This is a genomic window from Fenollaria massiliensis (genome assembly GCF_023347705.1).
Lineage (GTDB): Bacteria > Bacillota > Clostridia > Tissierellales > Peptoniphilaceae > Fenollaria > Fenollaria massiliensis.
In genome coordinates, this window is record NZ_CP096649.1 from 1,441,787 (window position 1) to 1,557,129 (window position 115,343).

Sequence of the window (115,343 nt, forward strand, 5' to 3'; positions counted from 1 at the left end):
GCTGAAGCGTTTAAAAGAAGCGATGTTACCATCATCACTGACATATATGCTGCCAGAGAAAAAGATACTAAGCTTGTTCACTCGAAAGATTTGATCAATTCGATGAAGGAGCACGGCTACGATGCTATGTATATCTCAAAATTTGAAGACATAGAAAACTATCTTCTTGATAATTTGAGGGAAAACGACATCATCTTAACTGTCGGCGCAGGTAATATTTATAAGCTTGGTGAAGATTTATTAAAAATTAAAGATAAACAATAATATTTATTATAATGGAAGATTTTTTAAGCACACATCAATTTGTGTGCTTTTTCATGTTTATATTGATAAAATTACAATAAATTTAATGAAACTATAAAATTTTCTTATAATACTTATAAAATATTTTCATCGCTGAAACGATGTATTTTATTTACACTTTAGCAGGTTTATGTTACAATATAAATACAAAATTAAAAGGAGGAAAAAATATGCTTAATACATATTTAGCATTCGAGTTAGAGCCTATAATCAAAGCGATTAACAGTGTATTGTGGTCAAAATTTTTGATGTATGCACTTTTAGCTCTAGGTATTTTTTATACTGTTTATCTAGGTTTTCCACAGATCACTAAGATAGGCTTAGCATTTAAATACGCTTTTGGCGGAATGTTTAAGAAAAAAGAAAAATCCAAAGACGGCGAGGTAGAAGTAAACTCATTTCAAGCGCTTGCTACAGCGATAGCTGCTCAAGTTGGTACTGGTAACATAGGTGGTGTAGCGACAGCTGTTGCATCTGGTGGACCGGGCGCAATTTTCTGGATGTGGGTTTCAGGTATACTTGGTATGTCAACTATATTTGCCGAAGCAGTTCTTGCGCAATTGTACAGAGAAGAAAGAGATGGCGAGCCTGTGGGCGGTCCTTCATACTACATTTCCAAAGGACTTAATTCAAAAGTATTAGCAGCAATATTCTCAATCACTATAATTTTAGCACTTGGCTTTGTTGGTAACATGGTTCAATCAAACTCAATCTCTCTTGCAATGTCAAATGCAATAAATGTTAACTCACTATACATCGGTATTGCTCTTGCAGTTCTTGTTGGTTTTGTTATTATGGGCGGACTTAAGAGAATCACTACTATGGCGGAGCTTGTAGTTCCTTTCATGGCTGTTATCTACATCATCGGTTCAGGCTTTATACTATATGTATACAGACACCACTTAGGATTAGTTTTTTCAGGCGTATTCAGAGAAGCCTTCTCAACTCAAGCAGTTGTAGGTGGTATGGCTGGTACAGTTATGAAAGAAGCTATCAAAAACGGTGTTGCTAGAGGACTTTTCTCAAACGAAGCTGGTATGGGTTCAACACCACATGCTCACGCAACTGCAAAGGTTAAAGACCCTTGCATGCAAGGCTTTGTAGCGATGGCAGGCGTTGTTGTTGATACTATCATTATCTGCTCAATAACAGCTCTTATCGTTTTAGCTACAGACGCTCACATGTCAGGAGCAAAATCAGTTGCCATCACACAATACGCATTTAGCGCAGCCTTTGGCGAGCCAGGATCAATATTCCTAGCAGTTTCACTAATGTTCTTCGCTTTCACAACTATAGTTGGTTGGTACATGTTTGGCGAAATGAACATCCGCTACTTATTCAAAGGCAAAACAGCCATCAACGTATATAGAGTTTTAGTACTTATATGCATAGTAGTTGGCTCAGTGTTTGGTGCATCAATCATTTGGGACCTTGCCGATACATTCAACGGTTTCATGGTTATCCCGAACCTTATCGCCCTATTCTTACTTGCACCACAAGTTAAGAAAGCTTATAAAAACTATTTAAATAGAAAAAAAGCTGGCGAATTAGATTAAATTATATACTTAGCTCTCACTTAATTGATGAGAGCTTTTTTATTGCTTTTGATGCGGCACTCATTGTCTCATTAAGACAATAACTGTTGACAAATAATGCATATTCTGTTATACTAATAATAGATAAGGGAGGTAGGAGGGGTATTTTGAATATATTTTTAAAAATTAGTATAGTTATTTTATTTGGAGTGATAGGTGCAAAAATCGCGAGAAGGCTGAATCTGCCAAACGTTACAGGCTACATAGTCATGGGTCTACTACTTGGCCCATCATTTTTAAATCTTGTAACGCCTGAAGCAGCGCCCATCATTTCCTTTGTAAATGAGTTCGCTCTAGGCATCATCGCCTTTGCCATAGAAGATATACTTGGCGACATGAGTAAACCGGGCGTTGGACTTATGTTTGTGATGCCGGTTGATAGAGTCGTTGGCTGGACTAAGTAAATATTTTAAGAAAGACAAAGCTCTCACAAATTAGTGAGAGCTTTTTTGCGTAAATATTTATTTTTAAGTTTATAATTTATTATTCGTCAAAATTTGCCTTTAGTAAAGCATCTACACTGTCGTAGCCTTTGCAGTCAAGCTCAGTCATGCTAGCAGTATAATCGCCTTTTGAGTCAATGACAAGGACTTTGTTTTCCTTATCAAGCTTGTATTTAAAAGCAAAGATGCTGCTTAAATAATCTATGTCAAAGTAAAGAGTCTCGCCAAAGACCTTTGTTTCTTCAGGCGCGTGCTTCTTGTAAGAAAAACTTCTAAGACCTTCGTCGTCACCATCAAAAGCGTAGCTGATATTGTATTTTTCGTTGTAAGTCAAAGCAAACTCCATGCTTCCAGGGTAGACACCGTAGATGATTTCGTCGTCATTAACTAGTTTTGAGTAGTCAGTAACTTCGTCTAAAGCCTTGTCGTCAGCATATTCGCCACTCTTCCAAGCGCGAGCCATGATCTTGTTAATTCCAGATGTGCTAAATAGTCTTTCGTTAATATTCTCTACGTAGCCGTAGTCTTCGCCGTCAACACTTACAGCGTAGTCAATACAGTCAAATACATCTACTCTTTCTTTACCTGTCTCTTCTTCTTTTTTTTCTTCGCCTATAGGTTTCTTTGTAGGCTCCTCCTTGTCATTTCCTCCACACGATACCATAAACATAGATAAAGCGAGTAAAATTAATAATATTTTCTTCATATAAACCTCCTAAACAAGTTTATTATAAGCCTTCTTTTGAAGATCATCAAGCCTTTCCTTGTTCCCTTTCGCCATGGATCCAGTAAATGGCACTTCATAAAGCAATTTTGCTCCTAGATGTACTAAGTTAATGTTCGCCTTGCTGCTTTTGTAATCCACAGTGAAGTCATTAATCTCGTCCCAAGGCATAAGAACAAAATTTCCCTTCACAGTGTTTGAAATTTCCTTCTCATATATGCCCTTCTCATTAAAGTACAACACAAAAGACCTCGCACCGTCCATAGTGTAATACAATCTACTCAAAAATAATTTTAATAAACTCCTTTTGAAGTCATTGCGTTTTAGGGCAAATAGATAATTCTTATCGTCATTAAAATCTTCCTTGACCTTGTCCGCGATTTCACTCGCAGTATTCATTAAAAGACCCACGTCTATACCTCCTATTTAAAAATAAATACTTCCTTGATGTCCTTGCCTAAGACCTTGCAGATCTTGTAGGCAGTCTCAAGACTTGGACTGATAGTTCCCGCCTCATACGCCATGATGGATCTCCTCTTTAAGTCCACCGCCTTGGCAAGCCTGTGCTGCGAAAGGCCTTGCTCCTTTCTAAATTCAGCGATTCTGTTTTCGATTATAACATCCAAACTATCACCCCTTATAATTATGGTTACATTTATAGTACTAAATATGTTACATTTATAGTACCATAATCATAAATCTTTGTCAATAGTTTTTTTATAAAAATAAAAAAGTGACCTAGTATAAACTAAGTCACTATAATTATAATTTTGAATGTCCGATTTTTATTTTTTTATTTAAAACTAATCAGTTCATTCTCTTTCAGTTCATAATAAACTATCGATTGCTTCTCTCCAAGCTGATTCGTCCACGAGTCATAATCTACACGAATTTTCTTAAATCCAAGCTTTTCGTAAACGTGCTGAGCTCTTTTATTATTTAAATTTGTCGTTAGAAATATGGTCTTCGCACCCATTTTGAAAAGCTCTTTTATGAACAAAGTAAGTATTACTCGTCCAAGACCTTTCTCTTGATAAGAGGCATCACATATCTTTATACCTATCTCGCATCTATCATCAGAAAATTCATAATTCATCTCGCCGATGGCCTTGCCTTTGTACTCAATCATCAAAACTCTATGCTGATCAGTGTAATTTTTTATCTGCTCTTTGATTCTCTCTTCATTAGTATTCACTCCGTTTGGAAAGCCCGCGTGAGCCATGACAGAGCCGTCGTTCCACCAAGATGCAAGCTGAGCCGCATCAGACTCTTCTGCGTTTCTAATTAAAATGTCTTTGTAAATTATATTCATTTGTAAGTTTACTCCTTGATTTATAGATTCTTCTTGTAATATATAAATTATACCACGAAAGCACTCAAATGTAAAGAAAAGTGACCTAGTATAAACTAAGTCACCGTGATTATGGTTTTGAATGTCCGATTTTTATTTCAGAAAAATGCCATTATGGAACTACTTCTAAATACGATTTGTTTAAAGCTAAGCTAAATACCTGAGAATTACTCTCCACTCACTCACCAAGTCATCCAGCCTATACCTTGCATTAGCTGGACTTGTCGATGGCAGCTTCACGCCCTCAAGTTTTAGCTCCTTCTCGTGATACTTTTTATAATATTTATATGAAGTGCTTCCATTAAGAAAAACTTCCTTAATGTCCGCGTCTTTAATAATGCCCTTTAAATCCGATGGCACGACATTTTTTATGCTTGCATCACTTGAGCCAACTATATCACATTGGTAAATGGAGTCATAGAGCGCAATTTTGTGCCTCGATAAAAAATCTTTGCGCTCATCAATATCATCACTTAACTCTTCATTAAATAAAACTTCCATCACGCTCCAAAACCTATTTTGCGGATGGCCATAAAAGAAGCCATATTCACGAGTCTTGACAGATGGAAATGATCCAAGAATTAGAATTTTTGAGTCGTGCGTATAAAAAGGCTTAAGCGGATGAATTATAGTCTCATAAATTTCTTGTGGCATAAAATTATCACCTCTATATTAAAGAAGGCAAATATATTTATTTAGTCTTCTTATAATTTATTTTACTCAGCACTTAAGGCTTCAACTGGGTCTTTCTTAGCTGCTATGCTTGACGGTATAAGTCCTGCTATCAAGCTAAGTACAACTGATATTGCGATCAAGATAAGTGCTGCTTCTTTTGGAAGTGCAGAGCCAATAGTAGCTATACCCGTTGCCTTAACCATGATCCTTGTTATAAATATATTTAAAAATGAGCTTATGCCGACACCTATGAGCCCTGAAAGCAAGCCTATAATTAAAGTTTCTGACATAAAAACTTTGTAGATATCGCCCTTACTTGCACCAATCGCCCTTAGTATACCAATCTCTTTTGTTCTTTCGAAGACGGATATATATGTGATGATGCCTATCATTATAGATGAAACAATAAGCGAGACGCCTACAAAGGCTATCAAAACGTATGATATGGCTGCAAGTATGTCTGTGATGGACTTTGCGATGGAGCCAATAAGGTCATTAAAGTTTAACTTTTGTGCACTCTTCTTGCCTTCATTGTATTCATTAATAAGCTTTTTAACCTTATCTCTATTTTCAAACTCATCCACATATATTGATATCTTCGATGGATTATTTTCATCGATATAACCAAGATTTTCAAGATTTTTCTTATAAGAATAGTCTTTCAAAAATTCATCATAAACGTCTAAGTAGTCTTTGTCTTTGCCTTTATTAAGCATATAGTTTAGCATGGCCCTATCGTTTGTCTCTCTTGTCTTAGGAGCATCTGGTGCTATAGCATTCATGGCCGCATTGAGTGCTTGCATCTCTACTAGCATCTCTTTCTTATTTTGCAGCATCCACGCGTTAAAGCCGGTAAGGCTCTCATCTGGCAAATTTTTTAGATAGTCTTTTGCCTGATCTATCTTTTCTTTTTCAGTATCAGCCTTAAATTTAAGTCCATTTAAAACATTTATGTCTTTATTTTCTAATTGTTTTTTAATAATTTCTTGCTCTGAAACATATTTAATCATCGCATCAGTAAATTTACTGCTATAGGCAAGCGGTGTTTGGCTTATATTGGAGTCGTTGTCAATCTTTTTCCTTGCAATACCAGCTATATGCATGCTGATAGCAGAGTCTATAAGCTTTTCTTTCTTCTCTTCATCATCCTTTATGCTAATGTAGCTAGCATCCTTCTTTTCATAATAGTCTGATGGAGTGACTACCTTGTACTCATGACCGATGATTTCCTTTGGGTCAATCTCAACTTTTTTTATGTCAACCTTTTTATTATCTTCCATATCAGACAATATTTTCTTGTATTCTTCCGAGTCTAAAAAGCCTAGCTCGTAGAAATTACTTCTTAAAATTTGATTATTATAATCAGTAAATAATACTAATTCGTCCTCTTTTTCAGGCCACTTGCCCTCGATTAGCTCGTATTCGTCTAAAACCATAGGCGAGATATTGCCCTCTTTATCACTAATAATCTGAGAAAAATTGTCATTGCTCTTTGATGCTGATAAACTAAAAAATTGATTAAAGCCAAAGCCGCTCTTCTTTTCAAAATCAGAGCCATCAGTATTAATCACTTTGCCCTTAGCATCCTTTGTATAAATGTCAAAGCCGCCATCATAAGCGTAAGAAATAAAGTGCTTGCCAACCTTTTCGTCTAGCTCCGCTTCATTCTTATCTAGATAGTCTTTGAACGAGGCAAGGTCATTCTCATAGCCGCTGCCTGATATCTTTGACATATTTGTAAGACCGATGTCATTTGAGCTAAGTTTTGATCTATCTGTAGTTTTTGAAACGTTGTTATCAAGCTTTGTAAGACTAGATAGGTCGATGGATTTGCTCTCAATATCGATTGGGAAAGACTTCAAAGCATTCCTTTGATTGTCAGCAATGTAGTCACTTGCACCATTTGATATAGATATGATGAGGGCAATCCCGATGATGCCGATGGAGCCAGCAAAAGCTGTTAGAAGCGTTCTTGCTTTTTTACTCAAAAGGTTGTTAAAAGATAGTCCTAGAGCCGTTCTTAACTTAAGAGCTATCTTTGAAATTTTAAAGCTGTCGCCCTTTTCTTCCGCTTCATAAGGATCCGTGTTAGAAATTATCCTGCCGTCCTTTATACCGATTATCCTTGTCGAATACTCTTCCGCCAATCTTTTGTTGTGCGTAACCATGATGACAAGCTTATCCTTAGCAAGCTCCTTTAGTAAATTCATTATAGATATAGATGTTTCGCTGTCAAGAGCACCCGTTGGTTCGTCCGCAAGTATAATTTGCGGATCATTAACCAAGGCCCTAGCTATAGCTACCCTTTGCATTTGACCGCCAGATAAGGCACTCGGCCTTTTGTGTATGTGCTCCTTTAGGCCGACCCTTTCAAGAGCTTTTATAGCCCTTTCTTCAGCGTCGCCGGTGTTTTTATTCGATAGTGTCAATGATAGTTTTACATTGTCAAGTATACTTTGATGATTGATTAAGTTGTATGATTGAAAGATAAAGCCTATCCTAACGTTTCTGTAATAGTCCCAGTCCTTGTCCGAAAACTTCTTCGTAGATCTGCCATCGATTACAAGGTCACCCTCATCATAACGCATAAGACCTCCAACTATATTTAAAAGAGTTGTCTTGCCTCCACCCGACTCACCAAGTATAGAAACAAATTCACTCTCTCTAAACGAAATCGATACATTGTCCAAAGCCCTTTGCGAAAAGCCTTCAGTATGATATATTTTTGATATATTTTTAAGTTCTAACATATTTACTCCCTTCTTATACTTATTACCCAATAGCCACTTTTGATAAATATATGTTTTCATAAGCATAGATAAAAGGCAAACGAGACAAATAAAGCCCTCCTTACCACTAAAGTAAAGAGGGTTCTTTGATAAATTTTCCTTTTTTTCCTAAAAAATAAAATAGCAAGTCTCAGGCGCAATTATGCGCTACTATTTAATATTGTGCTTAGCCATCTTTTCCTTGAAAATATCAGTGATGATGCTCCTAAGCTCTTCCCTTTCCTTTTCAGGCAAATCGCCTTCAAGCTTAGCAATAGCGTATAAATCAGGATGCTCCTTAGCTATCTTCTCAATAGTTTTACTAGTCGCGTGCTTCCTAACGAAAAATGGTATCTTCTTAATCCAGCCCTCTGGCAATAGCGCAACAATCTTATCTGCCGCTTCCTTGTCGCTAATCTCAGCAGTAGATAGGCCTTTTTCTATTTGTTTTTGTTCTTTTTCAGTAAAATCTTTAATATCCATATTTACCTCCTAATTTATATCTTATAGCTAGTGTATTTTTTACTTAATTTATATACCCAAATTTATAAGAAATGCATAAAAAAGTTTCTGAATATAAAATATTTATTAAATATGGTAATAGTTTGGCAATAAGAAAAGTGACTTAAAACTAACTAAGTCACCTTGATTATGGTATTGACTTATTCGAAATTTTCGAATAAGTCAGCCTATTTCTGAAAAATGCTATTATGGCAATAATTCTAAATAGGATTTATTTACTATTTAATTTTTTCTTTCACAAGCCCACTAAAAGTAAAGAAAAAGTGACCTAGTATAACCAAGTCACTTCTATCTCTATTTAGTTTTCTTTTTTTGTAATTTTGATGCCACAAAAAATATAAGCATTCCAAAGACTGCTGCGAGTATGATTGCTCCACCCGGCTTTACATCGTAGTAGAAGCTTGCTGTGATGCCACTTAGCATATAAACAAGTCCTAAAACTATGGTGATGATTAGCGTCTTCTTGTATGAGCGAGCAAGTATCAGTGTTGTAGCAACTGGAAGCACTACTAGCGATGTAAGCATAAGTGCTCCAACTAATTTTACCGCCATGGCGATGGTGATCGCGCTTAGTAGTGTAAATGCTGCGTTTACGCGTCTTACCTTAACTCCTGAGAGTCTCGCTGTGTTTGGATCTATGGCGATGGCAAGGAGTCCTGCGTACTCTTTGATGCTTGCAAATACTACAAAAACAAAGACTACTAGTGAATTAATCACGTCCTGCATCGATACTGAGGCGATACTACCAAATAGGTATGAATCAAATGATGTTCCTCCCGGAGCGAAGTCCGATAGTATCGAGGCTACTCCAAGGCCTATACTCATGATGATGGCTGTTGCCATGTCGCCGTATTGAGGGAATTTATGGCGAATGATCTCGATTAAGAAGGCTGCTACAACACATATTGCTAGCATACCTATAAGCGGGTCGAAACCAAGTATTAGTCCCATACCAACGCCTGCTAGTGCTGAGTGTGATAGAGCGTCTCCTATCATCGAAGTTTTTCTATTTACCATAACCACGCCGATGGCTGGTACCATGATTGATAAAAAGAAGGCAACTACTAGCGCCTTTCTCATAAATGCGTACTCTAGCATGATTTTTCCTCCTTTTTCATCTCTAATTGATATAGACCTGCGTCTTTTATCTCGTATGTTGCGTCTAATTTAGCGTATTTCATTAGCTCGTCTAGGTCATGCGTTACTAAAACTATGCTTGTGCCTTTATCGTCGTTCAAAGTTTGTATTGTTTTTAAGAAGGAAATTCTACTTTCTTCGTCGACTCCGGCTGTTGGCTCATCTAGTATTAATAGTTTTGGATTGTTTAGCATGGCCCTCGCTATCATGGTTCTTTGCTGTAAGCCGCCTGATAACTCGTTTACGGGTTTGTTCTTGTACTCGATTAGACCTAAATACTCTAAAATCTCATCTACTTTTTTATAGTGTTTTTTGCGCGGGAACTTAAAAAATCCAAATTCCTCGTAAAGGTTCAAAACCACCATCTCCCTAACGGTGATGGGGAAGCTAACCTTGCTAACAACACTCATTTGTGGTACATATCCTATATCCTTATAGCTTTTGTATGAGGCTATAGGTTTTTCTAAAATTTCTACCGATCCCCTTTGTGGTTTAAGCTCTCCTAGCAAATTCTTGATGAAGGTTGATTTACCGCTACCGTTCGCTCCAACTATGGCGATGAAATCACCCATCTCAAGCTCTAAATTTATATCCGAGAGAACTTTGTGATCAAGGTATGAAAAGTCTAAATTTTTTATGCTAATTGCTTTCATTTTGTAATTTCATCTCCTCATATAGATTCGTTAGATTCATCTTCATCAAGTCGATGTAGTCCATCTCATCAATCGTTTGACCCGGGATTATAAACTCCATACTAGCTAGTGGACTTATGTGCGCACCAGCTATCTCCTCAGATATAACCTTGGCAATGGCTGTCGGCGCACCGTACTCATAAAATATCGTCTTGATATGACCTTTCTTTGCATAGTCAATGGCCCTGACCATGCTTCTAATGCTTGGCTCACTCATCGATGTAAGGCCTTGAAGTGGGTACTGAGTTAGTTTAAAGTCTCTCGCAAGATAAGCAAAAGCGTAGTGCATTACGATAAACTCCCTCTTATCAAGCTCTTGAAATTTGTCACGAAACTCAGTTTGTAAAAGAGTTAGCGTGTCAACCGCCTTAAACCTTCTCATATCAATCATTGCCGCCTTCTTAGGCACTAAATTACTTATCTCTCTAGCAATAGTGTTGAGATAAGTCTTTGCATTGTTGATAGATAGCCAAGAGTGCGGATCATAAGTGATCTTGTCAACTTTTTGTGAGCTGCCTCTTAAAATCTCCTCACCCTTCATCGGATTGTCCTTCATATCGACAAATTCAAATGAAAGAATATCCTCAGGAAGCCTGTCAGTATAAACAATCCATTTGCCAGTCTCAGGCAAAACATAATTAAGCTCACCCGATTCGTGACGCATCTTTATCCTATAGACCTTGCCATCCTCAACATTAAGCTGCGTCTCTTGGCGAACGATGTCGCCCTCAACATTCATAATCTTACGGCCTTCCTTGATAAGTTCATCCTCACTCATGCTTCCGTCGTCTCTCTTAAACGCTATACGCAAGTAATCCTCGTGAGTGTGGCCAAAAAGCATGTTGTTCCTTTTTTCCTTGTAATCAAATCTCGTCATGAGCTGAAAATCACCGATGGCTGCTGCACCAGTGTATGAGATCAGGTCAACATTGTCAGATAAAGTCAAAATCTTTAAATTAGGGAGATTCTCCTTAATCTTGTCAACCCATCTCTCCATGTTAGCTCCATTAACAATCAAAAGATCAGCCTTAGCTAGCCTTTTGATGTCCTTTGCAGATGGCTCCCAGCTGTGAACCGTAGCAGACGTTGGCATAAAGCTCTTTACGACTACATCGTCCTGAGCGACCATCTTCGTAAGCTTATATATAGGAAAAAAAGAAGTATAAACCAAAGGTTTCTCCCCGGTCATACCTCTTTCTTCTATAGCGTTATCACATGAAAAAAATGTTATTGATACAAGGAGTAAACATAGGAATAATAATTTTCTCCTCATATTAATGAAATTACTCAGTTAATTCTTCAGCAATGTCTTGGCTGTCTACAGATGTTCTGATGTATGTTGGGAACCACTTGCTGTCTTGGTCCTTAATATCATCTAAGTTATCAGTATATCTTGTGTGATAGTGAGCTAAGTGCTCTTCGCCGTGGATTTGCATTAAAGCCATATACTTCTTAACATCCTTAGAATCAGTTTCAAATACAAACCAATTTAAAGTTTTGTTTCCGTGAGGTACTTCGATAGTGTCAACTAATTTGTATTCAGCCTTAGCAATCTCCTTGCCTTCACCGATCTTGCCATCATAGAAAGTGATAGTGTCTCCTTCAACGTGTAGACCCTTGTAGTCAGTTGCTCTTCTTTCTTCGATACCCTTGATGTAGTCATCAGCTGAGATACCCTCTTCCTTAGCCTTATTTTCTATAGCTTCCTTAACAACAGGATCATCATAGAAAGCGTTGATAGAGTTCCAGTCACCAGCCCACATCTCTAAAGTAACATCTTCAGAAGGAGCTTCAGTCTTTTCCTCAGACTTATCTTCAGCTTGTTCTTCAGTCTTTTCCTCAGTAGTGTCAGCAGCTGCTTCAGTCTTTGGTTCTTCCTTAGCAGGCTCTTCGTTCTTCTTACAAGCAAACATCATAGATGAAACTAAAGTAAGAGCTAGAGCTAGCGTTAAAAATCTTTTTGCGTTTTTCATTAAAAAACCTCCTAATAAATTTCTTATTGTGATCAGCGCCTTTATACCCGCGCCGACCAATAGAGATATTAGCACACGCTACGTCCTTTGTCAATAGCCTACACCCCACAAAAAACAATACATTCACCACATTTTCTTATAAACAATTCTTTATATTAATGCAAATTAATATTTTCTAATAAAGCAATGTTCAGACCCGTTAGCTCCCACTAATATATCTACATATCTTCATATGTTCGCTATTTTTCAATATTTATCACGATTAGACATATTAAAAAAATTATAAAATTTATTATTTATTATTAAAATATTTATAATAATGTAGCTGCTTAAATAAAATTTTGAACAAAAAAGAAGAAGGCAATTTACCTTCTTCTGATAATTTTAATTTATAATCGCTATTTTAATTTCGCAAATAAAATTCATTAAGATCAAATTAAATTTTCTAAACATAATTTTTTGGAGCAAATGCGATGATTATTCAAAATTTATCAAGATCAAAATATATTTATCCATACAGAATTTAGCGAAGAAAATTGATTCATAAGGCGAAGCAAACGAGCGACCGACATCGTACTAACGGGTACGTTGAGGGAGGAAGCGAGCGCGCTAGCCAAATTGGATAGAGATCAAATTAAATTTACACACAAAATTTTTTGGAGCAAATGCGATGATTGGGCGAAGTGGACTGACGAAGCAAGCGCAGCGTACTAATGGTACGTGAGCATTGCTAAGGAAGGAACTAGCCCAAGGGCGCATTTGAACAAAAAATTATTTTCTTAAGCTATTATATATCTCACTCGCAAATATCCCCAATACCTCTTTCTTCAGTTCTGCATTATCAAGTAGCATTGTGAAGAAATCTTGGTTCTGGTCGAGACCTTCTATGAGAGCGTTGTCTATACTCGAGAAATACGGTAGCAAAAACTCTTCTTCGCTGTTGTTTTGTGCTTTTTTCTTGAGCTCTTCAGACTTCATCATGATGTCCTTTATCTGAAGAGCGGCTTTAGCTGCGACACCTACGTCAAATTCCTTACCAAGACTTGAGTTTATCCTTTGAATGATCTCGGATAATCTTTCAAGCTTATCGATTGGAATATTCAGTTCATTCGCTATAGCAAGCTTAACAACCGGATCAGAGAATTTTGTTCCAGCCACATAAGTTTCGCCCTTCTCTTGAACAAAGTTTGATGCACGAATCATACCCTTCAAATCAACACGTCTAGAGCCGCCACTATGCACATATTTCAAGAAATATGATACAAATACAAATAGCTTGTGAACCTCCTCATCCTTAAACGAAGAAACTTGAATAAGATATTCATAAAATTTTTTAAAACTTCTCATCGCCCTGATAAATTCGTAAATATCGTCCTCACTTAAAGTTTTCATCTTTTCAAGAGTCTTCTTAATCAAACCATAGACGTAAGATTCATCACGCTTAGTGACAGCTTTTTTGCTCTTCTTGAAAATAAATTCATTAAATTCATCTATATCAGTAGGATTTATAACATAGTAGCCAAAAATTTTGTTATATAAATTATATATGTGTGCCGGAGTTAAATCGTCCGCAAGTAAAGTAGTAGTGTAATACGGGGCAAATGATTCTTTCATCTCATCATAAGTATTAACAAAGTCCAAAACAAATACATGCTTGTCAAATGGCGGACAAACCCTGTTTAGTCTCGATAGCGTCTGAACCGCGCTAACCCCTTTTAGCTTTTTCATCACATACATCGCCGATAATTTATTTTGATCAAAACCAGTTTGATACTTGTTCGCGACAATCATCACATTGTAGCGATCAGTATCAAACTCCCTCGCAAGATTCTTCTCACTTATACCATTCATCGACACTTCAGTATACTCTTGCCCGTCCAAAGATACCTTTCCCGAGAAAGCAACCACAGCCGTAAGGTCCTTGTAGCCCTTCTTTGTAATATATTCAGAAAAAGCCTTCTTGTACTTAACAGCCGCTTCCCTCGATCTCGTCACCACCATCGCCTTAGCCTTGCCGCCAAGACCACTCATAACATTATTTCTAAAGTGCTCAATAATTAGCTCAACCCTTTGAGTAATGTTAGTCTCGTGCAAATCAATAAAGCGTGCGATCTGCCTCTTAGCACTCTTAGTCGATAGCTGTGGATCGTCCTCAATGTCCTTGTTGATGCGATATAGCGTCTTATAAGTAGTGAAATTTTGTAAAACATCCAAGATAAAGCCCTCTTCAATCGCTTGCTTCATCGAGTAAAGATGAAAAGCCTCATATTGACCGTGAGAGTTCAACTCTCCAAACATACGCAAAGTCTGAGCCTTAGGAGTCGCAGTAAACGCAAACATCGATACATTCGCCTGCTTGCCACTCTTTTGTATAACCCCGTTGATAAAATCCCCTTCGTCCATGTACTCCTCATCATCAGATCCCAAAGTTCTACTTAGATCCTGCATGTTCTTACCCGAAGTCGATGAGTGAGCCTCGTCAATGATAACCGCAAAAGTTTTTTCCTTAAGATTCTTTAGTTCATCCACAACATAAGGGAATTTTTGTATAGTAGTCGCGATAATCTTCGTATTCGCCTTTAAAGCGTCCTTCAAATCAGCCGAAGTCGATCCATCGCCCAAAACCTTAATAAGTCCCCTCTCGTGATCAAGATTTAAAACCGCCTCCTGAAGCTGCCTGTCAACAATAACCCTGTCAGTTACAATCACACAAGAGTCATAAATTTGCTTGTCATCAGCATCATGAAACGAAGCCAGCCTGTGAGCAAGCCACGCGATAGAGTTAGTCTTTCCCGAGCCAGCACTGTGCTCGATAAGGTAGTTCTTCTCACACTTAAACTCATAAACATCCCTTAGAATCCTTCTGATCAAGTCAAGTTGATGATACCTTGGGAATATGATAGCCTCCTTCTTAGTAATCTCCCCAGTAAAATTATTTATCTCTTCCTTTTTTTGAATAAAAATAAATTTAGATAATAGCTCCAAAACACTGTCCTTCGTTAATATGTCCTCCCACATATAGTAGACAGAGTCCTTCTCATAAGAGATCGGGTTACCAGCGCCAGAGTTAATCCCTTCACCGCGTCCCATGTTAAAAGGCATAAAGAAAGTTTTGTCCCCCTCAAGCTTAGTCGTCATGTAAACCTCACTCGTGTCCATGGCAAAGTTCACTATCGCACCCGCCTTCCATAGGAATAACCTTGCCTTCGGATCACGCTCGTAGCGATACTGGCTAATCGCGTCATTAAAGTTTTGACCCGAGGCCTCACTTTTTAGTTCAAAAGTAAATATCGCAAAGCCATTGAGAAATATAACAAGGTCCACACGCTCATCATCGTTCGCCCAAACCTCCTCAGCCACAGAGAAGATGTTTTTCTCGTACTTTTCCACGAGCTCCTTGTTAAAATCAGTCGCCGGCTTAGTATACATAAACCTTAGCTTGCGATTTGATATCTCAATACCGTGCTTTAAAACGTGAAGCAAAGAGCTGCCCCTTTTAGTAATCTCCTTGTTAATGAAATTGATAAGAGTTTCTTCAAAATCAGTTTTGTAAATCTTTCTAAGCTCATCAATGGTCTCCCCTTGCGTTTCGCTTAAAAAGCGGAAGAGAAGCTCCTTGTCCATGGCAAATTGCCTGTCAAAATTTTTATTTTTTCTCTCAATATAGCCCCTCTTTACAAGCTCATCGATAAATTGTCTTTGAAAGCCACTTTTTTCATCGTAAAGACTTTTCATACTAAGCCTCCTTCTTTCCCGTTACATACTCATATATAAGAGATTTTTTATATTCTTCTAGTGTTTCTAGTTGTTTTTGCTTAGTGGCAATAGACTCATCAATTAGTTTAGTTTCAGTATTTAAATACGCTATAATAACACGTTGTTCGTCGATAGAAGGACACGCTATATTAAAGCGTCCTAATTGATCTGTATACAATCTTTTAAACCCTTCTCCCACTCCCAAAGAAACACGTCCGTATTCTACAGAATATCTATCAGTTCTAAGAATTAACTCTAAAAACTTCTCTAATACCAACTCTTTATTAACAATATAAACGGCATAATCTGGACTTGTTATTCCGTCATATATTGAAACGCCAAATCTTGCTAATTCAGGATTTAGCTTATTAAATACCAAATCTCCCTTTTTTACTAACTTGTATCCAATAAGCGTTTTTGCTTGTGCAACCCTCATTTTGTTTGTTGATGATGGTATTACACCCCTATATTGGCTAACAGACAATAGTTCGCCCTTGCCATCTTTTGTTCTTGCGTTGCGTTCAGAAATTAAATATTTTATTCTTTTTATTTTCCAATGTGCTGGATAATCATTTATATAGTCAATCCCAGAATCCTTCATTTCTACATTTTTATCTAAACCTTTTGTCACCGCCTCGGTGATGATGGACTTTTTATACTCATCAAGCGTTTTTATCTCAGACTCAATCGTTTCTTTTATCTCTTCAATTTCTTGGCACTTTTTATCCAATAAATCCGCTATCTTTTTTTGTTCTTCTAATGGCGGTTTTGGTGCTTTTAAATCTAATAATTCAGTAGAATTTATATTGCTTCTAACACCAGCATCACCTAAAAGATTAAATACTCTATTGTAATACATTGACATATACCAATAATAATAAAATTTAGATTTAGTATTATTATTAAGCTTTTTTAATATTATATATGCTGGTGAAACTATTCCTCTATAAGGTGATATGCCAACCCTACTTGTGCTAATATTTTGCAAATCAATCAATTTAAATACAAGTTGATCGACATCTAAAATTTGATAGCTGCTAAAATCTGCTGGTTGAAGTCCATCTGAATTAGTTTTACTTCTTTTAATAACTCCGTTCATAGTTAAAGCTAGTCTTTCAAATTGTCTTTCTAAGGCTCCAACTACAATCTTTGTATTTTTAAATAAGTATTTACCTGGAACTATTTCCCAATCCTTTGGCACTTCACCTATCCATTCTATACCGGTCTCTTTCATCTCTCTAGGCATGACTCTCATCTCCGAAAACTTCTCTGAGCATCTTGTTAAGGCCATTTTCAAGGTTTAGAAACTCTTTGGCAAGCTCCTCTGACGCTCTAGACGCTTCATATTTATAAAAGTATCTTGTGAACGCTATCTCAGCTCCTGTCTTAATCTTAGGTGTTTTAGCTTTTAAGTCTTCTTCAAAAAACGCCTTCGCATCTGGCACGTGTGGCAAAACCTCTCTAGCCATGTAATTATCTATGTCTTCGTCCATGCCCACTAGCTCTGTATCTTTTGTGTCCTTGTCATAAATGATCTCGCCCTTCTTATCTTTTTGCACTTCGGCATCTTTATCCATGATTGAAAGGCCATCTAAGACCTTGGCAAATGTTTGCGCATTTATGTCCACGTCTTTAAGTGCATTTTTAAGAACGGGCTCAAAGGCCTCTTTTGACAAATATTTCTCTGCTCCGGCTTTTTCTTTAAGTGAAGCGATTAATTCATCGTAGACCATTTTATTCTCTTTAAATTTATTTAGCTGAGTTTTTTCTGCCTTCTTTAATTTTTCGCCCTGTTTTTCTTTTTCTGACAGCTCCATATATTTGCCCGGGTCAAAGAATGAGGCTAAGCTTCTAGAGGCTTCTAGCGCTTCTACTCTATCTAGACTTATCTCGTAGGACCTTTGAAGCGGCTGATAAACTGTATACTCTCTATATATAAACTCTTCGTTTGGGTGTATCTGTGAAATTTCTGTCTCTTCAAAATTGGTATATAGCTCTGTGATGCGCTCTCTGTCTTCTTTTGTAAACTCTTTTCTCTTGTTACCAAGGGATTTTCTAAGTGTATGATAAATCTCTGTAGCGTCAATTAACTGAAGTTTTCCACGTCTTTCCTCTCTTTTATTTTTAGAAAGAATCCACACGTATGTTGCAATGCCTGTATTGTAGAACATATCTGTCGGCATGGCGATGATCGCCTCGATTAAATCCTCTTCTAAGAGCCACCTACGTATTTGGCTCTCACCGCTTGATACGCTCCCATTGAAAAGGGGTGAACCGTTGGTGATGATGGCTGCTCTACCCACATTTTCGTCCATCTTATCTATGGCTGACTGCATGAATATTAACTGCGAGTCGCCTCCTGCTGGTAAACCGGCTGGCCATCTTGATATGCATCCTCTACCATATTCCTCTAAAACAGCATCTTCCTGACCAAGTTTAGCATCAGCACCCTTCCATGGCGTGCCAAATGGCGGGTTCTCAAGAACGTATCTCATCTTGTGCTCTTTGAAGCGATCTTCCTTAAGTGTGTCGGCGCGAACAAAATTTTCCGCGTCTTGATTTTTGATAAGCATCTCGGCAAGACCGACTGCGTATGAAGGTCCCATGTACTCTTGACCAAAAAGTCTGATGTCGGCGGATGGGTTGTAGCGATATATGTGTGAGTAGGCTGTAGATAGCATACCACCTGTTCCGCAGGCTTGATCAAGTATGGTGATAACTTTGCCGCTCTCGTATATATCGTCCGAGCCTTCGGCTGTTAAGACCGAAACCATCATCTTGATGATGTCACGGCCAGTATAAAATTGACCGGCTTCAACGTTTTGAAAGAAGCGGCCTATGAGATTCTCAAAGATGTATCCCATCTTGATGGAGGGAAAATTTTCTTCTGAAAGGTCTAGCTCTGAGAACGCTTTGACTACGTTGTATAGGCAGTGCTCCTTGGCCATGGTCTTGATGTGGTCTTTAAGTTTTAGCTCTTGGAATATACCTTGAACGTTATTTGAAAAGCTGTCGATATATGAAATGAAATTGTCTTCTATGTGGTCTGGATCGTTAAGAAGCTCTTTAAGATTGTACTTTGATGTGTTGTAGAAAGCCTTGCCACTAATTCTGTACATGGCTTTAGCTGGATAAGTGGAGTTCTTCTTGTATGTTTCGATGACTTCGTCTTTAGTTTTTTCAAGAACGCACTCAAATCTTCTAAGCACTGTCATGGGGATGATGACGTCGCCGTACTTGTCTGGCATGTAAACGCCTCTAAGCTTGTTGGCGATGGACCAGATAAAGTTTGCCTCTTGAGTGATGTCAATCCTCTCCTCGTCAAATAGAGAGATGTCTTTTGTATCAATCATAAAAAACCTCCGTTTATAATAAATAATTTTCTGATAAAATTTATTTTTAATATTTGCTCAGATATTTTTAATTAATTTTTTTAATGGATTTATTTTAATTATTTTGTATCCGTTTTTGCTTATATTTTTCTAATGGTTTTACTTTAATTATTTTATATCCGTTTTCATCTAAATACTTCTAATAAATATTTTAAAATTTTCGATATAAAAAATTTCCCTAATATATATTATATCACTAATTAATATTTAATAAAAGCCCTTTCGCATAGTAAAATGAAATTGAAGCAAATTTATGAAAAAACTTTTCTCACTATTTATCTTGTATATATAAAAAAGAAGAAGGCTATTAACCTTCTTCTAATTGATTTATTTTGTTTTTATCACTTGAATTTCATACGAAGCGAATGAATCATCGCTATCCAATTTCGCAGATAAAACGTGATGATTGCGCGAAGTGGACCGACGAAGCAAGCGGAATGTACATACGAGTACATGAGCATTGCTGAGGAAGGAACGAGCGCAAGGGCGCGTTTTAATGCGAAATTCTATTTATTTCTGACCAGTCTTCTTGAACCATGCCCTTCACTCTTCTTCTGAAAGTATGAGTGTTAGTTGCTTCAACCATATCATTATATCCCCAGAAACTTGTTGACAAGTCTGTGAAGAATTTGATATTGCCTTTATCATTAGATTGAAGAGCTGATACTAAATCATAATTTCTTTCGAAAATCTTGTTTAGTATGTGAGCTGCTTCTGCTCTAGTGATAGGTGCGTCTGGTCTGAATGTTCCGTTAGGGTAACCAGAGATTCTTCCTGCTGCGTACTCTTTGCCGATAGCTAATTCTGCCCAGTGGCCCTTAACATCTGCGAATGGTGCTGTGCCAAATGGCTTAGCGTCTATCGCTGAAATCATTTGAGCAAATTCTGCTCTAGTGATAGGAGCGTTTGGTCTGAATGTTCCGTCAGAGTAGCCTCTCATGATACCACGAGCTACAACAGCGTTGATGGCTTTGTTGTACCATTTGCTTGGAGTGTCAGAGAATGCTGGTTTAAGTGCTGATGCAGTATTTTCATCTTCAAGTAATCTTGAAAGCATTGCAGCTGCTTCAGCTCTTGTGATGAAGCCGTTTGGTCTAACAGTTCCGTCAGTATATCCGTAGATATATGCCTTGTGAATGTGAATTTCTCTAGTATCTACTTCTTCAACTTTCTTTTCAGGTTCTTCTACTCTTACGTCTCTTCTGTCTCTTCTGTCAGGTCTGAAACGTCTTGATTCATATCTGTAACGAGCGTAAGCATCGTCTATAACTCTAATCTTTATGCTTATACGAACTAGGTTGCCATTGACATAAGCATAGCCATCGATATAGAACTCAGATGGTCCTCTATAATCAGGACTTACTTCTACGTTGATAGATCCATCAGGGTTTGCTTTTACACGAACGCCTCTTGGAGCTGTTAAACCATATGGGTCGATATCATTTCCGTAATTGCCTAATGGATAGATATTTACGTTATCGCCAACATAGATGTCAGTATCTGGATAAATGATATCATCGTAGCTAGGTGTTGGTGCTCCTGCTTTCTTAGTTGTTTGTGCTGGTGTTAATGTGCCAATTGTTTTGCCATTTGCATCTGTTACAGTTACTGATCCGTCATTACCTACAGTTACTTTTGCATCTGCTGGTAGGTCTGGATTTGCTTTCTTAACTGCTTCTTCTACTTTACCTTTTTCTTCGTCTGTTAAGTTAGATGGGTCTTTTACTTCAACTGGTTCTGCTGGGGCTACTACTGCTCCTGTTTTACCTTTTTCTTCTGTTAAGTCACTACCCTTGATTGTGTCTGTTGACTTATCTGGGTATGTGATTGTTGCTGTTCCGTCATCTCCAACTGTTACTGTTGTTCCTTCTGGGAACTTGTCTTTGTTTGCATCTTCGATTGCTTTCTTAACTGCGGCTTTTTCGTCGTCTGTTAATTTATCTTTATTTGCAACTTTTGTTTTTGCTGGTACTGCTGGATCAGTCTTGTCTGCTGTTGTCTTTTCAGCGTCTGTCTTTTCTTCTGTTAAGTCACTACCTTTGATTGTGTCTGTTGATTTATCTGGGTATGTGATTGTTGCTGTTCCGTCATCTCCAACTGTTACTGTTGTTCCTTCTGGGAACTTGTCTTTGTTTGCATCTTCGATTGCTTTCTTAACTGCGGCTTTTTCGTCGTCTGTTAATTTATCTTTATTTGCAACTTTTGTTTTTGCTGGTACTGCTGGATCAGTCTTGTCTGCTGTTGTCTTTTCAGCGTCTGTCTTTTCTTCTGTTAAGTCACTACCCTTGATTGTGTCTGTTGACTTATCTGGGTATGTGATTGTTGCTGTTCCGTCATCTCCAACTGTTACTGTTGTTCCTTCTGGGAACTTGTCTTTGTTTGCATCTTCGATTGCTTTCTTAACTGCGGCTTTTTCGTCGTCTGTTAATTTATCTTTATTTGCAACTTTTGTTTTTGCTGGTACTGCTGGATCAGTCTTGTCTGCTGTTGTCTTTTCAGCGTCTGTCTTTTCTTCTGTTAAGTCACTACCTTTGATTGTGTCTGTTGATTTATCTGGGTATGTGATTGTTGCTGTTCCGTCATCTCCAACTGTTACTGTTGTTCCTTCTGGGAACTTGTCTTTGTTTGCATCTTCGATTGCTTTCTTAACTGCGGCTTTTTCGTCGTCTGTTAATTTATCTTTATTTGCAACTTTTGTTTTTGCTGGTACTGCTGGATCAGTCTTGTCTGCTGTTGTCTTTTCAGCGTCTGTCTTTTCTTCTGTTAAGTCACTACCTTTGATTGTGTCTGTTGATTTATCTGGGTATGTGATTGTTGCTGTTCCGTCATCTCCAACTGTTACTGTTGTTCCTTCTGGGAACTTGTCTTTGTTTGCATCTTCGATTGCTTTCTTAACTGCGGCTTTTTCGTCGTCTGTTAATTTATCTTTATTTGCAACTTTTGTTTTTGCTGGTACTGCTGGATCAGTCTTGTCTGCTGTTGTCTTTTCAGCGTCTGTCTTTTCTTCTGTTAAGTCACTACCTTTGATTGTGTCTGTTGATTTATCTGGGTATGTGATTGTTGCTGTTCCGTCATCTCCAACTGTTACTGTTGTTCCTTCTGGGAACTTGTCTTTGTTTGCATCTTCGATTGCTTTCTTAACTGCGGCTTTTTCGTCGTCTGTTAATTTATCTTTATTTGCAACTTTTGTTTTTGCTGGTACTGCTGGATCAGTCTTGTCTGCTGTTGTCTTTTCAGCTTTCTTAACAGTTTGTTCTGGTGTTAATTTACCAATTTCTTTGCCATCTTTATCTGTTACAGTGACTGTTCCGTCATTGCCTACTGTTACTTTCGCATCTGCTGGTAAGTTTGGATTTGCATCTTTAACAGCTTGTTCTACTTTGCCTTTTTCTTCATCGGTTAACTTAGATGGATCTTTTACTTCAACTGGTGTTGGAGCTTTAATATTTTCAATTACAGTATCAGTTTGTGAAAGTTGTCCAACTTTTTGATTTTCTCCAGTGCCTTGTGTTACTGTTACTGATCCGTCATTTGCTACTTTAATTGTTGCACCTTCTGGCAATGTTGGATTTGCTTTCTTAACTGCTTCTTCTACTTTACCTTTTTCTTCTTGTGTTAGATTTGTCTTATCTGCAACTAGTGTTTTTTCTGGTGCTACTAATTTTATGATTTTATCAGTATCTTCAGCTTTTTTAACTGTTTTAGCTGGTTCGATAGTCTTTTTGCCATCTGTTCCCATAGGTACTGTTACTGTACCATCGTCTGCAACTTGGATTTCTTCATCTTTGAAGCCTAGATCTGGGTTAGCTGCCTTAACAGCATCTCTTACTTTTTGTTTTTCGTAATCTGTAAGTTTTTTAAGATCTGAAACTGGTGTTATTGCTGGGTCATTTAATGTTTTGCCAGCTCTATCAAATGGTTTTACTGTGTCTTTGCCTTCCAAAGTACCAGTCTTACCATCAGCTGTTGTTACAGTTACATTACCCTTGCTATCAACTTCAACTTTATCACCATCAGCAAGATTGTTCTTTTGTTTAACAGCTGCAGCAACTTTATCTCTTTCTTCTTTTGTTAAATTAGTTACATCTTTTACTTCAGTCTTATCTGGAGCTTCAAGCTTAAGAATACTATCGTTTTGTACAACTGTCTTGTCAGCTGGGATTTCTCCAGTTTTACCATTTTGGTTGATAGTTACCTTACCATCGTCTCCTACAGTAATTTCATCATCTTTCAAGTTTCTATCTGGGTTAGCTGCCTTAACAGCATCTTTAACAGCTTGTTTTTCATCAGGTGTTAATTTTGTTTTATCAACAACCTTAACTGGTTCCTTTGGTGGGTTGAATTCATTTTTAACTTCTTTTTGTTCAACTGTCTTATCAGGTGTTATTGTTCCAGTCTTACCATCTTTATTAACTGTTACTGTACCGTCATCATCAACGACAACATCTTCTTTTGTTAACTTTAAGTCTGGGTTTGCTTTAATAACAGCAGCTTCAACAGCTTCTTGTTCTTTTTCTGTTAATGATGTTTTATCTATTACTACTGTCTTTTCTGGATCATTTAAAGTTAAAGGAGTTTTATCAGTTCTTTCCCAAACTGCGTATACAGTTTTTGGTGAAGTGATATTTGTAAAATCTTTAACATTTGCTTCTTTAGCATCTTTTGTATCAGCCCAGCCCTTGAATGTGAATCCATCTCTTGTTGGGTCAGTTGGTTTTGTTACACTTCCATTTTCAACTTTAAGATTAGTTGTGTCCTTACCGTCACCAAACCTACCTTGATTTGCATCAAAAGTAACTGTTACTTCATCTGAATAAACAGCGTAAACAACTAAGTGTCTTGTTATTGGTGTTTCATTAGTAAAGATTTGATCTTTTGGAAGTTTATTAAATTCATCAGCTGTAACGACTGCCTTGTCGCCTAAAGCTTTTTTACCATCCTCAGTAACCCAACCTAAGAAGTTCTTTCCTTCTAGTGTTGGTGCTTCTGGGAATTTATCACCAGTGTCTTTTTTAACATTTGCACCTTCAAAACCATTAGGTTTGTAGTCTTTTTGATCGAAGAAATTAATGTTATCTGGTGCTATCTTAACAACTTTATCTTTACCATCAGCAAGTTTACCAGTGTTAGCATCGAACAATACTCTTGCCCTAACTCTTGTTTCTAATAGGTCAGATGGTAGTGATGATCCGTCTGATGCTGTTGAAACAAACTTCATATCCTTTAATAAAGTTAGTTTTGTTTCAGTTTTATCATCTGAATGATAAGGAAGCATCTTTGTTAAGTCAACCTTATATTCATAAGCAGTATATTCTTTGCTATCTCCTGCAAACTGAGCGTCAAAGATATCAGACTTCGGAATAGTAATCTTCTTACTTACATCCTTGCCAACTAAATTACCATCTTTATCATATTCGTTTTCGTCAGCTTCAACTTTTGCATAAAGCTTGCCAGTTTTACCTTCTTCGTAAAGTGTTCTTACCTTACCACCGTCATACTTAGTGTAGCCGACAAATTCTTTTGTGTCCTTCTTAAAGTCATCATTGCTTGCTGGCAATACCTTTGGATCCTTGTAGAAGTCATCTGTTCCATCTGCATAGTCATTTGTAAATAGCACTTGGTATGGAGTGTAAAGTGACTTGTTTATAGAAAGGATTGATGATTTGTCTGAGTGGTCAGTCCATGTAAGTTCCTTAACAGTATCTTGAGCTTTTGTTAGTTCTCTATATTTGAACCAAGATGTTTGATCTTCTAATTTAGTGCCCTTTTCATCATAGGATTCTACAATTATATCTTCACCTGGTTTTAATTTCTTTGTGTTGATATAGAAGTTACCACCTGTTGATAATGTTACTAAATTTGAACCTCCATCCATAACCTTGTCTTTATTGTCAAAGCTCCAGAATCCTTTAGGTTCAAATTTCTTTTCAGCTTTGGTTCCGTCTGCAAGTGTGTATTTTAGAATGTAGTAACCTTTTTTACCTTCCTTATAAAGGTGCATATTGATATTTCTATCTTTTTGTAATTTTAATGTTGCTCCACCTTCATTTAGCTTTGTTCCGTTGTGGATTTCAAGGAAGTTTACAGGCTTGTCATGGTCTTTTGCATATGGCATGTAAACTTTTATCTTGTCTCCAGATTTTACAGTAGCACCTTCTCTAAGGTCAAACTTAAAGATACCATCTGCATATTTTTCGATTGTTTCAATACCCTTATTACCAGTTATATAGTAAGAGTAGTAGCCTTGTTGCTTTCTAATGACGGCATCTTCGTTACCGATTTGAAGCATTATTTGGCCATCTGCAGGGTCAGTAGTTGTGTCTATTATAAAAGATTCGCCTTCATTAGCTACATAGCCACTGTCGTATGTTCTTTCATAGATAGCCCAGCCGTCTTTATTTGGATTAGTCCAGCCAGATATCATTGAGTAATTAAGCTTTCTTGTAGCATCTATACCAGCAGTTTTGCCTGCAAAAGTATCTTCAAACTTTGATTTATCTACAACATAGTCGATAGCTGTGATGTAGAAGCCGGATATCATTGAGTATTGGTCGTGTTGTGGTATCTCAACCTTGTTAACTCCGTCTTTTTGGAAGTCATGAGTACCAATAACCAGGTAGGCAAGCTTACCATCGGCTGATTTGTTGAAGTCTTTTTTCTTAATGCCAAAATTGTGTGAAAATTTTGATTTAAGTCTTGAGTTTTCAAGAACATTGACATAAGCAACGTTGCCGGCGTCATCTTCCTTCATATAATCCAATAACTTTGCGTCAAAGACTTGGGTAAAGGCAATTGGCTGGTCACCAACTGTTTCTCTTACTATGGTATTGGTTTGACCTGTATATTGAGTTCTGATTATACCAAGATTTTTTTCGTCTTTGTATTGCTCTGGATTGGCAATAAATTCGGACATAACAAATTCTTGAGCCGTTGCATTATTGCCATCTTTTTGGTAGCCACCCTTAATAAATAGTCTGTTCACCTTATCTTCAAGAGAAACTGATGTTGTCTTGGTATAAGTGGAATAGTCCATGGATGTTCCCTTAGGAGCATAGGCATAGATTCTTTCACCCTTAGTGTCAGTAAGTCTCATTTGAACAATGTAGTTTTGCTTACCTAAGGTGTCAATTGTTACGCCTTCTTTTAAAACTAGATTGATAGGAAGGTTCTTTCTTTGATTTGTTAAGTCCCCTCTGGCTTGACCTAAATCAACCTCTCTATCCTTTCGGTCATTCACAGGTGTTAGCGGATATGTTCCCTTTTCATTACCTGCTACACTTAAACCAACCATGTAGGACTTGTCATAGTCGATGTATTGGTCTAGTTCACCGAAATTAAAGCGAGCTCTGTACCAAACACCAGTTGCTGCTGAACCTTTTTCCTTGTAAACCATTCTAAGTACGGTTCTGCCGTTGGCATCAACAAAGTTACCATCGTAATCGATGTCGTTCATTTGAACTGGTTCGGATGTAGTAACTCTTACAAGTCTTTGATCGTCGCCTACAGGCCAACGTGACTTGTCCTTGATTTTGTTTTCCCAGTTGGCTTTGTTGTAGTAGGTTGCACTTGATAAGGCATCAGGTGTTGTTTGAGTGCCAGGTGCGCCTTGTGCAAATACACCAAGCGGTACAAGTGTTATAATCATAATAACAGCTAGTACTAAACTGAGTGTTCTTCTTAAATAATTTCTTTTATAATTATCCATTTTTATTCCTCCTTTTTACAATATACGTTAATGATTATTTTAAAAATAACCATATATAATCATTATATACCCAATAAAAATAAAAAACAGGTATTTGACCATATTTAACACAAATTTAACATAAAAAGTTCTTATAATTACTCACTTTTGTATAGATAGAATTAATAGATAAAAAAATAAGACTTGATTAGAAGCCTTATTTGTATTGATTAGTTATTAATTGAATGAAACAAATGAATTATCTCAAATTAATTTCGCAGAGAAAATGAGATGATTACGCGAAGTGGAGTTTCGAGGCAAACGGAGTGTACGAAAGGTACTCGAGTATTGCCAAGAAACGAACAAGCGTAAGGGCTCATTTTAATGCGAAATGTTTATTATAACTAGTTCCGGTCGATTGAATATTCGTGGCACCCTCGTCGATTCGCGTGCAAGCCCCCTGCTAACAATCATTTCCCCGCCATTATCAAAATGATAAAAACCGCCAGCATATTTTGGGAAAAAACCTTCATCTGGCGCGAAGACACCATTCAAAACGCCTGGTATGCGCCACTGACCACCATGTGCGTGGCCAGCCAAAACTAAATCAAAACCGGCATCCTTATACAAATTTACAAAGGACGGGCGATGGGTTAATAGCATCGTAAAAGCTGTATCATCCCTTTCATTCATAGCGCGTCCAAGCTCAGCCTTCATGCCAGCGCCCTCTCCTGTGTAGCGCGCCTCATCAGGATCGTTAAGACCAGATAGACAGATTTCATTGCCATTAACACTCGTGCGAATGGTCTTGCCGCCGATGTCCTCAATGTCATGCGCACGAAGCCAGTCAAGCATCTCATGGGCGCGCATGCTCCAGTACTCGTGATTACCAGTAACGTAGTAGCACGGATATTTCTTCGCGATGGCACTAAGAAAAATTTTCGTGTTATCATCAGGAATCTCGTCGTCAAAGATGTCACCGCCCAAAAGAATCATGTCCGGCTTTTCTTTATCAACCGCATCAATCAGCGTTTTTTGAGCCATGCCATATTTGCATGAGTGAAGATCAGTGATAAGTGCTATGCGCATAGGTTTTTTAATTTTTTCCGAAGTGATAGTGTATTGAACAATTTTTAAACGCACATCAAAGGCTAATAGTGCAAGGACTATGATTATGGTGATTGTGGCGATTAATATGTGTTTTTTCTTTATTTTCATTTATTGCTCCTTGGATTTTATTTAAAACAGCGTCAAGAAATATCCATCTACTGCTGCGACGATTATATACATGGGTATAGCTCTGAAAAAGGCTTCGATGTGCTTCTTTGGATTTTGGTATAGCTCCTTTTCTGGGACTTTCGTTAGTCTTATGCGTTTTGAGTTTCTCCACCAAAGTAGGTCTATGACGAGTAAATCAAAAATGTTTAGCGCCTGGCCTAAGATGAGTAATTTTATAAAATTTTGCGTAAAATCTTTTTCTCGTATAAATGCTCCGAAAATCATGAATAAAACTAAAAATACTACTAGATTTGCAAACCATGTGACAAGTTTATTAGCTTCATGGAACTTGCCTTGGTATTCGTCTGCTTCTCTAATGCGCTTTTGTACTTCGTCTGGGTACGAGGCATAGCTCTTAAGGTTCTTTTCGTCTTTTCCTGTGCCTAAATAGCATAGGGCGAAAAATATTACACATAAAATTATTATCTCTATAATTAACATGATATCACTCCTTTTACTTTATTATATCACATTAGCCTGTGCTAATAAATATTTTATAATAATTTCAAAGCCATTTGCAAAATAAAAGCACCTATGATTATAGATGCTTTGTGTAAATATTATTTCTTCTTTAGCTCTTCGATGTTTTTATTAAGCCTGTTAAGCTCTTTAATAATAATCCAATTTTGATCAACTAGTCCTTGTATGCCACTAAATCTAGTTACCTTATATGTCTTATACATATCCTCTATCTCTTCTTCGTCAAAGTCTGCGAGCTTATATCGTTCGATAAACTTTTGCTTATCCTCTCTTTGTCTTTCTTCTTTTGCCCTTTTATCTGAAAATAGTCCCATAATATCACTCCTATTAATTATATTATACCACAAAACAATTTACATATAAAGAGATAGGCTCTAACACCTATCTCCTCATTCTAATTCATTAATTTCCACGACTCTGCCTTAGCTTTTGCATTTACAAGGTCAGAGTAAAGGCCATTATTTTTAATCAGTTCTTCGTGTTTGCCACGCTCGACTATTTCTCCATCTTTTAAAACTAAAATTTGATCCGCATTTCTAATGGTTTTTAGTCTGTGGGCAATCATAATGACTGTTTTGTTCTTTGTAAGCTCTTCTATAGCTTCTTTTAATTTATCTTCATTTTCTGGGTCTATATTTGCAGTTGCCTCATCAAAGATAATTATATCTGCGTCTTTTAGCATGGCTCTTGCTATGGAGATTCTTTGTTTTTCTCCGCCTGATAGACTTGCTCCACCTTCTCCGATGATAGTGTCATATCCTTCTGGTAAAGCTTCTATAAATTTATGGCACCTTGCCTTCTTTGCAGCTTCTACAACTTCTTCATGGCTTGCATTTTGTTTTCCAAATTTTATATTGTTTTCAATTGTATCTTCAAAGAGATAGACGTCTTGAAATACCATAGAAATTGAATTCATAAGATTTTCTATCTTATAGTCCTTAATATTCTTTCCACCTATTAAAATTTCTCCAGAATTTACATCCCAAAATCTTGCTATGAGATTACAAAATGTTGTCTTACCAGATCCAGATGGGCCAACAATGGCAGTCATGGTATTTTCTTTTATCTCTGCTGATACATTTTTTAAAATTGGTCTATCATCATAAGAGAAAGAAACATTTTTAAATACTATATTGTGATTTTTTATAGGCTTTGAAACTTCTCCTTCTTCCATATCTTCCATATCATTTACATAGGAATAAGAATCTATTGCATTCTCAACCATTCTTAGCATTGCCATAGCAGATCCAGATGCTATAAGCCCATCAAATATTACAAAACTTGCTATAAGTATCATAATAGTATTGACTATTTGACTGTTTTCAACAAAATACAATTTTATTGATATAAACAGCATCAAACAAATTGTTATAGCTATTATGATTTTAGCTAATAAACTATATGGCATTATAGTTTTTTCTAAATCAAAAGAATATTTACTTGCACCATCAAAGCTTTTATCAAGTTTTTTATTGTTACTTCCTCTTAGATTGTATGATTTTATAATTTGCATTCCTTGCAATGTTGATAAGACTTCTTTGGTAAGTGATACCTGAATCTCGTGAATCTTATCTGCATTTTTACTGGACTTTTTTTGCATAAGAGCAACAATCAATAAAAATACAAAAGATCCAACTATTGCTGCAATACCAACCTTATAAGAAAACAAAAATAAGGATAAGATAAAAACAATAGCATTAAGCATACCACCAAAAACCATAATATACAAAGTTGGGACCCAAGTTTCTACATTATCTAAGTTAGTAGTCGCAATAGTTGTTAAATTTCCTAAACTTAGACTTGAGAAGAATCCCATGGGAACTTTTTTTATTTTTTCACCTAATTCAATTCTCTTGTGTCCAGCCATAAAATATCCAGCATGTGTTTGTTTGAGCATAGAGAAATTTTTTGAAATAATTACTCCAGCTATACTAATTAATAAAAGTAAACTTGATATTCCTATTGTTTTGAAACTTATATCCTTGTTTACTATCCCAAAAATCGCATAATAAATTGCTGCAAATTGTAAAGCATTAAAAATAGAACCGAAAAAATTAGCAAATATTGATTTTTTTATATACACTTGTTCTTCATTAGAAAAATTCCATACCTTTTTAAAAACACTAAGCATCTTTTTCTCCTTTCAAAGCAGTTACCCAAAGATCGTGATAATCTTTTGATTCCTTCAAAAGCTTTTCATGACTTCCTTTACATGCAAGTTCTCCATTTTTAATTACAAATATATTATCTACATCGGTTATTGTCTTTAAACGATGGGCAATTATAATTAGAGTTTTCCCTTTGACCAGTTCTGATATTGCATCTTGAATCAAGGCTTCATTTTCAGGATCGATATAAGAGGTAGCCTCGTCTAAAATAACTATTGGAGCATTCTTTATCATAGCTCTTGCAATTGATATTCTTTGCCTTTCTCCTCCAGATAAATGTTTACCGGCTTCTCCTACTCTCGTATCATATCCATCTGACAGCTTCATTATAAAATCATGGCAGGCTGATTTCTTACATACTTCAATTATTTCCTCATCACTAGCATTTTTATTTCCTATTCTGATGTTATCTTTAATTGACATATCAAAAAGAAAATTATCTTGTGCTACATAGGAAATAATATTAGATAGCTTTTCAAGGGACATGTCTTTAATATTTACATTTCCTATACTTATAGAACCACTATCTACATCCCAAAATCCTGAAATTAGTTTTGCAATAGTCGACTTTCCCGAACCCGATTCACCTACTAAAGCATTCACAGATCCTTCTTCTATATTTATATTTATATTATTTAGGACTTGCTTATCTTTATCATAAGAAAAATCTACGTTTTTTATCTCTATATTATGATTTTTTATATCTAGATTTGCATTGTTATGAGATAATTCTCTCGCACAAAGTATATTTTTAATCTCTTCGAAAATAGTTGACATTCTTCCAATATCATCCTCAAAAGTCATTACTCTCATAATGTTTTGAATAGTCCCAAAAGAAAGAATGATCAATGTTAAAAATACGCCACCATCTAGTGAACCATTCATACAGAAATATAAACCAAAGGGTATAATTGTCAAAATACCAACTGGAGCAATAGACATACTTATCGCATAGTCTCTTGTATTTTCTCCCATCCAATCGTAATAATAATTTGCCTTTTTATACACATTATCCCTGTATTTTTTGTAAGATTTTTCGCCTTGGTTAAATGTTTTAATAACTTCTATTCCATTTATATATTCAACTACAGAATTATTCATATCTTGGCCAATTTTAACTGCTTGTGGAAACTTTACCTTCATCCTTTTCATAGGCCCTGCCATAAAGAATCCACCAATAACTAATGGAATTAAAGATATTAAACTTAATCTATAATCTAAAATTAACATATAAACAAATAATATTATAGGTCCGACTAAATTAGCTGTCATCTCAGGAATCATATGAGCCAAAGTTGTTTCAGTATTATCAACTTGATTTACAATTATGTCTTTTAACTTACCGGTAGACTCATTCAATATGTCTCCTAGTGGCATATTAAATAATTTTTCCATAAGGCTTTTTCTTATATCTCGTATTATTTGATAGGCTGTTTTATGAGAAATCATGGTTGACAAAAACATAAACACTTCTTTGATTATAAGACATGAAAGTATAAAGAAAATTTTATTTATATAGTAATAAAAATCTTGGCTACCATCAATCAATGATATAATCACCTTACTTAGAATAATATATACAAAAAGATTTGAAATTACTCCAAGTATTGCAAATAACACAGAAATAAAATATGGTGTTTTATTTCTCTTAATGTATTTTTTTAATAGATCCATAAATTTAACTCCTTTCATCATCTTTTTTTCATAACATTTGTAAAATAAGTCTCTATCATTTCAGTTAGATATATCTTATTTTTTGTAAAATTCTCACGCGCATTCAAAATTTCGCAAGCCATCAATCCAGAATTCATGATATTAATCATAAACTCAAACGTCTCATCAGACGGCAACTCTTTAAACAAACTATAAAATAATTCTTTAAATACTTGTATGGACTCTTTTTTTATTTTCACATATAGTTCTTTCAAGTCATCATTTTCTTTTAACTCACATAAAAACATAATATATAGCTTTGCATAATCATTATCTGCAAGTATCTTGTCTATGATCATTCTCGAAAACAAGTGCGGACTTAATATTAAACCTTCATCATTAATTGATTTTTGAATAATATCCTTCCTATTTAGATTACCTTCTACCATAATATCGTATAAAATTTCATAAGTAGAACCATAATGATGATACAATCCGCCTCTGGAAAGCCCAGTCGCTTCCATAATGTCATTCATAACTGTATTTCTAAATCCCTTGTCCAAAAAAACTTTCATAGCTGCCTGTCTAATCTGCTTTTTTCTTTCATCAGCTTCCATTTTCATTTCATAAATCACCTCCATGCCGACACTACTGTCGGTATTATTGTATCAACATTGATAATTATTGTCAATAGCAGTTTTTAGAAAAACAAACAAAAGTCTAATCGTGACAAATTAATCATTTTTATATTGAAATATATATAGATTTAATTAAAAAAAATACCCTCTTTACCGAACAAATAGTAAAGAGAGTATTTATCATACTAAAAATTAAATTATTAATTTTATTTCTTTTTAATGCTCATGCCAATACACATGCCAAGCATCATGCCGACAGATATGCCGATGGCAAGCTCTCCATCCAGCGCTGTCGATACAGCAACACCTAAACAAATGCCTATCGACATGCCCTCAGACATGTAAGTTTCTTCTCCTTCGTCTTTGTCATCGCCTTGCCTTTTCTTAGCAGTGTAAATCATGTAGACCACTACTACACAGACAATGATTAAGGGAAGTATAATTCTTAAAATTTCCATATTTTCATCTCCTATATATCTTACTAATTTTATTCTATCATTTTATCGGAACAATAGCAATGCTTTCATACAAATGCACCTATTCACTCTCTATTCATATAATACTCATCGCAGAACTTATCCCACTTCTCTATGTATTCTTCATGCTCAAGCAATATCAAGTCTTTTGCTGTGTATATATTTCTTTTTCTTGCTTCATCAAAGAAGAAGTCGAAGCCATCGAAGTCTTCGCTAAAATAAGCGTAGACGTGCTTGAAGCCAAGGGTATATGCAAGGTAGAGGCGTGTGTGGCCATCTAGGGATACGTATATATCGTCATGCATCGCAACGGGTATGATCACGTCTTCTTCTCTCGTAACAAAGGTTTTTACTGCTTCTAATTTATCTCTATCGACGAAGAACTGTATTGGCTGGATATTGTCTATATCAAGCTTAAATAGCTCTAGGTCTTTGAACTTCTTCACGGTTTTGCCGCTATCATCATAAAATTTTGTGATATGCTCTGCGTTAAATCGAAACTCGTCTATGACCTCATCGAAATAAGTTTCATCACCTATTATAATAGCCTCGCTCTGTGATATGATTTTAATCTCTATGGGTACATCGCCATCTGCAATGTAGCAGCCATGCTGCTTGAGTGCTTCTTGACTGAAGCGATGGTCGTCGTATGTATTAATTCTAATTATGCTCATTTACTCTCCACCTAAATTTACTCGTTAAATCTATTTTCTAAGTATATAATTTATTTTAACATTTTATCGAAACAATGGCAAGGGTATCGGAATGATGGATATCATTTAACGGAACAATTGACATGAATATGCTAAAGTAGTATAATAACATAAAGAACATTCATAGTATTTATAGGAGGCGTTTTATGTATAAATCTAGACGAATAATTGCTTTTCTTCTTTCTTTGATGCTTATAGTTTTAACAGCTGCTGCTTGCGCGAATAAGGATGAAGACCACTACACAAAGGCTGAGCTTGGAGCGATGGATGCGCATGATTTGTATGAATTATTAAAAAAGAATGGTTTAGAAGCTGGCGCTGACATTAAGGAAATTCTTTCTGACAATGAGCTGGAGGAGTACATCAAAGAGGATTTTGACTTGCTTATAGAGGGTGCTTGCTCAAGAAGTGATAAGGCGTACAAAAATCTGGCTGATGAAGTGGAAAAAGTTTACAAAAAATTTATTAAAGAGTAGTTTTTGCTTAGAAAGCGATATAAAAAAGAGATAGCATCTAAACTATCTCAATCGCAAACTATTTATTTACTTTAAAAACTATAGTGTACATCACTAGTTGACCAGAGCTCCACTTTTCATTAAATACAGGAATAATTTGAACTAGCTCCCAGCCTTCAATTGCCTTTTCCTTGACGATCTTTTTCACTTCGTCAAAAGTGTCAGTTTTGCCAGCCTTTAGGCCGCCTTCAATACTTACGTCAATAAATTCGTACATAATATCCTCCTTCGTTTTATTTTAATTAAATAGTTTAAGTAAAAAAATCATAATTCCAACAATCAATAGAGTGACTGCTACCCATAAAAAAACAACTATAATTTGTTGATATGGCCTTTTTGCTCTTTCTTCAATTTTTTGTATCTCGTCTAATCTTTTGCCTTCGGTAAATGCTACAATCTCCTTGTATGTTTGAATATCATTATCTTTCTTGATTTTCTCAACTTTTAGTGCAAAAAACATAGCGCAAGCCATTAATGCAAAATATGGAATAAATCCATACAAGCCAATGAATTTAAGCATTGGTATCAATGAAATTATTGCTATTAAAAAAATAATCGCCACCATCCAAGAATAGAAGTTCAATTTTTTAACTTCTTCTGAATTAATTTCCTTTTTCATTTGTTCTAGATCTCCTTTAATTAAATTATCAATTGATATTTCAAAAATTTCACTTAGTAATACTATACTATTTATATCAGGATAATTTTTATTGTTTTCCCAATTCGAAATAGTTTGTCTCGTAACATATACTCTTTCTGCAAGTTCTTCCTGAGATAAACCTTTTTCAATTCTGTAATGTTTAATTTGATTGCCAAGTTCCATAAAATCCATACCTCCTTTCATGATAATTATAATTGAGATCTTGTATTATTTCTATCAAAGCTTCTTTACATTTGTATATTTTTTCTGTGTCAAAAGCTTTTTACATTAGCTAAATTGCTGAATTTATTGTGTTCTCTAGATTAAATTCATCACTTAAGATCTCTCCTGCTTCTAGTATAGTGAACTGCTCGTCCCACATGCCTGAGAATAGCTTTTCCAATAAATAGGTGCCGCCATCTACAAAGCCAAGCTTCGCGTCGAGCCAAGCCGCATCTTCCTTGACGGTTTGAACGTAATCCGCTCTTCTGCAATCATTAATTTTTGTATCGATGATGTCGATCTCGTGGTAATACCTCTTCCAGTCCTCGTGGTAGCGCTTTTTCGTCTCTTCGTCCAAGTTTTGTGTAAGCTTATCAAAAATCGCGTGATAATTTTCTTTCATCGGATCTTTTTCGCGTACATATAGGTGGCCTGGCTCTTTTAAATTACTTTTTACTTCATCTGTATTTTGCAAAAGAAGCGATACACATTCATCTATCTTTGGCATAACAAGCCTACATGGAGCCTTGATGTCCTTCCACGATCCGCCGCAATAACCCATCGCGACCAAAATCGTGTCTACGTCCTTCTCCAATGTCATCAGCTTGTGGGTGATGTGATCATGCATCTCTTTTGGATCTCTATGATAAAGACGATTTAAATAAAATACCGGGTAATTTGTTTTAACTTTTCTTTGAGCCTCATCGATGTAGTCTTTTAATGATGAACACCCTAAAATTACTGTTTTTGACATAGTGTCACTTCCCTTTAAGCTAAATACTTTACATATATCTGACAAGGATTATTCTCGTCCCATAATTCCGGAAAAACTTCTAATTCTTTATATCCGACTGCTTTATAAAATTTATTCGTTATGTCGTAGTCATCGTAATGGCCGGACTGAACGGTTTTTACCTGTGTGTAAGTGTAGCCTAAGCTCTTTGCTAAGTCTTCATAGGCCTTATTTAGCTCTCTTCCAGCGCTATGATGATGGAATTTTTTCTTCACGCCAATGACGAAGATCTCTGCACAGTCTGGGCTGCTTGTACCAAGGACGACAAAGCCTACTAGCTCATCATTAAAAAAGCTTGCTAGGAATGGCTTTTCTTGTGACTCTTTAATGTAATTTTCTGTGCTCTCAGGCAAGCCGAACCATTCTGGCAAATCATTAAGCACTTCTCTTGCGATATTTTCTTTTTCTTTTTTATCTATAATTTCTTTTACAATAAATTTCATGCTATAATTAGTCCATTAACCCTTTCATCTGTATTTATATGCTCTACGCCATTTTATAAACTTGCTTATCTATAGAATATTACCACTTTTGAATTTCTCCACTCATCTTAGATGCAAATAGAATATCGTAGATATAAAGCTGGATAGTCAGCATAATCAATATAGTAATAGTCCACAGAATTACTGGTTCATAAAGGCTATATTTGCCTTTTGTCTGAAATTTTCCAATCAATGAATAAGAGAATGATCTACTAAGTAATTCATATACTCCATAACCTAGTACTGCTCCAAAAGTATTCGTAATCAAGTCGTTTATATCTGTAGTCCCAAATCCAAACATTTGAATGATTTCTATAGACAATGAAAATAGAAATCCAAGTAATAAAACTTTGGATAAACTATTATATTGCTCATAGAGTAATGGCAGAAAAATTCCTAATGGAAGAAACAAAATTACGTTTAAAATTGCATCTTTAGGTCCTCTAATCATATCTATAAAAGCTAGTAATGAAAATCTCGGTGAAAAATTTGCTTTTAAACAAACACCTGTTGCAGACAAAACTCCGACAAGATAAAAAGAAAATATTAAAGTCAAAATTATATGTCCTTTTCTTGGCGTATTGCCAAATGATATTAATATTATAAAATATAATATTAATAAGGCCATAATAGGCAGGTATCCACTTATTACGTGATTAAAAATAAATTCTAAATCCATAAAAATTCCTCCCTGTTTATTGTAAACACATTGTATCATGTTTACTTTAACTATATTTTCCTTATATTTCTTTTAATAATTTCAAAGCCAAATACAATTTTCCAAGATCGTGGTTGGCGCTATTAAGTCCCTCTACCTCATAAGAGCTCTCACTTAAAACATCTCCTGCCTCTAGAAAATCATAAAGCTCAAAGCCATAGAAATCACAAGCTGCTTGTACGCCTGCAAGCTCCATCTCTACTGCTATGCAGCCTTCTGACTTTCTCTTTGCGACAAGCCCGCGCGTCTCACGAAGCGCAACGTCTGTAGTCCAGACCTTTCCCTTAGTATATGGAGCTTTTTCCTTGATAAAAAATTCTTCAAGCTTATCATGGTTTTTAATAGCAATGTAGTCCGAAGGAGCCGCATAATAATAAGATGCGCCCTCGCCCCTGTAAGCCTCTGTGGGCAGGATGTACTTGCCAAGAGTCTTTTCTTTGTCAAGGCTGCCACAAGAGCCAAACATAATAAATTTATTCGCACCTGTAAGCCAGTTGACTTCATTACATTGTGATGAAGCAAGTGCCGAGCCCATCATGCTAAGGTAGAAGGCAAATTCTTGACCTTCAAAGTGGCTTTTATATATTGGAATTGAGCCATTCGGTGAGCCTACTTTAGCAATTTCTTGGCACTCAAAATTATCGAGTAAATATTCTACTATCCTTTTTGAAAATATTACCAAGCATTTATCTATTAAATTTTTCTTCTCGCCATAAAAATGTTCTAGGCTTATAATTGGCTCTGTGTCTATATCGTAACTGTCTATAATCATAATTTACCTCTTTCGTTTACACTATACCATTTATATTAAATGGTGTTTTTATAATATTTATTAAATTATTGCCATCAAATACTGTAATTATTAGATTTATAGAATAATTTTAAACTTTAATATACTTAGTTGATCTTCCCTTGCCAACTTGCTTAATTAAGCCACTGTCCTTTAATTCTTTTAATGCCCTTTCTATAGTTCTTTGAGAAATATCTGGGCAAAGCACAACTATATCTGATTTAGATAATGGCTCTAAAGAGTTTGCAAATATCTTCATTACTCTATCTGAAGAAGATAAAGATTTTTCTGATATTAGTTTAAATCTTTCATCGCATTCACTATATGCCTTATATATGACCGAAAGCATATATTTTATAAATGGCAAGTCGTTATTAGTTCCGTCATGCCAATTTTCACTAGAAGCTTGCAATTCTTCATAGTAAATATCTTTCGTCTCTTCGATAATCATTTCTAGTGAAATATATTTTCCTACAAAAAATCCATTTTTGTAAAAAAGCAACAAAGTCAATAACCTTGACATTCTACCATTGCCATCAGCAAATGGATGTATAGCTAAAAAATCATGAATCACAGTTGGTATTAGTAATAATGGTGGAATTTTTAAGCTAAGGGCTTTATTATAAGCCTCAATCATTGCATCAATATACTTTTCTGTTTCAAAAGCTGATACAGGCTGAAATCTAACTTTTTTCTCGCCAAGGGAATTTACTTCAACAATGCTGTTATCCATTGTTTTAAATTTCCCTTTATGCCTTTCTCCAGAATAAGAATAAAGTTTATTGTGTAAGGTCAAAATATTGTTTTTTGTAAATTCAATACTCTCATAGTTTTCATGAATGATGTCAAGAACTTCTCTGTAACCATATATCTCTTCTTCGTTTCTATTCTTAGGCTCGCTTTTTTTGTTCATTAACTTTTCTAGTCTTGTATCATTTGTTGAAATACCTTCTATGGCATTAGATGATTTTGTAGACTGAATTTTCGCTACTTCTACCATTTTATCGAGAACATCAGAAAAATTAGCTACGTATAGCTCCTGTTTTCCCTTATATTCATAGATTTTTGATATTAAATCATACATTTTTGCTGGTATATTTAAATCTAACAGTTTTGAATAATCAAATTCTCTCATACAGCTTCACCACCTTCCTCGCCATTATATCACAAATGGCGTATATAAATCAATAGTGGCGAGGTTATTTTCGCCAATTTAATTGATTTGGATATGATAAATCCAAAATGGCGAAATTAAAATACAAGCAATCTTAGATCGGAACAATTAATAATTATGTTAAATGGTGTTTTTATAATATTTATTAAATTATTTATATCAAATCCTGTAATTATTAAAAGGATCAAAACAGGATATAAGTAGTAGAATAGATCTATAGCTCTCAATTGTTTTTGTAAAACTTTTTTCAATAAAACTACAAGATTGATTGCAATTAATATAAAGTGAGCTAAAAGCAGTAGAGCAAATATTAAATCTATAAGTCTACTTTGAGTGTTTTTCACAAGATGTATATCATAGATATAATTAAATTTTTCTTCAAATTTAATAAATAATGCTATGAAAGATATTATAAGTAAATGTGAAATTAAAGTAATTATTCTAAGCTTTTTATAGTTTTTCATTTTAACACCTCAAATTTGATAGAAATAAAATTAATATTAGTACATCCATCCATTAAACTCTTTCATCTGTAATTATATGCTCTACTCCATTATGCTTCGACCTAAGATAGTTTTTCATAAATGTCGGGTATGCTTTGCATTTATCAAGCTCATCTATCGGCACCCAATGCATTGTCTCTTTAGCGCCTGACTCTGTAGTGCTTTGGCTCGTAAAATTTCTTTTGCCCATGGGCTTCATCATATAGTAGAATGTAAGCTCATGAAAGTCTACTCCTTTTAAGCCAGAGCTTCCGATGAAGAAGTTCTCATGTATCACGGCAAGGTGATCGACCTCGTAATTAAATCCTGTCTCTTCAAATACTTCTCTCTTCACGGCTTCTTCTGATGTCTCACCCATGTGAACCGCTCCGCCAACCGAGTAGTAATAGTCATCCTCATCATTTCTTGCAAGCAAAACGCAGCCCTCTTCGACTATGATGGCTGCCGATCTATATCTAAATGCTTTTTTATCGTTAATAATAGCGCAATTATTTTCCATAATTTTCTCCTTTATATACTTTCAAGTCTCACAACGCTCTCGTCTAAATCCTGTTTCCTTCTCTTATAATGCTTATCTTCAACATCTAAATTATCTATTTCCTCAATTAACTTAAACTTTGTAGAATGACTCTTCCTCAATTCCTTTTGGTAATTATCTATTTCTTTTTCTATTTCAGAGGTGTCCACCTTCATGTTGATTTTTGCTTGCATCATAGAAGCAAATTTCGGATTACTTACAATCTTGACAATTACCTCTGCAACAGCATCATCTAACAATTCTTCTCTAATTTGCTTAGTGAATGTACACTTATGACCTCTTATCATCTGCCTATGTTTACAACCATAGTAATAAAAAGTCTTTATACTTTGTGCCATCTTTCTTTTTCTTGATACACTTGTTCCCAAACATTCCCACTCCACATATCGGGCATTTTACAATTCCAGAAAGCATGTGTGTGCGTGTATCTTTTCCTTTATTCACATGCTCATATTTCTTTGCTTGAGATTTTAGCATAACCTGAGCAGCTTGCCAAACTTCATCGGAAACTATAGCTTCATGTATCCCTTCAGATATTAGATATTCATCTTGTTCAACCTGCTTATATTCATTTCTTGTACCATGAACTTTTTCTAAAGTTCTTCTTCCAAATGCTATTTTTCCATTATATACAGGATTCTTTAATATCTTTCTTATAAGACCTGCATCAAACAAAGGATTCTTACCATTCTGTCTTGGGATTTTTCTAATTCCATGATTCCCTAAGTATTTAGATAGCCCATTGGCTCCTATCGTAGTATTTACATACTGGTCGAAAATCGTTCTTATTGCAACTGCCTCTTCCTCATTTATAAACAGCTTGCCATCTTCAAGTTTATATCCATACGGAGCAAAGCCACCATTCCATTTTCCTTCCCTTGCTTTTTGAATGCGACCTTACATTGTTTGAATACGGATGTTTTCTCTTTCTATTTCAGCCACAGCTGATAAAACAGAAATCATTAGTTTCCCAGCATCTTTAGATGAATCAATGCCATCTTCAACGCAGATAAGATTAACTCCATAATCCTGCATTATCTGAAGTGTAGAAAGAACATCAGCGGCATTTCTTGCAAATCTTGATAACTTAAACACAAGAACAAAAGACACTCCATCTTTTCCAGATTTTATATCTTCCATCATGCGAGTGAACTGTATTCTTCCCTCAATATAACTTTTCTATATCATATATAAACTTTGATTTTTGAATTTAAGTTTGGACTATCATTTCAAGTATATTATAACACTTTTATTAGTCCATCTCAATTTGTGTTTTTGCCATGTCAAAATTATTTTTCATCTCTTGATTTTTTACTGGCGTTGGATCGGGCAGATTATCTAAATCTAAAACACCAGCATATTTTGTAATCAGATTTGCAATTAAATCAGCCAGTCCATTCCAGTCACTATCCACAGACACCACTCCTTCCTTTACAAACTTTCTATAATCAAAATATGTTTTCTTCTATATTTTAAGTTTAACGACTTTGGTAGGTGCTTAGCAGCAACATAGGAATCTCACCTCCGCCTCTTATTCCAGACGAGCCGGCTTAAACTATTGAAGTATCATTATCACTACTTGTTTCATCGAACAGGTTGCCACATCTGTTTTTATGTATTCTTATTTATCGCTCGCTTTCTTGTTTCCTTGATTTCTCAGTATTCATAAAACCAAAATTTCTTTCAGCAGAAAGGTCATGGCGTAAGTCATAATCATCCACAAGTAGATAAAGTCCTACCTTTGGTCTACTCAGTTGTCAAGGAACAATTATTTGAAAGGGACTTTTCTTTGTATTCTTTTCATTTGAAATAGGCAATCTTCACTATCATCAATAAAATACAGGAAGTCAAACTTCCCTTCACTTTACATAAGGACAGATTGACCCCCCCCTTGCTTACCAAATTTTTTAATTTATTTGATAAATTTTTTCGGTTTTCCATTAATTTTGTTTTTTATAATTTAAAAATCACGATATAAAAGCGACTAAGTTATTTTATTCTTAATCGCTTCAAAAATTATCTATATGTGCTTTACAAAGCTTTTTAATTCTTAAATGTCGGTTGCTTTTAATCGTTTACTTTTTTTTACAATCTCCAGCTTGCAGCTCGCTCTCTTGCCTTGATAAATGCTGAATAAATTCCTTCTCTATTTATCAAATCGTTATGTTCGCCTTCTTGAACCAATTTACCGTCATCAATCACTAGTATCTGATCGGCTTTTTTCACAGTTGAAAGTCTGTGAGCTATCGAAACTACAGTGTGTCCTTTGGACAATTCCTCAACCGCGGCCAAAATCTCATATTCATTTTCAGGATCAACGGAGCTTGTCGCTTCATCTAAAAGAATAATAGGTGCATTTTTAAGTAATGCTCTAGCAATAGAAATTCGTTGTTTTTCACCACCGGAAAGAGAACTGCCACCCTCACCTACCATGGTGTTATAGCCATCAGGAAGTTCCATAATAAAATTATGGCAACGAGCCTTTTTAGCAGCTTCCACTACTTCTTCATGACTTGCCTTAGGATTTGCAAAGCGAATATTATTCTCTATAGTATCTTGAAAAAGATAAACATTTTGGAAAACAAGTGAAAGATTTTTCAGTAAACTTTCTACTTTATAATCTCGTATATCTCTATTTCCTAATCTTATTTCACCACTGTCAACATCATAAAAACGAGAGATCAAATTGATTATTGTCGTTTTTCCGGATCCTGACGGTCCTACGATAGCTGTCTTTGACCCTTGTGGAATAGTAAATGAAAGGTCTTTTAAAACAGGCTTCCCTTTGTCGTAACTAAAGCTCACCTTATCAAAGACGATATCCTGATTTTCCATAACTTCCAAAGTCCCGTCACTTATTTCAGGAATATCTAAAACCTCATCCAAATATTGCATATTGGCAGGATTCTTAACCATGAGGATGGCTGCATTTTCAAGTTGTTTTAAACCGCCAAAAATCATAAAGCCGGCAGCTGAAACAGTAAGCGCTTGTGGTAATAAAACTTCCCCTTTCGTATAAAGATAACAAGAAAATAATGTAACAAGTAAACTCGAAAGATTAATAACAGTAGAAAAAATTCTTGCATAAATAACAAAGACGATTTCAAAATGTACTTGAGAGAGTCTAAGTTCTTCAGAAGCATTTTTCAATTTAGAATGTATTTCTTCAACAACACCTTCATCTGCAAACGGAAAACTGCGAAGCACAGGAATCCCGCTAATGCTATCGACTAACGCATCACCCACCTTTGTAATAGCTGCATGCTCACGTGCAACCTCTTTTTTTGCTTGATTAATCATAAGAGACATGCATAACCAAATAAGAATTAAACAAATTAAAGTTAAAAATCCAATTTTAGTATTTACACCGAACATCCCAACCAACAGAAAAAAGGATATTGAAATGCCTGAAACAGCAAAGTCGATACTCATTGCAGAGTAATTTTCAAGACTCTTCATAACATTGGTAAATGCCGCCATAATTCTTGATAGGCTTTGTTCTGCAAAATATCCCATAGGCGCCTTTTTAAGTTTTTCGCCAACTGCAAGTCTGTAGTCTTTGAAAATGCCAAAGAAAACACCGTCACTAAGACCACTTTTCGCCCAGCCTGTCAAAAAATTAAAAAGAAAGGAAGCAAAAAGCACTCCGAAAATTGTCCAAATATGCTCCCATGTAGTTTCATTCATCCAACCGAATGCAAGAAAGAGAGCGAAAAATCCAAACAGCATTGAAGCATTTTGCAGAAAAATAAGAAAAATTCCTGCCTTAAGACGATTTTTATACTGTCCTGCCAGTTTGAATGATAATCTTATAAACTCCATGTCTTATTCCTCCCCTAAATATTGTTTCCACAGGCTTGCATAAAGTGGCTCTTCCATCAGTTCTTCATGTTTACCCTTGGCTATAATTTGACCTTTATCGATTAGAATTATTTGGTGTGCCTGCTTGATTGTATTTAACCTATGAGCAACCATCACAAGATTTTTCCCCTTTACTAGATTCGATATTGCTTCTTGGATTAGAGCTTCGTTTTCAGGATCGGCATAAGCTGTCGCCTCATCCAAAATAATGGTTGATGCAGGTTTCAAAATTGCTCTGGCAAGAGTTATTCTCTGTCTTTCACCGCCCGACATTGCTCCTCCTGCTTCTCCTGCTTTTGTATCATACCCTTTAGGAAGTGCCGTAATAAAGTCATGGCAATGAGCAGCTTTTGCTGCCGCAATAATTTCATCTTCGGATGCATTAGGCTTTCCAAGACGAATATTATCTCTAATACTTACATCGAAAAGAAAATTATCTTGTGAAACGTAAGAAATCTCTTCAGCAAGCTGTTTAAATGAAATATTCTTTGTATCAACATTACCAATGGAAATTTTACCCGATGACTGATCCCAAAATCCTGCTAAAAGCTTTGCAATTGTAGATTTTCCGCCACCTGAAGGTCCGACAAGTGCAGTCACTTCTCCGGGGCTTGTTTCAAAAGAAATATTATGCAATACCTCAGTTCCGTCATGATAAGAAAAACTTACATTATCAAATTTTATTCCCTTGCCCCTATCTATAGTAACTTTATTTTCTGCATTAGGACGTTTTTGATCAGGCATATCAAGTAATTCTTGTATGGATACCCAAGTATTGGAAGCCATCTGAAAAAGTTCAAAGCTCATCATGATTGCAAAAGCTTGTGGAAGGATAGCAATTGGCAGAATAAGTGATAAAAGCAATGTTTCAATGCCTATTTGCCCGTTCCCATATAAATAGAAAGCTAAAGGTAAGCTCACTATCTGTGGTGTCATCATTGCAGCCGTCATAAGTGCTTTGCCAAACCAACTTTGCTTCCACCATTTCATCGTTGAAAAATGATAGAATTTTACCGCATCTGCAAACTTTCCATACGAAACTTTGTCTTGTGCAAATGCTTTGATTACAGGAATTCCACGAACATACTCCGCACTTCTGTCGGCAACATTAGCATAACTTGATAGCCACACCGCCATTCTACTACGGTATTTATACATCATTGTAATCATCGCTAAAAAAACAATTGGTAGCGGCACAAATATTGATAATCCTATACGCCAATCTAAATAAAACAAAATAACTGTGCAGAGTATCGGATGCAAAAGCCTACTAGGTAGTTCAGGCATCAAATGGGCTACCCAGTCTTCCATATCTGCTACTCGATCCATGATAATTACCTTAATTTTACCTACAGGATTATCCACCAAGTACCCCATTGGAATTACCTTTAATTTTTCAAACAAAGTCTGTCTAAGTTTTGCAAGTATGGAAAAAGAGGTTTTATGTGAAATGATTGTACTGAATCCTGTAAATATAAAGTAAAGGAGCAGTGATCCTATTGCAAAAAAAGCATATTTCATTAACGCATGAAAGCCGACTGGATTACCCCCGGCATTTTTTATAAGCCATCCTGCTGCATAAGCACTAAAAAAATAGGTAGAAAAACTAAAAAGCTCTCCAATGCAGGCAAAAATAACAGAAATTCGCATCCTACCCTTATACTCAGGTGCTACACTCATAAGTGCTTTATTTAAACCACCCATACTGATTTTAGGTTTTTTTTCGCTTTGCTCTACATCACTTTCGATTCGCTGCATAATCTCATCAGGAACATCCAAGTTTAAACTCTCTACCTCTTTTATTAAATTTTTATTTTGCTTGAGTTTCTTGCTGTCCGAAGCAGAGCAAATCAACTCATCATTTTTTTTCTTCATTAACTCATCTCCTTTTCAGTTAGCTTATACTAACTATTAGTTTAAAAAAAATTACCTTATTTTACCTTTTTCATAACTATCAATAAACAGCTTTATTATTTCTATAAAAAACTCTCTATTATTTATAAAGCTATCCCTTGCCCCATCTAAGATTTCACAACCTAGTATAACTGTATTCATAAAAAATATTAAAAAGTCATTTGTGAGATATTCGCACCCATCTTTCTTTGCAACTTTAACTCCTATATATGCAGCCTTTAAGGATTCTTCGACCAAAATTGGGAACAAATTCTTTAGGTCATCATTGTTTTTCGTAGCCTGAAGATATATGGCATATACGCTCATGAGTTCACTTTCATCAAGTACTTTATCGACAATCATATGTGCTACAGCGTTAGCATCTAGCTCTCCCGAATACTCTGCCAGAACTTCATTAATCTTGTCGACTCGATAAGCCATACCTTCTCGCATTAAATCATGTAATATCTCAACTTTATTTTTGTAATGGTAATACACACCTCCTCGAGAAAGCGAGGTTTCAACAATAATATCTTCCATTACCGTGTCAGCAAAACCCTTCCTTAAAAAAACCTTTTTAGCTGCATTTAATATTTCTTTTTTTCTGATTTGACTGGCTTTCTGTTTTTTCCCTTCCAAAATATATACCTCTCTTTGTAAACAAAACTGACAAAACTGTCAGTTTTATTGTAGCATAATTTTAAGTTAGTGTCAACTAATTTTTTCGGAATACACTTTATAGTGATTTGTAATATGAAATGCAACAAATAAATAAAATAATCCATGGCTAATCTGATAAAGTGTTACTAACCACAAAAACACAAAGTAGAAGCCATGGATTAAGTATGATGAGAATCCCACGGTCCATTCAGATCGTGGATGTCACTACCGTTGGCCGAGTTGGATTCAGCGTATGGATGAGGCGGGCCTTACTCGCTCCATGTCTAAAAAAGGCTGTACTGGCGACAATGCTGCTTGTGAAGGCTTTTTTTGGAAGACTAAAAAAAGAGATGTTTTACAATAAGGATTGGCCAGGAGTCAACATATTTGAATTCATGCAGGAGCTTAATGATTATATTTCTAGGTATAATGAAGAGCGTATTAAAACGTCATTGGGAAATCTTAGTCCTGTAGAGTATAGGAGAAAACTTGGATTTGCTGCATAAAAACTGTCCAAATTTTTGTCCGCACCCCCGTACCTTTTTTAAATTTTATTCGTTTATTTCACCAGCAATATCTATATATTCTTTTAATTTTCGTTGTAATAAATTCTTGTCTATCAATTTTAGACAATTCATCTTCACCTATTTATATATCCAAATGGTGCTCTGTATTAAGTTTGGATAATAGAGTTACCGTCTCAACATGAGCGCTTCTTGCAAACATATCAACTGCGGCTACTCTCTCCACTTTATACACCTCACTCATCAAGGCGATGTCTCTCGCTAGGCTTGCGTGGTTACAGCTGATGTATACAATCTTTTCTATGCCGCTTGTCTTTAGCATATCTACTACTTTTTTATCTAGACCCTTTCTCGGCGGGTCGACTATGACTGCGTCGTAGGTTTTTTCTTTCAAGACTCTATTTATCGCGTCTTCTGCTTTGGCGTGTATAAATTTTGCGTTTTTTATGCCATTTGCCAAAGCGTTTTCGTCTGCGCTTTTAACTGAGGCTTCTACTACTTCGACTGCTGTTACTGATTTTGCTTCTTTCGCAGCGCATAAGCTTATGGTGCCTATGCCTGAGTACAGCTCCAATACATCCATTTGCGATGCGTCTCCTAAATACTCGAGTGCTTTTTTATATAAAACGTCCATCATCTCTAAATTCACTTGCAAAAATGTTTGCGGATATATTTTAAAATCTAGTCCCAAGATATTTACGCTTAAAAAGTCCTCGCCATATAGCTTAGTAAATTTTCTTCCATACAAAACTTTATCTGATTTATCGTTGATGTTTAGGTAAATGGATTTGACCTTGCTCATGTCTATGGCTGCTTTTAATTTTTCAATATCAATCACAATTTCTTCGTGCGATACAAAGGTGATCATCAGCTCATCTTTTTCGTTGTTTCTAAAGACTATGTCCTTGATATCGCCTTTCTTTGCCTTCCAATCGTAGCCCTTATAATTTTCTTTTACAAATTTTCTAAGTCCTTTGTAAACCGAAAGCGCTTCTTTATTCATGTAAAGCATCTCTTCTGAGTCGACTACTGTATTTGTGCCTTCTTCGAAATAACCGATAGCTACTTCGCCATTATATCCACGAGCGACCTTGACCTGTGTATTGTCTCTATAGTGTGCTAAAGTCTTCGCCATATACTCTTCTACGTCCACGTCAAGCCCAGCCATCTTCTTAAGGTTCATCTTAAGGCCGTTAACTTTCCACTCGAATTCTTTTTCATAAGAAAGGCCGCTTAAAATCGCCTCATCACTTGCTCCGTCCACACGAAACTCTGATGGCGAGACTATTTGCAAGACATCCGCCTCGATAAAGCTTTTCTTTTTCACTTCGTTTGTGATTGTGACTATATCACCAAGCACGGCTCCTTTAATAAAATAGACCAGTCCCTCGGACTTAGCAACGCCCCTTAGCTGACTGGTCATATCTTCAATGTAAAACTCTTTCATTAGATTGAACTTCTTAAATTGATTGTGTTGTCTATGATGGAAAGGTCTATGACTTTGCAGTCGTCGATGACGCGCTCGTTGTAATCGGGTGTTTTCTCGATATTTAAAAATTTGTTAATGGTTCCGATTGCTTCTTCAATTATGATAAGTCCGTCTTGATCAAGTCCTTTGCCTTTTTCCAAAATAATTGTCTTAAATGGTGTTTCATTCGGCTTAACTGAGCCTGATAGTGGATGTGTAAGTAGTTTATATCCTTCGTGAATTAGGTCTCTCGCCTTAAGTAAAACACCTGTGTAATTATCTACTTTGTCTATGTAGATCATGTCAAAGTCATCTTTGTATTTGTCTCTAACGTAGTCGTTGTTTGTAACTATGGTTCTTTTCATTTTAATTCTCCTCATTTATTCTTAAATTTTCTGCTAGCTCAGCTAGTTTTTTAAGTCTATGGTTTACGCCCGATTTGCCAAGCTCTGGCTCCATAAGCCTTCCAAGCTCTGCAAGTGATGCGTCTCTGTTGTTCAGTCTAAGTATTGCGAGTTCTTTTAAATCAGCATCTAGTGCGTCTAGGCCTATCATTTCGTCGATGTACTCTATATCAGCTACTTGCCTTGTCGATGCATCGACCGTTTTCTGTATATTGGCTGTTTCGCAGTTGGTCCGTCTGTTCGCATTATTTCTAACGTCCTTAACTACCCTGATATTCTCAAAGCTAAGCACTGCTCTCATCGCGCCTATAACTGTGAGAAAATCTGAAATTTCCTCGGCGCCTTTTAGGTAAGTGATGTAGTTACCTTTACGCATAACGTACTTCGCCCCAAGACCGTAGACGTTCATCAAGTCCTTGACCTCGTTTGCCTCGAACTCGCTTTCGAAGAGCATTTCGAGATGGTAGCCGCGCTCTGGATTAGTGATGGAGCCGACTGCCAAAAAGGCCGCTCTTAAGTAGCTCCTCCTCATATCGTCCGATTCTTTGATGGCTCTCGGCACTTTGTTCACGTCCAAAAAACCTTCCATGCGCGTGTCTTTAAACATCTGCATAACTATATCCGTATCGTTTAGGACTATGGTATAGATGTTCATCTTTTTTAGCTGCGTCATCTTTGATATGCCTACATCAAGGTCTGTATCGTATAAATTTCTGATTACTGTAAAAATTCGTCTTGCGAGAGCCGCTTTTTGCACTCTGAATGAAACAGCGACTTTCCCCGATATGAAGCTAATGGATGAGACGTATCTGACGTATGCCATAAGCTCAGCAAGGGAAGTGTCTTCGTCTGTGATCATCAGCTTAGCCGCTTCGTCCTTAGCTTTTTGTGAAAAACTCATTACTTCTCCTCATTCTTCTCTCTGTCGTACTCTTCTATAGCTTTTCTGATTATTTCTCTTTCTTGGCTGTATTTCATAAGCTTGATCGCTTCATCTCTTTCGTAAAACTTCGCCGTTTTAAAGCCTTCCATGCTCTGAGGCTTAGTGTGAGTGTCCTTTGTAGACATCAAAAAGAAATGCACCGTCTTATCAATCCTTATGTTTCTTACCTTGTTAATGAAAGAATATTCAATCTTGCCTAAATATTTTTTAATCTCGCCAGTGATTCCGCTTTCTTCCTTTACCTCGCGAAGCGCAGCCTCTTGAATGCTTTCGCCGCGCTCTATCCTGCCCTTTGGTAAAACGTAGTCGCCGTTGTACTTTTTCAAAAGTAGTATTAAATTGTTATTGATAATTACGCCTCCTGAGCTAAGTACCCTCACCTAAATCACCTGAACAATCTTAAAAATTTTTCTTCCTCATCTGAAATATTGTCTTGACTGAGTAAATATTCCTTCTTGATAAGTATCTCTTCTAGTTTCAGCCTGCCCTTCTTTGTTAGAGCCACGCTGTAATCAGAGTCTTCTTTCTCTATATATCCCTTTTTTAATAGCACTTCATAGGAACTAGTTAATTTTTCCTCGACAAGCTTGTCAGCCTCGTCCACGCCTAAGTAGCTAGCAATTTTGTCCTCTTTTATGTCATAAAATTGATAAATTAAATAAATGTACTCATCTATGTCATTTATGTCAAAAGTTTTGCCGCTTTTTTCTTTTTCTTCGTATTTTTTCTTTATTCTAAATTTATTTCTAAATCTTTGATTCTTTGTCATTAAAAATCCGACAACTACAAATGCTAATAATGCGACAGCTATAAGCCCCTTAAGAACTACCTCCGAAATGCCAGGCCTGTCAATGCGTGTAATTTGCACCCTCATAAGCTCATCGTTTCGATAGTCTTCGTAGTCCATGTCCTCATAAGGCGCGTTCACAAACTCATTTTTAGGATATTTTACGCCTATAGCCATGTCAATGGGCTCGTCCACTTCACTTATTTCTATGCTATCATCTGATTTTTCAATCTTAACACTATCAAGCGAGGTAAATATCTCAAGTTCTGGCTTGTCATAATAAACGCTATCGAAGGCTATGTCAATGGAGTTGATATGCGTGTTAAAAGCTCTGTATAGTCCAAAAACAAATCCGTCCGCTCTTTTAAATGCCTTTGGAAGGCCCTTGATCTTGTATGAAACTTCTTTGTCGCCGCCGTTAAAGTCAAAGATGTACTTAGTTCCCGACTCAAAGCTATCTCTAAGGCTCTTTCCTTCTACATCGTAGACCTCAGCGCCCTTTGGTACATCGATTGCAAATTTAAAACTTGTGTGCTCCGTCTCGATCTTGACGTCTACATACATCGCGTCCTCCATAAGATTCATCTTGTAAGTCATTTTATTTTCGCTCTTTGCAAAAGCATTAAATCCCGTCAAAACTATCAGCATGACAGAAAAAATTATTAAGAACTTAAATTTCTTCATTTGACTCTCCTCCTCGTACTCTAAATACATTTATACCCATTTACTCCATAAAAGCTAACAAATTCGCGTCCTTTTTTAAATTTAATTTATTAAAGTCATCCTCATTCATAGTGACTAGGCAAATGGCGGATGGCCCGCCCGATTTATGATAATCAAAATCATGATTTACTATGCGCGCTCTTAAACCTGAGTGTGACTCGATCTCAGCTATTTCATGCGCCGCACCTTTTGAGCCGATGGGAACGATGTCATGAATATAGTTTTGCTCCTTTAAATATATATAATCACTCATGCTCATGGCTCTGTCACGATGCTTTATAAGCTCCTCGCCGACAAGTGCCTGACCGATGGCATAGACCCGATCGCCTTTTTGCGCCTTGCGTATATCTATCCCCCTAGCCAAAACTGTAACGCCTATCCCAGTCATATTTGTTAAAAAATTTTCTTCGCTTGAACCAGTAAAAGCATTTTCACTCGTCATGCCCGCTTCACTCATCGCCATCTTGATACCGCGAATAATTTTTTCGCCATAGGGCTCTCTTTCGTTACAAAGCGTGTCAACCAAGACCATGGGCGTGCTTCTTGCACATAAAAGCTCAACTATTGGCACAAAAGCCGCATAATATGAGACCATTTCTACATCTGCAAAGACTTCGTCACATGGCTTCTCGCCTATGCCCCCAGCGCTATCACAAGCAAGAACTAAATTCATTTCATCTAAAATTATTAAATCTCTAAATTTTTTCATACGGCCTCCATTACATATTTTTAATAAATATGATATAATATATATTATATCACAAGAAGAGTGTATTTAATACTTTAATTCTAAGGAGGGCAAAATGAATTTTGAAGATAAATTAAAAAATTATGCGAAAGTTGTTATCGAAAGGGGCATAAACGTACAAAAAGGCATGCCGCTAGTTATAAATACTTCGACCCAAGCGATGGATTTCGTAAGAAAATTAACTGAACTTGCCTACGAAAGAGGCGCAAGTGAAGTAATTGTAAGGATTCACGACGACGAATGCGACAGAATGAGCGCGATGATGATGAGTGAAGAGGCAATCAAGCACGCGCCTGAGTGGAAGCTTGATATGATGCTTGATTTTGCAGAGAGAAAGGCTGGCTTTTTATCAGTAATCGCACCAAATCCGTCTCTAATGAAGGACGTCTCTCCTGAAAGACTTATGCTTATGCGCAGCGTGAACGCAAATCTTATGAAACCTTTCCAAAAATACACTATGAACGACATAAACCCATGGTGCGTCGTAGCAGTGCCATCAAAGGCTTGGGCAGATAAAGTTTTACCCAACGTATCTGAAGACAAGCGTATATCAGAGCTATGGGACTTAATATTTAAGATAGTTAGAGTAGATGGCTCTGATCCAGACAAGGCTTGGGACGATTTTGAAAATAATATACAAGAAAAAGCTAAGTACTTAAACGAAATGCAATTCGAAAAACTTCATTACACATCAAAATTAGGTACTGATTTAACTATAGAGATGCCAAAAAATCATCTATGGATAGGCGGCTCATCCATGAGCGAGACAGGCGTTCGCTTCACAGCTAATATCCCGACTGAAGAAATTTTCTCCGCTCCTAAAAGAGATGGGGTGAGTGGTATAGTTTACGCGACAAAACCATTGTCATTATCAGGAAAATTAGCAGAAAACTTTTCACTAAGATTTGAGCATGGTAAATGCGTAGAAGTAAAAGCAGAGAAAAATCAAAAATTATTAGAAGATTTAATCGCGACAGATGAAAACGCTTGTATGCTAGGCGAAGTCGCTCTTGTGCAAAACGACTCACCTATTAGCAATAGTAAAAAATTATTTTACTCAACACTTTTCGACGAGAACGCATCCTGTCACCTAGCTTTTGGAGCTGCTTACCCAACTTGCGTCCAAGGCGGCGCTGCCATGAGCGAAGAAGAATTACTTAAAAATGGTATAAATGATAGCAAAATTCATGTCGATTTTATGATTGGTGATGAAACAACAGAGATAATTGGGTATAAAGATAATAAAGAATACAAAATATTTGAAAAAGGCAATTGGGCCTTTTAAGGGGGGAATAATTATGAACGAAAATTTTGTATACGATGAATTTAATCCTAAGATGAAAGGCGGCAGAGCAAGCGGCATAACAGAGATTTTTCAAGCAACAAACTCCTACATCAAAAACAATATCAAGGCACTTCTTTGCTTTGCACTAGTTTACATCGTGCTTATAGGCGGATTTCTAGCCTTAAATGTTGGATCCATAATGCAAATTTCATCAGAGACATTAAACATCCAAATGAGAAAGAATAATCAAATCGATGCAAATATCAGTGGTCTAGAAGATTTCACAAACGAGCTTGATGACGCAGAAAGCTTTGATGATGTTATGAGCAGCATCAAGAATTTTAGAGACAGAGGCGGCTTAAACGATAAAGACCTAAACGCTTTCATGAATATCACAAGAACATCAACACTTATGATACTAAGCTTCTTAATCATGGGCATAGCAATTCAATTAATCGCCATCGCCTTCGTTACACACGTTAACAAGTGGATATTCAAGATGAATAGAGGCGTAAAAGACGTAACAGAGTCCGTATTCATAAAATTTATTAAAGGTATAGCAATAACAATAATATTTGGACTAATATCTGGCGCGACAGCCATAATCTTTGGTATAATCAGCGCTATGACAGGCTCTTATGATGCTATAGTCATAATCATGACACTAGTATTAGCACTAGTTAACTTCTACATCGGCCTAGCAGGAGCCTTCGCCTACTACTTAGTTACAACAAACAAGTACATCGGCATAGGCACATGCATCAGCGCAGCCTTTGGCATAGTCAATAGATTTATATTCAACTGGATAGGCAAAATGCTAATTATTTATATAGGCACTTTTGTAGTAGGAGGCTTCGCAACACTAGTTATAGCCTTGATTGCAACAGGACTAAGAGCGCCATGGGTATTTGCACTAGCAGCCATCCCTTGGATATGCGCTACGCTTTATTCAACAGTCTACTCACAAATGGCTATGTGCGACTACACAAACCAATACGAGTTTAGAACAGGAAGAGTAGTCAGAGACTACGACTACTACGACATCTACGAAGATGACGGATACGACTACACAGACAAACCAAGACGCTACCAAGATGACGAAGCAAGAAGCGTGGATGATTTTTATAATAACTTGGATAGATAATTAATAGATTTTGAAATGAATTAAGCGCATCGTGAGGTGCGCTTTTTTTGTGAAGGAAAGAAATAATAGGCTATGAAAAATCATAGCCTATAAATTAAAATAATATTTCTGTATCTAATAGTTCATTTAATCCATCATATATTTTCTTTTTTATATTTTCTACAGTATTAAATTTATTAGATATCATAAATTGTTTTTCTAAAAAAGGTTCTCCATAACTGTTGAAGGGAATTGGTATTAATTCGTTTTCAATCATTCTAGGGTTAAGTTTAGTAAATTCATTCTTGCCCATTAAACCCATCCTTCCTTTTATTTTATTCCTTAGGATTGGCTCTAAAATATTTTTAACGTAATGCAAATTAATATCTTCTAGCTTTGGAATAAAAATAACTCTATCTGCTGTAGCTGAGAACTTTCCATCTATAATGGTCAAAATGCCAGCTAATCCATTTACTGATGATGTTAAATATTTTCCATCATAATCATAATCATCTCTAAAGGCCAATGGTTTATTATTGTCTGCTGAAAACACAGGGTACTCTCCCTTATGATTTTTACAATAAGTTTTCGTATAAATTGCTTTCCCTCTTTGAATATCAAATAATTCTCTAACCCTTATATATATATATATATATATAAGGCGTTTCTTGATCAAATTGTACGTTTGATAAAGTAAATGGGAACCCTTTTTCTAAAATAGAGTTTTTCATTTCTTCAATGGCTTTGTACTTACTTACAATTTCTTTTTGTTTTTCAATATCAATCTTGTCTTCTTCGTTTAATGGAAAGTTAATTTTTATATTTAATTCTTTAATCATTGTACTGTTAATTTTTGTATATTCATTTTTCCCCCCAACACCTTCTCTTCCTTTGACATTTTCTCTGAAAATAGGCTCTAAAATTCTCTTTATATATTCTAAATCAACGAGTCCTTTATATTTATCTTTAAGCTTCATAATTCCTACAATATTTGTAATAGAAAATTTACCATCTATTTTCCTTATAAATCCACCTAAACCGTCAGTATTCCATATCAAATATTCCCCATCATACATATACGAATCTATATATCCAAATGAGCTATCAATTTGAGTAGAAAATACAGGATAATCGCCTTTATTATTATCAATATATTTTTTAGAAATAACTTTTCCTCGCTCTATATCAAATAAATCATCAAATGGAATCTCTTTTATTCCCACATTTATTTCTTTTAAAAAATCAACTTGAACGTATCTAAAATATTCTAATTTCTCTTTAAATTCCTTTTTCTTTTCCTCTACAATTTCATATTTTTTTACTATTTCTTTTTGTAGCTCCAAATCAAATTCTCCATTACCATCAACAGGAATTTCTAATTTGATATTCTTTATTCTATATAACGATGCTTTATTAGTCCAAGAAAAGTCTTTTGAAGAAAAAATAGATCTTAATTTAATTTCTATAAATTTCAAAGATATATTTTCAATATCGTCTTTCAAATACCAAACTCTAGAGTCTGATCCTATAGAAAATTTTGCCTTTTCCCTATATATTATAGTCCCAGCATTTGCACCATTTGTTGTTATTTGCAAGCATTCCATATAATAATCATAGGTATTTATATATCCTTTGTTCATATCTCCTGTTGTTTTCGCAGAATAGACTGGATATTCCCCAGGATTAGCGTTGATATATTTAAGTGAATACTTTGAATTTCCACCTTGATTATCCATAATTTCATCTAATTTAACTTCCTTACACATTACTTCAGCCATTCCAATTCCTCCTTGAATTCATTCATTAGAGAAATCATATCGTCAAGTAACATTTGAAATTCATCTACAGTCACTACTTTTTTAGCCTTTTTAAGTCCTATCTCAATTTTTTCTTCTTCAGACCAAAAGTTTTCTATTATCCATGATTTATCTTTATCAAACTCTTTAATATCTAATAATTTTAATTTAGGATCTGATTCAATATGATTTTTTATTAAATCTCTTAGATTATTTTTGTCTTCTTTTCTATAGAAGTTGTATTTGGCAACAGCTTCTTTTAAATCATTATCCTCAATATCAAATCTATAAACATCAAGGCTTTCTCCTATGCTTGTTGCAATATAAGCAAAAACTGGATAATCTTGCTTTTTATTTTCTTCTTTTTCTCTTTCACTTGCTTTTCTAACCGTTAATATATATGTCTTTTTAGGTGTATTGAAAAACGCTCCTACTGGAAGTGAGATTATGCTTTCCACAAAAAAATTATTTAAAATATATTCTTTAAGCTTACTGTTGGCATAGTTTGAAAAAATCCCATCTGGTAATACAACATTTGCAGTTCCTCCAGGTTTAAGGGACTTTAATATCCATTCTAAAAATAAACTTTCTACCCCTGCACCATTTAAACTGTATTTTTCTGTGTCTTTTGCCGCTTCCATCATTACTTTGCTTTGATAATAAGGCGGATTGGCAAGAATTAAATCATATTTATTTTCTTCTAACTCTCCTAATGTTCCAAGCATTGTTTGATATAAATAGTATGACTCATTTAATAAACTTTGTGATATTGTTTTAACATCTTGTAATGAATTATTTTTCTTAAAAAGTTCTGAAAAATATATTAGCATATTAGCTTTAGCAAGTATTATAGTCAAATCGTCTCTTTCAGACATCATCTTATCAAATCCAATTATTTTGATACGCTTCTCAAGTTTTTTCTTTTTATAATTATAATATTCTGGAATTTTATCTTCTATTGCTTCGAGTATAAACTTCCCTACGCCACAAGCTGGATCGCATATTGACATACCTTCATATATATCTACCATTTGAATCATTTCTGTAACAATTTTTAAAGGAGTAAAAAATTGTCCCATATTTGCTTTTTCATTGCTATGCTTCATAAAAGTTTCAAAAAGTTTTGACTTAAAATCAGCACTGATATGGATAAACTTTCCATTTTCCTTTTCATAGTTCTCAAATTCTAGAATTACTTCTTTAAATATTTTATCTGTATTATCTGGACTAATGTATTGATTAAACTCATCTTTTTTTATATGAAATACTTGTCCATTGATTATGCTGGTTCCGTCTTGTCCTTCTGGAAATATTGTCCTCATAGTCTCTCTTGGTCCTTCTAGATATTTACCTAAAACCTTTGAATCATTATTTTTAGAGTCTTTATCTTTATCTTTATCTTTGTCTTTATCTTCTTTCTCATACATGCTGGCTATGTAAGAAAAAGAATTATCTCCACTTAACACACCAATATCAGAAAGATATTTAAATAAAAATAACTCAACAAATGTATATAAAGACATTTTAGCAGAAGCAAATGTTAAATTTACAAGTTTTTTATTTATTTTTATCGCTAAATCTGTTGGGTCTAAAAATTCTTTCTTAAGAATTTGATCTGACGTATCGTTAATAGATATTAATATATCATTTATTAATTTTGCTACTTCTTTTCCGTTTTCCTTAGGTTTTATTTCTAAATTAATATAATTTCCATTTTCATCAATTATTGGGTTTCCTGTTTTAGGATTAATCCAATAAAATGAAGTTCCATCGCTAACTACATATATCTTTGCATTTATTGCTTTTGCTACAAATAACTCTTGCTCTATTGCTTTCTCTAAATCTTTATCATTTTTTAAATTAATTGGCGTTTTTTGCTCAACATAGATAATTACATTTTTTTCACTATCTATTATTAAAACATCTGGTTTTTTTGAAGAAACATTTTTGGAAACACTGTATTCTTTAATTATAGATGATCTCATTAGGCTGCCAATTGTTGTAGCTCCTAAGTTTAAACATTCATACTTGTCTAAAATACTAACATTATTGCTAAATATTTCATTTTGAATAATTTGTTCAGATTTGCTCACTGCTCTTTCCTCCTAAACGAATATTAATAAGTAGTAAATTATATTTAATATAATAACCTCTAAATTTATTATATCATATTTTAAGTTTAACTTAAATAAATTAAATAATTTTAAAAATCTGACTGAAAATTAAGGGGAATTTTCCCCCTATTTTTCATTTTGCATATAAATAGACGAAGTGGCTATACTATAAACATGGTTTTGCAAATAACGCCTTTTTATGTTATAATAACTACAAGAAAAAATATATTTAAGGAGGAAGAAATGAGTAAATTTATAGCGGATAAAAGCTTTTTTGAATTATTTCCTGAGGCGAAGCTTGGGGTAATTTTAGTTAAAAACATGGAAAATTCGGACGAAAGCCCGATTGAAGTAAAAAAGATGCTTCTTGATGCGAACGATGAGGCGGAAAAATATCTTGTAGCTGGACAGCTTAGTGAGAATAAGGAGATTGCTGTTTGGAGAGAGGCTTACAAGAAGTTTAAGACTAAAAAAGGCGCGAGATGCTCGATTGAAGCGCTTTTAAAGAGACTTTCTAAGGGCAACATCGTTGGCTCGATCAATACTTTGGTTGACATCTATAACGCTGCATCGCTTAAGTTTGCGCTTCCATGCGGTGCTGAGGACTCTGACAAGTTCGTTGGCGATTTAAAATTAACTATCACTGAGGGCGGCGATGAATTTCAAGCTATCGGCGAGGATCCGTCTGAAACTTATGAGGGCGAACTTTGCTACAAGGACGACAAGGGCGCTATCTGCAGATGCTTTAACTGGCGCGATGGCATCAGAACCATGATTACTGAGGATACGAAAAATGCTTTCATGATTATGGAGCTAGTTGATCCAGATAGATATGATGCGCTTGAAGGAGCTCTTGAGTTTTTGAAGGAAAATTTGACTAAGTACTTAAACGCAGACGTGGCAGTACACATTTTAGATAAAGATAATCCTTCAGTAGAAATATAAAGAATTTTGCATAAGAATGGGCATATGGTCTAAACCATATGCCCTTGTTTTTATTCGAGTTAATATATTTATTAATTCTATGCTAAAGTTCTTAGATAGAATAGATGGATGGGACGAAGTGGAGCTTTGAGGCAAGCGGAATGTATATGTGGGTACCTGAGCATTGCACATCGAAAAGTGTTTTCCTTCGCTTGCTACGTCTACATAAATTGTTAATTTCTAAGCTTGCTCACCTGTGGTCTCATATCCGTTCGCTTCGCTCAACTAAATGAGCCCACGGGCGGCTCACTGCGCTAAGAAATTAATGCAATTTATTCCGAAGGCTGCGCTCGTGAAAATCACTTTTCTCAATATTAGGTCAAGGGCTCGTTTTAACAAGAACTAATCTACATAAACCTGAAATCCTTTAGCTAAGGGATTACTTGAATAATCAATCGTAAATTTTTCAATATAATCCATATTCTTGTTCACGCAAACCTTAAAACCGTCTACGTCCATGATTATGTCGTTTTCATCTGACTTATCCAAAGTCACGCCATAGATGGCGCCCCTTCAGGAGTAGTTTAAAACTCTTATGCGTAGGGCCTTGTCTTTATTTTCCTTCACGCCAAGCTCGTTAAGTCTTGCCGCTGCTTTATTTTTTATTTCTATTTTCATAATATCACCAAGCTATATATACCCAAAGCTATAAAATTTATCTATAGTTTCTATGTTTTTATAAAGATTTATGAATGATATTGCCATTTTAATGGAAAAACGTACTACTAAAGTATGATTTTTAAAAAAGTACTTGACAAAATCGATTTAGCGTGCTATACTATAACCAAGATAGATGGATAACATCTATCGAAAAAGAAAATTAGCTCCATCCCTTGACTTTATATAGATACGAAGCTAAATATTTTAGCAAGGAATGAATGGCTTAACTTTTACTATTTGAGAGCGAAAGCGGATCAAAGGTAAATAAAGTCTAAATTAGATGAACCTTAAGTGGCAACAGCTGCTGAAGTGCTTGTTTAATCATATTCTCTTAATTCTTATATAAGAAGAATAAGATATTTATTAGTGGAGGTAATTTAGAAATAAAATTTAATATTTATGACGATGGTAGATGACATGTGTTAAAGGTCACGACTATGAAAAGAGTTTTATTCATCTCTCGAGTGGAGAATTATTTATCTTTTCAAGGTGAAAATTAAACAATGAAGTGCATATGGATGAATCTACAAAGTAAGATCGCTAAGAAAGAATGTATAAGATGTTCTTTTGAAGCACACGAACGAAAGGAAGTTGTTAAAGCGATGATTGAACCTAAAGGAAATCGTCAAGGGATGGATAGCTAATATTTTTTAAATATTAGCTATAATTTTGCGTTCAAACGCGCCCTTGAGCTCGTTCCCTCCTCGGCAATGCTCGAGTACTTTTGTACACTCCGCTTGCCTCGTCAGTCCACTTCGCTCAATCATCACGTTTGCTCCGCAAAATAGTTTGATCAGATTCATTGACATGAATAAGTAATCTAAAGAATTTATTTATTTTGATGTGGATCGATTAAATTTTAGCTTTTTTGATTAAACTTCGCTTGCCTCAAATCTTCATTTCGCCCAATCATCTAGATGCGAAGCAGTAAGGTTCTCGTCCATTTATGGACGGGGTTCTTCTTTTCCTAAGAAATTATAATTATTAAGATACTATCTTTTTAAATATTAGCTTTTTTTGTGTTCAAACGCCAATCTCAGCATAGCGCAAAGGTTTTTGATTAAATAATTTTTATTCTTTCCTAAGAAATTATAGTTAGGTTGATGTGGGTCGATTTTAAAATTTTATCTTTTTTATAAAAGCTCTTGACAAAATCTATAAAATTAATTAAAATAATTATATAATAAATACATGGGAATGAAGTTCTCCCACGAAATGAAACCGCTATAAGCTGATGACTTCTGTTTTTTACAGGGGTAGCAGCTTTTTTTGTGCAATTATTATTTTTTAGGCGCAAATTTATAGCAAAAGAAAAAGGAGTAAATTATGATACAATCACTAGCATTTATACTATTACTCGGCCTAATACTAGCCGAAGCATCAAAACGTCTCAAGCTGCCACGCATAGTCGGCATGCTATTTACAGGGGTTCTCTTAGGTCCCTTCGTACTAAATCTCTTAGATCCGAAAATCCTCTCAATCTCGGCTGAACTAAGGCAAATCGCCCTACTCATAATTCTGATCAAGGCAGGACTATCACTTGACCTAAAAGATTTAAAAAAAGCAAGCAGACCAGCACTTTTACTAAGTTTTTTGCCAGCGAGCTTCGAAATTTTGGGTTATGCACTTTTTGCACCCATTTTGCTAAAAATTCGTGCCATTGACGCCTTGCTTATGGGCGCTGTACTAAGCGCAGTCTCACCTGCAGTCGTTGTGCCTCGTATGTCCATGCTCATGGATGAGGGCTACGGAACGAAAAAAGCAATACCGCAAATGATTATGGCGGGCGCATCCATGGATGACATCTACGTAATCGTGTTATTTACTAGCTTTTTAGGCATGGCAATGGGTAAAGGCGTTGACCTAAGTAAATTCGCCGCGATTCCCATCAGCATAGTTCTAGGCATTGCAATAGGTGCGGTCTTTGGGCTTGTGGCGAGCTTTGTCTTTGAACAATCATTTTCGAAAAAACATTTAATAAGAAACAGCATGAAGGCTCTAATCATCATGGCTCTAAGCTTTTTACTCGTTGCAATCGAGGGACTGCTTAAGGAAAAAGTTGCCATTTCCTCGCTTATAGCTGTCGTTACCATGGCGATGACCATTAGAATAAAGAGTGTGGAGAGCGTTTCTTCTAGACTTTCGGCGAAATTTGCCAAGCTTTGGATAGCCGCCGAGGTCATGCTCTTTGTACTTGTTGGCGCCGAGGTCGACATCCGCTACACACTTGACGCTGGGCTGATGGCGGTGGTGATGATATTTGCAGCGCTTGCCTTTAGAACGGTCGGCGTAATCATCTCGACCATAGGCACTGGACTTAATAAAAAGGAAAAGCTATTCACAGTTTTTAGTTATCTACCGAAAGCGACAGTGCAAGCGGCGATAGGCTCTGTGCCACTAGCTATGGGACTTGAAAGCGGCAAGATAATTTTGTCTGTCGCAGCACTTGCGATACTTATTACTGCGCCGTTGGGAGCGACACTCATGGATTTGACCTACAAAAAATTCTTAGAGAAATAATTTCACGCCCGTGCGATGCACCAAGGTTCTCGCGACACATCCAAAGCGAAGCTTTGATGGTGGGTGAGGTTCTTCAAATTGTGCCTAAGGCTTGCGCGCTCGCTTCCTCCTTACGGAGTACCTGTACGTACACCTCAGTCGGTCGCTCGTTATGCTTCGCCTTATGCATCATAGCGCAAAGATTCTTGAACACTTTAATGTGAGAGATTCTTCTTTTCATCGCGAAATTTGTTTTGAGTAGGTCCCTTGACACGATAAAAAATTGTTCAATATAATTTAATTGGAATATTTAATTAGTTTTTCCAGCAAAATTTATATTATTCTAGTTCATTACGCAATAAAAAATTAATTTATTTAAAGCAAGTACTTTTCTTAGGTACTTGTTTTTTATTCAAAAAATATAGCATTTCATTTAATAATATGTTATACTTAATCTTGGTTAGTGCGAGCTAAGTCATGCACTAAAATACATAAAGGAGACAATTTATGCTTGATAAATATTTATTCAAATCTATTGGCAATGCGAAAAAATATATTCGCAACAGTATTTTTATGATGATGCTGCGCGTTGTAGGCACTGCTCTACTTGCTCTAGCCTTTGGCACTTTGGCTGAGGCGCTTTACTCAAAAACTGCCATTGACATGAAAAGGCTTTTAATAATCTTTGTTCTTGGCGTAATTATAAGGGTTTTGGCGCTTTTCAAGGTGACTGATTATCAATCAAACATCATCGGCGAGGTTAAAGGCAAGCTTAGAGAAAGACTTATCACGAAGGCGGTTTCAATCGGTCCAAGCTACAAAGAACAAATTTCGACAGCGACTTTAATCAATTTAGGCTCGGACACTATTGAGCAGCTGCAAAACTATTACGGCCGCTTCCTTCCTGAGTACTACGGCGCATTCGGCGCAAGTCTTGTGAATTTCGCGGTTCTAACGTATATCGACTGGCGCGTGGGACTATTATTCCTAGTTCTAATGCCAATCATACCACTTTTATTAAAATTTATCTTGACCATGGTTGGGCGCATGCAAAAGAAGTATTGGCGCAAATATCAAGACGTTGGCGAGCTATTTCTTGACAGTTTACAAGGCATCACTGCTTTAAAAATTTTCAGAGCGGACGCGAAAAGGGCTGACGAGCTTGACAAAAAAGCTGAAGACTTTAGAAATGAAACGATGCGTATACTTGCTATGCAGCTAAATTCAATAACTCTAATCGAATGGATCGCCTATGGTTCGTCCATCGCCTGCATTTTCATGAGTCTTTACGTTTATGCAAAAACTGGCCTTGCTCTGCACTTTTTAATCATGATACTAATCATGTCCATGGATGCTTTCAGACCGATGATTACGCTTACAGCAAGTTTTCACGTTGCAATGACTGGTGTTGCCGCTGGTAAAACGCTTATAGATTTTCTAGAACTAAAAGAGGATGAAAGAGGCATGAGCTTCCCTAAAGCTGATGATATCAAGCTTAGCGTAAAAAATCTTTCATATAAGTACCCTGACGGAGATGAATTTGCTCTTCAAAATATTAATATAGACTTCCCTAATAAAGGCTACATCGCTCTTGTTGGCGAGAGCGGCTCGGGTAAATCAACTCTTGCAAAAGTTTTATCAGCTGCGATGAGAGCAAGTTCTGGCGATATTTTTGCAAATGAAGCTGCGTATAATGAGATAAATTCTGCGTCCATCGCCTCGAATGTCAATAGGATTACGCATAATGCACACATTTTTGAGGGATCTTTGAGAGAAAATTTAGTGATGGCAAAAAATAATGTCAATGACAGTACTATAAACACAGCTCTTAAAAAAGTTAATTTATATGAGGAGATCATTGAAAGAGATGGCCTTGAAATGCCTTTATCAAGCGGCGGAGTGAACCTTAGTGGCGGCCAAAGGCAAAGGCTAGCTCTTGCGAGAGCTATGATTGAAGATTCGAAAATTTTCATTTTTGACGAGGCAACTAGCAACATTGACATCGAAAGTGAAGAAATAATTTTAGAAAATATCAAAAATATTGCCAAAGAAAAGCTTGTAATCATAGTTAGCCACCGTCTTTCATCGATTAAGGATGCTAACAAAATCTATGTCTTAGCTAAGGCAAAACTTGTAGAAGAAGGCACTCATGACGCGCTCATGGCGCAAAATGGCGAGTACAAGCGCATTTACGATGCGCAAGAAAGCTTGGAAGGAGGTCTTGTAAGTGAAAAATAATAAAAGCGGATTAAAAACTGTTACTAAACTTTTAAAAGTAGTCAGACCTCTTAGCAAATTCATGGCAATAGCTGTTTTAGCGGGATGCATCTCATTTTTATTCTACACAGCAATTGGCGTGATGGGCGCAAAACTCATACTTCAGTACGTCGAAGGCGGCTCGCAAATGGCAAGCATCATGAAAATAATGGCTGGAGCTGTCATCTTGAGAGGACTTTTCAGATATCTTGAGCAGTACATGAACCACTTAATCGCATTCAAAGTATTGGCTCTGCTAAGAAATAGAGTGTTCGCAGCGATTCGTAGACTTGCTCCTGCTAAGATTGAGATGATGAATAAAGGAGACCTGATCAGCGCCATATCCTCTGACATGGAGCTATTGGAAGTCTTCTACGCTCACACCATATCCCCAGTTTGCATAGCAATCATCACAAGCCTTGTATATGCGTTTTTCTTGGGACAAATATCACCTCTAGCAGCTCTTGTAATGCTTATGGGCCACGCAGCCATCGCAATAGTTTTGCCAATGATATTCTCAAAGCTAGCTGGAAGTGCTGCAGCTGAGACAAGACGCGCACTTGCGAGGATCAACAACAGCTTTTTGGATTTGCTAAGAGGCATATCCGAAATAATTAGCTTTGCTTATCAAAAAGAGGCCGTGAAAAAAGTTAACGCACTAAACGCGAGACTTAAAACTAATCAAGATACGCTAATTAAGCAGCTTGCAGTACTTCTTGCGCTTGAAGACATGCTTGAAGTTTTTGTGACTGCTCTAGTCTTTCTAGTCTTGATAGTGACTGGAACAACTGGCTCAGACATCTTCCTAGCATCTGTTTTAACATACTTTAGTTTTGGCGCCGTCAGAGCCGTTTCGCTTCTTGGTAATGGCCTTTCACAAACGCTTGCCTCGGCTGATAGAGTTATGAATATACTTGAAGAAGTGCCTATGGTTGAGGAAATTACTAATAAAGAAAATTTAAGAAAAAATGCAATTGCTTCATACGAAGGAAATATTATTGAAATAAATGGCATAAATTTTGCTTATAAAGATGAAAAGATTTTGAATGATTTTAGTTTAGCTGTTAAAAATCATGAGTTTATCGGCGTTCAAGGACCAAGCGGATGCGGTAAATCGACTATGCTTAAGCTTATCATGCACTTTTGGAATCTTGACCGTGGCGAGATTAAAATCGCCGGCAAAAATATTATGGATATAAATACGGCATCGCTTTACGAGAATCTTAGCTATATGACGCAAACGAGCGAATTTTTCGAGGGCAGCATCAGAGACAATCTATTGATTGCAAAGCCCTATGCGTCTGACGAAGAGCTTAAGGAAGCGCTACGCAAGGCATCGATACTTGATTATGTAAGCTCACTTAAGGACGGCTTAGACACATATATCAAGGAGCTGGGCGAGAACTTTTCAGGCGGCGAGCAGCAAAGACTTGGACTTGCGAGATGCTTTTTGAAAGATGCCGAAATTTATTTATTCGATGAGCCGACAAGTAATTTGGACGCACTTAACGAGAGCATAATCCTAAACTCGATTGTGAATTATATGAAGGGGAAGACTGTAATTATGGTGAGTCATAGGGATAGTACGCTTAGGATATGTAATACTTTGATTAAAATGAAATAAAAACAAGGTGAACAATGATAAAAGAAAAAACATTTCCAATACTAAAAAATAAAATCCCAATCGACAAGGATAAGGAAGCAGCGAAAAAACTATTCGAAAAGAAATTATTTCTCTTGATGGCGGCTATTTACTGCGAAGATATGGTAAGAGGCAATAAAAAATCCATTAGCAAATATAAATTTGAAGAAGGCATAGATGAATTTATCAATAAAAATCCAAAGCTTTGGAAATGCAAGATAAATGACACTTATTACGAGCTAATCATGAAAGCCTTTAGGCACACAGATCGCTGCCCACACTCCTTCTACAAAACTTTCTGCCACCAATGCCCTGCCACCTGCTACAAGAGCCAGGATTTAGAAAATATAGAGCCGATTATGAAGTACGCCGGCAGAAAAATTATGATGAAACACCCGATTATAGGGTTGAAATTTGTGATAAATTTGTTGATGGCTAAAAATTTGATAAATAAAAACAAGGACAGAGAAAATTAATTCCCTGTCCTTTTGAATTGATAGTAGTTTAGCATAAATTTAGCTCCAGCTAGACTAAGTGCACTCCCAATGCCAGTGTAGAAAAAAGCTATGAAGTTCATATCTAAAAGCTGATATTTTCTGATAAGGATGCCTCCTGTCATCATTATCGCCATGATGATGAAGCTCTTGAGATCAAAAAAGTTCCAAAAGTATCTTTTCTCTTCTTGATACGCTTTTATCCTTGCAGTGTGCTTGTTTACAAGCCTGTTGAAAACCATGAACCAAAAGGCTATAAAGACCGCTATGGATAGCAAAACGTTTAGTGCCGAGAAATTCGTTTTGTAGGCTTCGAGACCTAAGTTTAGGACTTTTATCCCTGCGAATAGCCAAACTAGGCTCGCTATGAGTAGTAGATATCTTTTCTTGACCATGATGTGCCACCTTTCTAATATATATTTAACAATATATACCCAAAGCATAAAAAAAGAAGGCATCTCTGCCCTCTTTTATAGTTAAATTATTTAATGTCTTTAATATCTTTGATTAATAACCAGTCTTCTTCCAGTCTCTTCATCATATCTTCTTTGTAACGTCTTACGTATTCATGAGTATTAGTTGCCTCAACCATATCATTATATCCCCAGAATGTTTCATCAAGGTCTATGAATCTCTTTAGCAACAATATATTTTTGCATTTTAGTAATGATAAATTATCAAAATTTCTTTCGAATATTTTATTTAAGATAACTGCTGCTTCGGCTCTTGTGATGTTTGCGTCTGGTCTGAATAATCCGTCTGGGTAGCCTGTGATTCTCTTTGCTTGATACTCTGATCCTATTGCTCTTTCTGCCCAATGGCCTTTTACGTCTATAAATGGTGCTTCGCCATAAGGCTTATTATCTATTGTAGATATCATTTGTGTAAATTCTGCTCTTGTGATAGGAGCGTTTGGTCTAAAGCGTCCATCTGGGTAGCCTTTCATTATGCCTCTTGCTACTACTGCGTTGATGGCTTTGTTGTACCAAGCACTTTTTGTATCTTTAAAGTTTGGTTTTGCTGATGAACCGATGGCTTCGATGTTTAGTAGTCTTGCTAGCATTGCTGCTGCTTCAGCTCTTGTTATGTTGCCATTTGGTCTAACTGTGCCGTTTGGATAACCAAAGATGTAGGCTTTGTGATCGTCGCCTCTAATTTCTTCTGGCTCTTCATGTTTTTCTATTTCTGCTTTTTTCCAAATTGCATATAGAGTAGTGTCTGTGTATATTCTGTCATCTGGTTTTACTTCTTCTAGATGTTTTCTATCGTAGCTCCAGCCTCTGAATGTGTATCCTCTTCTGCGTGGGATGTATAGATATGGAGCGATTAATTCTCCTTCTTCTACTTCATGGTCTGTAATTCTGCCGCCTCTGTAGTTTTCATCTAGTGTAAGTATAAGTTGTCTTGCTTCAGGTTTTTCCCATTGTGCAAATAGTGTTAAATTGCCCTTTACATCAATAGTTTGACCTGGTAAATACTTAGTTCCGCTTCCATCAGCTTCTGTGTTCCAGCCTAGGAACCTTCTAGAGTTTGAAATATTTGTTTCTGCAAGAGTTTTTGCTATTACATGTCTTTGTTTAACATCTTTTAACTCATAACTATCTTCATCATATTCAAATTCTATTTCATTATTTTTATCAACAAAGATGTCCCCAGAACCGCCATTTGGATCATAAAAGACCCATCCATTTCCTAAATAATCTATATCATAATTATTTAATAAACTTTCAACATGTTTAAACTTATTATTTTTTTCAATTACAAGTTTTCCTCTTAATGAGTTGCTGTCATGAATATATGCCTTTTGATAATTTTCTACATAATCTGGCGGATTAAAGTACCCAGTATTTGTTTTGTTATTATTAAAAATAACATTTTTATTTACAGTCAAACCCTCGTCAGATCTTTTAATTTCTTCAGTCAATAAGTCATAATCCCAATCTTTATATATTAAACTTTCAGTAAATAGTCTAATTGCTCCGCCTGCAAGTTCAGCATAGTTATCACTTATTTCTCCGCCGTCAATATCAAGCGCCCAAACATGACCTTGAGGAGGGGCATTTGGTGAAACTTGCCCAACTTGAGTTGCAACTATTGCACCACCAAAACCTGAAATTGCTCCTACTCTATTTTTGCCTTTTGCTTCATTAGCAATTAGCTTTGTATTCTCAATCTTAGAAAGCGCTTGACTTAAATATAGAGCACCTCCATAAACTGCTTTATTTTTCATTACAGTTGAGTTTTCAATAGTAAACGCCTCAGTCTTTAGAGGGCTAACTCCGGACATAAAGCCACCACTAAAATAAATAGCACCACCGGCACCAACGCAAGAATTGTTCGAAATAGTAGAGTTTCTAATTGTAGCTGGACCAATGTCTATTTTTAAAGCTCCACCAAAAGTATTATCCACAGAATAATGAGGTACTGTAATTTTATTGTTTGTAATTTTATTGTCTGTAATTGTGCAAGTATCAATAGTTAATGGGCTGTTTACTAAATTCACAGCTCCACCTTTAGCAATAGAATCTTCATCTACTAGGATAATATTATCTTTTATATTTGAAGAATTCTTTATATCAACTTGAGTATTGATGGAGTAAATAGCAGCTCCAAACCCTTCTCTTCCTTCAGTTACAGTAATTTTGTTGTTTGTTAAGTTTGAACCACTTATGCTTGTGTGATCTAAGCCATTCAAAGATAGTGCTCCGTGGATTGTAGGTCCAACTTCATCTGAAATTGATTTGCAATTTCTAATCTTTGAATTTACTATATTTGCTACTGAAGTAGATTCATTATTTACATCTTTACTTGTTAAATAAATACCACTAGATGTTAAAGTTTTATAAGATAGTGAGCCTTCGCAAGAATCAACAATAGATCCTTCCATATTAAAATTGAAACCTTCACCTTCACAATATATTGCAGGGCCTACAGCTCCTTTACACTTACTAATTATAGTGTTTTTAATATTTATTCCTTTTGTGTCAATTGCGTATATAGCGCCGCCTTTAGCCTCATCTGATACGACTTCGCAATCTGTAAATTCACTAGAATTAATATTTAGTGTTTTTATAGCATCGCAATTTAAAGCTGCGCCTTTCTCAGCTTTAAAGTTTTTAAAAGTACATGAGTTTAAAGTAAGCTCTGTATCATTGCCGCTTGCTTCAATGCCAGCGTACTTCTTGTCTCCTTCAAGATTAAGATTATTAATAGTAACATTACTTCCTGGCATAATTTTAATAAGTCTATTGCCATCAGTTCCATCACTCGCTCCAGTGATAGTGTGTCCTTTACCTTCGACTGTGATTTTACCATTCAATGTTATTGTCTTAAGATTTCCACCATCTGCTGGCACTACAAAATCTGCTTTTAGTTCCATAACATAATTTGCGTTATCATCAAATGTTTTTTCACTAACTTTATTAACAAAGTCACTTTCATCGTTACTTTCAATAATGTCACTTGTATCACCTACTTTATACAAGCGATATAAAGCTTCTTCTGCAAAACTTACATCATTTATACTTACAAGTGATGTAAGAAGCATTGCAAAAGCAAGTATTATTGCGAAAAATTTCTTTTTCATTTTACCAACCCCTTTTTATTTGTATATACTACAATTTGATTATTCGCTTCATTTTGATAAATATATATAATCATTTATACTACTACACCTATATTTTACACCAGTATCACATAAAAATCAATATCTTAAAATTTTTGTAACACTACTGTAACAATTGTGCAAAAAAAGAAGGCATCTCTGCCTTCTTTTATAGTTAAATTATTAATATAGTTTAATTATTTAACGTCGTTAATATCTTTGATTAATAACCAGTCTTCTTCTAAAAAGTATTGGCTCTTTCTTTGTAAAAATAATATCATTAATCACACTAATTTTGCTGGAAAAATGCGATGATTAAGGAACCTCGTTCAAATGAACCAGAACCTTGGTGCTTCGCACTTAGATGAATGAAACCTAGTCAAAATAAACCATCACTAAACAAATTTTGCTGGAAAAGAAGAACCCCGTCCATAAATGGACGTGAACCTTTGCGCTATGCGATGATTACGCGAAATGGAGCTTTGAGGCAAGCGGAGTGTACGTACAAGTACTCGAGCATTGCCGAAGATGGGACGAGTCCATGAACACGTTTGAACGCAAAATTCTATTTATTTACTTATGATATGCTTCCCCATTAATAATCTTGAAGCACCTAAACACCTGCTCCATCAAAACCACTCTCATCAACTTATGATTCATGGTCATTCGTCCGAAGCTTAGCTTTAAATCTGCTTTACTCGAAACTTTTTTATTAAAGCCGTTTGACCCGCCTATAATCATGGTGATTTTGGAGTAGCCCCTTACGCTTACGTTTTTAATCTCTTCTGCAAATTCTTCGCTTGTTAGTAGTTTTCCAGCTATCTCCAAGGTTATGACGAAGCTCTGCTCATCAATCTTTGTTAATATTTCTTCTGATTCTTCATCTATAATCTTATCAAGCTCTGCGTCTGAGAGTTTATCTGGCTTGTCTCTATCTTTGAGTTCTATAATATTAAGTGAAGCGAAGCGCGAAATTCTTTTTTTGTACTCGTCTATGGCCTCGTTTAAATATTTTTCCTTAATTTTCCCAAGTACTATGAGATCTATCTTTAGCATTAATCCACCTCGTATAAAAGTGTTCTTTTTAATCTGTGTGTGACTCTTAGCCTAAAGTCTTCTGCTTTTCTTCCAGAGCTAAGTAGTTCTTTATAAACTGTCATGTAAGCAAGTTTTTCTGTGTTATTCTCGTGCGATAGATGCGCTAGAAAAACTAATTCGTTTTTGTCTTTAAGTGACTTTTTAATCAGGTCTGCTGCCTGAACATTGGACAGATGTCCTTCTGAACTTTTAACTCTTCTCTTTAAGTAGTAGCTATATGGTCCGTTCTCAAGCATTTTCTCGTCGTGATTGCTCTCGATGTAATAAATGTCTGAGTCTTTGATTGCTTCTTTTATACCATCATCAACAAGGCCTGTATCTGTCAATATGCTGACCTTTTTATTTCCTGCGTATATGGCAAGGCCAACTGGGTCGTAGGCATCATGAAACACTTTAAATGGCTTTATCACAAGATCTTTCACTTCAAATGCGCCATCAAAAATGTGTACATGGCTCTCTTTTACTGAACCGATGCGTGGTAGTGATGCAAGAAAGGTTTTTTCGTTGGCATATAGCTTGGCTCCATACTTTCTTGAGAGTATTCCTGCGCCTTGAACGTGGTCTCTGTGTTCGTGTGTTAAAATAACTGCGTCTAGGTCTTTGATGTCTGTACCTATCTCTTTGAGTGCGTTTTCTGTTGTCACGCCATTTAGCCCTGCATCTATCAAGATTTTGCTGTCTTTATATTCGATGTAGGTCGCATTGCCACAGCTTCCTGAGCTCAATGAACAAAATTTTAATAAGTCTTTCATATATTTCCCTTCATTATAATATCATCTTGTAACCGTCTGAAAAGGTGATTCTCCAGTGCGGTACGGCTCTAAGCCTTGTAATCTTAAGTTCACTCGCTTGATCGAGCGTAACTTGGTCTAGATAGTAGCACATATCAACTTTGTCAATGGTTTTGCCCTTTACCTCTGGTTTATCGATTATGGATAAAATTTTATCTTTCACATCGGCAAGTGTAAAGAGTTCGTCCTCTGTGTTGATGTATTCAAGGCACATTGCGTCGACTCTCCTCACACCTCTTTTGTCGATGGTGAAATTAATAAATGAATTTTCTAAATAAATATCGTCGTGCTTGACAGCGAAATGCACTTGATAACTGTCTTCGTCCAAGTAAGCGCCGTCAAAGACCATGCCTCTAATCATGAGCTCTTTATCTCTCATAAAATCATTGGCAAGCTCTATGGCCTTGTCCATGCTCATCTGTGGATATTTTTCTTCTTCGGAAGCGTCCATGTAGCTAAATAGCGTTCCTTGCGATAACGATACGCTTTTGTCGCCCATTGTGAGTAGTTTTAGATCGTATCTGTCATCGAGCTCTGCCTCGCCATTAAAAAAGTTTTTATTAATCTTATCAAGATCAAAATCGTAGTACTTAAGTATATAGCCCTTGTACTCGCCGCCTTTTTTGAGCTCTTTCTCGTTTATATTTATTTCTTGTGCTTTAAGTATCTCAATTGCATCATCTTTGCTAATGGATAGACTTCCGCCGTCTTTATTTTTTTTCATATACATGGTTAATAGTACGGCATCTATAATCAAAAAGCACACTAGGAGTATGGATTTAGCTTTGTTCCAGTTCATAATCTCTCTCCTTTATCAGCCTAAATGTCTTTGCGTCAAATATAAAGTAGCCTTTTTTCGTGTCAATACGAATCTTTGGCGTAATCGCCTCATCCTCGTCTTTCATCACAAGATAGACTATGCTGATCTTGTCGATGGACTTAAGCGGGTTATCATCTGTTCCTGTGTGGAATAGTATAGCATTTTTATCGATTAATTCAAGTATATTTTTGGTATAAAAAGCTTCTGCCGAATCTTTATTGAAACTTGCTTTATTAACTGATGCGAAGCGCACTTCGTCCATGAATACATCTACTGATGCGTAGTGATCGGAGTCTTTTTCATAATTTAGCTTGAGACCATCTAAGTAATAGTCAAAACTTATTCTATAACCAAGGCTGTCTTCGCTAGTAATTTCCTCTATCTTAGATAGTTTTAGTGGCTGCTCTTCATCTATATAGTCTTGAAGAAAGGCTATGGCTGCCTCGATTGATTTAAGTAAATTTCTTTCCTTGTAAATTTTTTTAAGTGGGTCGAAATACTCGATGGAGCCGTCGTACTTAAGCTTGATAACCTCTGAGTCGTAGCTGTATATCTTGGAGAAATCCTTCTCTTCAAGCTCTTTTAAATATTTAAACTCCTTGTTAAAAAATCTTTGTGCAAAGCTTCTTGCATTGTCCCTGTCAAGTATGTCGAAATCGTGCGCAACCGTGTATTTATCAAAGATGTAGCTTGCGTACTCGTCTTGATAAGGTATATATAAGGGGCTTTTCTCACCAAGTATAGTCGATGCGTTATAGTAATAAGTTAAATTTGGTTTTAGCTCAAGATTATTTACTATTGAATTTGGAAGTGAAAGCGATGTCTTAAGCTCTGTGATCTTGTATATGGACGCATCTGTCTTGAACATGGCGCTGCCACTATAAAGAAGTATAGCGACTTCCTTAAGATTGCTGTCATCGTTGATAAAATTATTTTTCTCCATGATATTAAAAGTTCTTGCGATTAGTCTTAAAGGGAACTTATCGATGAAAGTGAAGACAACTGATCTAGAGCTTTCTATAGCTTTTTCGTACTCATCTTCGCCGATAAGACTCACTCTGTAGTCATTTTTCGTAAAGACATCAGAAAAGAACCCTTTGAAACTTTGGAAGAGTCCTTGCTCCCCAGGGTTGTCTAAAACAGTGTGCTTGTCTTTTGAAAAATTGACTATGGCAGTCTCGGCGCTAATGTAGTCCTTTAGCTCCACCTTCTCCTTCTCTTTTGCCTCAATACCGACTTTTCTCTCGCTAGAAAAGTCTATCCATAGCTTTGAACTTAAATATATGGCAAAAATAATCAAGAAAAAAAGAAGGGCTGTCTTGATTCTTTCTCTCAATCTAGCTCCTCCTATCTCAAATTTTTTATTAGATCAATGGTTTTCATTAAACTTATGCTCTTAGAAATATTATCCGCATCGCTTAAGTATATGTAGAAAACTTTCTCCGCCTTAGCTCCGTCACTTATGACAATCTTGTTAACTCCGCCCATAAGATTAAGCTTTTTAGAGAATATACCTAAAGATCCAACACTTATACTTGTCTTTGATAGCTCTTCATATCCATCTTCTTTGATCATTTCTTCCTCGAAGTGCTTTGTGAAATCCTCAAACTTAGTGTACTTATCCTTGTAGCTTTCAAAGTCTTTGTAGCTAACGCTTGCTAAGTAGTGTTTTATCTCGACATTTGCATTCTTCGGTGCACTGCCATTGATAAATAATGCTTCGTCAATGGTAGAGTATATATCCTGATCAGGTTTTGAAACCCTAAATACATAAGCATCCTTTGCAATAGAAACTGATCCAATTGTGAATATGAAAAGGCATAAAATAAAGATTAAGACTTTCTTTTTCATACCTTCCCTCCTTATCTATATCTATTATAACATAGTAAGGAGGGTTTTAATATTACAGTTGTATTAAATTATTTTTATTTTATTTTTATTATTATTTTTCTTTATATTCGTCGATTAAGAAGGTAAATGTCGTGCCTATACCAAACTTTGAAGTGAAGACTATGTCAGCTTTGTAGGCGTTCGCCATCTCTTTAGCGATGGATAGGCCTAAACCTGTTCCACCCATCTTTCTTGAGCGGCCCTTCTCGACTCTATAGAATCTTTCGAAAATTCTTTTTTGATCCTTCTCTGGTATGCCAATACCATTGTCAATAACATCTAAGTGAACCTTGCCAAGAACCGAATATAGTTTTACCTCTATGGTACCGTTCTCATTCGTATACTTAATCGCATTTGAAATAAGATTTGTGATTATCTGTTCAAGCGCATCTTGGTCAATAAGCGCCTTAAGAGGCTCGTTTGATATAGAATAAATAAGTTTTTGCTTCTTTTCATCAGCAAGTATCTTTAATTTATCTATAGCGTCCTTAACTTTTTCATTAAGCTCGGTTACCTTAACATCTTCCCCGCCCTTGTAATCGATATTTGATAATAAAAGTAAATCAAGAACAAGTCTGTTCATCCTGTCCGCTTCTTTCTCGATAACTCCAAGGAATTTATTTTGCATCTCCTCGGGCACTCCTCCCTCAAGAAGCGTCTCTGAGTAAGACCTTATCGCTGTGATAGGCGTTTTTAGCTCGTGCGAAACATTGGCAACGAACTCTTTACGCATATTGTCAAGCCTGTGCTCCTTAGTTATGTCTTGGAACATGATTATGATGCCTCCAAGACTATAGTCCTCGTTTTCGAAAGGCGCATAGGTCATCTTGTAGACACCGCCCTTAAGCTCTATCTCTTCTTCGCCTTCAAGGGTAAATGGATTATCAAAATTAATCGACGAAAGACCAATCTTGTCAAGATTAAAATATCTTTGCGTGTCCCTCTTTATGTCGATATCAATAAGTTTTTGCGCAACAGAATTCGCGTGAATAAGCTCGCCGTGATTGTTTAGAGCAATGATGGCCTCTGTCATGTTGGTAAATATGGTCTCAAGCTTTTTTTGCTCCAAATCTTTCTCGCTAATGGTCTTGTTAAGCTCATCAGTTAGCGTATTAAACATGGACGCAAGCTTACCAATCTCGTCCTTAGTCCTTACTTCAACCCTTTGAGTAAAGTCCCCTTCGGCAAGTCTTTTGGCCTTCGCAGTCAAGCTGCTGATAGGCGAAACTATTGATGCAGCTAGTAGATAAGCGATAAGTATAGTCACGAATATCGCCGCAATACTGATCACAGTAAGTAGCTGTCTCGCTTTTTTTACAGTCGCTTCAACCATTTTAGTAGAGCTGATTACATAAACAACGCCCTTAACACGTCCACGCTCAGCCACAACTGGGTAGCTTAGATGAACTTCTGAGTCAGTGCCCTCGCCTATAATTTTTTCGCTTAAATTGCCCTTTAATGCCTCAAGTAGCATCGCTTGGTTGATGGTATCGACATCGTAAGCGTTTTTGCCAACTATTAATTTAGTCTTCTCATCGTTACCCGCAATTACTGATGGGTAGCTGTCATTACTTATGACGTATACAAGCTCGTCCGCGTTAAATCTATTCTCATTAATAACGGTTTGTATGTGCTCTATGGTCTCTTCATCGGACCAATTCTCTTTTGTGAAATATCTCGATGTCGATGTCATGGTCTCGACTTGCTTTTTGATGTCGTCTTTAAGTCCCTTCATCAGCTCATTTTCAAGTCCTGTAACTATGAAGGCAGCGACGCTCACCAAAACGAAGAGTACTAGCGACGCATAGATGATTACAAATCTAAACTTTATCGAATTAAATTTCATTTGAGATGTAATAACCCATGTTTCTTCTTGTCTTGATGTATTTGTAGTCGTCTGATAATTTTTCGTCAACTTTTTCACGAACACGTCTGATTGTTACGTCAACAGTTCTAACGTCTCCGATATAGTCATAGCCCCAAACGTCTTTTAGTAGATCAGTTCTCGAGAAAACTTCGTTAGGGTGCTGCATCAAATACTTTAATACTTCAAACTCACGAAGAGTTAGCTCAACTGGCTTTTCCTTCTTGAATACTTGTAATAAAGTCAGATCAAGCCTTATGTCGCCTATCACAATGGAGTTTTCTGTAGTTTTTATTTTAGGCGCACGTCTAAGATTCGCCTCAACCCTTGCAATTAACTCTCTTATGCCGAATGGCTTAGTGATGTAATCATCCGCACCAAGCTCTAGACCCTTTACTTTATCAGCTTCTTCTTCTTTAGCAGTTAGCATAAGTATAGGGAACTTATACTTTTGTCTTAAAAGTTCAAGCGCCTTGAAACCGTCCATCTCAGGCATCATGACGTCTAGTAGCATTAGGTCTGGCTCGTGCTCGTTCACAGCTAAAAGTGCTTCCTTCCCGTCGTGAACCGCCTTTGTCTCAAAACCTTCCTTTTGTAAATTAAACTCGATAATATCAGTTATCGTTGTTTCGTCGTCAACAATTAGTATATAACCCATAGCTCCTACTCCTTATTATAACTTAGTATTTTCGTCTATGATAATGCCCTCTTTGGCATCATCATCTGTATCGTCTTTTGTTTTTTCTTCGTCAATATTTTTATTTTCTTCAATATTTTCATGATTTTCATCTGTATCAATATTTTTATCATCTTCATCAGCAGAAATATTTGCATCGCCATTATCATCTTCATTAAATATCTTCATAAATTCTTCTCCGCTAATGGTTTCTTTCTCGATAAGGAATTTTGATATCTTGTCAAGCTTTGTTCTGTTCTCACCAAGTATGCGCTTTGCCTCGTCGTAAGCCTTTGCGATAAGCTCTTTGACTATGGCATCGACCTTGGCAAAGGTTTCTTCACTCGCAGTGAATTCGCCAGCGCCGCCTAAGTAGCGATTGCCTTCGCTCATTAAGCTCATCATAGGGAAGTCATCGCTCATACCGTAGCGCATAACCATGTTTCTAGCGATGTTTGTAATCTGCTCTATATCGTTACTTGCGCCAGTTGTAATCGCTCCAAACACTAGATCCTCAGCCGCTCTACCGCCAGATGCAGTAACCATCATATTGAATAATTCTTCTTTATCCATAAGGAATTTTTCTTCTGTATCAGATTGTAGTGTATAGCCGAGTGCGCCCGATGTTCTTGGAATGATGGTGATCTTTTCAACTGGAGCGCTCTTTTTCTGAACAGCTGCGACTATCGCGTGACCAACTTCGTGGTAGCTGATCATTTCACGCTCTTTCTTTGATATAATCATAGTTTTTCTTTGATATCCAACTATAACTACTTCTACCGACTCTTGTAAATCCTCTTGTATAACGAAATCTCTTTTATGTCTAACCGCTCTAAGTGCCGCTTCGTTCACGATATTTGCAAGATCTGCGCCCGATGCACCAGCTGTTAGTAGACCAATCTTTTTGAAATCTACATCGTCTGACATCTTGATGTTTTTCGAGTGAACCTTAAGTACTGCGATTCTGCCATTAAGGTCTGGTAGCTCAACTGGTATACGCCTGTCGAAACGACCGGGACGTAATAAAGCTGGATCAAGTACTTCAGGTCTATTTGTTGCCGCAAGTACCACTACACCCTTTTTCGAGTCAAAGCCGTCCATCTCTGTAAGCAATTGGTTTAGAGCCTGCTCTCTCTCGTCGTTTGATGAAAAACTGCCTTCACGCGACTTGCCTATGGCGTCTATCTCGTCTATAAATATAATGCAAGGCGCTTTTTCTTGAGCCTCTTTGAATAAGTCTCTAACCCTCTTGGCTGCAAGTCCCACGAACATCTCTACGAAGGATGAACCCGATATGGAGATGAATGGCACGTCAGCCTCGCCCGCAACCGCTTGAGCTAGAAGTGTTTTACCTGTGCCCGGCGGTCCTACAAGAAGCGCTCCCTTTGGCAGATTGGCACCGATCTTGGCATATCTTTCTGGGTAGTGAAGGAAGTCAACTATCTCTAGAAGCATCTCCTTAGCTTCTTCTTGGCCGGCAACGTCTTGGAAAGTCTTCTTTTGCTTGCCCTTTACATAAACTTTGGCGCCCGATTTGCCTAAACCAAATTTATCAAGGCCGCCTCCCATATCCTTAAATAAAATTTTTGATAATATCAGTCCCATTATCAAAAATGTCGCTATAGGAAGTAAAAAGCCCAAAATTTTAACTAGTATCGATGGCTCTTCGATGATCTCGCTACCGAAGTGAACGCCCTTTTCTTTAAGTTTTTCAGTAAGGCCCTCGTAGTCCCACTCGCCTGTGATAAAGACTCTGACCTCTTTGCCTGGGTCTTCACTATTAATGATAGGCTTGCCATTTTTATCTAATTTTGCTTTTTCGAATTTTAATTTCTTTTCATTGTTCTTGTCACGAATCGCCACGTATTCTGGTTTTAGCTGAAAGACAATGTTTCCGCCCATCTTTTGTACTCTATCAACAACGCCCTCGTCGATTGCTTCCAAAAAACCATCGTAAGTAACTTTTTCAACTTCTGGCTTCATAAAATCTTTCATGAAGAAGATGTTGAAAAGGTAGGCAATGATAAGTATAACTAAATAGTAATATATGAGAGATTTTTTAGGTCCCTTTTTATTTTTATTGTTCTTATTCATTTCTTCACTCCTTTATAAGTATATATACCCATGTGCATATACTTACTTGCTTTAATTCTAACACAAAAATCGTTTTTTTTCAATAAAGCGGGGCATAAAAAAAGAACTGCTCTCACAGTTCTTTCTTGTATAAAATATTTTACATATTAATAGTTTGTTACTACATAAGCGCTTGAATTTGGATTAAAAGTAAATTGCACGTAGCTTCTCTTAACTAAATCGGCCTTAGTCTTGATAGGCTTGTTAAATACATTTATATATCTAACTTTGTCAAGCATTTTAACAGATGTTTCATTTGAGCCAGCAACAACGTAAACATTTTTACCCATCTCAGCAAGTTCCTTGAATTTCGCGTGAAGAAGTGCCGCCTCTTTTTTATCAGTGAAGCCGCCCTTGCCAAAAACTGGGCTTGTCATAGTCACGACAATGTTCTTTTGAGTGACATTTTTAAGATTTGATGTGATGTAGCTCCACTCATTTGCGTCCGATAGTCTTAAAGATCTCTTCTTGGTGTTAAGATTTAGTATAAATGCGTTTGCTGTCGCACTTGTCGAGAAAACATTTGCATTTTTAAGAAGATTTTTCGAAACAGCCTTTTTAAAATCATTGTCATAGTTATTTAGTAAAATGCTTGTGTCAACCTTGTTTACTTTGTTGATGATGGCAGTCTTGGCGCCTTCGAAATTTTTGTCTTGATTAGCATCATAGCCACTAACTACAAGGTATTCGCCGCCACTAGTTTTTTGAACAAAGCCATTTTGACCATCTGCTAATACAGATGAATTGTCTATGGCGTTTTCAAATTTGTGTTCATATAATAAATCGATCGCGTCAACTAAGATTTTTGACTTAACCATGGCAGAGTTATTGGAGCTGCCAACGTAGATATTTAAAAGGGTATATGGATATGCCTCGTTGTCAGGAACTTCTGCCTCAAGATATCTATAATCATTAAAATTGATTTTTTCAGAGAAAGTGATTTGCTCGGCAAAACCTTCGCTGTCCTTGATAGTTGCCTTAAGCATAGCGCCCTTTGCGTCGCCCTTAACCCACATGCCAAGCCTCTTTGGCTTTCCTTCTAAAACAGGAGCCTTCTTAAAACTTATAAAAGCAGCTCTTGAGTCGTCAAGCTTTGAAAAATCATAATTTAGCTCAACAGCTCCGCTTCCTTGCTTAGCGACCTTAGAAATTTTTAGGCTAGCAGAAACTTTATCTGCTGGGAAGCTCGATGCCTTGATATTATTTAAATTTTCAAAATCAAGAAGCGGCTTAGATATAAATCCAATAGTTACAGGGATGTTCTTGTAAGTATTTTTATAGCCCATGGTGATGTAACCATAGCCAATATTATTTGAAGCAGTGAAAACATTTCCACTCATAGCACCAACACTTCCCCAGATTGAGAAATTAATGCTCGAATTCGGAATTTTAGCGCTGCGGCCTTGATTATCTAGGCCGATAATATCTTTTATAGTAAATTTATCGCCAGGTTTTGCGTTTATCTTTTCAGTGGAGCTCCTTAGCTCAACCGGTTCAGAGAATACTTCGATGTTTTTAGTATCACTTGCACCTTGATAAGATACTGTGACTTGTGAAGTGCCTTCAGCTGCGCCGATGAACGAGCCATTCGCACAAGATGCTCCATTCGTAGCACTTGCACTTACTGCATTTGCTTGGGCTCTAACTGGATTATTGTTTGCGTCATAAGCTTTTACACTGTATGCTACAGGAACGCCAGGAAAAGCCTTATCAGTATCAAGATCAAGCTCTATCCTTGCTACTGCGCCCGGATTGTCGCTCGAGAAAACGCCAACGCCCGATACAACCGCTCTTGGAGTGCCGCCCGATGGCTTGTTGATGATCTCAGCCTTATCCATCGCCTTAGTCTTTTTGACCATGGTAGTCGATCCGCCGCCATCAAGATTCATCGCGTTGTAGCAGCCGAAGCTCTTAAATATTTCACCAAACTCCTTTTGAGTAAGACCAGCGTAGCCATTCCTTCCGTCAACAGTGATGATGACTATCTTAGAGCCGTCTTGAGATACACCAATACCAGTTCTTGGATGTCTTCCTTTGTTAACAATATTAGTTTGCATAGCCACACCATTTTTCAAGATGATGGAACCGCCACCCATAGCAAATTTTAGCGCCTTGTAGTCAACATTTGATGTTACCTGTAATTCAAGAGGCGTACCCAAAGTAAGACTAGCTAGAGGCGAATTATTTTGGCTAAGCACATAGCCATCTTCAGGTATATCAAAAGGCTCTCCGTTCGTTCTGATATCAGCGACAACACCATTCTCCACAAGAACTTCAGTCATGTTCGCAGCCTTAGCTCCAAAACTTTTCTTGCCCCAATCCCTTGTTAGTAGAGATAAATATTTGTATCCGCCGTAAGCCTTGTTAAAGCCGCTAACATGGTATTTTGCACCAGTCAATTGATTTAAGATATCAACAGATTGATCGATATATCCAAGCTGCGAGCCACCAGCACTGCTTTGATAAAATACAGGCAATTTGTTCTTGCCCTCTTGAGCCGAGCTGATAAGCTTGCCGTCATTGACAATCATACCAAGAGTCGATGGATGCGGTTGATAGTTAAAATAGTCGCCGTTAACACCAGCGATAGCGCCACTAACATTGACCATGTCTCTAACATTCGATCTGTGAGAAACACCCTCAGTATTGAATATCGCCTTAATCTCATTCATTTGATTAGTCGTGTCAATAGTCAAGACATTTAAGTTTTGCCAGCCCTCAGAAGTAAATCTCTCGATGTGCGCGCGATGCACACCGCTCGCTAGATACTCTTCCTTTCTTTCTTCGTTAATTATATAAGCTAAAGAACTTTGACTTAAAATCGAAAATGCAAGCGTAGCGCTAAGCGCAATACTTGCGATGCGTTTAAATTTCATTATATCCTTCCTTTCATACATATACATTATATACCAAAATATAAAATTTTTGTTAAAAATATGGCAATTGTAACTATATTGAAATATTGGAGATAGATTTTTTAAAATTATGAAAAATTAAGAAAATAGAAGAAAAACTATAATAATAATAGATATATTAAGAAAATATGATTTATTTCCACTTGCAAGAATATTGTTAGAAAGTTATAATAGATAAGTAATATTTCGGCGGGGTGTAGCGCAGTTTGGTAGCGCACGTGGTTTGGGACCATGGGGCCGGGAGTTCGAACCTTCTCACCCCGACCATAATTTAGAGAGAACTATTCGTTCTCTCTAATTTTTTTGCGTTCAAACGAGCCCTTGAACTCGTTCCCTCCTCAGCAATGCTCACGTACCATATGTACGCTCCGCTTGCTTCGTCAGTCCACATCGTCCAATCATCTCGTTTGTTCCGCAAAATCGTTTTCTTCTGTTGTAAGAATTTGATTAAAGTAAATTATTTTGTTAATAAAAAACTTATTGTTTAAATACAAATATTGTGATAAAATTTGTTTTTTGATACTTTTCTTATTTTGATCAATTTTATATCTTCTATCGAAACTAAATACATACAACGATCAAATTATAGGGCTCGTTTTAATTGGATCTGATCAAACATGTTTCTTAGGAAAAATTCGATGATTACGCGAAATGGAGATTCGAGACAAGCGTAGCGTACACGCGAGTACGTGAGCATTGCTGGCGAGCGAACGAGCGTAAGGACGAATTTAATTTTTATCTGATGACACAAATTTTTATTTAGATCAAAATATATATCACCTATCTCATCCACATACATATACGCGGGATTTCACAGAGCAAACGAGATGATTGGACGAAGTGGACTGACGAAGCAAGCGCAGCGTACTAATGGTACGTGAGCATTGCTGAGGAGGGAACGAGTTCAAGGGCTCGTTTGAGTGCGAAATCCTAAGTAAAAAGGTCCAGCAAACGCTGGACCTTTGTTTTTGTATGTAGTGCACCCGACTTCGAACGGCTTCTATAAGTGTTACCACAACAGACAGCTCCCGAACGGCACCCTCGCGGCACACACAAATACATACTTATCGCTGCTTCCGCCAGGACCTGACGAGGTTCGTAAGATTTATGTTGCGCAAGAACCCTTCGTTCAACACCTCTTATTGTGGGCAAGCCTCACAGGAGACGCCCTCTGGTCGGGAATTCATTCCATATATAGCGGATTTATGGTTACAGGATGCCGCTACCTTCCCAACTAGCACGTGGCGGAGAGAAGGGGATTCGAACCCCTGATACGCTTAATCACGTATACCCGCTTTCCAGGCGAGCGCCTTCAACCAACTCAACCATCTCTCCACGCCGATTGTTTTACAAAGTTTTTTAACTTGACTTAACCATTATAGTATAAATCCCATCCATTGTCAAGATATTTAATTTAAACAAAAAAAGATCCGCCCATATCATTGAGCGGACCTTCATAGGACTTTATAAATTATTTAGATAATACTTTTCTTGTTAGAGTTACTTGTTTATTGTATTGATCCCATATGATGTCAGAACCATCGATTAATCCAAGTGCTCTTGCAATGTTAGCGATTGGAAGCATTGTTCTGCTGCTCTTAATTTCTGGCTTAACATCGCTTGTATAAGTTATACCGTTAACAATAATTCTGTTAGACTTTACAGGTATTTCAACTCTTTGAGTTAAATCCCAGATAATAACAGTCTTTGTTTCAGGAACCCAAGATACTTGTAAGCCAAGAGCTTCAGCAACATATCTTAGAGGAAGCATTACTCTGCCGTTCTTAACGTAAGCAGGAGTGTCCATTTGATGAACAGTGTGAACGTTCTTGCTAACTTTGTCTAATACGTTTGAACCGATAGCGATAACAGCCTTGTTTTCGTAAACTTGTGGAAGTTTTTCTGCTTCAGCCTTTGCCTTAGCTTCTTCTTCCTTCTTAGCTGCTTCTTTCTTAGCTTTAGCTTCTTCAGCTTCTTTGTCTCTACGTGATCTATAGTAATAGTAGTCATCGTAGTAGTATCCATAGTATGTCCAGTCAGTAAATTCTACATAAACAGTTACGTTACTTGCTGGCATAGTGAATGTATCACTTGTAGTGTAGCCATAGTATCTATAGTAATCACCATAATAGTATCTGTCATAGTAATCATAGTATCCATCATATTTTTTGTAGTGGCTATAACGTTCATTGTATAGGTAATTACTGTAGCTTGAGTATCTGTATGAGCTGTCTAGATATTCATCATAGTATTTATAATAGTCATTGTAATATCTATCATAATATTTGTAACCATATTTATAACCATACTTATAATAGTCATAATCATCCCAGTATTTGTAACCATTGTTCCAGAAGCTATAGTGTCTATCTTTTAGATAATCTTCATAAGTAGCGTAATCATTGTAATAATAGTTTCTGTAGTCACTGTAATAGTAGTTGTAATCGTTGTAATATCTTCCGTTGTATCCATAGTAATAGTAGTCGTTGTAAGCATAGTTCTTAATACTATGTTTAATATTATTGTTATCTATATAGTAAACGTTTTTAACTGCATAACCATAGTTTGGTGTAGCTGTTACAGTGATAGTATCAAGATAATTAGCTTTTGATTTACTTACTGTGAAAGATCCGTGTACTGTTGAAGCTTTGTATACATTGTAAACGCCTGTTGTATCTGGTTTCTTTTCATCTTCTGGTTTTTTAGTTGGTATAGCATCGTTAAGTGCTTTTTCTACTTCAGCTGTAGTTGTAGCTGCTTCGATTTTAGCTAGTGCTGCTGTTTTTTCATCATAAGATAAGTTAGAGCTCTTTATTTTTTCTTCAGCTGCTTTTTTAGCATCTTCAAGAGCTTTCTTTTCAGCTGCTGCTTTATTTTCTTCAGCTGCTGCTTTGTCCGCTGTTTTAGCACTTTCTGCAATATTATTTGCAGCAGTTAAATCTTCAGCTTCTTTGATATCATTTATTGCTTTTGTCTTATCTGCATCTTTTAAGTTCTTTAAGTCTTTAACTTCAGCTATTAGTGCTCCTTTTGCTTTGTCAAGTGCTTTTGCTTCGTCTAGCGCTTTTTTCACATCGTCTGCGCTTCCAGCGGTGCCAATTGTAGCTGCCACTTTATTTTTATAAGTGTCAGATAAGTTTTTTAAGCTATCAAGCTCTGCTATAGCTTTTCTTTTTGCTGTTTCAAGCTCTTCGTTTGTTCCTGCTGGATCTGTATGTGTTCCTGCTGTATCTCCTGTTGGATTTGATGCTGGATCTACTGCTGGTGCTGGATTAGCTGGTTGTTTTGGATCAGCCGGTTTTTCTTCGTCTGTTTTTGTTTCATCAACTACTGGTGTTGGTTTAACTTCAGGCTCAGCAAAAACATTCATTGGCATTAAGCCTATTAGCATTATAAAGACTAATGCTAATGATAAAATATTTCTAATCTTTTTCATACTACTACCTCCCGTGTAGAATAATTCGAAAGTCCTATATAATTGCTTTCTTACTGTAATTATACCCCATTCTTTCTAAATTTTCAAGTGTAAAATGCCTTTTTCTGCAAATTTTTTTAATATTTTCGTATCACAGTAAAGTGCGTCTTGCTGTACTGCACTAAAGATGCTATCTTTGTACATTTTGCTAAAAATTATTTATTTTATAAAATTTTTCCGTAGTGGCAAAGGCATGTGCATAATTAAAAATATATTGATTGCCATAAGCATAAATAAGTGGTATAATAGCTTTTGGGTGATAATATGGATTTAAAAAGCACTATAAGGGTGATTGAAGGTTTCCCGAAGGAAGGGATTTCTTTTAAGGATATAACTACGCTTCTAAAGGATAAGGACGCTTTCAAGTGCGCTATAGATGAATTAGAAAAGAATATTGTGGGCCTTGGCGCTGAGTACATTGTTGGTCCTGAGGCAAGGGGCTTTATGCTTGGCTGCGCGCTTAGCTACAAGATGGGCCTTGGCTTTATTCCTGTTAGAAAAAAGGGCAAGCTTCCGGCTGAGACTGTATCTTTCTCTTATGAAAAGGAATATGGCACTGACACTATCGAGATTCACAAGGATGCGATCAAGCCTGGTACTAAGGTTGTTGTAATTGATGACCTTCTAGCAACTGGAGGAACTGTTGAGGCTGTGAAGAATCTTCTTGAAAAAATGGGTGCGGAGATTGTCGCTTTTGAATTTTTGATTGAACTAACTGACTTAAAGGGCCGCGACAAGCTTGATGGCTACAAGGTTGACTCGCTGATAACTTATAATGTATAGTATAGAGAAAAAAGAGATTGAGCGCTTTATCATCAAAAGCTACAGAAAAGAACTTTGGAAGAAATTTCTTAAGGCGATAAATGATTTTAATCTGATTGAGGAGGGTGACAAAATTTTGGTCGCTATCAGCGGCGGAAAGGACTCAATCCTTCTTGCGAAGATGTTTGAAGAGCTGAAAAAGCACTCGATTTTTAAATTTGATGTCTGCTACGTGAGCATGGACCCCGGCTTTACTAAGGATAACAGAGAAAAGCTTGAAGAGCTATGCAAATTTTTGGGGATTGATTTGCAAATATTTGAGACGGATATATTTGAAGTCGCTGAAAAACTTGCTGGCGACTACCCATGCTACATGTGTGCTCGTATGCGCCGCGGCGCTTTGTATGGCAAGGCGAAGGAGCTTGGCTGCAACAAGGTCGCTTTAGGTCATCACATGAATGATGTTGTCGAGACGACACTTATGAATATGCTCTACGCTGGTACTTTCAAGACCATGCGCCCGATTCTTGATAGCCAAAACTTTGACGGGCTAAAACTAATTAGGCCTATGTACTACATAAGGGAAGATGATATTAAACGCTGGCTCAAGAGAAGTGATCTCAAGGCTTTGGACTGCGCCTGCTCCGTTACAAAGAAAAGAAGCGGCAATATACGCTACGAGATAAAAGACCTTGTCGCAAAGCTTATGGAGACAAATAATATGGCAGAGAGAAATATTTTGAATAGCGCGATGAATATAAACCTTGACTCATGCATCAGCTGGGAGATAGATGGCAAGAAATTTCTTTTGGGAAAAGAAATTCAAGAATAAGGTTCGCATTCGATTTGCGCCTAAGGCTCGTAAAAATTTGTTGCCAATGCTCGAGTACCTCGTGTACACTCCGCTTGTCAAAAATTTTTACTTCGCCTTATCCATCAAATCGCTCTGCGAAGTCCCATGGTCGGACTATGATTCGGTGTAATGAAATGTAAGTTTTGTGAATAAATGAAAAAAGATATTTTTCGAAAAATTTATTTAAAAAGTTCATATTTAAATTGTTTATTAAAAAACATTAAATTAAATCAAATTAAATTATAATATAAATGCAAAATGGCTGGAGTGATCCAGCCATTTTACTTATGTTTATCTTATTTATTGACTATTATATTTTTATCCAATATTTTAATCCCATTCCTAGATAGCTCCTCTAAAGCCACCTGTCTCATCAACCGTTCAATTCGCCATTGTTCTCCCGGTATAGTTTTTGTAGCACAGGTGATAATTATTCCATTATTATTAAAATCAGTGATGCCCCAAACGCTGACATTTTCAATAACTGCGTGGTCATCATTAACTTTTTCAAGTGCCTTTGTCAAGATGTCCATAGCCATTTGCGCGTCGGCATCGTAGGCTATAGGCACGGTGATTAGCGCTCTTTGAATATTTTTGTTCCTGTTAGTCACGACTCTTATCTCGCCGTTTGGAATTACGTGCAGTTCACCGTTATAATCACGGATTGTTGTCGTACGAAGGCCGATTTTCTCGACATTTCCGGTCTTGCCAGCGACTGTGATGTCGTCGCCGATAACGAAGCTATCTTCAAGCATTAGAAAAATTCCGCTGATAATGTCCTCTACAAGACTTTTCGCGCCGAAGGAGATCGCGACACCGCCTATCCCAGCAGTTGTCACTATCGCAGAGGTATTTACCCCGAAAATTCTTAGTGCTGACAAAAACCATGTGAATATGATTATGATTGTCGCGAAGCTCTTCAAAACGCTTAGAACCGTCTTAAGCCTCTTCGCGTCAATGGTTCTAAGCTTATCGTATTTTTTCCTTGCAAGCCTCGATATGACTATGCCAATAACTTTCACAACCAAGATGGCTATGATGAAGTAAAGAAGCACAAGTGCGACTTTTCCTAAAATGTTTAGTGCTCCCGCCTCATTCGTAAAATATATTTTTAATTTCTCTAGCATCCTTTCCTCCTAATCTTCGCTTAAAAATTTGCACATGGCGTCCATCGCCCTCAAATCCATGAGCATGCCCATGTGTGTGCTTTTTATTTTTTGAAATTTTTCTCTAATTTCTTCTGGCATCTGATTAAGCCTTTGACCCATGCACGCTGAAAACATTGGCACTAAGCCATCGCCCTCTTTTGTCACCATCTCTTTGATTATGGTCTCATTCGCATCATCCACGCTGTAGTAGCCCGAAACCTGTGTGTCTATGCCCTCTCCAACTATAAACATGGTTCTAGGCCTATACAATAGATTGATGGGCTCAGAAAAACTTCTGTGGCGCCTATAATTTTTTGCTTTTTTCAAAAAACGCACGAAGCGATTCGCACCAAGATAGCTTTTCATGCGGCTTTGAATTTCGCGTGGCTCAAAATCTTCAGAGGCACCTGCCTCATGAAGTTTTTCTAGAAGTTCATCGTAGTCCTTATATTTTTTGGATATAATTTTTTCAAAATTTTCTTTATTTAGAATTTTTTGATAAGGGTAGGCGCAAAGCATCTTTGCCGTTGGATATAGCTCTACAAGCCCGTCATAGCCTTGAACAACTTCCTTTTCTATGCCGAATAAATTTTCCAAAATGACATCTTTTATCCCACCAAAAATATTTCCGCTCGCCATTTGGTTGTAAGCGTGAGGCGCGCCCTCATAAGGCGTGCAAAGCGAAATGAATTTGTCGACGCGTCCGCCATGTTCACGGATATAGTGCGCTGCAACAAGGCCTCCCATGCTGTGAGCAACTATGTCGACCTTGCCTTTTTTGCGAATGGCCTTGATAAAGGCGTCAAGCTTTTTCATCGTCAAAGTGTTGGATTTACGCCAATCGTATGAAAATTGATAGATGGGCCTATCCGGAAACTTGATGAGAAGCGCATTTAGAAGAACCGCGTTCGCAGCGCCCGGTCCTACGTGCCTGTCAAAAACCTTTAAGCCTCTGAAGTCGCCCTCTTGCAGTCCGTATGCATCGTTCGTGATTTTGAGATCCTCGTTAAGCTCATCTGCATCGTAGCCTTGTGGCAGCCATAGCCTTTTTGCGTACTTTTCATTACCGCTAGATATCATCCCAGTTTTGCGCTCAATATCACTTAGATATTTTTCGTCAATGGTAAAGAGTTCGCTCCCAGAAATCCCTGGAATGAAGATGATGGGCTTGGCGTCGGGCAATTTAGTTTTTTCTTTAGCAATAATATTTTTATTATTTTGACTAATTTTGTCAATTTTGAAAATCTTGTCAATTTTGCTTTTTTTGTCATGATTTTTCTTCTTATTATTAGCTTTGCTATTGGTCTCGCCTTTAAAAATCTTTTCTATTCTTATAGCTTTGTCATGATTTTTCTTATTATTAGCCTTGCTAGCAAAAATATTTTTCTTTTTCTTTTTATTATTATTTTTATCAGAAAGAATTTCATTTATTTTAAATAAATCAAACATATTGTACACCCCTTGTATAAATAAATTATATCATATATCGGTATGGATTTGTTATGATAATATATGTATTTTGGGTAAAAATAATTTACAGGAGGTAATTATAATGAAAATTGTAGAAAAGCTTGACGATGGTTTTCTTAAAATCCCAAACAATATCATAGACGAAATCGGCTGGAAAACAAATGATGAGTTAAATATACAAATTTGTGCTGATAAACTTGTTTTAGAAAAGAGAAAAAATATAAAAGACCTCTTTGACGGATACGATGGCAAATATAATCCAGAAGAATTTGATTGGGGAGAAGCAGAAGGAAAAGAAATTTTTTAAATAATAAGTATTGGGTAAAATATAATACTAAAGCTTTATTTATAAAAATATTTATTTACAAAAATATTTATTTAAGCAAATTAATTTTGCGAAGAAAATTTTTCGCTACATAATGAGAAAAGTGATTTTCACGAGCGAAGCCTTCGGAATAAATTGAATTAATTTCTTAGCGCAGTGAGCCGACCGTGGGCTCATTTAGTTGAGCGAAGCGAACGGATATGAGACCACAGGTGAGCAAGCTTAGAAATTAACAATTTATGTAGACGTAGCAAGCGAAGGAAAACACTTTTCGATGTGCAAGAAAAACAATTTTCAATTAAAAATTGCGAAATATACTACGATACATAAAGGAGTGATATTATGATAATCGGAATCATTTTAGTAGTTTTAGTACTTATAGTGTTCTATTTCATTTCAACACAAAGAAGTCTAGTAAACCTTGAAGAAAACGTTAACAATGCTTTTGCAAACATTGCCGTAAATTTAAACTCACGTTGGGACGCTCTAAAGGCGCTTGCTAACGCGGTTAAAGCCTACTCAGAACATGAGTACCAAACTCTTCTTGACATCATTGACAAGAGAAATGCTGTGAAAAATGCAAATGATGTAAAGGAAGGCGAGGCTCTACTTGGAAGCGCTCTATCGAGGATAAACGCTGTTGCTGAGAGCTATCCAGAGCTAAAAGCCTCTGAGCTTTACACAAAAACTATGGACTCGATCAATGACTATGAAAATAAAGTCAGAATCAGCCGTATGGTTTACAACGACTCAGTTACAAAGCTTAACAGAGCTGTGAAAATGTTCCCAACATCCATCGCTGCGTCCATCTTAAACGTTCATCCTAAAGAATATTTGAGCACAGACGAAGCCAAAAAGGACATGCCGGATTTGGAGTTTAGATAATGAAAAAGTTTTTGGCGAGCATATTCGCCGCCATAATCCTAGTATTTTCAATAAATTGCTACGCATCATCAGATGAAATCCACTCCATTGACATAAAAGCTACGCTTATGGACGATGGCTCACTACTAGTCACTGAGGTGTGGAAGGCTAGAGCTGGCTCAGGCACTGAGTTTTTCATACCTAAGAGCCATATGCGTGACATAGTCATCATGGATTTTAAAGTTTCCGATGAGAGCGGCCCATACGAGACCATTGACAATTGGGACGTCGATTGGACTTTTGACGAAAAAGCTCGCAAATGCGGTATACACGGCACTTCGGACGGTGTCGAGCTTTGCTTTGGAAAGAGCGATCTTAATAAAGACAAGACCTATACATTAAATTATAAAATGTACAGAGCTGCCCAAAGTTTTGATGATATGGACGGCTTCAACATTCGATTCGTCAATGACCAGATGAATCCCGCTCCGGAAAAAGTTTCTTTCGAGCTAAGTTTGGAAAATGGTGAGATAAATGAGAATAACGCTCGTGTTTGGGGCTTCGGTTCAGACGCACCAATCGTTTTTGAGGGCGTCAATGTCGTCGTTCACGAGATTAATGATTTTGGCCCAGAAAATCATCTAACAGTTTTGTTCGGTCTTAATAAAGATATAATTCATCCAATTAGTAAGGGTAGTGGCACTTTTGAAGATTTGAAAAACACTGCACTTGAAGGCTCTGACTATAATAATCGTGAAGAAGATATTGAAGAAGAAAATAATTATGATAATAATGAAGACAATTACTATTATCCAGAATATAATGGCAATTTCGTCACAAGATTTATTGGCACCGCTAACCCAATTGTCATACCGATAATTTTTATTTTTATTGCGTCAATCTTTTCCATGATTATGTCGGGAATTAAAAAATCCATGATAAATTCTGAAAATAGACTACCGAGAGACGTAAACTATTGGCGAGATTTGCCGATGAATGGAAATATTTTGCTTAACAGCGGCATTTATTCGGTGAATGAAAACTTTTCTGTGACAAATGTGGTCGCCGCATATTTTCTAAAATGGATTAAGGATGGAAATTTAGAGCTTGTCAAGGAAAAATTTACTAAGGGACTGATTTTCAAAAAGGACGTAATTGAAGACTGCTTTAAAATTATTAGAGCGCCCGAGGGTGATGATGTGATGGAAGAGTGGCTATATAAGCTGATTACAAGTGCATCAGGTGATGACCTCGTGCTTAGAAACGATGAGCTAACGAAGGCTTTTAGCCGCGGCGATCTTGCGGAAAGGTTCGTTAAAAGCTACAAGGAAAATGCGTTTTATGCAGCTGAAAAATCTAAGCTAATGTATAAGAAGCCGGGATTTTTATTCTTAAGCTACGATGTTTTCACTGAGCAAGGTCGGAGCGAAGCCATTAAACAAAAAGGATTTATAAAGTTTTTGAAGGATTTTACTTTGATTAACGAGCGTGAAGCGGTAGAAGTCGCACTTTGGGACGAATATTTGGTGCTTGCGGCTCTGTTTGGACTTGGAGAAAAAGTTTTGGAAAAGTTTAAAAGCCTTGATCCAAGCTACACATACGCTGGATATACAGGCCTTGACCCAGTTATTTTGTATCACGTTGTAAATAATGTCGGCACATCAGTGAACCACGCCTACCAAAGCAGTCGCTCATCATCAGCCTCACATGGAGGAGGCGGAGGGATGTCGCATGGAGGAGGCGGGGGATTTTCTGCCGGTGGATCTGGCGGAGGAGGCAGGTAATTTCTTGCCTAATTTGCGGCTTTTGCTAGTTTCGAATTGTTTTGTCGCTACGGAGTGCGTTTAGCACACCTCACTCCAAAAAATTCTGTACAACGCAAAATCCATCAAATTATTTCAAGAACTTACAGTTTTGGATGAATTATTTTTAATAGCTGCTTTATTTATTTCAAATCCACTTCGTCTTATTCATCATAGCGTAAAGGTTCTTGTCCGTTAGGATAAGGTTCTTCTTTTTCCAGCAAAAGTGTGTATAAATAAAGTTTGATCAGGCTCATTGCTCTACAAACTCTGGTAGAGGCAGACCACTCCGAAAAATCTGTTTGTTCTGGCTCATTGCTCACGTACCATTCGTACGTAGTCGGTCGGTCGTTCGCTGTACTTCGCCTTATTCATCGTAGCGTAAAGGTTCACGTCCATTTATGGACGGGGTTCTTCCTTATTTCAAGAACTTACGGTTGTGGATAAATTATTTTTAAAGATATTTTAGATATTTAAATCCACTTCGTCCAATTGTCGCATTTTTTCGACAAACTTTAGTTGCGGTTCTGGCGGCGGCAGTTGTGAATAAATATATTATTCTAGACATAAACAAGGACAGAGATTTTATTTCTCTGTCCTTCTTCTTTTATCTATGATTTAATTCTTCGTTTATTTTTATATTTTGATCGCCATTGTACATCGAAAAGATAGTTCCACGCAGCTTAGTTCAACAAATTTGCAGAGCAAAGAAGAACCTCACCCATTTACAAAGCTTCGCTTTGAATGGGTCCCGAGAACCTTGGTGCAAGACACTTGAGCTGGATTGGACGATGCGGAGTCTTGATATAACTCTACAAATTAACTCAAAACCTTAGTTCGCAGAGAAGTTGAGATGATTTTGCGTTGTACAGAATTTTTTGGAGCGAGGTGTGCTAAACGCACTCCGCAGCGACAAAATAATTCGAAACTAGCAAAAGGGCTCAACTTAATGCGAAATTAAGTCATATACTCCTCAATAGAGCTACGTATCGATGCCGCTACTATCAGCGCTATATAATTTGCGATCTTCTCGTGGTCAATGTGCTTTCTCGAGTAAAAGTAGTCGATAATCATGTTGGCGATGGCGCCCGCATACATCTTGCACAGAAAGTCCTTGAAGTCTGGGTCCAGGGCTATATCCATATCTTCTTCTGTCGTTTCAATCACTTTTAGCACTACCTCGTAGAAATCGTCGTAGAAGAAGTCCTTGAGCCCTTCTCTACCGATCGAGTCGTAGGCGCAATTAAGTATGTCCTGATTGTTATCTATGTAGTCCATGACGAAGAGTATCGCCTCTTTGTGGTCCTTCTTTACGTCGAAGTTCTTCACGACGTGAACCGCCTCCTCCTCGAGCATCCACTTGAAGAGCTCTTCGATGCCGATGAAGTGGTAGTAGAAGGTCTTTCTGTTGACGTCGCAGTCCTTAACTATATCTGAGATTGTGATTTTGCTTAGGCTTTTCTTTTTCATTAGCTTTTTTAATGACTCTGCCAATTTTTTCTTAGTCATAGTCGAAATTTCTTCGTTTTTCATTGTATCACCACTTATATTATACCCGATTTATAAAAATAGCTGCACTTTTAATACATATTTGACCATCAAGTATAATAATTTTGTCCCATTTCACACAAGAACGTGTAAATTGACCAGTTTAACTTAGCTCATATCTGGCTATAATATGTACTAGATTAAAGAAAGGGGATAATTTTGTGAAAAAGATTTTTGCAAAGCTTATTGAAAAGCCTAAGTTAATAGTATCGATCTTTGTGATTTTACTAGTCTTTTCAATAGTTTCGTACCCGAAGATTCGGGTTAACTACAAGATTAATGACTACTTGCCAGAAAAGAGCGACTCGTCTGTCGCCATTGACAAGATGAAGGAAGAGTTTGATGAGGACATCTTTAACGTGCGCGTCATGCTTCCAAAGAAGGATGTCAGCGAGGTTTTGGATACTATCAGCGCCATCAAAATGGTGGATGGCGTCAAAACCGTCAGCTGGCTAAGTGATTTCGAAGATGTGATGAAGCCCATGGATTTCATGGATCAAAAGCATCTAGATAGCTACTACAAGGACGGCTCTGCGCTTATAAACATTGCCGTGGATGAAGACAAGGCGATAGCCTCGACTGAGGCAATCAGAGAGATTATAGGTGAAGAGGCGGCCATGACTGGCTCTGCTGTGAACACTGCCATCGCTACGACTAACTCGGTTAATGAAATCATCATCGTAACCATCATCGGTGTGCTATTTACAATACTTATACTGATTTTAACGACTGATGCGTGGATCGAGCCTGTCATAATCATGCTTTCACTAGCGACTGCCATACTTATAAATGCGGGCACGAACATCATCTTCGGAGAGATTTCATTCGTGACAAACGCCGCGGGCAACATACTTCTACTCGCCGTGTCCATGGACTACACTGTCTTTGTGATGCACAGGTTTAAAGAGGAAAAGCTCAAGACGAATGACAAGAAAGAGGCAATGATTGAGGCGCTTGATATGTCGTTCTCGTCGATACTTTCGTCGGCTCTGACTACCATCATCGGTTTCTTGGCCCTTGTCTTTATGCAATTTAAGATAGGTCCAGACCTTGGTCTAGCGCTTGCAAAGGGCGTATTCATCTCGCTTCTAACTGTATTTACGCTTGCACCCATCATTATTTTGCACTTTGATAAGTACATCGACAAGACTAGCCACAAACGCTTCATTCCAAGCTTTGACGGCTTCGCCCATCACGTTTTTAAACACAAGAGTGCCTACATCGTGGTCTTCTTGCTACTTATCGTGCCAAGCTTTTTAGCGGCTAGCAAAAACTCATACTACTTCGGTACTTCACACATCTTTGGCCCAGATACTAAGCTCGGCCAGGACAACATCGCCATCGAGGAAAAGTTCGGCGCTGAAGATAATTACGCGATCTTGGTGCCTCTTGGAAGCTTAGAAAAGGAAAGGCATCTTTCTGACGATTTGAGGTCCATGAGCAAGGTCAAGAGCGTTATCTCTTATGTGGATATGGTTGGAGAGACGATACCGACTAGCTTTTTGGACGAGAGCGACCTAAAAAAGCTAAACTCCAATAATTACACTAGGATGATAGTTTCGGTCGACGCGGACTTCGAAGGCGAAGATACTTACAAGCTCATAGACGATATTAAGGACGCAATAAGTAAGTACTACGGCGAATACTACCTACTTGGCGAAGGCGTATCGACTTATGACCTTAAAAACACTGTAACAGCGGACATGACTACCGTTAATATCATAGCCATCGCCGCCGTATTTATAGTTTTATTGCTTACAGAAAAGTCCTTAAGCCTACCTATACTCTTGGTCGCAGCCATCGAGACAGCGATATATATAAACATGTCAGTGCCTTACTACCGCTCATCGAGCGTCTTCTACATCGCCTACCTGATCATTTCATCGATACAGCTTGGGGCGACAGTCGATTACGCGATACTTTTGAGCGAGAGATACCTTGAAGAGAGAAAGTCCTTGAACAAGGCAGATGCAGCCATTAACACAGTGTCAATGACGGCCGTTTCGATACTGACATCAGCTACCGCGATGATAGTTGTCGGCATCTTGCTAGGAAAGTTCTCAACTCACGGTCTGATCTCGCAGCTTGGCTACCTGCTTGCGATAGGAACGACAGCTTCACTAGTCATAGTGCTCTTCGTTTTGCCTGGCCTACTATATAGTCTCGACGGACTTATTCAAAAAACTACGAAAAACACAGAATTTGTTAATTAAGAAAGGTGATATTATGGATAAAAAGAAAAGATTATTCGCGGGCGTTTTGTGCCTAATAATGATATTTATGGCTACGGCGCCCATCTTAGCAGCGAGTGATAATGCGAAGGAAGAGGTTGTCTACGCTAGTTTAGGAAGCGATGGCGAGGTCAATAGCCTTAGCATTGTGAATATTTTTAGCAAGGGCGCTAAGGAAGACTACGGCTCTTACACTAAGGTCAAGGCCTTAAACTCAGAAGCCGATGTCAAGATGAGCGCAGATAAAATCACATTTACAAGCGATAAAGATAGGTTCTACTACCAAGGCGACATGGACGACAAGACTCTTCCTTGGCTAATTAGCGTAAAATATTACATCGATGGCAAAGAGATGAGCACAAAAGAAATTAAGGGCAAGTCTGGCGAGGCCGAGATCAAACTTAGCATCAAGGAAAACCCTGCCATGGACAAGGAGTTCTTTGAAAAATACACACTTGAAGTCTCGACTAAGCTCGACACAAAGAAGTTTAAGAACATATCTTCAGACAAGGCCTCTCTTGCAAATGAAGGCGAGATGAAGCTTATAAACTTTATCGTCCTTCCAAACACAGGGCTTGAAGCAAGCATAAACGCTGATGTAGAGGACTTTTCATTCGAAGGCTTCTCCATCAATTGTCTTGATTTAAAGCTAAACATCGACCTTGAAAGCCTTGGACTTGAGGAAAAAGCAGACGATTTGAAGAGCGCGAGCCAAAAACTTAAGGACGCGAGCTACAAAATCAATAAAAATACAAAACCCCTTGCCAATGGCGCAAGAGATATAAAGGCTTCATATGATAAGCTTGAGGGCGCAAACAGAGCCTACATCGAGAAGAGCGTAGAAGTTTTTGATGGCGTAGCAAAACTTGATGCTGGGCTTGAAGCCATTGACGCGAAGTCAGATGAATTAAAGGCAGCTTCAAAGAGCGTGGAAGATGGTCTTGAGAAGATCGCTTTACTTGCGCAAAATGACAAGAATATGGCCGCAGCCATTGCCATGATAAAAGAATCATACAAGGCCTTTGACGCGGGACTTAATGAGTACGTAGGCGGAGTGAGTGCCGCGGCTAAGTCAAGCAAAATGCTAAATGCAGGCGCAACAGCCATGAGCGCAAAAGCAAGTGAGCTAATAAGCGCAAACTCTAGTATGACTAAGGGCATGGCGAGCTTCACGAGGAACCTCTCAGACTACCTAGTCGCTAGTGACAAGATTACAACAGGCTTTACGAAGCTATATGAAGAGATAAAGAGCGAAGAAAATAAAGTTAAGGACAAATTCGTGAAAAATGACAGCGCTAGCACTTATGTGAAATCATTCGCTTCAGAGAAAAATGAAAACGTTAGATCCGTGCAATTCGTGCTAAAAACAGAAAAAATAGAAGAAGAAGTCAAAGAAGAAGTCCACGAAAAGAAAGTAGACGAAAAGAAAAACGTCTTTAAAAAGTTTACAGAACTCTTTAGTAAATAAATTTAATTTATATATACATGAAGGCAAGTCCTTCCATATAAACCTCTCAAAAACAAAGGATAGAGAAAAGTAAAATCTCTATCCTTTATTTTTTGTATTGACTTATATAATTCTTTCACTTGCACATCAAAAAATAGTTCCACCAGGTTAGTCTCATTAATAATGGATACACAATAAAAGTGTATCCATTGAAATATTTTATAAATTTTTACCACGTGTCAATTAATTATTCAATACTATATATCTCTTCGCTCGAGCTTAGTTTGAAGAGAGAGTCGATGGATGGGACGAAGTTTAGAATAAGCCCCGACGCAGTCGTACGTACGGGGTGCGTCGAAGAGGCGGCTTATTCGTAACGAGTTCCAGGCGCGACTCTAATTCGAAATAAGCTTTGCGTTCTTAATCACAGCTAGCGGGAACGGAATTTCTTCACTATTAAAAACTGTCAATTCTCCCTCTACTGTGATGATTTCTTGTGGTTTTGGATATTTTTGATTTTTATCTTTTAATATATATTGAAGACCTTGTTGGCAGCAGGCTTGGCGGTCGTTGATGACGATGTAGTGATCCATGCCGGATGTGTCTGTGGTCTCTAGATCTACGGCGACGCCTTGTAGCTTGATCTTGACTCCTTCGAAGCTTTTTGGATCTTCAGCTATCATGGCGACGATGACGTAGTTCATATCTAGGTCATTGCCTGTTAAATCATAGTATTGGCCGCTTTCGTTTGTGATTTCGTTTTTCTCAGCACCATCATTTGTATCTGGGTTAATATTTTCATCTGAATTTTCATTTGTATCAATATTTTCATCTGAATTAGCATTTTCTTCTGGGTCAATATTTTCGTCTGCATCATCATTTTCAGTATTGGCATCAGCATTATCAGCATTTTTAGCTTTTGAACTTTCTTTCATCTTTTTAACTGTCTCATTCACGGCGCTATTGGGAAGGTATCTATAAACCACTTTTTTGTTTGTGAAAAATGCAAGTATCAAAACCAAAATCAATATGCCGACTATGGCCAAAATTCTCTTTCTTGTTTTATCCACGTTTCATACCTCCAATTATTGACATGATTAAAAATATTACTAGATTCATCACGACGATTGTCGAGCCAACTGGTGTTGCCGCAAGTATCGCAAATATCGCGCCTCCAAGTGCTGATACTAGCGAGATTATGGCTGAGGCGAAGGCAATCTTTCTAAATGAATGAAAAACTTTCATCGCTGAGACTGCTGGGAAAACGATTAGTGCTGCGACTAAAAGTGAGCCCACTAGCCTAATTGCAAGTGTTATCACGACTGCGACGACCATTGACAAAACTGTATTAAGTCTTTCAACCTTGATGCCCGAAGCGTTTGCAAGGTCTTCGTCGAAGACTGTGATGTAAATTTCTTTATAATAATAAATGAAGAAAAGTATCACGAGTATCGATAGTGCCACGGATATGATGACGTCTAGCTTTGTTAATGTAAGTATGGATGTCGAGCCAAAAAGTATTGTGCACACGTCAACTAAGACGTTTGGTCCGACTCTAAATACATTCATAACAAGGTATCCCATAGCTAGCGCTGATACTGAAACCATGGCGATGGCTGCGTCTGAGATGATTTTCTTAGAATTATTTCCTTGTAAAAGTATTAGCGCAAAAAATATTGTTAGTGGTAGTGCTAATACTAATTTTTGTGTGAAGCCGATGGCTGTTGCGATTGATAGGGACGCGAATGCTACGTTTGATAATGAATTTGCGATGTATGAGTAGCGTTTCAAAACGAGTATCACGCCTAAAAATGCCGATGCAAGCGCTATGAGTGAGGCGCATACTAGTGCGTAGCGCACGAATGGGTAGCCTAGGTAGAAGACAAATTTATTGATTAATTCCATTCATTTTGCCTCCTTCCTCGTAAATCACACGTTTTCCTTCAAGCTTAATGACTTTGTTTGCGTATTTAACTGCTCTTTGGCTATCGTGTGAGACCATGATGATGGCTGTGCCACTTTCGTTTATTTTTTCAAGCATTTCGTAAAGGCCATCTTGTGCCTCTGGGTCGAGTCCGGCAAGCGGCTCATCTAGTATAAGTAGCTTTTTTTCTTCTACAAAGCTTCTTGCGAGCAAAACTCTTTGCCTTTGACCACCTGATAAAGAAGAAAATCTTCTGTCTTTTAGATGCGCTATGCCAAATTTTTCTAAACATTCAAGCGCTTTACGCTTTTCTTCTTTTGTGTAGAAAAATCTTTTTTTAATCTTAAAGCCTGATAAAACGAGCTCCATAATCGAAGTTGGAAAATCGGCTGCTATTGAAAGTATCTGTGGTAGATAGGCGATTTCGTCTTTTGAAATGCCCTCCATAATTATCTCTCCAGATATTTTTTTATTTAAGCCTAAGATGGTTTTGATTAAACTAGACTTTCCCGAACCGTTTTCGCCCAAGATGACTATGTAGTCACAATCATTTAATTCTAGGTTTATAAAATCACTTAGGACTTGACCTTTATAGCCAAATCCTAAGTCCTTTAATATTAATTTCATTAGTTTAGAGCCTTCTTTAAAGCGTCTAAGTTCATTTGCATATAGTCAATGTATGACTTGCCGTCCTTTGAGCTAACATTTTCCATAGATGTCATCTCAAGTATATCTTGGTCTTTTGTCTTTGTAGAATTTTTTACTGTGTCGGCGATTTTGCCGTCTGAACCCATTAACTTAATTATGTGTTTTAAACCAAGTTCGTCAAGTTTTTGTGCTAAGAAGCTGATAGTTTCAAAGCTTGCTTCGCTTTCAGCTGAGCAGCCAACAAAGGCAGCGAAATAATCAAGGTCAAGGTCACTTACTAAGTAACGGAATGGGAATCTGTCTGCAACTAAGATAGTATCAACTTTTGCAGTTTTTCTTGCTTCGTCAAACTCATTTTGAAGAGCATCAAGTTTTGCTGCGTATGCTTCGTAATTTTTCTTAAATGTTTCAGCGTTTTTCGCATCGATTTCGCAAAGAGCGTCAGCAATTGCCTTTGAAATAGTCTTCGCATTCTTTACAGATAGCCAAACGTGTTCATCATATTCTACTTCTTCGTGCTCATGATCATGGTCGTGGTCGTGGTCGTCGTGATCAGCATGTTCGTGGTCATGATCATCATGGTCATGGTCGTGGTCGTCGTGATCAGCATGTTCGTGGTCATGATCATCATGATCGTGGTCATGATCGTGTTCCATACCTTCTTTTACTTCTTCTTCCTTAACAGTGTCTCCTAAAATTTCAAGCATGTTAAGAACTTTTGCGTTAGGCGCTTGTTTTGCTGCGTCTGGAGCCCATTCATCAGATTCGCCACCAACATATAAGAAAAGATTTGATTTAGCAATCTCTTCTATGTCTTGAGCAGATGGCTCGTAATTGTGAAGGCTAACACCATTGTCTGTAAGGTTAAGTACCTCAACATCAGTTCCTTCAGTGATATTTTTTACCCAATCATAAGCTGGGAATATGTTAGTAACTACTTTTACAGCTCCGTCCTTTTGTATGCTGTCAGCTTCACTTGCTGGGATTGACTCAGTAGCTGGTTCTTCTGCCTTTTCAGGCGCTTTATTTGAATTGCAAGCAACTAGCAAAACGACTGCTAGTAGGCAAGCTAAAAATTTATTTATATTCTTCATTTTATCTCCTTTATATTTATATATTTATATTTTTGTATATTTTGTATATTTTACCGATATTAAATTTTGCCGTCATTATATTTGGGGGTCAATCTCTAATCGTTCATGCGCACCATAAGATCGACAGGTGTCTTCACCTTCGCCATAGTCATGGCAATGTTTGTGAGCCTTATCGATACTAGCACCCAAAGTATTATAAGTACAGCCGCATTTGAATGATGCAAAGACCTTTGAAGGTCCGAGACCATGTCCATAAAGCGGCAAATCGGGCAAGCAGAACGCTTGCAGATGTGGAAGGCGCTTGTAGCCGCGACGAAAAAGCCTAGTAGCGACATTGCGACTAAGATGATACAAAGTATAGAAAGTAGTATTTTGATACGCTTTGGCATTTTGCCCCTCCTTTTTTACACGCCTTATTATATAGCAAGGCCCGAAGAATGTCAAGATTTAGCGGGTTATATGAATTAAAATATATATGTAAAAGCGTTTATATTTGCTATTTTACGTCTAAATTGCGTCTAGAACTTGTTCCCTCCGCGAGCTCCCTCAACGTACGTATTTGTACGATGTCAGTCGCTCGCTTCAGTCCACTGCGTCCTATACATCAATTTATCCTGTAAACTAGCTGTTCGGTGTATTAATTTAAGATCTTTTACTTTTTTTATATATTTATCTAAGAAATTTATTTGCTGTGGTTCATTGACAAGAGTAATAATTTGATAAAATTATAAATAGGCAAAAAATATAGGATAGAGATTTTATTTTCTCTATCCTATATTTTTTATTTGTCTTAAATTATTTAACGTCTTTAATATCTTTGATTAATAACCAGTCTTCTTCTAATCTCTTCATCATATCTTCTTTATATCTTCTTACATATTCATGAGTGTTAGTCGCTTCAACCATATCATTATATCCCCAGAATGTTTCATCAAGGTCGATAAATCTCTTTAGCATCAAGGCGTTTTTGCATTTTAGTAATGATAAATTATCAAAATTTCTTTCGAATATTTTGTTTAGTATAACTGCTGCTTCGGCTCTTGTTATGTCAAAATCTGGTCTGAATAGTCCGTCTGGGTAGCCTGCGATTCTTTTTGCTTGATACTCTGAGCCTATGGCTCTTTCTGCCCAATGTCCTTTCACATCTACGAATGGTGCTGTGCCATAAGGCTTGTTGTCTATTGTAGATATCATTTGTGTAAATTCTGCTCTAGTTATAGGCGCGTTTGGTCTAAAGCGTCCATCTGGGTAGCCCTTCATTATGCCTCTTGCTACAACTGCGTTGATGGCTTTGTTGTACCAAGCGCTTTTTGTGTCTTTGAAGTTTGGTTTTGCTGATGAGCCGATAGCTTCGATATTTAGTAGTCTTGCTAGCATTGCTGCTGCTTCTGCTCTTGTGATATTGCCGTTTGGTCTAACTGTTCCGTTTGGATAACCAAAGATGTAGGCTTTGTGATCTTCGCCTCTAATTTCTTCTGGTTCTTCATGTTTTTCTATTTCTGCTTTTTTCCAAATTGCATATAGAATTATGTCTGAATATATTCTATCTTCTGGCTTAACTTCTTCTAGATGTTTTTTGTCGTAGCTCCAGCCTTTGAAGATATATCCTCTTCTTCTTGGGATGTATAGATATGGAGTGATTAGTTCGCCTTCTTCTACTTCATGGTCTGTAATTTTGCCGCCGCGATAATTTTCGTCTAGTGTAAGTATAAGATGAGCTTTTTCCCATTGTGCAAATAGATACAAATTGCCTATATGCTTATAATTTTGATCTACTTTATACCATTTACCAGATCCGTCAGGCTCTGTGTTCCAGCCTAAAAATCTTCTAGAGTTTGAAATCTTTGTATCTTTTAATGATTTAATTGTTAACGTATATGATATAACAAAACTGCGATCATATTCAGTATCTCTGCTTTCAACAAACAAATCCCCGTGACCGCCATTCGGATCATAAGTCACCGTACTTATCTTATTGATATAAGATATATCATAGTTATTTAAAAGGCTTCTAGCATGTTCCCACTCGCCCTTTTCATTTTTAACTACTAATTTACCTTCTAAAGAGAATTTTTTAAATGCTAAATTAGTATAATCTTTATATTCATCAGGCGGGTTGAAAAATCCTAAGCCTGCTTTATTACCACTGAATTCAACATCTTTGTCTATAGTTATATTTTGAAACGGCTTCCAAGTGCTATCTAATTTGCGCATCTCTTCGCTTTTGCCAGTTATATCAAAAAAACCTTCATCAGTATATATAGCTCCACCATACCCAGCTGAGAAATTATTAAGAAGCTTGCTTCCTTTAATGTACAGTTTTCCTTCACCGTGATATATAGCTCCACTTTTGGGAACAATTCTATTATATGGGTCATCATTTAGAAGTTCATCATCAGCTCTGTTATCACAAATGCTTGTGTTAATGATATTTAGTTTGCCTTTTGTTGCAAAGTAAATCGCCCCTGTTACAGCAGATTGATTCTTAGAAATCTCAGAACCTTCTATAGTAAACTCTCCAGACTCAGTATTATCAGAATTTTCTAAATATATTGCACCACATAAGAATTTACCTGTATTACCTGTAATTTTCGAATTATTTATTGTAACTTTTTTAGCGCTAATAATTAGTGCTCCTACATAGTGAGAGCTGTTTCCACTTATATTGACACCATTAAACTCAACCACTTTACTTTTCACAATATAAGCCCCTCCAACATTAATTGCTTTGTTGTTAGTTATGGACCCACCATTCATTATAAATGATTCGCAGCCCTCTGACCAAATTACTCCCACGCCTTCTTCTCCATCATTAGAGTCAAAGTCAGTGTCGCTTATATTCATAGTGCCCTTATCAATATATAAAATTCCAAAGGCTCTGGTCTTGTTACTTATAAACTTTGTATTCTTAATTATAGTACTACAATTATATAAGTACATACTCTTTGCATAGTAACTACCTTCACTACTACCATTGTTTAAAAATCTACACTTATCAATTCGCAAATCTGCAACAGCATCTAGGTTTAAGCCATAACGACTTGCATTTTTAAAAGTGCAGTTACTATAAAACATTTTGTTCTTTTTGTTATTGTTATTATTGTTGTCATTGTTGTCGTTATTGTCGTTATTGTCGTTATTGTCCTTATTATTCTTTACAAAATTATAATGGTTATTTCCGCCAATGCTTCCATCAAATACTAAATCGTAAACATCAAAGTCACAACCATCAACATTAAAAAAGTAGTCCTCGTCACTATTGCTTTTTTTAAGTCCTTTTATAGTATGATTTTTGCCCTTTATAGTTAATTTACCAATACCCTTAACATTGAGAGTTTTTAATTTACCTGTGCCTGCGTCAACTGGTATCTCTAAATCATCATTTAATGTAAGAGTATATGATTTACCCTCTTCAAAATTACTTGTATCATTCATATACGTAATAAGGTCTTCAGCACTTGTAAATATTTTATCTTTTCCACCAGTCCCGCTTAGAACGTATTTTTTTTCTCCCTCTGCAAAGCTCACTTCGCTTAAGATTGATACAGATGAAAGTATCATGACTAAGCATAATAGCATTGCGAATAATTTCTTTTTCATAAATACACTTCCTTTTTTATATTTTTACTTTATTTTGATATATAAATATACCTAATTGTCTACTCTGATTATAGCACCAAATCACCGGAATAATCAAACTTTAAGTGTTTTGTAACACAACTGTAATATTGCACAAAAAAAGAGAGCCATTGCTCTCTATATAATAAATTATTCTACAATCCCAGATTCGGATCCACTTCAAACCCCAAATCGCTGAAGTCCCCACCATTAACATATTCCAAGTACCCTTGCGCAGCTATCATCGCGGCATTATCTGTGGTATAAACTGGCTTTGGATAATATAATTTAAAGCCATGCGTCTTCTCTTCCTTAGCTAGTGCCTCGCGTAGGGCCTTATTATTCGATACGCCGCCGGCTAATACTATCTTGTCATAGCCGAGCTCATCTTTCAAATCAACTGCCTTCTTTGCAAGTACATCGACTGCGGCTTTTTGGAAGGAGGCTGCGACGTCTGCCTTATTCACTTCTTGACCTCTTTGCTCCTCATTATGCAAATAGTTTAGCACGGCTGTTTTTAATCCCGAAAAACTAAAATTATAGTCGCCGGACTTCATCATAACTCGTGGAAGCTCGATAGCATCTGGATTGCCTTCCATAGCGAGCTTTTCTATCTCTGGTCCACCCGGATACGGTAGTCCCAAGGCTCTGGCAACTTTGTCGAAGGATTCGCCTGCTGCGTCATCAAGTGTCCTTCCAACTAAATCATAATCGTAGTAGTCCTTCATATTGACAAGGTAGGTGTGGCCGCCTGAAACGACTAGCGAGACGAATGGCGGCTTTAAGCCCTCTGTAGTTATGTAATTTGCTGCGATGTGTCCCTTCATGTGATTAACTGGAACTATCGGCACGCCCAAGGACATTGCTAAGGCCTTTGCAAATGAGACGCCAACAAGCAGGGCTCCGATGAGTCCCGGTCCCCTCGTTACAGAGATGAATTCTATTTCAGATAAGTCAGTTTTTGCCTCATTAAGTGCCTCTTCCAAAACCGCCGAGATTGCTTCGATGTGCATTCTTGACGCAATTTCAGGCACTACGCCTCCGAATTCTCTGTGCGTTGATATTTGAGTTGCTATGACATTTGACAAAACTTCTAAATCGTCCAATATGGCGATCGATGTCTCATCGCATGAACTTTCTATCGCTAAATGTTTCACTTTCTCCTCCACATAAGCACTGCATCTTCACCATGGTAATAGTTTTTGCGAGTGCCTTCTCTTAAAAAATCGTACTTTTCATATAAATTTATCGCCTTAAAATTGCTTTGGCGAACTTCTAAGGCAATGGCTTTGTCTTGAGCTTCCTCAATTGCTTTTGCTAATAGTTTTGCGCCTATGCCCTGTCCCCTCATCTCTTCTGAAACAGCTATATGCATCAGATCCGCCTCGTCGTACAAAATCTTGATGTCGACAAAGCCTTGCACGGCTCCCTCATCGTCCACGTATACAAAGGCCTTGGAGCTTTCACTTTTTAGCTCGCTCTCTACGACGCCAACTGTCCAAGGGTCATCGGTTTTTGATAAAATTTCATAAATCGCATTCAAGTCGCTAAGTTCAGCTTTTCTAATCACTTTTTATCTTCCTCGGCTTGCGATGACTTCATGTAAATCGGTATCGCACCGTATCTGTCTTCGGCTTTCATCTCGTCCATGTGGTCTATAACGTAGTCAAGGACTTCCTTTGCTATGGGTTCGTTCTCTCTATAAAGGCCAGAAATGACATTGTCCCCGAACTTTTCCTTATATTTTCCATAGAAATCGCCCGGCATTATTATAGTGCCACGAAGACCATTAACAATACTAATAAGCTCATCAAGGGTGTATATGCGCTCCTCATTTACTAGCTCAAAATCATTTTCATAGCTATAAAGCGCTGCAAAGGCTCTATCGCGTCTCGCGTCAATCGCTGGAACGATGTACTTAAGCCCTTTGTAGCGATAGCTCATCGCCTTAAGCGAAGACACTGTATAAATTGGCTTATTGTCTTTGAAGCTAAACGCCTTAATCATGGCGGCGGCTATCCTAAGTCCTGTGAATGAGCCAGGTCCCTTGCTCACGGCAAAGGCATCAATCTCGTCCACTTTTAAACCAAAGATGTCTAAAATCTCCTTTGCCATCAGGGCAAGCTTTTCGGAGGCGCTTCTGTCGTATGAAACGTTGAACTCGCCTCTCACAACGCCGTCAACTGCAAGCGCCGCACTTATATATCTACTTGAACTGTCTAAACTTAAAATCTTCATATAACCTCTAAAAATCAAAATTTGTTTCTAAAATTCGGCTCTCGCCGTCCTTAATTAGGCTTATCTTTTTCGCGTCTTTGAACTCATTTTCAATCGCTTCAGGCCACTCAATTAGGCTGATTGTACCGCTGTCGTATAGGTAGTCATCCAGTCCTAGCGTATCTAGATCCATGGACTTTGTCAGTCTATATAGGTCGAAGTGGTATATCGCCATAGCTTCTGCCTTATAAACATTCATTATAGCGAAGGTCGGGCTTGTTACGTAATCATCTGAGCCAAGCGCCTTGACTATGGTCTTGGTGATGGTTGTCTTGCCGGCACCCATTTCCCCTTTTAAAAGGATGATATCGCCAACACCAATTTTCTTCGCTATACACTCGGCGGCGTGCCTTGTATCATCTAGTGTTTTCAGTACTTCTCTCATACTATGCCTCACTCCTCACGTGATCAAGGTAAGCGTAGATAAACTTGTCGATGTCGCCGTCAATGACTTTTTGCACATCAAAGTTCTCTACATCTGTCCTATGGTCCTTGACAAGCATGTACGGATTGAAGATGTAGGAGCGTATCTGCGAGCCCCACGCAATCTGTGAGTAGTCGCCCGTAAGCTCATCTATGGTCTTTTTACGCTCCTCTTCCTTGAGCTGAACAAGTTTGCCGTACAAAATACGTAGAGCCACCTCTTTATTTTGCTTTTGGCTACGCTCGTTTTGGCAAGTTGCGACCACACCAGTCGGTATATGCGTGATGCGAACCGCTGAATCAGTAGTGTTTACGGATTGACCGCCAGCGCCTTGTGAGCGGTAGTAGTCTATCTTTAAATCCTCTTCCTTTATATCTATCTCGATATTTTCATCTATATCAGGAAAGACATCGACCGAGGCAAAACTTGTGTGCCTCTTCTTTTGGGCGTCGAAAGGCGATATCCTAACAAGTCTGTGAACACCGCGCTCTGCCTTTAAAAAGCCATAAGCGTAGGCACCTAGAACCTTGAAATAAACGCTTCTGATGCCGCCTTCGGTGTCGGCTAGATAATCGATGAGCTCAAGTTTATAATCATGATCCGCTGCCCATCTCGTGTACATGCGGTAGAGCATTTCCGCCCAGTCTTGAGCGTCGGTGCCGCCAGTACCTGCGTGAATGGATACGACCGCGCCGTTTTTGTCATATTCGCCGTCAAGTAGCGTCCTTACCTTAAGTTCTTCGAGCGCCTTATCAATTGTCTCCGCCAAACATGAAAGAGCCTTGTAATTATCGGGTCTTTCTTCTTCGTATAGCTCGATATAGACTTCCATGTCCTCAAGATTTGAGCCTATCTCTTCATAAGTGTTTAGAGGCGTTGTAATGTCTTTGAGCTCATTAATTACAGCATCAGCCTTATCTTTATCGTCCCAAAATGACGGCTCAGCCATCGTTTTCTCAAGCTTATCTTTAATCTTTTTTAGACCATCCGCGTCAAAGATAGTCTCCTAATTTAATGTATCTTTCCTTAAAATCCGCGTAATCTTCTTTATACTCTTGTAAGGTCTTCATTACTCATTCCTTCCACAGCAGTTTTTGTACTTCTTGCCGCTTCCGCATGGGCAAGGATCGTTCCTGCCAACTTTTTTAGTTTTTCTAACGAATGGCTTCTTCTTTTCGCCGGCATTATCGCCTTCAAAGCCTTCCTTTATATTCTTATTTTGTTCTTTTCTCTTAACCTTGCTTGGATCTTCAACGTGGAATAAAATTCTTAAAGTATCTTCCTTGATCGCTTCGTTCATCGCCTCGAACATGTCAAAGCCTTCAATTGCGTAGGCTCTAGCAGGGTCCTCTTGCGCCATAGACCTAAGTCCAATACCTTGTTTCAACTGATCCATCGCATCGATGTGATCCATCCACTTGTCGTCAACAACTTGTAAAAGCACGATTCTTTCTACTTCTCTGAACTTTTCAGGAGTAAATTCTCTTTCCTTCGCCTCATATTTTTTAAGCGCGTGCTCTGTAAGCATGTCAATAAGCTCGTCCTTGTGAACGTCCTTTATGTTTAAACCATCAATATCTTCCATGTCTATATCGAAAATGGCTTTTAAGTGCATGAATAGTGAATTGAAGTCCCAGTCGCCACAGTCTTCTTTTTCGAAACACATAGTATTTACAAAACCAGCTACGACATCCTTGATCATGGCTATGATATTGTCCCTAAAATCAGCGCCATCAAGCAGTTTCTTTCTCTCAGAGTAGATAACTTCTCTTTGCTTGTTCATTACGTCATCGTATTTAAGTACGTGCTTTCTGATTCCGTAGTTATTTCCTTCGACCTTTCTTTGAGCCGACTCGATTAGCTTTGTTAATAGTGGTGATTTGATCGAATCGCCCTCCGGCATCTTCATCATATCGATTGCGTTTTTAAATCTATCGCCGCCAAATAGACGCATCAAATCGTCCTCAGCCGATATATAGAATGTCGATGAACCAGGGTCGCCTTGTCTACCAGCACGACCACGAAGTTGGTTGTCGATACGTCTTGACTCGTGTCTTTCAGTACCGATGATGTGTAAGCCGCCTGCTGCAATAACCTTAGCCTTTTCCTCTTGAAGCTCATCCTTGTATTTTTCAACAAAGTCTTCGTATTCTTTTCTATTCTTTAAAACTTCAGTATCCTTTGTGTCCTCGTGAGAATCAACTTGAGCCATCTCTTCTTCAGATAGACCCTTTCTTCTCATCGCTTGTTTCGCCATAAACTCAGGGTTACCGCCTAAGATGATGTCGGTACCACGGCCCGCCATGTTAGTCGCTATAGTAACTTGACCCAAACGGCCAGCTTGAGCAACTATCTCCGCTTCTTTGTCGTGGAACTTCGCGTTTAAGACCTCATGCTTGATGCCAGTCTTTTTTAATAGTTTTGATAATTCTTCAGACTTTTCTATGGATATGGTTCCGACTAGAACCGGTTGACCTGTTTCGTGTCTAGCCTTGATATCATCAATAACTGCGCCAAATTTTTCAGCCTCAGTCTTATATATCTCGTCAGGATTGTCAACTCTGATAACTGGCTTGTTAGTCGGTATCTCAATAACGTCCATGTGGTAGATGTCTTGAAATTCCTCTTCTTCAGTCTTTGCAGTACCAGTCATACCAGAAAGTTTTTTGTACATTCTAAAGTAGTTTTGGAAAGTTATAGTCGCCAAAGTCTTTGACTCACTTCTAACCTCAAGACCTTCCTTCGCCTCGATAGCTTGATGAAGACCATCAGAGTAGCGTCTACCAAACATTAAACGGCCAGTAAACTCGTCAACGATGATGATCTCGTCATCTTTCACAACGTAGTCCTTGTCCTTCTTCATAAGACTTCTAGCCTTCATCGCTTGATTGATATGGTGGATGATCTCCATATTATCAATATCAGAAAGATTTTCGACCTTGAAGAATTCTTCAGCCTTCTTAGTACCAAGCTCTGTTAATAGCACAGTTCTTTCCTTTTCGTTGACAATGTAGTCCTTAGTCTCTTCCTCTTCTTCCTCTTGCTTAACAAACCTATCAAGCGGGTCAATCTTTTCATCAGGGTCTTGCACCCTAACCGATAGCCTTGATACAAAAGTCTTGGCAAGCTCATAAAGGTCAGTAGATTTGTCGCCTTGGCCAGAAATTATTAGAGGTGTTCTCGCCTCATCTATTAATATAGAGTCAACTTCGTCGACAATCGCGTAATTTAGCTCTCTTTGCACCATATTTTCCTTGTAGATAACCATGTTGTCCTTTAGGTAGTCAAAGCCAAATTCATTGTTAGTACCATAAGTTATGTCAGATGCGTAAGCTATTTTCCTCTCATCCTTAGGCATATCGTGAATAATGCAGCCAACAGATAGACCAAGGTATTCAAAAACCTTGCCCATCCAGTCCCTGTCACGCTTTGCAAGGTAGTCGTTTACAGTAACGATGTGCACACCCTTGCCCTCAAGCGCATTAAGGTAGGCTGGCATAGTCTCAACCAAAGTCTTACCTTCACCAGTTTTCATCTCAGCGATGCGGCCTTGATGCAAAATGATGCCGCCTTCGACTTGCACCCTATATGGTGTCATGCCTAGAACCCTCTTAGAAGCTTCCCTAACAGTTGCAAATGCCTCAGGCAAAATGTCGTCAAGCGTTTCACCGCCCTTAAGTCTTTCCTTTAATTTATTAGTATTACCCTTTAATTCCTCGTCAGATAGCTTAGAGTAAGAATCCTCCAAAGCCATAACCTCATCAACTTGTGATCTGTTCTTTTTAATAGCCCTATCAGATGTAGAGCCAAATATTTTTGAGAATAATCCCATGTTTTCACCTTCTTTATATTACTTCACCCTTTATTATACCCTATTTTGTGGGAAATTACAAGAATTTTAATCATGATAATGGATGGGGTGGGTTTTTAGATTTAAAATACGTAAGTATTTTGAATCGCAAGAAAACTTTTGCAAAAAAGTTTTCTTATTTTATATAGTTTTATTTTTTCATCGAAAAGTGTATTACTCGTGACTTAGGCTTCCCAAATTGGAAATTTCTAAAAGCTCGTTCACTTGCAAAACCATATTCGTTACACTATGCTCCACTAGATGGTTTTGGAAGAACCTCGTTCTTAAGAACGAGAACCTTGGTGCAAGACACTTGGACAGTTCACTTCGCTAATAAATTTCACAATTTGCTCAGATGCGTCACTTCGTTAATAGCACTTTTCTTCTGTATATGAGATGAAATTGTATTTGGTTGCTTTACAAGTGTTTTAAAAAACTGAGCAAAATTTATCTTCGCGATAATAGTGAGAAAATTGATTTTCACGAGCGCAGCATTCGGAATAAATTGAATTAATTTCTTAATGAAGATGTCTGCCCGCGAATCCATTTAGCTGAGCGAAGCGAACGGATATGGATTCACAAGACATCGAGTTTAGAAATTAACAATTTATGTAGACCAGCAAGCTAAGGAAAGCCGTAAGTTTAATCAAATCGACGTTCACTTCGTTCCGTCTCTTTGTAAACTCTGGCATAAGGCATGCATAGCCAATCGAACATCGCTAACACTCGTTCTCTTGGTGCATGGACTTAACAATTTTCGATGTGCAATTGCCAATTTGCCCCACTAAGCTGCGTGGAACTATCTTTTCGATATGCAAATCAAATGCAAAATTAAAGAGAGCCAATATATAAATTATTGACTCTCTCATATAACTTCTATTAACTATTAATAATTAATTAGTTTCTAGGACCCATGTCAAGAAGCATTCTGATTGTATCGATAAGTTCTTGAACTTGTCTTGAAGATGCTCTTCTTTGAAGGATTAGCTTGTTAGCTAAATCGATTGCGTCTCCTAGTTCTTTTCTCTTGTCTCCGTTCATTCTAGCTTTTCTAGCTAAGTTTCTGTGTTCTCTTAGGTCGCTTCTTTCAGTTGAAGTAATTCTGTGGTCGTTTTGTAGTTGAGCTATTGCTTTACCTACTGCTGCATCTAGCATATCTGATGCTTCATAGATTTCTTTAACTAATGATTGTGGTCTAAGTCTTATTGAAGTAACTTCTCTAATAACTTTGTTTAAGTCGTCTAAAACGTATTGAGGAGCTTCTTTAAGGTCTGTTCTGTAAAGTGCTCTAGCTTTAACTAGCTTGTGGTCAAGGTCGCTTCTTACATAAAGGTTAGCTGTATCGTTTGGTGTTAAATCTGGGTAACCTATAAGTTTTGCTTTTAGTGCTTCAAATTCAGCCATATAAGCTTTCATATCGTCAACTGTATGGAATGGGCTTACTGCGATTACTAGACCTTGGAATACATATTCAGCGATTTCTACGTGTGCTTGGTCAACTTTATATCTTAAAGCTGTTGTTGCAAATCTCATTGCTACACATAGTCTACCAACTAGCATTAATCTTTGAGGGATTGATGATAGGTCGTAGATTTGTGCAAATCCCATACCAATTCCGCCAACTGCTTCTGGTGCGTATGAGTTTTCAATGTTAGCTTCTAATTCGTCAGTTTTTGCGTTGAAGTTTTCAAGCATTTCTCTGTTTGTTTTGTTGTGTGGTGTGATGTCTTTTGCTTCGTCTCTTATAGCTTGAACTTGTCTTTTGTAAACTTCTAGATCGTTTACTTCGATATCTAAATCGTCTTCGCCAATGGCTGCTTCGTCGTCGTTAACTATCTTAGCTGATGCAACTGTAGTTAATACAGTGTTAAACATTAATAATAACGCTAAGAAGATTGTCATAAGTTTTTTCATTTTTTATCTCCTTTCATTTATAGACTATCTGTATGAGAAGTCTAATTCTTTTACTTGGTCTTTAATTGTTACTTTTGCGTGGAAATCTTTTAGCCATACATAAAATTCAAATCCGTTGAATTTTACTCTGCCTTTTCCTTGGCTCATATAAACTTTCTTTGTTAAAGTTTTGCTGCCAGAAGTAACCTCTACTGTCATATAACCGTTATATGCTCTGC

At 37.0% G+C, this 115,343-nt stretch carries 96 protein-coding genes, 2 tRNA genes, 1 other RNA gene, 1 pseudogene and 1 riboswitch (2 of these 101 running past the window's edge); of the genes and pseudogenes, 20 read left to right on the forward strand and 80 right to left on the reverse strand.

Going from position 1 to position 115,343, the window contains the following annotated elements; genetic code table 11:
• From murC to M1R53_RS06935, 3 genes are all read left to right on the forward strand, one after another.
• On the forward strand, positions 1-264 hold the final stretch of the coding sequence (gene murC, locus M1R53_RS06925; protein ID WP_085839917.1) for a UDP-N-acetylmuramate--L-alanine ligase. Its footprint begins 1,125 nt before the window's first position; 264 of the gene's 1,389 nt are visible here — the last part of the coding sequence; the start codon falls outside the window, past its left edge; its stop codon occupies positions 262-264.
• A gap of 209 nt (positions 265-473) precedes the next feature.
• Positions 474-1,859 carry an alanine/glycine:cation symporter family protein gene (locus M1R53_RS06930; protein WP_249242503.1) on the forward strand — a complete coding sequence of 462 codons (1,386 nt, stop codon included), beginning with the start codon at positions 474-476 and terminating at the stop codon, positions 1,857-1,859.
• Between the two features lie 146 nt (positions 1,860-2,005).
• Positions 2,006-2,302 carry a cation:proton antiporter domain-containing protein gene (locus M1R53_RS06935; RefSeq protein ID WP_106018459.1) on the forward strand — a complete coding sequence of 99 codons (297 nt, stop codon included), beginning with the start codon at positions 2,006-2,008 and terminating at the stop codon, positions 2,300-2,302.
• Positions 2,303-2,381: 79 nt separating this feature from the next.
• Here M1R53_RS06935 and M1R53_RS06940 read toward each other — a convergent pair whose 3' ends face one another.
• From M1R53_RS06940 to M1R53_RS07050, 23 genes are all read right to left on the reverse strand, one after another.
• Positions 2,382-3,047, reverse strand: coding sequence for a hypothetical protein (locus M1R53_RS06940; RefSeq protein ID WP_249242504.1), 666 nt, complete (start codon positions 3,045-3,047; stop codon positions 2,382-2,384).
• A 9-nt stretch (positions 3,048-3,056) separates the two neighbouring features.
• Positions 3,057-3,476, reverse strand: coding sequence for a histidine kinase (locus tag M1R53_RS06945; RefSeq protein ID WP_249242505.1), 420 nt, complete (start codon positions 3,474-3,476; stop codon positions 3,057-3,059).
• 11 nt (positions 3,477-3,487) lie between these two features.
• Positions 3,488-3,691, reverse strand: a complete 204-nt coding sequence (locus M1R53_RS06950) for a helix-turn-helix transcriptional regulator (protein ID WP_019214835.1) — start codon at positions 3,689-3,691, stop codon at positions 3,488-3,490.
• A gap of 167 nt (positions 3,692-3,858) precedes the next feature.
• Positions 3,859-4,377 carry a GNAT family N-acetyltransferase gene (locus tag M1R53_RS06955; protein WP_249242506.1) on the reverse strand — a complete coding sequence of 173 codons (519 nt, stop codon included), beginning with the start codon at positions 4,375-4,377 and terminating at the stop codon, positions 3,859-3,861.
• 186 nt (positions 4,378-4,563) lie between these two features.
• Positions 4,564-5,070 (reverse strand): DNA-deoxyinosine glycosylase, encoded by a 507-nt coding sequence (locus M1R53_RS06960; protein ID WP_249242507.1) that lies wholly within the window; start codon positions 5,068-5,070, stop codon positions 4,564-4,566.
• A 62-nt stretch (positions 5,071-5,132) separates the two neighbouring features.
• Complete coding sequence (locus M1R53_RS06965) at positions 5,133-7,841, reverse strand: ABC transporter ATP-binding protein/permease (RefSeq protein ID WP_249242508.1); 2,709 nt, start codon at positions 7,839-7,841, stop codon at positions 5,133-5,135.
• A gap of 189 nt (positions 7,842-8,030) precedes the next feature.
• Entirely contained in the window at positions 8,031-8,342 is a 312-nt protein-coding gene (locus tag M1R53_RS06970; RefSeq protein WP_106018454.1) for a hypothetical protein, read from the reverse strand.
• Positions 8,343-8,675: 333 nt separating this feature from the next.
• A complete protein-coding gene (locus tag M1R53_RS06975) occupies positions 8,676-9,479 on the reverse strand; it encodes a metal ABC transporter permease (RefSeq protein WP_249242509.1) in 804 nt (267 codons plus the stop codon).
• Positions 9,473-10,171, reverse strand: a complete 699-nt coding sequence (locus M1R53_RS06980) for a metal ABC transporter ATP-binding protein (protein WP_019214830.1) — start codon at positions 10,169-10,171, stop codon at positions 9,473-9,475. Before M1R53_RS06980 ends, M1R53_RS06975 begins: the two co-directional genes overlap by 7 nt.
• The gene (locus M1R53_RS06985; protein WP_249242510.1) at positions 10,158-11,381 is read right to left on the reverse strand and encodes a metal ABC transporter solute-binding protein, Zn/Mn family; all 1,224 of its coding nucleotides are present in this window, start codon (positions 11,379-11,381) and stop codon (positions 10,158-10,160) included. Before M1R53_RS06985 ends, M1R53_RS06980 begins: the two co-directional genes overlap by 14 nt.
• A gap of 112 nt (positions 11,382-11,493) precedes the next feature.
• Entirely contained in the window at positions 11,494-12,183 is a 690-nt protein-coding gene (locus M1R53_RS06990; protein ID WP_249242511.1) for a ZinT/AdcA family metal-binding protein, read from the reverse strand.
• Positions 12,184-12,954: 771 nt separating this feature from the next.
• Positions 12,955-15,918, reverse strand: coding sequence for a type I restriction endonuclease subunit R (locus tag M1R53_RS06995; protein ID WP_249242512.1), 2,964 nt, complete (start codon positions 15,916-15,918; stop codon positions 12,955-12,957).
• A gap of 1 nt (position 15,919) precedes the next feature.
• Positions 15,920-17,185 carry a restriction endonuclease subunit S gene (locus M1R53_RS07000; protein ID WP_249242513.1) on the reverse strand — a complete coding sequence of 422 codons (1,266 nt, stop codon included), beginning with the start codon at positions 17,183-17,185 and terminating at the stop codon, positions 15,920-15,922.
• Complete coding sequence (locus tag M1R53_RS07005; protein ID WP_249242514.1) at positions 17,178-19,292, reverse strand: type I restriction-modification system subunit M; 2,115 nt, start codon at positions 19,290-19,292, stop codon at positions 17,178-17,180. Before M1R53_RS07005 ends, M1R53_RS07000 begins: the two co-directional genes overlap by 8 nt.
• A 532-nt stretch (positions 19,293-19,824) precedes the next feature.
• The gene (locus tag M1R53_RS07010) at positions 19,825-27,036 is read right to left on the reverse strand and encodes a MiiA motif-containing surface protein (protein WP_249242515.1); all 7,212 of its coding nucleotides are present in this window, start codon (positions 27,034-27,036) and stop codon (positions 19,825-19,827) included.
• 360 nt (positions 27,037-27,396) lie between these two features.
• Positions 27,397-28,233, reverse strand: coding sequence for a metallophosphoesterase (locus M1R53_RS07015; protein ID WP_249242516.1), 837 nt, complete (start codon positions 28,231-28,233; stop codon positions 27,397-27,399).
• A gap of 21 nt (positions 28,234-28,254) precedes the next feature.
• Complete coding sequence (locus tag M1R53_RS07020; RefSeq protein ID WP_249242517.1) at positions 28,255-28,734, reverse strand: ABC transporter permease; 480 nt, start codon at positions 28,732-28,734, stop codon at positions 28,255-28,257.
• Positions 28,735-28,853: 119 nt separating this feature from the next.
• Complete coding sequence (locus tag M1R53_RS07025) at positions 28,854-29,087, reverse strand: hypothetical protein (protein ID WP_249242518.1); 234 nt, start codon at positions 29,085-29,087, stop codon at positions 28,854-28,856.
• Between the two features lie 80 nt (positions 29,088-29,167).
• Positions 29,168-30,904 carry an ABC transporter ATP-binding protein gene (locus tag M1R53_RS07030; protein WP_249242519.1) on the reverse strand — a complete coding sequence of 579 codons (1,737 nt, stop codon included), beginning with the start codon at positions 30,902-30,904 and terminating at the stop codon, positions 29,168-29,170.
• Positions 30,897-32,615, reverse strand: a complete 1,719-nt coding sequence (locus M1R53_RS07035) for an ABC transporter ATP-binding protein (RefSeq protein WP_249242520.1) — start codon at positions 32,613-32,615, stop codon at positions 30,897-30,899. The genes M1R53_RS07030 and M1R53_RS07035 overlap by 8 nt, the downstream gene beginning before the upstream one ends.
• 17 nt (positions 32,616-32,632) lie before the next feature.
• On the reverse strand, positions 32,633-33,217 hold the full coding sequence (locus tag M1R53_RS07040) for a TetR/AcrR family transcriptional regulator (RefSeq protein ID WP_106018445.1): 585 nt from the start codon (positions 33,215-33,217) through the stop codon (positions 32,633-32,635).
• Positions 33,218-33,438: 221 nt separating this feature from the next.
• Positions 33,439-33,690 carry a glycine zipper domain-containing protein gene (locus M1R53_RS07045; protein WP_249242521.1) on the reverse strand — a complete coding sequence of 84 codons (252 nt, stop codon included), beginning with the start codon at positions 33,688-33,690 and terminating at the stop codon, positions 33,439-33,441.
• A gap of 83 nt (positions 33,691-33,773) precedes the next feature.
• On the reverse strand, positions 33,774-34,382 hold the full coding sequence (locus M1R53_RS07050) for a hypothetical protein (RefSeq protein WP_249242522.1): 609 nt from the start codon (positions 34,380-34,382) through the stop codon (positions 33,774-33,776).
• A gap of 185 nt (positions 34,383-34,567) precedes the next feature.
• Between M1R53_RS07050 and M1R53_RS07055 the strand changes: the two genes are divergently transcribed.
• The gene (locus M1R53_RS07055) at positions 34,568-34,897 is read left to right on the forward strand and encodes a hypothetical protein (RefSeq protein WP_249242523.1); all 330 of its coding nucleotides are present in this window, start codon (positions 34,568-34,570) and stop codon (positions 34,895-34,897) included.
• Between the two features lie 58 nt (positions 34,898-34,955).
• Here the strand turns inward: M1R53_RS07055 and M1R53_RS07060 are convergent, their stop codons facing one another.
• From M1R53_RS07060 to M1R53_RS07125, 16 genes are all read right to left on the reverse strand, one after another.
• Positions 34,956-35,153, reverse strand: a complete 198-nt coding sequence (locus M1R53_RS07060; protein WP_249242524.1) for a DUF4177 domain-containing protein — start codon at positions 35,151-35,153, stop codon at positions 34,956-34,958.
• Between the two features lie 21 nt (positions 35,154-35,174).
• The gene (locus M1R53_RS07065; RefSeq protein WP_346428861.1) at positions 35,175-35,768 is read right to left on the reverse strand and encodes a helix-turn-helix domain-containing protein; all 594 of its coding nucleotides are present in this window, start codon (positions 35,766-35,768) and stop codon (positions 35,175-35,177) included.
• Positions 35,769-35,868: 100 nt separating this feature from the next.
• Positions 35,869-36,552: a DUF1638 domain-containing protein gene (locus M1R53_RS07070; protein WP_249242525.1), complete on the reverse strand. Its 684-nt coding sequence runs from the start codon at positions 36,550-36,552 to the stop codon at positions 35,869-35,871.
• 14 nt (positions 36,553-36,566) lie between these two features.
• Positions 36,567-37,034, reverse strand: a complete 468-nt coding sequence (locus M1R53_RS07075) for a GNAT family N-acetyltransferase (RefSeq protein ID WP_249242526.1) — start codon at positions 37,032-37,034, stop codon at positions 36,567-36,569.
• Between the two features lie 79 nt (positions 37,035-37,113).
• Entirely contained in the window at positions 37,114-37,752 is a 639-nt protein-coding gene (locus M1R53_RS07080; RefSeq protein WP_249242527.1) for a VanZ family protein, read from the reverse strand.
• Between the two features lie 61 nt (positions 37,753-37,813).
• The gene (locus tag M1R53_RS07085) at positions 37,814-38,563 is read right to left on the reverse strand and encodes a nucleoside phosphorylase (protein ID WP_249242528.1); all 750 of its coding nucleotides are present in this window, start codon (positions 38,561-38,563) and stop codon (positions 37,814-37,816) included.
• Positions 38,564-38,672: 109 nt separating this feature from the next.
• On the reverse strand, positions 38,673-39,716 hold the full coding sequence (locus M1R53_RS07090) for a Fic family protein (RefSeq protein WP_249242529.1): 1,044 nt from the start codon (positions 39,714-39,716) through the stop codon (positions 38,673-38,675).
• Positions 39,717-39,832: 116 nt separating this feature from the next.
• The gene (locus M1R53_RS07095) at positions 39,833-40,219 is read right to left on the reverse strand and encodes a hypothetical protein (protein WP_249242530.1); all 387 of its coding nucleotides are present in this window, start codon (positions 40,217-40,219) and stop codon (positions 39,833-39,835) included.
• A 52-nt stretch (positions 40,220-40,271) separates the two neighbouring features.
• The gene (locus M1R53_RS07100) at positions 40,272-40,757 is read right to left on the reverse strand and encodes an NUDIX hydrolase (protein ID WP_249242531.1); all 486 of its coding nucleotides are present in this window, start codon (positions 40,755-40,757) and stop codon (positions 40,272-40,274) included.
• Positions 40,758-40,768: 11 nt separating this feature from the next.
• The gene (locus tag M1R53_RS07595) at positions 40,769-41,035 is read right to left on the reverse strand and encodes a hypothetical protein (protein ID WP_346428862.1); all 267 of its coding nucleotides are present in this window, start codon (positions 41,033-41,035) and stop codon (positions 40,769-40,771) included.
• Between the two features lie 58 nt (positions 41,036-41,093).
• The gene (locus tag M1R53_RS07600) at positions 41,094-41,687 is read right to left on the reverse strand and encodes a recombinase family protein (RefSeq protein ID WP_346428877.1); all 594 of its coding nucleotides are present in this window, start codon (positions 41,685-41,687) and stop codon (positions 41,094-41,096) included.
• A 6-nt stretch (positions 41,688-41,693) separates the two neighbouring features.
• Positions 41,694-41,939, reverse strand: a complete 246-nt coding sequence (locus tag M1R53_RS07605; protein WP_346428863.1) for a recombinase family protein — start codon at positions 41,937-41,939, stop codon at positions 41,694-41,696.
• Positions 41,940-42,048: 109 nt separating this feature from the next.
• Positions 42,049-42,210 carry a hypothetical protein gene (locus tag M1R53_RS07110; RefSeq protein WP_106018427.1) on the reverse strand — a complete coding sequence of 54 codons (162 nt, stop codon included), beginning with the start codon at positions 42,208-42,210 and terminating at the stop codon, positions 42,049-42,051.
• 671 nt (positions 42,211-42,881) lie between these two features.
• Positions 42,882-44,618 carry an ABC transporter ATP-binding protein gene (locus tag M1R53_RS07115; RefSeq protein ID WP_106018426.1) on the reverse strand — a complete coding sequence of 579 codons (1,737 nt, stop codon included), beginning with the start codon at positions 44,616-44,618 and terminating at the stop codon, positions 42,882-42,884.
• A 3-nt stretch (positions 44,619-44,621) separates the two neighbouring features.
• The gene (locus tag M1R53_RS07120; protein ID WP_106018425.1) at positions 44,622-46,532 is read right to left on the reverse strand and encodes an ABC transporter ATP-binding protein; all 1,911 of its coding nucleotides are present in this window, start codon (positions 46,530-46,532) and stop codon (positions 44,622-44,624) included.
• A gap of 51 nt (positions 46,533-46,583) precedes the next feature.
• Entirely contained in the window at positions 46,584-47,189 is a 606-nt protein-coding gene (locus M1R53_RS07125) for a TetR/AcrR family transcriptional regulator (protein ID WP_019214797.1), read from the reverse strand.
• Positions 47,190-47,397: 208 nt separating this feature from the next.
• On the opposite strand from M1R53_RS07125, the pseudogene M1R53_RS07130 reads away from it, so the two are divergent.
• Positions 47,398-47,716: pseudogene (locus M1R53_RS07130) on the forward strand (IS3 family transposase); the annotation flags it as partial.
• A gap of 142 nt (positions 47,717-47,858) precedes the next feature.
• Here the strand turns inward: M1R53_RS07130 and rlmD are convergent.
• Genes rlmD through M1R53_RS07160 form a run of 6 tightly spaced genes read right to left on the reverse strand, consistent with a single transcriptional unit; the run spans position 47,859 to position 52,768 of the window.
• Positions 47,859-49,181 carry a 23S rRNA (uracil(1939)-C(5))-methyltransferase RlmD gene (gene rlmD / locus M1R53_RS07135; protein WP_249242532.1) on the reverse strand — a complete coding sequence of 441 codons (1,323 nt, stop codon included), beginning with the start codon at positions 49,179-49,181 and terminating at the stop codon, positions 47,859-47,861.
• Positions 49,181-49,567, reverse strand: a complete 387-nt coding sequence (locus M1R53_RS07140) for a GrdX family protein (RefSeq protein WP_019214438.1) — start codon at positions 49,565-49,567, stop codon at positions 49,181-49,183. Before M1R53_RS07140 ends, rlmD begins: the two co-directional genes overlap by 1 nt.
• Before the next feature lies 1 nt (position 49,568).
• Complete coding sequence (whiA, locus tag M1R53_RS07145; RefSeq protein WP_070600170.1) at positions 49,569-50,507, reverse strand: DNA-binding protein WhiA; 939 nt, start codon at positions 50,505-50,507, stop codon at positions 49,569-49,571.
• On the reverse strand, positions 50,507-50,929 hold the full coding sequence (locus tag M1R53_RS07150; protein WP_019214436.1) for an NUDIX hydrolase: 423 nt from the start codon (positions 50,927-50,929) through the stop codon (positions 50,507-50,509). Before M1R53_RS07150 ends, whiA begins: the two co-directional genes overlap by 1 nt.
• A 5-nt stretch (positions 50,930-50,934) precedes the next feature.
• Positions 50,935-52,020, reverse strand: a complete 1,086-nt coding sequence (locus M1R53_RS07155; RefSeq protein WP_249242533.1) for a hypothetical protein — start codon at positions 52,018-52,020, stop codon at positions 50,935-50,937.
• A gap of 40 nt (positions 52,021-52,060) precedes the next feature.
• On the reverse strand, positions 52,061-52,768 hold the full coding sequence (locus M1R53_RS07160) for a hypothetical protein (protein ID WP_249242534.1): 708 nt from the start codon (positions 52,766-52,768) through the stop codon (positions 52,061-52,063).
• Between the two features lie 94 nt (positions 52,769-52,862).
• On the opposite strand from M1R53_RS07160, the gene M1R53_RS07165 reads away from it, so the two are divergent.
• Positions 52,863-54,092, forward strand: a complete 1,230-nt coding sequence (locus M1R53_RS07165) for an aminopeptidase (protein ID WP_249242535.1) — start codon at positions 52,863-52,865, stop codon at positions 54,090-54,092.
• A gap of 13 nt (positions 54,093-54,105) precedes the next feature.
• Positions 54,106-55,236 (forward strand): PTS sugar transporter subunit IIC, encoded by a 1,131-nt coding sequence (locus M1R53_RS07170; protein ID WP_249242536.1) that lies wholly within the window; start codon positions 54,106-54,108, stop codon positions 55,234-55,236.
• A 94-nt stretch (positions 55,237-55,330) separates the two neighbouring features.
• Here M1R53_RS07170 and M1R53_RS07175 read toward each other — a convergent pair whose 3' ends face one another.
• The 3 genes from M1R53_RS07175 to M1R53_RS07185 are packed head-to-tail and all read right to left on the reverse strand — an operon-like array spanning position 55,331 to position 59,104.
• Positions 55,331-55,891 carry a restriction endonuclease subunit S gene (locus M1R53_RS07175; RefSeq protein ID WP_249242537.1) on the reverse strand — a complete coding sequence of 187 codons (561 nt, stop codon included), beginning with the start codon at positions 55,889-55,891 and terminating at the stop codon, positions 55,331-55,333.
• Positions 55,845-56,993 (reverse strand): restriction endonuclease subunit S, encoded by a 1,149-nt coding sequence (locus M1R53_RS07180; RefSeq protein ID WP_249242539.1) that lies wholly within the window; start codon positions 56,991-56,993, stop codon positions 55,845-55,847. Before M1R53_RS07180 ends, M1R53_RS07175 begins: the two co-directional genes overlap by 47 nt.
• On the reverse strand, positions 56,981-59,104 hold the full coding sequence (locus M1R53_RS07185) for an HsdM family class I SAM-dependent methyltransferase (protein WP_249242540.1): 2,124 nt from the start codon (positions 59,102-59,104) through the stop codon (positions 56,981-56,983). The genes M1R53_RS07180 and M1R53_RS07185 overlap by 13 nt, the downstream gene beginning before the upstream one ends.
• Positions 59,105-59,368: 264 nt before the next feature.
• Here M1R53_RS07185 and M1R53_RS07190 point away from each other — a divergent pair, with 264 nt between their 5' ends.
• Positions 59,369-60,070, forward strand: coding sequence for a B3/B4 domain-containing protein (locus M1R53_RS07190; protein ID WP_249242541.1), 702 nt, complete (start codon positions 59,369-59,371; stop codon positions 60,068-60,070).
• Positions 60,071-60,451: 381 nt separating this feature from the next.
• On the opposite strand, the gene M1R53_RS07195 is transcribed toward M1R53_RS07190, so the two are convergent.
• Positions 60,452-60,598, reverse strand: a complete 147-nt coding sequence (locus M1R53_RS07195) for an iron-sulfur cluster assembly accessory protein (protein WP_249242542.1) — start codon at positions 60,596-60,598, stop codon at positions 60,452-60,454.
• 1,355 nt (positions 60,599-61,953) lie between these two features.
• Positions 61,954-62,020: riboswitch (Fluoride riboswitch) on the forward strand.
• 75 nt (positions 62,021-62,095) lie between these two features.
• On the opposite strand from M1R53_RS07195, the gene M1R53_RS07200 reads away from it, so the two are divergent.
• From M1R53_RS07200 to M1R53_RS07215, 4 genes are all read left to right on the forward strand, one after another.
• A complete protein-coding gene (locus M1R53_RS07200) occupies positions 62,096-63,289 on the forward strand; it encodes a cation:proton antiporter (protein ID WP_249242543.1) in 1,194 nt (397 codons plus the stop codon).
• 486 nt (positions 63,290-63,775) lie between these two features.
• The gene (locus tag M1R53_RS07205) at positions 63,776-65,506 is read left to right on the forward strand and encodes an ABC transporter ATP-binding protein/permease (protein WP_249242544.1); all 1,731 of its coding nucleotides are present in this window, start codon (positions 63,776-63,778) and stop codon (positions 65,504-65,506) included.
• Entirely contained in the window at positions 65,496-67,148 is a 1,653-nt protein-coding gene (locus M1R53_RS07210) for an amino acid ABC transporter ATP-binding/permease protein (RefSeq protein ID WP_249242545.1), read from the forward strand. The genes M1R53_RS07205 and M1R53_RS07210 overlap by 11 nt, the downstream gene beginning before the upstream one ends.
• Positions 67,149-67,162: 14 nt before the next feature.
• Complete coding sequence (locus tag M1R53_RS07215) at positions 67,163-67,642, forward strand: nitrous oxide-stimulated promoter family protein (protein WP_249242546.1); 480 nt, start codon at positions 67,163-67,165, stop codon at positions 67,640-67,642.
• Here the strand turns inward: M1R53_RS07215 and M1R53_RS07220 are convergent.
• The 11 genes from M1R53_RS07220 to M1R53_RS07270 all read right to left on the reverse strand — a co-directional run bounded on the left by M1R53_RS07220 (position 67,639) and on the right by M1R53_RS07270 (position 83,412).
• Entirely contained in the window at positions 67,639-68,055 is a 417-nt protein-coding gene (locus M1R53_RS07220; RefSeq protein ID WP_249242547.1) for a hypothetical protein, read from the reverse strand. The two genes, M1R53_RS07215 and M1R53_RS07220, sit on opposite strands and share 4 nt — an antisense overlap.
• A gap of 86 nt (positions 68,056-68,141) precedes the next feature.
• On the reverse strand, positions 68,142-71,246 hold the full coding sequence (locus M1R53_RS07225; RefSeq protein WP_249242548.1) for an S-layer homology domain-containing protein: 3,105 nt from the start codon (positions 71,244-71,246) through the stop codon (positions 68,142-68,144).
• Between the two features lie 591 nt (positions 71,247-71,837).
• Positions 71,838-72,320: a 23S rRNA (pseudouridine(1915)-N(3))-methyltransferase RlmH gene (rlmH, locus tag M1R53_RS07230; RefSeq protein WP_249242549.1), complete on the reverse strand. Its 483-nt coding sequence runs from the start codon at positions 72,318-72,320 to the stop codon at positions 71,838-71,840.
• A complete protein-coding gene (locus M1R53_RS07235; RefSeq protein ID WP_249242550.1) occupies positions 72,320-73,114 on the reverse strand; it encodes an MBL fold metallo-hydrolase in 795 nt (264 codons plus the stop codon). The genes rlmH and M1R53_RS07235 overlap by 1 nt, the downstream gene beginning before the upstream one ends.
• 13 nt (positions 73,115-73,127) lie before the next feature.
• The gene (locus M1R53_RS07240; RefSeq protein WP_249242551.1) at positions 73,128-73,952 is read right to left on the reverse strand and encodes a two-component system regulatory protein YycI; all 825 of its coding nucleotides are present in this window, start codon (positions 73,950-73,952) and stop codon (positions 73,128-73,130) included.
• On the reverse strand, positions 73,933-75,309 hold the full coding sequence (locus tag M1R53_RS07245; RefSeq protein WP_070599608.1) for a hypothetical protein: 1,377 nt from the start codon (positions 75,307-75,309) through the stop codon (positions 73,933-73,935). Before M1R53_RS07245 ends, M1R53_RS07240 begins: the two co-directional genes overlap by 20 nt.
• Before the next feature lie 11 nt (positions 75,310-75,320).
• Entirely contained in the window at positions 75,321-75,824 is a 504-nt protein-coding gene (locus tag M1R53_RS07250) for a hypothetical protein (protein ID WP_019214158.1), read from the reverse strand.
• A gap of 91 nt (positions 75,825-75,915) precedes the next feature.
• Entirely contained in the window at positions 75,916-77,778 is a 1,863-nt protein-coding gene (locus M1R53_RS07255) for a HAMP domain-containing sensor histidine kinase (RefSeq protein ID WP_249242552.1), read from the reverse strand.
• A complete protein-coding gene (locus M1R53_RS07260; RefSeq protein ID WP_019214156.1) occupies positions 77,699-78,385 on the reverse strand; it encodes a response regulator in 687 nt (228 codons plus the stop codon). The genes M1R53_RS07255 and M1R53_RS07260 overlap by 80 nt, the downstream gene beginning before the upstream one ends.
• 15 nt (positions 78,386-78,400) lie before the next feature.
• A complete protein-coding gene (gene ftsH / locus M1R53_RS07265; RefSeq protein WP_249242553.1) occupies positions 78,401-80,497 on the reverse strand; it encodes an ATP-dependent zinc metalloprotease FtsH in 2,097 nt (698 codons plus the stop codon).
• A gap of 146 nt (positions 80,498-80,643) precedes the next feature.
• Positions 80,644-83,412 carry a phosphodiester glycosidase family protein gene (locus M1R53_RS07270; protein ID WP_249242554.1) on the reverse strand — a complete coding sequence of 923 codons (2,769 nt, stop codon included), beginning with the start codon at positions 83,410-83,412 and terminating at the stop codon, positions 80,644-80,646.
• Between the two features lie 229 nt (positions 83,413-83,641).
• Between M1R53_RS07270 and M1R53_RS07275 the strand changes: the two genes are divergently transcribed.
• Positions 83,642-83,718, forward strand: a tRNA-Pro gene (locus M1R53_RS07275).
• 708 nt (positions 83,719-84,426) lie between these two features.
• Here the strand turns inward: M1R53_RS07275 and ffs are convergent.
• The 3 genes from ffs to M1R53_RS07290 form a co-directional block, all read right to left on the reverse strand.
• An RNA gene (ffs, locus tag M1R53_RS07280) (signal recognition particle sRNA large type) lies at positions 84,427-84,694 on the reverse strand.
• A tRNA-Ser gene (locus M1R53_RS07285) sits at positions 84,694-84,786 on the reverse strand. The genes ffs and M1R53_RS07285 overlap by 1 nt, the downstream gene beginning before the upstream one ends.
• A gap of 136 nt (positions 84,787-84,922) precedes the next feature.
• A complete protein-coding gene (locus tag M1R53_RS07290) occupies positions 84,923-86,887 on the reverse strand; it encodes a stalk domain-containing protein (RefSeq protein ID WP_249242555.1) in 1,965 nt (654 codons plus the stop codon).
• A 303-nt stretch (positions 86,888-87,190) separates the two neighbouring features.
• On the opposite strand from M1R53_RS07290, the gene M1R53_RS07295 reads away from it, so the two are divergent.
• On the forward strand, positions 87,191-87,709 hold the full coding sequence (locus M1R53_RS07295; protein WP_249242556.1) for an adenine phosphoribosyltransferase: 519 nt from the start codon (positions 87,191-87,193) through the stop codon (positions 87,707-87,709).
• Positions 87,702-88,520 carry a tRNA 2-thiocytidine biosynthesis TtcA family protein gene (locus M1R53_RS07300; RefSeq protein ID WP_249242557.1) on the forward strand — a complete coding sequence of 273 codons (819 nt, stop codon included), beginning with the start codon at positions 87,702-87,704 and terminating at the stop codon, positions 88,518-88,520. Before M1R53_RS07295 ends, M1R53_RS07300 begins: the two co-directional genes overlap by 8 nt.
• A 317-nt stretch (positions 88,521-88,837) precedes the next feature.
• On the opposite strand, the gene M1R53_RS07305 is transcribed toward M1R53_RS07300, so the two are convergent.
• Together M1R53_RS07305 and M1R53_RS07310 are read right to left on the reverse strand one after the other, a co-directional pair.
• Positions 88,838-89,668 (reverse strand): mechanosensitive ion channel family protein, encoded by an 831-nt coding sequence (locus tag M1R53_RS07305; protein WP_249242558.1) that lies wholly within the window; start codon positions 89,666-89,668, stop codon positions 88,838-88,840.
• A gap of 9 nt (positions 89,669-89,677) precedes the next feature.
• Entirely contained in the window at positions 89,678-91,138 is a 1,461-nt protein-coding gene (locus tag M1R53_RS07310; RefSeq protein ID WP_249242559.1) for an alpha/beta hydrolase, read from the reverse strand.
• Between the two features lie 103 nt (positions 91,139-91,241).
• On the opposite strand from M1R53_RS07310, the gene M1R53_RS07315 reads away from it, so the two are divergent.
• From M1R53_RS07315 to M1R53_RS07325, 3 genes are all read left to right on the forward strand, one after another.
• A complete protein-coding gene (locus M1R53_RS07315; RefSeq protein ID WP_249242560.1) occupies positions 91,242-91,466 on the forward strand; it encodes an AbrB/MazE/SpoVT family DNA-binding domain-containing protein in 225 nt (74 codons plus the stop codon).
• A 360-nt stretch (positions 91,467-91,826) separates the two neighbouring features.
• Positions 91,827-92,369, forward strand: coding sequence for a LemA family protein (locus M1R53_RS07320; RefSeq protein WP_249242561.1), 543 nt, complete (start codon positions 91,827-91,829; stop codon positions 92,367-92,369).
• Positions 92,369-94,132 (forward strand): DUF2207 family protein, encoded by a 1,764-nt coding sequence (locus M1R53_RS07325; RefSeq protein WP_249242562.1) that lies wholly within the window; start codon positions 92,369-92,371, stop codon positions 94,130-94,132. The genes M1R53_RS07320 and M1R53_RS07325 overlap by 1 nt, the downstream gene beginning before the upstream one ends.
• 975 nt (positions 94,133-95,107) lie before the next feature.
• Here the strand turns inward: M1R53_RS07325 and M1R53_RS07330 are convergent.
• Positions 95,108-95,683, reverse strand: coding sequence for a TetR/AcrR family transcriptional regulator C-terminal domain-containing protein (locus M1R53_RS07330; RefSeq protein WP_019214542.1), 576 nt, complete (start codon positions 95,681-95,683; stop codon positions 95,108-95,110).
• 176 nt (positions 95,684-95,859) lie between these two features.
• On the opposite strand from M1R53_RS07330, the gene M1R53_RS07335 reads away from it, so the two are divergent.
• A complete protein-coding gene (locus tag M1R53_RS07335) occupies positions 95,860-97,911 on the forward strand; it encodes an efflux RND transporter permease subunit (protein ID WP_249242564.1) in 2,052 nt (683 codons plus the stop codon).
• A gap of 13 nt (positions 97,912-97,924) precedes the next feature.
• Positions 97,925-99,397 carry a hypothetical protein gene (locus tag M1R53_RS07340; protein WP_249242565.1) on the forward strand — a complete coding sequence of 491 codons (1,473 nt, stop codon included), beginning with the start codon at positions 97,925-97,927 and terminating at the stop codon, positions 99,395-99,397.
• 374 nt (positions 99,398-99,771) lie between these two features.
• Here M1R53_RS07340 and M1R53_RS07345 read toward each other — a convergent pair whose 3' ends face one another.
• The 14 genes from M1R53_RS07345 to M1R53_RS07410 all read right to left on the reverse strand — a co-directional run.
• Positions 99,772-100,446 carry a hypothetical protein gene (locus M1R53_RS07345; RefSeq protein WP_249242566.1) on the reverse strand — a complete coding sequence of 225 codons (675 nt, stop codon included), beginning with the start codon at positions 100,444-100,446 and terminating at the stop codon, positions 99,772-99,774.
• Positions 100,439-101,281: a metal ABC transporter permease gene (locus tag M1R53_RS07350; RefSeq protein WP_249242567.1), complete on the reverse strand. Its 843-nt coding sequence runs from the start codon at positions 101,279-101,281 to the stop codon at positions 100,439-100,441. Before M1R53_RS07350 ends, M1R53_RS07345 begins: the two co-directional genes overlap by 8 nt.
• Positions 101,265-101,927, reverse strand: a complete 663-nt coding sequence (locus M1R53_RS07355) for a metal ABC transporter ATP-binding protein (RefSeq protein ID WP_249242568.1) — start codon at positions 101,925-101,927, stop codon at positions 101,265-101,267. Before M1R53_RS07355 ends, M1R53_RS07350 begins: the two co-directional genes overlap by 17 nt.
• Entirely contained in the window at positions 101,927-103,042 is a 1,116-nt protein-coding gene (locus M1R53_RS07360; protein WP_249242569.1) for a metal ABC transporter substrate-binding protein, read from the reverse strand. Before M1R53_RS07360 ends, M1R53_RS07355 begins: the two co-directional genes overlap by 1 nt.
• A gap of 95 nt (positions 103,043-103,137) precedes the next feature.
• On the reverse strand, positions 103,138-103,431 hold the full coding sequence (locus M1R53_RS07365; protein WP_249242570.1) for a hypothetical protein: 294 nt from the start codon (positions 103,429-103,431) through the stop codon (positions 103,138-103,140).
• A 406-nt stretch (positions 103,432-103,837) separates the two neighbouring features.
• Entirely contained in the window at positions 103,838-106,642 is a 2,805-nt protein-coding gene (locus M1R53_RS07370; protein ID WP_249242572.1) for an S-layer homology domain-containing protein, read from the reverse strand.
• 173 nt (positions 106,643-106,815) lie between these two features.
• Positions 106,816-107,829, reverse strand: a complete 1,014-nt coding sequence (gene tsaD / locus M1R53_RS07375; RefSeq protein ID WP_249242573.1) for a tRNA (adenosine(37)-N6)-threonylcarbamoyltransferase complex transferase subunit TsaD — start codon at positions 107,827-107,829, stop codon at positions 106,816-106,818.
• Complete coding sequence (gene rimI / locus M1R53_RS07380; RefSeq protein WP_249242574.1) at positions 107,814-108,230, reverse strand: ribosomal protein S18-alanine N-acetyltransferase; 417 nt, start codon at positions 108,228-108,230, stop codon at positions 107,814-107,816. The genes tsaD and rimI overlap by 16 nt, the downstream gene beginning before the upstream one ends.
• Positions 108,227-108,898: a tRNA (adenosine(37)-N6)-threonylcarbamoyltransferase complex dimerization subunit type 1 TsaB gene (gene tsaB, locus M1R53_RS07385; protein WP_249242575.1), complete on the reverse strand. Its 672-nt coding sequence runs from the start codon at positions 108,896-108,898 to the stop codon at positions 108,227-108,229. Before tsaB ends, rimI begins: the two co-directional genes overlap by 4 nt.
• 7 nt (positions 108,899-108,905) lie before the next feature.
• On the reverse strand, positions 108,906-109,322 hold the full coding sequence (gene tsaE, locus M1R53_RS07390) for a tRNA (adenosine(37)-N6)-threonylcarbamoyltransferase complex ATPase subunit type 1 TsaE (protein ID WP_249242576.1): 417 nt from the start codon (positions 109,320-109,322) through the stop codon (positions 108,906-108,908).
• Between the two features lies 1 nt (position 109,323).
• Positions 109,324-110,431 (reverse strand): peptide chain release factor 2 gene (prfB, locus tag M1R53_RS07395; protein ID WP_249242577.1). Its coding sequence is split into 2 segments (ribosomal slippage): positions 109,324-110,355 and positions 110,357-110,431, totalling 1,107 coding nucleotides; the frame shifts between segments, so codons are not numbered across the junction.
• Entirely contained in the window at positions 110,431-113,193 is a 2,763-nt protein-coding gene (secA, locus tag M1R53_RS07400; RefSeq protein ID WP_249242578.1) for a preprotein translocase subunit SecA, read from the reverse strand. Before secA ends, prfB begins: the two co-directional genes overlap by 1 nt.
• A 915-nt stretch (positions 113,194-114,108) precedes the next feature.
• Positions 114,109-115,125: a CAMP factor family pore-forming toxin gene (locus M1R53_RS07405; RefSeq protein WP_249242579.1), complete on the reverse strand. Its 1,017-nt coding sequence runs from the start codon at positions 115,123-115,125 to the stop codon at positions 114,109-114,111.
• 24 nt (positions 115,126-115,149) lie between these two features.
• A protein-coding gene (locus M1R53_RS07410) for a CAMP factor family pore-forming toxin (RefSeq protein ID WP_249242580.1) crosses the window boundary here: on the reverse strand, positions 115,150-115,343 show its end. Its footprint extends 1,504 nt past the window's final position; the window shows 194 of its 1,698 coding nt (coding positions 1,505-1,698); the start codon falls outside the window, past its right edge; the stop codon is at positions 115,150-115,152.

What these genes read in the sequence shown, in the direction of transcription:
- M1R53_RS07025 (WP_249242518.1), bottom strand. Translation starts at nt 29,087, where the DNA reads ATGGGACTATTTTCAGATAAAAGGGCAAAAGAAGAAAGACAAAGAGAG.
- M1R53_RS07160 (WP_249242534.1), bottom strand. Translation starts at nt 52,768, where the DNA reads ATGAAAAAATTTAGAGATTTAATAATTTTAGATGAAATGAATTTAGTT.
- M1R53_RS07090 (WP_249242529.1), bottom strand. Translation starts at nt 39,716, where the DNA reads ATGAGAGAATTTGATTATTCAAAACTGTTAGATTTAAATATACCAGCA.
- M1R53_RS07005 (WP_249242514.1), bottom strand. Translation starts at nt 19,292, where the DNA reads ATGATTGATACAAAAGACATCTCTCTATTTGACGAGGAGAGGATTGAC.
- M1R53_RS07370 (WP_249242572.1), bottom strand. Translation starts at nt 106,642, where the DNA reads ATGAAAAAGAAATTATTCGCAATGCTATTATGCTTAGTCATGATACTT.
- M1R53_RS07030 (WP_249242519.1), bottom strand. Translation starts at nt 30,904, where the DNA reads ATGCTTAGTGTTTTTAAAAAGGTATGGAATTTTTCTAATGAAGAACAA.
- M1R53_RS06940 (WP_249242504.1), bottom strand. Translation starts at nt 3,047, where the DNA reads ATGAAGAAAATATTATTAATTTTACTCGCTTTATCTATGTTTATGGTA.
- M1R53_RS06975 (WP_249242509.1), bottom strand. Translation starts at nt 9,479, where the DNA reads ATGCTAGAGTACGCATTTATGAGAAAGGCGCTAGTAGTTGCCTTCTTT.
- M1R53_RS07155 (WP_249242533.1), bottom strand. Translation starts at nt 52,020, where the DNA reads ATGAAGAAATTTAAGTTCTTAATAATTTTTTCTGTCATGCTGATAGTT.
- M1R53_RS07205 (WP_249242544.1), top strand. Translation starts at nt 63,776, where the DNA reads ATGCTTGATAAATATTTATTCAAATCTATTGGCAATGCGAAAAAATAT.
- M1R53_RS07140 (WP_019214438.1), bottom strand. Translation starts at nt 49,567, where the DNA reads ATGAAAAGAACCATAGTTACAAACAACGACTACGTTAGAGACAAATAC.
- M1R53_RS07000 (WP_249242513.1), bottom strand. Translation starts at nt 17,185, where the DNA reads ATGCCTAGAGAGATGAAAGAGACCGGTATAGAATGGATAGGTGAAGTG.
- tsaE (WP_249242576.1), bottom strand. Translation starts at nt 109,322, where the DNA reads ATGAGAGAAGTACTGAAAACACTAGATGATACAAGGCACGCCGCCGAG.
- M1R53_RS07200 (WP_249242543.1), top strand. Translation starts at nt 62,096, where the DNA reads ATGATACAATCACTAGCATTTATACTATTACTCGGCCTAATACTAGCC.
- M1R53_RS07170 (WP_249242536.1), top strand. Translation starts at nt 54,106, where the DNA reads ATGAACGAAAATTTTGTATACGATGAATTTAATCCTAAGATGAAAGGC.
- M1R53_RS07405 (WP_249242579.1), bottom strand. Translation starts at nt 115,125, where the DNA reads ATGAAAAAACTTATGACAATCTTCTTAGCGTTATTATTAATGTTTAAC.
- M1R53_RS07260 (WP_019214156.1), bottom strand. Translation starts at nt 78,385, where the DNA reads ATGGGTTATATACTAATTGTTGACGACGAAACAACGATAACTGATATT.
- M1R53_RS07165 (WP_249242535.1), top strand. Translation starts at nt 52,863, where the DNA reads ATGAATTTTGAAGATAAATTAAAAAATTATGCGAAAGTTGTTATCGAA.
- M1R53_RS07330 (WP_019214542.1), bottom strand. Translation starts at nt 95,683, where the DNA reads ATGAAAAACGAAGAAATTTCGACTATGACTAAGAAAAAATTGGCAGAG.
- M1R53_RS06955 (WP_249242506.1), bottom strand. Translation starts at nt 4,377, where the DNA reads ATGAATATAATTTACAAAGACATTTTAATTAGAAACGCAGAAGAGTCT.
- M1R53_RS07115 (WP_106018426.1), bottom strand. Translation starts at nt 44,618, where the DNA reads ATGGAGTTTATAAGATTATCATTCAAACTGGCAGGACAGTATAAAAAT.
- M1R53_RS07075 (WP_249242526.1), bottom strand. Translation starts at nt 37,034, where the DNA reads ATGAAATTTATTGTAAAAGAAATTATAGATAAAAAAGAAAAAGAAAAT.
- M1R53_RS07045 (WP_249242521.1), bottom strand. Translation starts at nt 33,690, where the DNA reads ATGGAAATTTTAAGAATTATACTTCCCTTAATCATTGTCTGTGTAGTA.
- M1R53_RS07250 (WP_019214158.1), bottom strand. Translation starts at nt 75,824, where the DNA reads ATGAAAAAGAAAGTCTTAATCTTTATTTTATGCCTTTTCATATTCACA.
- M1R53_RS07095 (WP_249242530.1), bottom strand. Translation starts at nt 40,219, where the DNA reads ATGAAAAACTATAAAAAGCTTAGAATAATTACTTTAATTTCACATTTA.
- M1R53_RS06930 (WP_249242503.1), top strand. Translation starts at nt 474, where the DNA reads ATGCTTAATACATATTTAGCATTCGAGTTAGAGCCTATAATCAAAGCG.
- M1R53_RS06960 (WP_249242507.1), bottom strand. Translation starts at nt 5,070, where the DNA reads ATGCCACAAGAAATTTATGAGACTATAATTCATCCGCTTAAGCCTTTT.
- M1R53_RS07240 (WP_249242551.1), bottom strand. Translation starts at nt 73,952, where the DNA reads ATGAACTGGAACAAAGCTAAATCCATACTCCTAGTGTGCTTTTTGATT.
- M1R53_RS07100 (WP_249242531.1), bottom strand. Translation starts at nt 40,757, where the DNA reads ATGGAAAATAATTGCGCTATTATTAACGATAAAAAAGCATTTAGATAT.
- M1R53_RS07215 (WP_249242546.1), top strand. Translation starts at nt 67,163, where the DNA reads ATGATAAAAGAAAAAACATTTCCAATACTAAAAAATAAAATCCCAATC.
- M1R53_RS07320 (WP_249242561.1), top strand. Translation starts at nt 91,827, where the DNA reads ATGATAATCGGAATCATTTTAGTAGTTTTAGTACTTATAGTGTTCTAT.
- M1R53_RS07235 (WP_249242550.1), bottom strand. Translation starts at nt 73,114, where the DNA reads ATGAAAGACTTATTAAAATTTTGTTCATTGAGCTCAGGAAGCTGTGGC.
- M1R53_RS07060 (WP_249242524.1), bottom strand. Translation starts at nt 35,153, where the DNA reads ATGTACGAATTTATTGACGTAAGTATTGAAGGCGGCCTAAAGGCTGGC.
- M1R53_RS07180 (WP_249242539.1), bottom strand. Translation starts at nt 56,993, where the DNA reads ATGGCTGAAGTAATGTGTAAGGAAGTTAAATTAGATGAAATTATGGAT.
- secA (WP_249242578.1), bottom strand. Translation starts at nt 113,193, where the DNA reads ATGGGATTATTCTCAAAAATATTTGGCTCTACATCTGATAGGGCTATT.
- M1R53_RS07295 (WP_249242556.1), top strand. Translation starts at nt 87,191, where the DNA reads ATGGATTTAAAAAGCACTATAAGGGTGATTGAAGGTTTCCCGAAGGAA.
- M1R53_RS07360 (WP_249242569.1), bottom strand. Translation starts at nt 103,042, where the DNA reads ATGAAGAATATAAATAAATTTTTAGCTTGCCTACTAGCAGTCGTTTTG.
- M1R53_RS07315 (WP_249242560.1), top strand. Translation starts at nt 91,242, where the DNA reads ATGAAAATTGTAGAAAAGCTTGACGATGGTTTTCTTAAAATCCCAAAC.
- M1R53_RS07020 (WP_249242517.1), bottom strand. Translation starts at nt 28,734, where the DNA reads ATGTTAATTATAGAGATAATAATTTTATGTGTAATATTTTTCGCCCTA.
- ftsH (WP_249242553.1), bottom strand. Translation starts at nt 80,497, where the DNA reads ATGAATAAGAACAATAAAAATAAAAAGGGACCTAAAAAATCTCTCATA.
- M1R53_RS06965 (WP_249242508.1), bottom strand. Translation starts at nt 7,841, where the DNA reads ATGTTAGAACTTAAAAATATATCAAAAATATATCATACTGAAGGCTTT.
- rlmD (WP_249242532.1), bottom strand. Translation starts at nt 49,181, where the DNA reads ATGAAAGAGTTTTACATTGAAGATATGACCAGTCAGCTAAGGGGCGTT.
- M1R53_RS06970 (WP_106018454.1), bottom strand. Translation starts at nt 8,342, where the DNA reads ATGGATATTAAAGATTTTACTGAAAAAGAACAAAAACAAATAGAAAAA.
- M1R53_RS07270 (WP_249242554.1), bottom strand. Translation starts at nt 83,412, where the DNA reads ATGAAATTTAAACGCATCGCAAGTATTGCGCTTAGCGCTACGCTTGCA.
- M1R53_RS07190 (WP_249242541.1), top strand. Translation starts at nt 59,369, where the DNA reads ATGAGTAAATTTATAGCGGATAAAAGCTTTTTTGAATTATTTCCTGAG.
- whiA (WP_070600170.1), bottom strand. Translation starts at nt 50,507, where the DNA reads ATGAGTTTTTCACAAAAAGCTAAGGACGAAGCGGCTAAGCTGATGATC.
- M1R53_RS07120 (WP_106018425.1), bottom strand. Translation starts at nt 46,532, where the DNA reads ATGAAGAAAAAAAATGATGAGTTGATTTGCTCTGCTTCGGACAGCAAG.
- M1R53_RS06995 (WP_249242512.1), bottom strand. Translation starts at nt 15,918, where the DNA reads ATGAAAAGTCTTTACGATGAAAAAAGTGGCTTTCAAAGACAATTTATC.
- M1R53_RS07010 (WP_249242515.1), bottom strand. Translation starts at nt 27,036, where the DNA reads ATGGATAATTATAAAAGAAATTATTTAAGAAGAACACTCAGTTTAGTA.
- M1R53_RS07040 (WP_106018445.1), bottom strand. Translation starts at nt 33,217, where the DNA reads ATGAAAATGGAAGCTGATGAAAGAAAAAAGCAGATTAGACAGGCAGCT.
- M1R53_RS07070 (WP_249242525.1), bottom strand. Translation starts at nt 36,552, where the DNA reads ATGTCAAAAACAGTAATTTTAGGGTGTTCATCATTAAAAGACTACATC.
- M1R53_RS07050 (WP_249242522.1), bottom strand. Translation starts at nt 34,382, where the DNA reads ATGAGCATAATTAGAATTAATACATACGACGACCATCGCTTCAGTCAA.
- M1R53_RS07085 (WP_249242528.1), bottom strand. Translation starts at nt 38,563, where the DNA reads ATGATTATAGACAGTTACGATATAGACACAGAGCCAATTATAAGCCTA.
- M1R53_RS06990 (WP_249242511.1), bottom strand. Translation starts at nt 12,183, where the DNA reads ATGAAAAACGCAAAAAGATTTTTAACGCTAGCTCTAGCTCTTACTTTA.
- M1R53_RS06980 (WP_019214830.1), bottom strand. Translation starts at nt 10,171, where the DNA reads ATGAAAGCAATTAGCATAAAAAATTTAGACTTTTCATACCTTGATCAC.
- M1R53_RS07290 (WP_249242555.1), bottom strand. Translation starts at nt 86,887, where the DNA reads ATGAAAAAGATTAGAAATATTTTATCATTAGCATTAGTCTTTATAATG.
- M1R53_RS07340 (WP_249242565.1), top strand. Translation starts at nt 97,925, where the DNA reads ATGGATAAAAAGAAAAGATTATTCGCGGGCGTTTTGTGCCTAATAATG.
- rlmH (WP_249242549.1), bottom strand. Translation starts at nt 72,320, where the DNA reads ATGCTAAAGATAGATCTCATAGTACTTGGGAAAATTAAGGAAAAATAT.
- M1R53_RS07055 (WP_249242523.1), top strand. Translation starts at nt 34,568, where the DNA reads ATGTATAAATCTAGACGAATAATTGCTTTTCTTCTTTCTTTGATGCTT.
- M1R53_RS07365 (WP_249242570.1), bottom strand. Translation starts at nt 103,431, where the DNA reads ATGCCAAAGCGTATCAAAATACTACTTTCTATACTTTGTATCATCTTA.
- M1R53_RS07355 (WP_249242568.1), bottom strand. Translation starts at nt 101,927, where the DNA reads ATGAAATTAATATTAAAGGACTTAGGATTTGGCTATAAAGGTCAAGTC.
- M1R53_RS07065 (WP_346428861.1), bottom strand. Translation starts at nt 35,768, where the DNA reads ATGGATTTTATGGAACTTGGCAATCAAATTAAACATTACAGAATTGAA.
- M1R53_RS07300 (WP_249242557.1), top strand. Translation starts at nt 87,702, where the DNA reads ATGTATAGTATAGAGAAAAAAGAGATTGAGCGCTTTATCATCAAAAGC.
- M1R53_RS07305 (WP_249242558.1), bottom strand. Translation starts at nt 89,668, where the DNA reads ATGCTAGAGAAATTAAAAATATATTTTACGAATGAGGCGGGAGCACTA.
- M1R53_RS07220 (WP_249242547.1), bottom strand. Translation starts at nt 68,055, where the DNA reads ATGGTCAAGAAAAGATATCTACTACTCATAGCGAGCCTAGTTTGGCTA.
- M1R53_RS07310 (WP_249242559.1), bottom strand. Translation starts at nt 91,138, where the DNA reads ATGTTTGATTTATTTAAAATAAATGAAATTCTTTCTGATAAAAATAAT.
- tsaB (WP_249242575.1), bottom strand. Translation starts at nt 108,898, where the DNA reads ATGAAGATTTTAAGTTTAGACAGTTCAAGTAGATATATAAGTGCGGCG.
- M1R53_RS07350 (WP_249242567.1), bottom strand. Translation starts at nt 101,281, where the DNA reads ATGGAATTAATCAATAAATTTGTCTTCTACCTAGGCTACCCATTCGTG.
- M1R53_RS07015 (WP_249242516.1), bottom strand. Translation starts at nt 28,233, where the DNA reads ATGAAAATAAAGAAAAAACACATATTAATCGCCACAATCACCATAATC.
- M1R53_RS07035 (WP_249242520.1), bottom strand. Translation starts at nt 32,615, where the DNA reads ATGGATCTATTAAAAAAATACATTAAGAGAAATAAAACACCATATTTT.
- M1R53_RS07080 (WP_249242527.1), bottom strand. Translation starts at nt 37,752, where the DNA reads ATGGATTTAGAATTTATTTTTAATCACGTAATAAGTGGATACCTGCCT.
- M1R53_RS07225 (WP_249242548.1), bottom strand. Translation starts at nt 71,246, where the DNA reads ATGAAAAAGAAATTTTTCGCAATAATACTTGCTTTTGCAATGCTTCTT.
- M1R53_RS07325 (WP_249242562.1), top strand. Translation starts at nt 92,369, where the DNA reads ATGAAAAAGTTTTTGGCGAGCATATTCGCCGCCATAATCCTAGTATTT.
- M1R53_RS07605 (WP_346428863.1), bottom strand. Translation starts at nt 41,939, where the DNA reads ATGATGGAAGATATAAAATCTGGAAAAGATGGAGTGTCTTTTGTTCTT.